The sequence below is a fragment of the Brucella pseudintermedia genome (genome assembly GCF_008932435.1).
GTDB classification, from domain to species: Bacteria; Pseudomonadota; Alphaproteobacteria; order Rhizobiales; family Rhizobiaceae; genus Brucella; species Brucella pseudintermedia.
In genome coordinates this window covers 1-115,343 of sequence record NZ_WBWE01000002.1, presented here as the reverse complement: position 1 = coordinate 115,343, position 115,343 = coordinate 1, and the positions used below count along the sequence as shown (strand labels likewise).

Here is a 115,343-nt window from a genome sequence, read left to right as displayed (position 1 = left end):
AATGACAAGGCGATTAATGCGCGCGTTGCGGAATTGCTGGAGCGTGTCGGTCTTGGGCCGGAACACGCCAAGCGTTATCCGCACGAATTTTCAGGCGGTCAGCGCCAGCGGGTCTGTATTGCGCGTGCGCTCGCTTCCAAGCCGAAGCTCATTATCGCCGATGAAGCCCTGTCGGCGCTGGACGTCTCCATTCAGGCGCAGGTCATCAATCTGTTCATGGACCTGCAGAAAGAGCACGATCTCGCTTATCTCTTTATCAGTCATGACATGGCGGTGGTCGAGAAAATGAGCCATCGCGTCGCGGTGCTCTATCTCGGCCAGATCATGGAGCTTGGCTCGCGCCAGCAGGTTTTCGAAACCCCATCGCACTCTTACACGAAGCGGCTTCTGTCGGCTGTGCCAATCGCCGACCCCACCGCACGGACGAGGCGGCCCGCACTGGAAGGCGAGATTCCAAGCACGACGCGTCGGATCGACGACAAGCCGAGGATCTATAGCCACCGTGAGGTCGCAGCCGGACATTTCGTGGCCGAAACCGTCTGAACCATAAAAGCTCACCAAAACCCAAAGGGGAAAACAATGATAAGAAAAACTTTTAAAGCCGTTCTCATGGCTTCCGCTCTTTCGGCCGCTGTGATTGCATCTGCTCCAGCGTTCGCTGCCGGAAAGCTGACCGTTTCGTCGCCGCAGGACCCCGGCAGCTGGGACCCGATCGACACGTTCCTCGTCAACTGGGCTTCTGTCGGCACCAACATTTTCGACGGTCTTGTTTATCGCGGCCCTGACCTGAAGATTGTCCCTGCACTCGCCACTTCATGGGAAGAGCTGAACGAGGGCAAGCGCATTCGCTTCCATCTGCGTGAGAACGTAAAATTCCACAACGGCGAGCCGTTCAATGCGGAGGCCGTCAAGTTCACCTTCGAGCGTCTGCTCGGCGATGAAGGCGCGAAGGGCCCGCAGCGTTCGAACTATATCGCCATCGAGAAGGTGGAAGTCATCGATGACAAGACCGTCGATTTTCATCTGAAAGCGCCGGACCCGGTTCTGATCACAAAGCTTGCCGGTTATGGCGGCATGATCGTTCCGCCGAAATATATTCAGGAAAAGGGCGACGATTATTTCAACATGCATCCGGTTGGCACCGGGCCGTTCAAGTTCGTTTCCTATGAGCCGAAGGTAAACATCAAGCTTGAGGCGTTCGCGGACCACTGGGGTGGCGCGCCGAAGCTTTCAGAACTCGAATATCGCTTCATAACCGAGCCTTCGACCGCTGTTGCCGAACTTCAGGCCGGTCGCGTCGATCTGGTCATTCCGCCGACCATCCCGATCGGCATGATCCCGACTATTCAGGGCGATCCAAAGCTGGAGCTCGTCACCGCCTCGGGGCCGACGGTTTATGCCTTGCGCTTCAATACGGCTGACGGCATCACCAAGGACGAACGCGTGCGCAAAGCGCTGATTATGGCTGTGGATCGCGATGCGATCATCCAGTCCATTCTGGCCGGGCAGGCGGAAGCGATTGCAAGTTTCCAGGGTTCTCTGTCCTTCGGCTTCGATCCGGACATGAAGCCGCTGCCTTACGATCCGGAAGGCGCGAAGAAGCTCCTCGAAGAAGCGGGCGTTCAACCCGGTGCAACCGTGCAGATTGATGTGCGTGGGCAGGACGCAAGTTTCAACGAAGTTGTGCAGGCCATCGCAAGCTTCCTGCAGATGGTCGGCATCAACGCCACCATCAAGCCTTACGATACCAATGTCCTGCTGAACGACATCATCCCGCAGGGCAAGACAGGCGCCATGTTCCAGCAGTCCTGGGGCGGCTGGACCTTCGACTACGACAACACTGCCTATTCGATGTATCATTCCGGCGAGAAGTGGAATCCTTACGACAAGGACGAAAAGCTCGACAAGATGCTGGAAGCGCAGCGTTCGGTTCTTGATCGCGGCGAGCGCGAGAAGCTCCTGCAGGAAATCGCGCATTACGCTGCCGGTCGCGCACTGGAAATGCCGCTCTACAATCTCAAGGCGATCTTCGGCGTCAACAAGCGCGTGAAAAACTTCGTGCCGGTTCCCGACAGCCGTCTGCGTCTGACAGACGTCACCGTCGACTAAGCAAGAATGACAATACGGCAAGCCGGATATGTCCGGCTTGCCGCAGCATTTCGGAGGCGCACTGGTGGCCGGATTTCTGATCAAACGAACTTTGCAGGCGTTGTTCGTGCTCGTCGCAATGACGCTGCTTGTCGCTTTCGCGGTCCGCCTTACGGGCGATCCGGCTTTGATGTTGACGCAAGGCGCGGGCAGCATCACCGAGGCCGATCTTGCGCGTATCCGCGAAGGTCTCGGCCTCAACCAGCCGTTTTTCGTTCAGTACTGGCAGTTCCTCCAGGGGCTGTTCACGATGGATCTGGGGCGCAGTTTCCTCGGCGGCACGCCCGTATCGACGCTGGTGGCTGGCGCTTTGCCTGCTACGCTGATGCTGGCTTTCGCTTCACTGTTCGTTTCCATTGTGATTTCGGTTCCGCTTGGGATCAAGGCAGCCGTGTCGCGTGGTAGATGGGCCGATCAGTTGATCCGCATCTGCTCGCTTGTGGGGCTGTCGTTTCCGAATTTCTGGCTGGCGACCATGCTGGTGTTGCTGTTCGGAATCTCGCTGCAATGGCTGCCACCGAGCGGCATGAGTGGTGTTGCAAGCTTCATCATGCCAGCGCTCACCATGGGCATCATCCTGACCGCAACGAATGTTCGTCTCGTGCGCACGGCGATGCTGGAGACGTTGCAATCGCAATATATCATGGTGGCGCGCGCCAAGGGGCTAAGTGAAAACAAGGTTCTCTACAAGCATGCGCTGCGCAATTGCGCCATTCCGCTGATCACCTATCTCGGCCTTCAGTTCGGCGGTCTGCTGGGCGGCATTGTCGTGGTGGAACGCGTGTTCAACTGGCCGGGCATGGGCACGCTTGCCTTCGATGCGGTGGCCGGGCGCGATTATCCTGTCCTGCAAGCCACCATCGCGATCCTTTCCATGCTGATCATCGGCGTCAATCTTCTCGTGGACATCGCCTATGGCCTTGTCGATCCGCGTATTCGCACGGAGTAGGACCATGGCAACCAAGACCTCATCCGTTCTGTTTTCGCGTTTTGCGAGCCTGGAATTCATCGTCGGCGTCGTGTTGACCGGCTGCATTTGTCTGGCGGTGATTTTTTCCGGCTATCTGTTTCCGGGCGGCGCCAACAAGATTGATCTCTTGGCGCGCCTGACGCCGCCATTTGTTAATCCCGCCCATATTTTCGGCACCGATCCGCTGGGGCGCGATGTGCTGGCACGCGTCGTTACCGGCGGCAAGATTTCGCTGTTCGTCGGTTTCGTTTCGGTGATCGGCTCCGTCGTCATCGGCACGATCATGGGTCTTGTCGCCGGTTATTATCGCGGCTTCTGGGACATGGCACTGATGCGCTTTGTCGATGTGCAGCTTGCCATGCCGTTCATCCTGCTCGCGATCACCGTGATGGCTATTCTGGGGGGCGGGCTGTTCAACACCATCATTTTGTTGATCGTGTCGCAATGCGTGCAATATGCGCGACTGGTGCGGGGGGCCGTGCTCTCGCTACGCGAGCGCGAATTCATCCTGTCTGCCCGCGCTATCGGCGTAAAGGACTGGTGCATCATCTTCCAGCATCTGCTGCCGAACCTTCTCGGCCCGGTGATCGTGCTGATGACGCTCAATGTGGCCAACAACATCCTTCTGGAATCAAGCCTGACCTTCCTCGGCCTCGGTGTCGATCCGACCATTCCAAGCTGGGGCGGCATGCTGGCCGATGGGCGTACCTATCTTCAGACCGCATGGTGGGTGAGCATTTTCCCAGGCCTCGCCATTCTCTTCACCGTGCTTGGCCTCAATCTCCTTGGAGATTGGTTGCGCGACAGCCTCGACCCAACCGGCAGGACTTCCCGATGAACATGCTTTTTGAGAAAACCTACCCGCGTACCGTTCAAGCGCTCGTTGAACGCTTTCTGAAACCCGAAATGCGCGGTGCGAAGGTGGAAGCCTGGTTGTTCGATGACCAGCCGAGCCGTTTCGCCGCCGAAACGAAGCTGCGCGAGGCAGGGGTCGAGGCACGGTTCCGTTCTGCCTATAAGCCGCTCCTGCATTTCTTCCTCGAAGAAGTGGACGGCGCCGCGCTAAAGTCAGCTGCGATCCGCTATCCGCGTCACGATGCCTGCGTGCAGAACCGTTTCCTGCTGGAGACCTATCCGCTGTCCGCGCTGCTGCCGAAGACCGATGTGACTTTCGCGGCTTCAGGTAAAGACGACTTTCAGTACGAAGTCGATCTGGTCTTTGCCGATGGCCATAGCGAGAGCCATCGCGTTTTTGCACCGAACCGGGTGCATGTGGATTTCATCGGCGAAACATTGGTATCACCCACCGGTTGGCTGACTGTCACGCAGAACGGTAAGACCGAAAGCACGCGCTATGAAACATCCTATGAAAAACTGTTTCATGACACGATCTCAACGATCGCGGCGCATGATTGGAAGCGTGGCGAACCCTATTTCGATGAGCTGAACATCGCGGTCAGCCTGCCAATCACCGATCGTCGCCTGCCCTACGATGAGGAAAGGCTGAGCCTCACCGAAGCCATGCACGAGGATATCTATTTCTCGCTGCTCGAGGTTTTCCAGAAAAAGTCCGGCCGCCCGGTGGGGGACCGCGGCTTGCAGCCGGGCCAGATCGTGCCGGAAGTCCGTTTTCGCGATGCAGAACCGTCAGTCAAAGTGGAAACACGTCCGCTTTCTACCGACGACGCTTTGACGGCCGAGCAGGCTCTAGAAACGGCGCAGGCGCCGTTATCCGCGGATCAAATCAAGCGTGAGCTTGCCGCGCTCGGTGGCCGGTCCTTTGAGGCAACAAGCCGCGCAGGCCGGGCTGTTCGCGCGACCTACATCCAGGGCAGCGATGCGGCGATGATGATCAGCGCAGGCCAGCATGCCAATGAGACAACCGGTATCGTCGGCGCACTGCGTGCAGCCAAGCGGCTTGCGGCGCGCGAAAATGCGCATTTCACGATCTCTCCCCAGGAGAATCCTGACGGCTACGAGATCCATAAACGGCTCTGTGCATTGCAGCCGCATCATATGCATCACGCCGCCCGCTATACGGCACTCGGTGATGATCTGGAATATCGCAGCGGCGAAGGGCTTTACGAAAAGGCCATTCGTGTCGAAGCTGAAAAGCGGACCGAGGCGAAACTGCACGTCAACCTGCATGGTTATCCATCGCATGAGTGGACGCGCCCACTATCGGGCTATGTGCCCCGTTCCTTTGCCATGTGGACGCTGCCGAAGGGGTTTTTCCTCATCATCCGGCATCACGCTTCATGGGAAAGGCAAGCCGAGGAACTGATAGACCGGGTGACGAAGCATCTTGCGGCTATTGACGGGCTGGTTGCGTATAATAACGCCCAGATCAAGCTTTTTGAGCAGCATGCGGGCGAAACGGGTTTCCGCATCATCAATGGTTTCCCGTGTCTCGTCGGTGTTGACGATCGGCATAGCGTGCCGCTGACGCTCATTACAGAATATCCGGATGAAACGATTTACGGTGATGCGTTCGTCCGAGGGCATACTGCGCAAATGGAAACGGTGCTGGCATCGTACGACGCCTTGCAGGCACTGTTTCCATCGGATGCGGTTGCTTAAAGATAATAGACGCCGATACGCTTGCCGCCAATGATTTCGACGGCAATCTCCATCTCGTAAATGTCTCCGAGGATTTCCGGATGAATGAGTTCGTCCGGGCTTCCTTGATAGGCTACCTTACCGTGGCGCATGGCAACTATATGGTCGGAATAGCATGACGCGAAATTGATGTCGTGCAGAACCAGAACGACGGTTTTTCCAAGTTCATCCGCAGCCCGGCGCAACAGCTTCATCATTGAAGCGGAATGCTTCATATCGAGATTGTTGAGCGGTTCGTCCAGTAGCACATAATCCGTGTCCTGGCAGAGAACCATTGCTACGAAGGCACGCTGACGCTGTCCGCCGGAAAGCTCATCCAGAAAGCGCCCGCTCAAATCCTCAAGGCCGAGATAGCCGATGGCCTGTTCGACGTGTTTGCGATCATCGTTGTTCGGCCTGCCTTTGGAATGGGGATAACGGCCAAAGGTTACGAGGTCGCGCACGGTCAGGCGGGAGTTGATTGCATTTTCCTGCCGCAGGATCGACAGGCGTTTTGCCAGCACGTCGCCCGATGTGGTGGAAACGTCGAGCCCATCTACCGTCACCCGGCCTTTGTCCATTGGCAGGAGACGACTTACCATCGAAAGCAGCGTGGATTTTCCCGCTCCATTCGGCCCGATGATCGAGGTTATGCCGCAAGCAGGCAGTTTCAGTGTCACATCATCGACGACCAGCGTGCCGTTGTAGGATTTACTGACTTGGCTGATTTCTATCAACGCGCGTGCCCCCTGACGAGAAGGATGATGAAGACAAGGCCGCCCAGAAACTCGATAATGATGCTGAGTGCGGAGTTGAACGAGAAGACACGTTCAAGAATGGTCTGTCCGCCGACGATGCAAAAGATCGCAAGCAAGACGGCTATCGGCAGGATAATCCGGTGCTTCGCTGAGCCGGCAATCATGTAGGCCAGATTGGCCACCAGCAAACCGAAGAAAGTAATGGGCCCGACCAGTGCGGTGGAAACGGAAACCAGCACCGTGACCATGAACAGGACCTTGCGCACGATCCGCCGATGGTTGACGCCTAGATTGATTGCTGGATCGCGCCCGAGAGACAGGACGTCAAAGACGTGAATAAAGCGCAGGCCGTAAAGCGAAACTGCAACGACGATGACGGTCGACATAATCAGAATATCGCTGTTGATGCTGTTGAAGCTGGCGAAAAAGCGATCTTGCAGCACAGCGAAAAGATTTGGATCAAGCATTCGCTGCATCAGGTTGGAAATGCTGCGGAAAAACACGCCGCAGACAATACCGACAAGCATGACAAGATGCAGGCTGCGCGTTGCGCCTGAGAAGAGCCAGTAATAAAGCGTTCCGGCGAAAACCACCATAATCGCGGTTTCTGCGAGAAAACGAATGTTCGGCCCGAGCCAGTCGATATGGACAGCGCCGAAGAAGAAGACCACCACGGTCTGGATCAGGATATAGAGCGCATCGAATCCCATAATTGAGGGAGTCAGGATGCGATTGTTCGTGACAGTCTGGAACAACACTGTCGAAACCGCAATCGAATATGCAACCAGCGCCATGGCGGCAAGTTTGGTGCCGCGAAAGGACAATATGAAGGACCAGCTTCCCTTTGCGCCGATCGTCATGAATGCGGCGACTGTAAGTAATGTAAGCACACAAAGCAGTGAGAGGTTCAGGGCAGGGCGCTTAAGCAAGGCGTGAACCTCGCCGCAAAAGAAGATAGAGGAAGATGACGCTTCCAATGACGCCCATCATTGTGCCTATCGGTATTTCATAAGGGAAGCGGACCAGCCGACCCACGATGTCACAAGCGAGAGCGAGCCCGGCGCCAAGTACCGCAACCCAAGGCACCGCGCGGCGCATATTGTCACCGATGAACATGCTGACGACGTTGGGAACGATGAGTCCCAGGAAAGGTATCATGCCAACAGTGACCACGACTGATGCGCTGACCATGGAAACAATGACGAGGCCAAGTGTGACCACGCGACGATAGTTGAGACCAAGATTGGTGGTGAAGTCCTCGCCTAAACCCGCGACCGTGAAGCGATCGGCGGCGATATAGGCGATTATTGTCAGGGCGAAGGCGAGCCAAAGTAACTCGTAGCGCCCGCGAAGAACGCCGGAAAAGTCGCCGGTCGTCCAGGAATTGAGCGATTGCAGGAGATCAAAGCGATACGCAATGAAAGTGGTGATCGCATTGACAACACCACCAAGCATGATGCCAACCAAGGGCACGACAAGAACGGAACGTAGTGGAATTGTACGAAGAATACGGAGGAATAGGGCTGTTCCGGCAAGTGCTGTGACGGATGCAACCAGCATTTTGCCGATAACGGGCGTTTCAGGTGCAAACAATATGACCAGAAGAATGCCGAGACCTGCGGATTCCACTGTGCCGGCCGTTGACGGTTCAACGAAACGGTTTCGCGTCAGCATTTGCATGATCATGCCTGAAACGGCCATGGACATGCCCGCCAGAATGATTGCAAGGGTGCGCGGGATGCGGCTGATAAGCAGAACTTCGGTGGCACGGTCGGTGCTTCCTGCGCCGAAGAGCGTTCCCAGCGATACCTCGCTGACGCCAATGAACAGGCTGATGACAGCCAGTATGGCAACAACGATTACGGCTGCTGCAAGTCCCTTCACACTCATTTCCCGTTCTATTGCCTGATTACGGATTCGGGCCACCGATGGCGGCCCGACCGAATTGGGTCTGGAAAGCTGTCACTTCGCCTTGCCGAAAGCCTCCGAAAACTGATCGACCGTGCCATGAAGCGCACCGAGCCCTCCGCCGACGAGATACCAGTTCTGGGCGTTCAGATAGACAACTTGCTCCTTTTTCCAGGCATTGGTCTGGCGCACGAGATCATTGTCGAGAACCTGTTTGGCCGAATTGCCTTCTCGGCCAATCGCCGCATCGCGGTCGATGACGAACAGCCAGTCCGGATTGGTTTCTAGGATGAATTCCGAGCTGGCAGGCTGGCCATGATTGCCAACGGAAAGATCTGGCGCTACTGGCTTGACCCCAAAGCTGTCGTGCAGGACCCCGAAGCGCGAACCGGGACCATAGGCGCTGATCTTGCCGCCGGAAGTGAGGATAAGAAGCCCGGTGCCTTTGTTGGCAGCCTTTTCCTTCAGGACAGCAAGTGCAGCATCAAGCTTTTCGACTTCCGCCTTCGCCTCTGCTTCCTTTCCGAAAATCTGGCCAAGCTTTTCGACATTGGCTTCCGTGTCGGCAATGAAGTTTTTTGCGTTGGTCGTCAGATCGATGGTGGGTGCGATTTTGGAAAGTTCACCGTATTTTGCGGCTGAACGACCTCCCACGATGATGAGATCGGGCTCCGCCGCGTTAACGGCCTCATAATCAGGCTCGAACAATGTGCCGATTTTTACGTATTCATCGCCCTGATATTTCTTCATATACTCAGGAAACGATATGCCGCTCGGGACACCGGTTACCTTGACACCGAGACGGTCAAGATTGTCGAGGGTACCGAGATCGAAAACCAGTACTTTTGCCGGTGAGGCCGGAACAGCTGTTTCACCTTGAGCATGCTTGACGGTTAAATCCGCAGCATTTGCATTTGCGGCAACGCCAAACGCTACGATGGCGGCTGCGCATAAGCGGGTGGCCTGTTGAGCGATGTTCAGCATGGTGTTCGATCCTTTCATCAATCCTGTGCTTTATAGTCAAGTATCTTCTTCGTCAAAGTCCGGGAGATAATATTCAGTTGTTTTTGCGGTGGGGGACGTTTCCGAGCAGGATGAAATTGAGGCTGTCTTCAACTGTTAACGGTATCATTGAACCGTGGCTCTCATCGTCAAAACGGCGAAAAGCTGCATCCATTTGCGGGAGTTCAGAAAGCTCTTTGAAGATATCCGCGCCGGACGGTCCGCCGCGCAATTTCTTCAACCGGTCATCTTCCTGTTTCGTTTGTCCGGGCCGGCTACCGCGTTTGCCAGAGGTTTCTATAAGCAAACGGATCGGGCGAGGAGCATGCTTGAAACTCGCAATGAACTGATCTTTGTCTTTCAAAATCGAGCGATTATTCCACCAGATTGACGGGTCTGCCGCACTGTAGCTCTGGAAAGAAGCTGTGTGATTGAACAGGGCATATAGTGTGAACAATCCGCCCAAAGAGTGCCCGAACAGGGCCTGCCGGTCTTCATCAATCTTGAAACGCTTCTCGATCTCAGGCTTCACCTGATTGTCGATAAAGTCGAAGAAGGCGTCGCGTCCTCCTGTCTTCGGGACATTGAAGTGAACCGGGGTTAGGTCGTCAGGGGTGGGCGGGGTCAGGTCGAAATATCTCAGGCGGACGATTTCTTCCTGGTTGTCCGTGGGATAGCCGATGCCGACAAAGACAGCTTTCAATGCCGGGTTTTCTGCCATGCGGCGGGCTGCAATTGGCAACATGCGGTTGCCGTCAACCATGTAGATAACCGGATAACCGCCCTTGGGTGCCGCCTCTTTTGGGACTGCGGTGAATATGCGGTAGGCAATACCATTGGCTTCCATGTCAAATGACGAAGTGACAGGTTCCGCAGCTTGCACGGTGGAAGCAGTAAATATCCCTGCCATTATCAGGCACACCCGTTTTACAATAGTCATCAGTACTCTCATGGGAGCATCCCATCGTAGAGGAGACGCCAGCCGCCGGGCGGGCGTCTTGGCTTTTCGATCCTAAAAGCGAGAGGTCATTCCGCCCCACAGGCGGCGCCCGTCAACGACTGAATTGAAGTCATCCACGTCAACCTTCTTGTCGAAGATGTTGTAAACGGCAGCATTCAAGGTGACGTTCTCGCTGAAGTCATAAGACCCGCCAATATCGAAGGTCGCATAGGGCTTGTATTTACGGGCAACCACCTTGCCGTTTCTGTAGATCGGCTCGCCGGCTGTTCCGATACGCGCGCCCGCATTGGTTTCTTCACCGTGGTAGTTACCGGCCGCCCATGCGCTCAAGCCGTCAACCGGCGTTGTCCAATCCGCACGCAGGCTTGCCATGTGCTTTGGCGTGCGTGCCAAAGGTAGTCCCTTGTAATCACCCGTCTGTTGTTCGGAATCCGTGTAGGTATAATTGCCGCGGAAGGTGATCGTGTCCGTTGCTTCCCAGTTGAAGGTCAGCTCCACACCTTGCATGACGGCTTCGTCAATGTTGAAGCTGTACCAGAGACGATAGTTGGGATCTTCGCTCCAGCGAACAGGATTACCGTTCGCATCTGTGATCAGGGCGTTGCTGATCTTGTCCTTGAAGTCCGTGTAGAAATATGTTGCGCCCAGGCGAAGGCCGGACTGATTGTCCCAGAGAACACTCGCTTCATAGCTCGTGCTCTTTTCAGGCTGCAAGTCTGGATCGCCGATGATCACGCCGCAGGTGCCGTTTGGACCGTACGAGCATCCCCCGCCGCCTGTCGTATAAGCGTATCCCGGAGCGATGGTGCGCAGTTCAGGTGCACGGAAGCCTGTGGAAATGCCGCCTTTGAACGTGAGCTGTTCGTTGGCGTGCCAGACGGCATAACCGCGCGGGCTGAAATGCGATCCATAAATCTCATGATCGTCCATGCGCAGGCCGCCTGTCAGAGCGAAGTCCGGCGTGATCCACCATTCGTCTTCGGCAAAGAGCGCCCATTGGCGGACACTGAACTCTTCGTCCACACCGGTACGGCGTCCCGGATTCTGATCGGTTAGCACCGATTGCATGAACTGCCCACCGGTTACCAGCGTGTGATTTCCGTAGAATTCAAACGGCGTTGTGAATTTGCCGTCGAGCACCGAATTGCGGATGTGCGGAGAGCGCAGATTCTCTACATAGCTCTTGGTCTTGTCGTCCCAGTTGAAATTGGTGCGTTCTGCCCATTCTTGCTGGAAAGAGAACTCCGATGTTGTCGGACCCCAGCGACCAGTATGGCTGATAGACCAGTGATCACGATCATTGTAACTGTAGGAATTCGAACCTGACGCTGCCGTATTGCCGACAGTGGAATCGCGGCGAAGGCGCGTCTTGCCCAATTCGAGCATGATATCGTGATCTTCATTCGGCGTGATCGTGACGCGCCCCGTGATGTCGATATCCTTCTGTTCGGGCGTGCCGCTGACGATATTATCTTCCTGCCGCTTGAGACCACGCCCCCAAACCTGAACGCCCACGAGATTGGGAACCAGCGGCCCGGTCATATAGTAGGAGCCTTGCAACGAATTTCCGAATTTGGAGTGCTGCTGAACCGTGCCGTCAACAGAGAAAGAGCCGCTCCACGTATCCGATACCTTCTTCGTAATCACATTGATGACGCCGCCCATGGCGTCCGATCCGTAGAGCGAAGACATTGGGCCCCGAATGACTTCGATCCGTTCAATGGCATTCGCTGGCGGCAGGAAGCTCTGCTCGAACCCAGAGTTGCCGTTGGTACGAGCGTCACGGGTGCTCTGCCTCTTGCCGTCCACGAGAAGCAGCGTGTAGGAGCCCGGAAGACCACGGATGAAGATGTCTTTTTCGGCCGCAGGACCAGTTACAGCCACGCCTTGCACATCCTTCAAAGCGTCTGTCAGATCGCGATAGACACCTTTTTCCAACTCTTCCCCTGGAACCACGGTGATGCTTGCGGGTGCGTCGGTGATGTTTTGTTCGAAACCGGTCGCCGTGACAACGATCTGATTGAGCTTGACGGCTCCGTCGGCGGTCGTTTCGATGGCTCCTTCCGTCGTCTTTTTCTTGGTGCCCGCCTCGGACGTTGCTTCTTCTGCGGGCTTGGTCGCGGTTTGCGCATCCGCAACCGTCGCGCTCAAAAGCAGCCCTGTGGAAAGACAGGTGCCCGCAAGGATCGCCCGGTACGCGAGCGATTTTCCAGCCAAACGCCTGTTTTGTGTACCATCGGCCCACAATCCCCGAAACAAGCTCGTCATTTTCGTCACCGTTTAAAGTTGAGTTTTCAAGTCTCCTTATGTATGGCGATAAGGTGACGTCAATCGTCATGTTTTATAAGCATTCTAAATTTCAAAAACCGCAAATGAACGGGCACAATATTGATGTCGGACAAGCAAGCGAAAATGCAGCAAACGGCGAAAGGTGAGAACGAAAGCCTTCGCTTGGGGCAATTACGCCTGCTGATCGCTCTTGATGCACTTCTTGTGGAGGGCAGTGTTGGCGGCGCTGCAAAGCAGATGGGATTGAGCATCGCGGCCATGAGCCGCCTGCTCAGCCAAATTCGCGAGAAGTTCAATGACGCCATTCTGGTTCGCTCGGGGCGCAACATGGTGGCAACCCCGAAAGCCGAAGCGTTACGAGCGCGTCTGCGACGCCTTGCGAATGAAGCTGAAACGCTACTGAATCTGGATCTTTCTGAAGTTCCGAAATCCAGCTGCACTGGACATCATGGCTGGAACCGAAGCGCCATTTTCGCGCCGCCGCCGCTTGGTATCCGTAAGGTGGTTGAGCTTGAAAACCACCCCACGCCGGAACAGCTTGCGGCGCAGTTCGCCAACATCCAAGGTGAAAATGATCCGGTCAGGAGGCTTGCGAAATATATCGCTGTGGTAGGGCGAAAAGCTGGGCACACCCGTCCGCTGGAAATGCCCGAAGCCGAAGATGCATTCACAACGATATTTACAGGGAATGCCGATCCTATGCAGATCAGTGCGTTACTCCGGCTTATTCACTATCGCGGAGAAACTGCACCGGAACTTGCGGGCATGGCGCGGGCAGCGAGACGAATTTATTCGGTCGACGCGGGATTGAATGTGCCTGCGCTGGACTGGCCGGCCTATTTATCGCCGAATTCCACGCAATCGCCGTGGTTTATGCTTTCGGCATTGCTGGTCGCTCGGGCTGGTTATCCGGTGGTCCTGCACGGTAACTGCGGTACCGGCGAGATTTCAGGCAAGCTCGAGATAGCTGCTGAAGCTGTCAACCTCCCGATCGCAACGTCACATTCTCTGGCGAAAGAGGCATTGAGAGCCCATGGTATCTGCTTCATGCCTATGGTTGGTTTCGCTCCCCAAATTCACGCACTGATGGCTCTTTACCCCTTGTTTGAGTCGCGTTCATCTATGAACAGCCTCGTTCACCTGCTTAATCCTATGAATCTCAAGGCCTCTTTCTTGGGCGTGACACAGCCCGCCTATCGTAAATTGCACCGGGATGCAGGTGCGCTGCTTGGCTTTCCGTCAATCTCGGTTGTTTCGACTAGCCGGGACGTTGCGGAGCTGGTTCCGCACAGAGCGCATACCATCCATAGGCTTCTGGACGGACGTGAAACGGACCTGCTGCTTCCCACTCTTTCGAGGGAAAGTGGAGACAAGCATTCGAACTTCAGTTCATTTGAATACTGGCATGGCGTCTGGTCCGGTGCGGCTGTGGACAAACGAGCAGAAAATACAATCGTTGCCACAGCTGCGATGGGGATGATGACGGCAATATCCGCGGATAACGAAAGCTACGCGCTGTTCTTCGAAAAAGCCGGAGAACTCTGGCGCAATCGGCACAGCCAAACGGCTAGCTGATCCAAAATCATTTGCAACTGTGGAACCTGAATCTGTTTCACGCACCGCAAATTTGAAAAAGCTTTCCCTGCGGCTGTTCGGACCGGCAAGTCCATGCTTTGTCCACTAAGTTTATAGGCTTTATCTTTCTCTCCGTGAATTCGATTTCGAAAAGGGGAGCGGGGATGGTCAGTCCGATATTCGGCGAGGCGGGAACGTCGATTTTTGAGGCAATGTCGCGGCTTTCCGTTGAGCGCGGAGCCATCAATCTCGGGCAGGGTTTCCCGGAGGGCTTCGAGCCAACCGAACTTCTTGACGCTGCTGCGCTCGCTCTTCGTCAAACTTCACAACAATATCCTCCGATGATGGGGCTATCCGTTCTCCGTCAAGCTGTTGCGGAGAATACCAGAAGGTTTCTGGGGCTCGAAGCGACATCAGCGCTTGATCCCGAAACCACAGAACAATTCTCTCGCTATTGAAAGACATCAATCGGCGGCTGGGGCTGACGATAGTGCTCATTACACATGAGATGGACGTGGTACGCGAGATCGCTGACTACGTGACGGTTCTCAATCGCGGGAGGATCGTAGAAAGTGGACCGACTGTGGTGGGGTCGGGTCGGCGGCGGCCTGGGCGACCTCGGAATTCGTTTCGGATATCAGCGCTTTATGCCGGAAGTCATGATTGCCGTTGTCATCATTCTCGTTGCAATCGTGCAATCCATGCAGCTTACGGGCGACTATGCCGCTCGCCTTGCCAATCACCGCGTGGCACGCAGCCGTCGCCTACGCTGAGAATTTTCAGGAGGTTCCAATGACCATACACACCACGCCGATCAACCTGCCATTGCTCGATCTGTCCCGTTTCAATGGAAGTGCGGAGGAACGCGGTAGCTTTATTGATGAACTGCGCCAGACGCTCCACGATCACGGCTTTTTCTATCTTACGGGCCATGGCGTGGATCCGAAGCTCGTGGAAGACGTGGTAACCACGGCGAAGAAGTTCTTCGCGCTGCCAGCAGAAGAAAAGCTGAAGATCGAGATGGTGAAGTCCCCCCATTTTCGGGGTTACAACCGGGCTGGGTTTGAACGGACGCGGGGCCAGCAGGACTGGCGTGAACAGCTGGACATCAATACGGAATCGGAGCCTGCTGTAATTGGTCCGGACAGCCCGGCGTGGAAGCGTCTGATTGGCCCAAACCAATGGCCGGATGCGTTGCCGGAACTCAAACCCTTGCTGCTTGCCTATCAATCTGAAGTGACACGTGTTGGCATCGATATTCTGAAAGCTATCGCCGCCGCACTGGGACAGCCGGAAGACTTTTTCGCCCAGATTTATGAACCGCATCCCTCCCAGCTCTTGAAGATTATTCGTTATCCGGGTCGCGATGTAGCGGAAAGCGAACAGGGCGTGGGAGCCCACAAGGATGGTGGCTTCGTGACCGTTCTCTTACAGGATGTGGTTCCAGGTTTGCGGGTTCAGCGCGAAAACGGCGAGTGGATCGATGCGCCTCCGGTTCCCGGTACCTTTGTCATCAATACGGGCGAACTGCTTGAACTTGCCACGAATGGATTTGTGCGAGCGGATGTGCACGGCGTCGTCGCGCCTCCAGCAGGTGTTGAACGTTTCTCCGTCGCCTTCTTCCTTGGTGCTCGATATGATGCAACCATTCCAGTTATCGATCTGCCGGAGGAGTTGAAGACCAAGGAACGCGGCGTGACTGTGGATGCACTTAATCCGATCTTCCGCGAGGTCGGCGCTAATAACCTCAAAAGCCGCCTCCGGTCGCATCCCGATGTCGCACGCGCTCATCACGCGGATTTGCTGACGCCCGAACAACTGGCAGAACGCGCGGCTGGACCGGCATACTGACCATCTGATCGTCGGTTCGAGAGGCGTCTTGGCTTTGTGAACCGGGACGCCCATTTGCCCAACCTTAACGGCCAATTGTACTGGTCTCATGGCCGCCAAGAAGCGGTTGGGATTATGTGGCAGTGTGGCTTTATGACCGTGCTCCGACAAGCGACGGTGCCTGTCATTTGCGTGTGTGTTGACAATTAAAAGCTGCAATTTTTGTGGGGGCGGTGGTACCCGATACCCATTTCGGCTCCGGTCTTTGCCTATTTGGTCTGCAGATTTCATCTCGACTTTGCAAAAGTTTCGTCAAATCGACCGTGCGCTTGTCATTTTGTACAATTTACACCCTACAAATTTAACAAATCCACGGCTTGATCGGTCAAAGCATCGATGGAAATCTCCCTAGTCCTAAACAAGCGTGACTTAGGGAGGGGATCGCTGAAATGCCTGTAATGCCCGAATTATGTGCCGATACCATAGTTTATAACGGTACGATCTGGTGTGGATACGAAGAAGGCACGGCGGAAGCCCTGGCCATTTGGCAAGGCAAGGTGCTTGCTACGGGTACGAAGGACCAGATATGGCCTTTGAAGGGCGACAATACCCGGTTGGTCGATCTGGAAGGGCGCTTTGCGACGCCCGGATTAAATGATGCCCATCTGCATCTTATTTCGGTCGGGCTTACACTCAAATGGATTGATGCGACACCGCAGGCGGCGCCGACATTGCAAAGCCTTCTTGATGCCATTCGCGAGAAAGCTGCTTCGGTACCTCCCGGGACATGGATCAAAGCACGCGGCTACGACCAGACCAAGCTTGATGTGGGTCGCCATCCCCATAGGTCGGAGCTTGATGCGGTCGCCCCAAATCATCCTGTTATGCTTGTACGTGCTTGTGGCCACGTCTCGATCTTCAACTCGAAAGCCTTTGAGCTGGCGTGTATAGATGAAAACTCCCCGGTGCCGGAAGGCGGGTTGATCGAACAGGAAAATGGCGTTCTGACCGGAATGGTGGCTGAAAATGCTCAGGGCGCCGTTCGCAAGGCAATCCCCAGAGCGACGACGGAAGAAATGATCGAAGCCATTGAAGCTGCAGGCAATCTGCTTCTTTCCTATGGCATTACCAGCGTCATGGATGCGGCTGTGGGTCAGGTCGCGGGCTTCGATGAAATCCGTGCCTATAATCTTGCCAAGCTGGACAAGCGTTTGCCGGTGCGCACCTGGCTCGTACTTCTTGGTGATCCGGGACCTTCCATAGTGGAAGATTGCTATAAAGCAGGGCTTGTTTCGGGTGTCGGTGACGACATGTTGACGGTCGGTGCCGTCAAGATTTTCCTCGACGGCTCGGCAGGCGGACGAACCGCATGGATGAGCAAGCCTTATCTCGGCGACGACAATAATACCGGTGTCCAGATATTGCCGGACGCGGAATTGGAAGCGCTGGTGCTGGATGCTCACAAGAAAGGCTACCAACTGGCATGCCACGCTATCGGCGATGCAGCAATTGGGCAACTGATCACGGCCTATGAGAAGGCACTCTCCGCCCATCCCGATCCGGATCGTCGTCATCGTATCGAGCATTGCGGTTTCTCCACGCCCGAACAGCATGAGCGGATGAAAAAGGCCGGCATCTATCCGTGCCCGCAGCAGGTCTTCATCTATGATTTTGGTGATGCCTATATTTCTGTGCTCGGCGAGGAACGCGCTCTTTCAAGCTATCCGCTGAAGACCTGGAAAGAACTCGGTTTCAAACCAGCGACTGGCAGCGATGCGCCAGTGTGTCACCCCAATCCCTATCCGAATATCTATTCGATGCTGACCCGTGAAACGGGCAAGGGGACGGTGATGGATGCCCGAGAATGCGTGACTGTTGAAGAGGCTCTCCAAGTTTACACGGAGTTTGGAGCCTTTTCCCAGAAACTGGAGAATGTGAAGGGCAAGCTCATACCTGGACAGGTTGCTGATATCGCAGTCTTCTCGCGCAATATGCTCACGGCAAAGCCGGAAGAAATTCTCAACGACACGCATTGCGTTCTGACAATGCGCGGCGGTGAGATCGTGTTTGAACGGGCGTGAAGCCATGCGCCCGATTGGCGGATTTGAAAAGAAGTTGAAGCCTAAACGCTTCGGGGCAATTTCGGACAGCGACGTTTCGGGGAGCTGTCCGGAGAACGGTTCGTCTGAATCGGAAAAATGACACTTAAAAAGGGGAACAATATGAGAAAATTTACATTGCTGGCGGCGCTATCCGCGGTTTTGTTGGCCGGAACGGCAGCGTATGCTGCGGATGAGCCGCGTTCGGGCGGTGTTATCAATTTCGTCGCTCCTTACGGCGACAGCTTCTCAACGCTCGATATTCAGGCATCGCCTGCCACGCAGGACGAATTCTATGCAAAAGCTATTCACCGCACGCTCTATGATTGGGACGCCGATCTGAACAAGCCCGTACTCGGCCTTGCCACCGACGTGACTGTGTCCGACGACCGGCTCGTCTACACCTATAAGCTTCGTCAGGATGCATTTTTCCACAATGGCAAGCCTTTGACTGCGGACGACATCATCTGGAGTTACACACGGATAATGGATCCGAAAAAGGCATTCCCGCCAGCGCGCTATATTGCTGAGATCAAAGGGGCGGAAGAATATACGCAGGGCAAGGCCAAGGAAATTTCGGGTCTGAAGAAAATTGACGACCATACGCTGGAAATCACGCTGAAGCAGCCAATCGATCCGGGCTTCCAGTTCATGCGCAACAACACCGCTATCTATCCAGCAGGCGAGGGTGACAGTGAGGAATTCCAGCGTCATCCTATCGGTCTCGGACCTTACAAGTTTGCCGAATATGTTCCGGGCTCCCGCCTGACAGTCGAGAAGTGGGACAAGTATTATGAGAAGGGTAAGCCTTACGCCGACAAGATCAACATCATGATCATGGGAGATGCGGCTGCCCGCGACGTTGCGTTCCGCAACAAGGAAATCGATGTGGCGGTGCTCGGCCCGGCACAGTACACTGCGTATCTCGCCGACCCGGAACTGGCGAAGAACATGGTCGAGGTGGCGGAAGTTTATACCCGCGCCGTCGGCTTCAATCCGGATTTCAAACCGTTCCAGGACAAACGCGTCCGCCAGGCAATCAACTACGCGATCGATAGTGATCTCATCATCAAGCGTCTTGTCAAGGACAAGGCTTATCGCGCGGTTGGCTGGCTTCCAAACTCGTCGCCAGCCTTCGACAAGGATGCGAAGCCGTACCCATATGATCCTGAAAAAGCGAAAGCTCTGCTCGCAGAAGCCGGGTATCCAGATGGTTTCGAGTTCGAATTGACGGCAACGCAGAACGAGAGCTGGGGCTTGACCATCGTTCAGGCGATCATTCCGATGCTCGCCAAGGTCGGCATCAAGGTGAAGGCCAAGCCGGTGGAAGCGTCAGTGCTTGCCGATGTCGTTCCGGCGGGCAATTTCCAGGCCTATATGTGGTCGCTCGAAAGCGGCCCGGATGCGCTGACGGCCATGCAGTGTTTCTATTCCACGACACCGCAATCTGCATGTAACTATCAGAAGTTCTCCAATGCTGAATTCGACAAGATTGTTGATGCGGCAAAACTGGCGAAAACCGACGAAGAGAAGAATGAGCTTCTGAAGAAGGCCAACAATCTGTTGCAGGAAGAGGCGCCCGTCTGGTTCTTCAACTACAACAAGGCTGTTATGGCACATCAGCCATGGTTGCATGGTCTACAGCCAAATTCGGCGGAACTCGCCGTTCAGTCCTATGAAAAGCTCTGGGTGGACGACACGGTTCCGTCCGGTCGCTAGTTGCAGCTGATCTGGATCGGCCCGCTCATTCTCGGGCGGGCCACTGATCCCCTTTGCTCAAGCGCGATCGGCGCTGATCCGAAAGGAGGACCGTGTGCTCTATTTTATTTTCCGGCGCGTGCTACAGATGATACCGACGGCCGTGGCGGTGTCGTTGTTGATTTTCGTTATCTTCAGCGTGGTTCCAGGCAGTATCGCTTCGGGCCTTATCGCCAATGGCAAGGGCATGAACGATCCAAAAATGGTCGAGAAGATCACCCAGGAATTCGGGCTCGACAAGCCTGTTCATGTGCGTTTCGGTAACTATCTCGTTCAGTTGGCGCAGTTCGATCTAGGGACTTCTTATCGTTCAAGGCAGCCGGTTATATCGCTTATTCAGGAGCGAATGTGGCCCACGCTAAAGCTCGCTTTTGCCGCGATGGGACTTGCTATCTTGATCGGAGTGCCCCTCGGATTTCTCGCAGCGTTGAAACCCGGAAGCATTCTTGACAGTATGACCATGATCGGAGCGGTTTCTGGCCTTTCCTTGCCGCAATTCTGGCTGGGTCTGCTCGCCATGTATCTCTTTGCATTGACGCTTGGATGGCTGCCGAGCTTCGGTTACGGCGATGGCGGCATCAGGAACATCATCCTTCCAGCGTTAACCCTGGGTGTCGCACCCTTGGCATTGCTGGCCAGGACAACGCGCGCAGCCGTGCTTGAAGTGATGGGCGCTGATTTCATTCGCACGGCTCGCTCGAAAGGTATGAACAGTTTCAAGCTGGTGAAGTGGCATGTCATGCGCAATGCGCTGGTGCTTATTATCACGACAATCGGCTTGCAATTCGGATCGATGATGGGGCAGGCCGTGGTGGTGGAGAAACTGTTCTCCTGGCCGGGCCTTGGTTCCTTGCTGATCGATAGCGTTTCGCTGCGCGACATCCCCGTCGTGCAGGGGGCAATTCTCGTAATCGTTTTGTGGTTTCTGCTGATCAATACGATCGTTGACATCCTCTATGCGGTGATCGATCCGCGTATAAGCCACGAGTAAGCCCATGAAGCTCCGTTTCAATCTCGTATTCGGCGGTTTTATATGCATCGTCATCTTGGCGGCGGCCGTGCTTGCACCACTGCTGGCGCACTATAATCCGGTTCTCGATGCTGATTTGATGAATGCCGAGCTGCCGCCCGACGCACAGTTCTGGTTTGGCACCGATGCACAAGGCCGCGACGTCTATTCGCGAATCCTCTATGGCGCACAGGTGTCACTGACCGTCGGTGTCGTTTCGCAGTGCATCAATACTGTTATCGGTCTCTGTTTTGGCATTTCCGCGGGCTATTTCGGCGGCTGGTGGGATGATTTCGTCAACGGTCTGACAAATTTGATGCTGGCGATACCGTCACTCATCTTTGCGCTGGCGATCATGGCCGTTCTTGGCCCTGGTTTGCCGAGTCTTCTGCTGGCGCTTGGTCTTACGAATTGGTCCTGGACCTGCCGGATTGCGCGCAGTTCGACCCTTTCTCTGAAGAAGCAGGGGTATATTCAGGCAGCCAAGATGCTGGGCTATAGCGACGTGCGCATCATGATCACACAGATCGTACCCAACATGATCGGACCCATTCTTGTGATAGGCACGCTCGGAATGGGCGATGCAATTCTCGCAGAGGCAGCACTTTCCTATCTTGGTCTCGGTATCAGTCCGCCAGATCCAAGCTGGGGCAACATGCTTACCGATGCGCGTGAGCTGATTGTGAACGCGCCTTGGGCCGCGATATTTCCGGGTCTCGCCATTTTCCTCACGGTGCTTGGCCTCAATCTTTTCGGTGACGGTCTTCGCGACTGGCTCGATCCGCATATGAGGACGCGCAAGATATGAGTGAACAACCACTTCTTGAGGTCGAAAACCTCCGAATCGATATCGTCTCCGGTTCAAGCAAACATAATGTGGTTGAGGACGTATCGTTCACAATCGACGCCGGTGAGACCTTTGGTCTGGTCGGCGAGTCGGGCTGCGGAAAGAGTATCACCGCACTATCCATGATCGGGTTGCTACGCAAACCGCTATCGATAACCGGAGGCGCGATACGCTTCAAAGGACATGATCTTCGATCAATGTCGTCACGCGAAATGCGAAAGCTGCGCGGTAATCGTATAGCGATGATCTTTCAGGAACCGATGACTGCGCTCAACCCGTTGTCTCCCGTGGGACGACAGATTGCCGAGATGTTCGTGCTGCATCAAGGAGCAACCTGGCATGAGGCAGAACGCAAGGCGGTTGAAGCGCTTGCCAGCGTTCAGGTGCCTGCGCCGGAACAGCGCGTAAAAAACTATCCTCATCAGATGTCAGGGGGTATGCGCCAACGTGTGATGATCGCGATCGCACTCGCCTGCAATCCCGATCTGCTGATTGCCGACGAACCGACGACCGCGCTCGATGTGACTGTTCAGGCGGAAATTCTGCGTCTTATGCAGGAGCTTTGCACGGCGCGAGGAACTTCCGTACTCATGATCAGCCATGATCTCGGGGTCATTGCCAAAATGTGCCGTCGCGTGGGTGTCATGTATGCTGGGCATCTGGTCGAGGAGCGCGTAACGGCTGGGCTGTTTCATCATCCGGCGCATCCTTATGCGCATGGTCTTCTGGCGTCATTGCCGCAGCTTGGTTCACGTCAGAAGGAAGGCCAGCTGCGGCTTCAGGAAATTGAGGGAGTCGTGCCATCGATTTCCGCTTTTCCAAAAGGCTGCCGGTTCGAGCCGCGCTGCACGCGTGCGACAAATGTTTGCCGCGTACAAAAGCCGGGCTGGACGCCACTCGACGATGCCGGTGTGGTGAGGTGTTTCCATCATGAATGACATACATTCAACCAAACTGGCAGAACCTTTGGTCCGCATTGACGATGTCTGCGTTTACTTTCCGGTGAGCGGCGGAATTTTCAATCGTTCCCGCCAATTGCTGCGCGCCGTAAACAATCTTAGCGTGTCTCTCAACAAAGGCGAGTGCCTCTCCATTGTCGGGGAGTCCGGCTGCGGTAAGTCAACGCTCGCACTCTCCATAGTCGGTTTGCAGAAACCGACTAGCGGCCAGATCTATTTCGAAGGACGTCCGATCACCGGCAAAAACGAACCTTCACGGCTGGAACGGGCAAAGATGGCGCAGATGGTCTTTCAAGACCCCTTTGCTTCACTCAACCCCCGGCAGACGGTTTACACATCGCTCGCTGCGCCTTTGCGGCTTCACGGTGTGAAATCGCGTAGCGAAGTCGATGGTCGCATTGAGGAGATTCTACGTCTCGTGGGTTTGAAGCCCGAGCAGGCAAGGCGCTTTCCGCACGAGTTTTCCGGTGGTCAACGCCAGCGCATTGGGATCGCACGAGCGCTGTTGCTTAATCCGAAAGTCATTGTGCTGGACGAGCCTGTCTCAGCCCTTGATGTCTCAATCCGGGCGCAGATCATCAATCTGCTTCTGGAGTTGAAGGAGCGGCTCGGCCTTTCCTACATCATGATCAGCCATGATCTGAGCGTCGTCGAGCATATGAGCGACCGCGTTGCGGTCATGTACTTCGGGCAGATTGTTGAAAGTGGTCCATGGGATCGGATTTTCTCGAACCCAACCCATCCTTATACCAGACGACTGATTTCGGCCATTCCTGATCCGATGACCGAACTGGCAGGAGGGCGGTTGATAGATGATCGAAACCCGCCCGAGGCGCCTGTTGGTTATGCCTTCTACCCTGAAAGCTTTGGCACGCATGACGTCCATAAGGTGCCGCCGCCCACGCAATTCATCAATATCGGCGGAGAGCAACGTATCCGCGTTATCAAGAAAGCTTGATTTGCAGAGAAACTAAAAAGCGCCGCGAAAGGGCGCCTTTTATTGTTATTCTGTAAGGGTCATCCGCTGATCAGTTTCACCTCCATGAAGTCTTCCAGACCCCACTTGCCGCCCTCACGACCATTGCCCGATTGCTTGTAGCCTCCGAACGGGCTGCCCGGCGCACGCGACGTGCCGTTGATCTGCACCATGCCCGCACGCAACTTGCGAGCCACGCGTTTTGCCCGCTCCGGGTTTCCGGTCTGGATATAGGCCGCAAGTCCGTATGGCGTATCGTTGGCAATGGCGATGGCTTCATCTTCCGTATCGAACGGGATCATGGCAAGCACGGGTCCGAAGATCTCTTCGCGAGCAATCGTCATGTTATTGTTCACATCGGCAAAGACGGTCGGCTTGACGAAGTCCCCTTCGGTGAATCCCTCCGGACGCCCCGGTCCGCCTGCAACAAGCCGCGCACCTTCATCAATGCCCTTCTGGATCAGTTTTTGCACCTTCTCGAACTGGATCGACGAGGAAAGCGGGCCGATATGATCGCCTTCTTCGGCGGGGTCGCCGACTTTGGTGCCTTCGGCCTCTTTCCGGGCGAGTTCGACTGCTTTGTCGTAAACCGAGCGTTCGACCAGCATGCGCGTCGGCGCGTTGCAGGATTGACCAGTATTTTCGAAACAATGGGCAAGGCTACGAGCAATGGCCTCTTCGAGGTCCGCATCAGCGAAGACGATGTTCGGCGATTTGCCGCCAAGTTCGAGCGAAACGCGCTTTACTGTCGCTGCTGCGGCTCGAGAAACTGCCGTTCCGGCGCGCGTCGAGCCAGTAAAGGACATCATGTCGACGTCCGGATGCTGCGACAATGCCTCGCCGACGACAGCACCTTCGCCATTGACGAGATTGAACACGCCTTGGGGGAAACCGGCCTGATCCACAAATTCGGCAAAGAGCATGGCGGACATCGGTGCAATTTCGGACGGTTTCAGTATGACGGTGCAGCCGACAGCCAGTGCAGGAATAACTTTCAACGCGATCTGGTTCATTGGCCAGTTCCAAGGCGTAATGAGACCGCAAACGCCAATCGGCTCGCGCACTATGGTCTGGTTTGGATATTTGGGAGAAAGAAGCTCTTCGAACTCGAAATTCTCGAACGCTGCAATGAAGGCCTTGGTATGCGAAAGGCCTGCTTCAGCCTGCGATTCCCGTGCGAGCGTTATTGGCGCGCCCATTTCGAGTGAAATCGCCTTTGCCATTTCTTCCAGGCGGGTTTCGTAGATTTCCACTAACCGCCGGATATGGCCGATGCGCTCTTCTGCTGGCGTTTCACTCCATGATGGAAAAGCCTTGCGCGCAGCGGCAACCGCCAGATCAATGTCTTTAGCAGAACCTGCCGATATAACGGCATAAGGTTTTTCGTTGGCGGGATTGATGACCTCAATGGACTTGGCCTCTACCGGAGCGCGCCATGCGCCGTCGATATAGAAGTCTGTTTTCTGAATGAGGTTTTTCTGAAGCATCGGGCCTTCCTCCGTAGCGCTTGCTATCCCAGGTCGTTTCAAGCGAACCCAGTTTGGTTTTTGACACTAGTAGCAGGACCTTACGGCGTCAAAATAGAAGGCTGCATGGGAGCATCAATTTTTCTTATTCATTATCGTAGGCCTCAATGTCGAAGCCTAACGCGGCCAGTCCTTCCTCAAGATAATCCCCCAGAAGCGGTGTGCCGATAAGATACTTGGCCTCCCGGCCATTATCGCGATCGGCTGCAGTTGACAGGGCTTCGTCCCATTCGTCAGCGCTGAAATCGCCGCGTCCTACCCACATCAGCGCCAGCAGTTCCTGCCGTTCATCTATGTTCAGAGAACGGATCGCGGCAAAAAGCTCCTTGCGGGTGGGATTGGTCAGCGAGGCATCGAGAATATCAACTTCGTTGTCATCGCTGGCGTTGGACCCAGAGTCCTCATCGGTCGCAGGAACCTGAACGTCATATTCCCGAGCTTTGGCGATTATAAATTCCAAATTCTCGATATTGTTGATCAACTCGACCACGCTCGCCTCCGTCACCTTGACTGTTTGTCAAACAACGCTTTCGCGAAGCCTTGGTTCCTGTTGTTTCAAAGAGCTGGATCGGCTTCGCGCAACCTGTAGCCGACGCCTGTTTCGGTCAGGATAAAATGCGGCTGATCCGGCGATTTTTCAATCTTCTGCCGCAGCTGACGGACATAGATGCGGAGATATTGTACGTCAGCCGCCGGTCCCCATACCTGGTTCAAGATGAAATGGTGCGTCAGCACTTTGCCGGCGTGCTGGACGAGCAGCCGCAGGATATCATATTCCTTCGGCGACAGCTTAATTTCTTCGCCGTTGAGCTTTACAAGGCGGCGCACCAGATCGACGGTCAGACCGTCACTCTGGAAGAGCGGTTTTTGTCCCTGTTGTTGCAGCCGATGCCGCAAGGCGACGCGAAGACGGGCAGCAAGCTCCTTCATGCCGAAAGGTTTCGGGATGTAATCATCGGCTCCGCCTTCCAGGGCGCGGACGATGCCAGCTTCGTCAGTACGGCTTGAGAGTATTAGAATTGGCAAGGTTATGCCGGTCTCTCTCCAGCGTTGCAGCAGCGCATGACCGTCGGTATCAGGGAGACCCAGATCGAGCAGCACAATGTCGGGCTTTTCCATTGCGATGCGTTCGTCCGCCTCGCTGCTATTTGCAGCTTCAACAACTGTATAGCCTTCCGTTGTCAGTCCAACCCGCAGCAGTTTGCGGATGGCTGGTTCGTCGTCGACAACAAGGATTTTCAGCTTGGGATCGTTCATGAATTCCTGTCAACTTCGTCCGCGAGAACGGGCAAGGTAACTGTAAATACAGCTCCGCTACCGTCATGTTGGTTGCCCGCCCGGATGGAGCCTCCCATCGCTTCGATGAAACCGCGTGCGATAGGAAGACCAAGCCCGGTACCGGCCTGCACATAATCACCTTTCCGCACACGATAGAATGTATCGAACACATGCTCCAGATCGTCAGGAGGAATTCCTGGGCCTCTATCCGAAATTTCCAGCGTTATGCTGGACGGGCCTGCTTGAGCCCTGACCGTGATCGGCGAATTCTTTGGTGCGTATTTAGCTGCATTGTCGAACAGATTGAACAAGGCCTGCTCAAACAGGACGGCGTCAAGCTGAACCATCGGCAGATTGGCAGGAACCGCGATGTTGACCTCATGGCAGGCAAGTATCTTGGATGCGCGATTGAGTGTAGCTCCGACCAGATCCCCCACAAAATGAAGCGATAGATTGGGCCTCATGGCACCAGCTTCGATCCGGGTCATGTCAAGGAGGTTGGCAATGAAGCGGTTCAGGCGTTCTGATTGATCCACAACGGTTGCGACAAGTTCTGAGCGATCCGCATCGGGCAATGAGGCAGAATAGTCCCGCAACGTCGTCGCCGCTCCCAAAATAGCTGCCAATGGGGTCTTCAGATCGTGCGAGATTGAGGTGAGTAAAGCCGACCGCAGCTTGTCAGCCTCGACGGCCAGCTTTGCCCGCTCCACATCGTCAACAAGCTGAACGCGCTCAATGGCAATTGCCGCCTGGTCGGCCAGAGCTTCAAAGAGGCGCTGCTGCTCAGGCGCGAAAATTGGTCCGACACGATCATTGTCGAGACCGATGACGCCAACGGACGTTCTTGCAGTCTTGAGCGGCAGGTAGAGCCGCTTTGCGCCCGGCAGCGTATTGGCGCCGCGGCCCGCGGGCAAGTCATGCCTCCAGGTCCAGTGTGCGGCAGCTATATCGGCGTCGTCAAGAGTATCATCGGGCGGATAACCGCCCCTGACGGCAATGCTGTTTCCCTCGGGGAGCAGAATTACGACCCGTACCTTAAGCATTGATGCGATCTGGAAAGCCGTCGCCCAGAGCACATCATCAAGCGAGCCTGTCCCCGCCAACTTTTTGCTGAAAAGATAGAGATCTTCCGTCATGCGTGCGCGTTGTCGCGCCGCAGCGGCCTGCCTTTGAACGCGGCTTGCCAGATTGCTGGCGATAACGCTCACAAACAGGAAGAAAACCAACGTAACGACACTTTCGGGATCGGCGATGGAAAGCGTGTAGAGTGGCGAGAGAAAAAAGAAATTATAGGCGAATGCGCTGATTACGGACGCAAAAAGCGCAGGCCAGAGACCCAGGGTGACTGCGACACCAAGAACGCCAACAACGAAAACCAGCGCAATGCTGCGCACATCCAGAAACCGATCGAGCAACAGTCCGCAAACAAGCGCCAGGCCAGTCATCGCCGTGCCGATCAGATAGGGCGCTATATCGGGCGTTGTCTTATGGCGGGCGGTATTTATCTTGCGGCTGGCCCCCCCGTTTTCGTGCTCGACACCAGCCGTTATATGAATATCGATAGCACCTGAAAGCTGAACAAGCTCACGCGCGATAGAGCCGTCAATCATTTCGCGCCAGCGTGACTTTATGGACTTTCCGGCGATGATTTGGGTGAAGTTGTGGGCTGAAGCGTAGCGAACAATGTCTTCGGCTATGAACTGCCCCGGAATGATGATCGTTTCGCCGCCGAGCTGTTCGGCAAGCCTCAATGCCGTTGCAAGCCTATCCTTTGCGTCATCTGCGAGACCTGCAGAGCGCGCGGTCTCAATGTGGATCGCAGCCCATGGAGCGCGAAGGCGATCTGCAAGCCGCCGGGCATAGCGAACAAGCGACATACTGCGGAGACTGTCATCGACGGCAACCAATATCCGGTCACTTGCCGCCCATGGACCTTCTATCGCATGAGCGCGCATATGACTGAGGAGCTGTTTGTCTACACGCTGGGCGGTGCGGCGCAACGCCAGTTCGCGCAGCGCTGTCAGGTTCCCCGGAGAAAAATAGTTGCGGATCGCCCGTTTCGCCGTCTTTGGGAGGTAGATTTTGCCTTCATTGAGACGCTTGATGAGGTCGTTCGGCGTGAGATCGATCAATTCGATATCGTCGGCACGGTCTATTATGCTGTCGGGCACCGTTTCACGCACTCGGATGCGCGTGATCTGCGCTACGACGTCATTGAGGCTTTCGACGTGCTGGATATTGAGCGTTGTGTAAACGTCGATACCGCGCGCCAGAATTTCCTCAACATCCTGATACCGCTTCGGGTGCCTGCTACCGGGCGCATTCGTATGTGCCAGTTCATCTACCAGAACCAGTTGCGGCTTGCGCGCCAGAACCGCATCGATATCCATTTCTTCCAGTTGATGACCACGATAGGCAACGCGCGCGCGAGGAACGATTTCAAGCCCTTCGATGAGAGCCTCGGTCTCCGCTCGTCCGTGCGTTTCGACAACGCCGATGACGACATCGATTCCGTCAGCTTTGCGTGCGCGGCCCGACATCAGCATTTCGTAGGTCTTCCCCACACCAGGCGCAGCGCCGAGACATATCTTCAGGCGGCCACGCGCCTCGCGTTCCGCCTGTTCAAGTAGCGCATCCGGGGAGGGTCTATTATCGCTGAAACGAAGCGGATCCGCTGTCAAACAAGGCTCCTGACAGGAAGGGCGGCAAATCAAGTCGCCGCCAGTTATTCTACTTGGTGCCGGTCCTGTCCAGAACCAGGTTCAGCTTGAGAACATTGACTACCGGTTCGCCGAGGAAGCCAAGTTCACGAGCCTCAACCTGTTGTTCGACAATTCCGCGTAATACGGCTTCATCAATTCCGCGAGCCTTCGCAACGCGCGGCACCTGATAAAAAGCTGCCTCCGGGGAGATATGCGGATCGAGACCGCTTGCTGATGTTGTCACGAGGTCGATCGGCGGCTTTGCAGAGCCTTCTTGTTGCGCCAGGGAACTGGCATCGGCTTTAATCCGCTCAATGAGTTTTGGATTGGTCAGGCCAAGATTTGAACCGCCGGAACTTGTGGCGTCATAACCGTCTTTCCCCGCGGCGGATGGGCGACTGTGAAAATAGCGATCGCTGGTAAAATTCTGCCCGATCAATTGGGAGCCAATGATTTTGCCATCCTTTTCGATCAAGCTTCCATTGGCTTTTTCCGGAAAGATGGCTTGGGCGATACCCGTCATTCCGAGCGGGTAGACCAAACCTGTTATGACGGTGAGCGACACGATCATGACAAGCGCTGGACGAAGCTGTTTCAGCATTTTTGCTTATCCTTATACGAGGCCAAGGGCGGTAATGGCCAGATCGATGGCTTTGATACCGATGAACGGCACGATGACGCCGCCGAGACCATAGATCAGAAGATTACGCGAAAGGAGAGCGCCTGCACCGACCGGCATATAGGTGACGCCTTTCAGCGAAAGCGGGATCAGGGCCACAATGATCAGGGCGTTGAAGATAATGGCCGACAAAATGGCACTCTGTGGGGTAGCCAATCCCATAATGTTGAGCGCGCCAAGTTGAGGGTAAAAGGCAAGAAACATCGCCGGAATAATTGCAAAATACTTGGCGATATCGTTGGCGATCGAGAAAGTGGTTAGTGCTCCCCGTGTCATCAGCAACTGCTTGCCGATCTCAACAATTTCGATGAGTTTCGTGGGATCACTGTCGAGATCGACCATATTGCCTGCTTCACGCGCGGCAATGGTGCCGGTGTTCATGGCCACGCCGACGTCGGCTTGAGCAAGGGCAGGGGCGTCGTTGGTGCCGTCGCCGCACATTGCGACAAGCTTGCCTTTGGCCTGTTCCTCGCGGATCAGTGAGAGCTTGTTTTCCGGTGTTGCCTGCGCAAGAAAATCGTCCACACCGGCTTCCGCGGCGATGGCTGCTGCTGTCATCGGGTTATCACCGGTAATCATGACTGTACGAATACCCATCCGGCGCAGTTCCGCGAAGCGTTCACGGATACCGCCTTTGACGATGTCCTTCAGGTGCACCACGCCGAGGAGATGGCCGTCTTTAGCGACAGCAAGCGGTGTCCCGCCCGCCTTGGCGATTGTATCAGCGACGGATCGCAGTTCCGATATTATCCTTTGATCAACACGGTTGCCGTGATCCACATAATCAAGCACCGCATCGACCGCACCTTTGCGGATAACGGAACCTTCAACGTCCACCCCGCTCATGCGACTTTGCGCTGTGAAAGGTACAAAATGGGCATGTAGCCCCTGCATGTCGCGCCCACGCAAGCCGTATTTTTCCTTGGCCAAAACGACGATAGAGCGGCCTTCCGGTGTTTCGTCGGCAAGCGAAGCCAGTTGTGCTGCGTCGGCCAGAGCCTGTTCAGTTACACCGCTGACAGGTACAAAAGCCGTGGCCTGACGGTTGCCGAGCGTAATCGTGCCGGTTTTGTCGAGAAGAAGCGTGTCGACGTCACCGGCAGCCTCGACCGCGCGGCCGGACATGGCGAGCACGTTGAAACGTACAAGCCGGTCCATGCCTGCAATGCCAATCGCAGAAAGCAAAGCGCCGATCGTGGTCGGGATCAGGGTGACGAAGAGTGCAACCAGAACTGTGACGGGAATATAGCCGCCTGCATAGGTCGCAAAGCTAGGGATCGCGACAACCGCCAGAACAAAAATCAGCGTCATACCGGCAAGCAGAATGTTGAGCGCGATCTCATTCGGTGTTTTCTGACGTTCGGCGCCTTCGACAAGGCTGATCATCTTGTCGATGAAGGTTGAGCCTTGCGCAGCTGTAATCCGAACCTTGATCCAGTCGGACAGAACCTGCGTTCCACCTGTCACGGCAGAGCGGTCCCCACCGGACTCGCGAATGACTGGTGCGGATTCCCCGGTGATGGCGGCTTCGTTGACGGAGGCCACGCCTTCGATAACTTCGCCATCGGAAGGAATGATATCATTGGCTTCAACCAGAACGACGTCTCCGACTTTCAAGCTGGTTCCCGGCACATTTTTCCAGTTTGGGCTTTCCGGACTATCCAATAGTTTTGCCTGCGTTTCTGTCCGCGTCCGACGCAGGGAATCCGCCTGTGCCTTTCCCCGTCCCTCGGCGACGGCTTCGGCAAAATTCGCGAACAAAACCGTGAACCACAGCCAGACGACGATCTGGAATGAAAAGCCGACATTGGGATTGCCCGCAGCCGCGTCTTTCAGCAGAAGCAATGTCGTGAGGAGTGAAACCACCGCAACCACAAACATTACCGGATTGCGTGCAAGGCTTCTGGGATTCAGCTTACAGAAAGCATCGCCAATGGCGGGTAGAAGGATGCGGGCATCAAGAATGCTCGCGGATTTAGACGGGCTCATAACAGAGGCTCCAGTAAATTTACGTTTCCGTTCGGAAAGCTCAGATCAATCCGGCAAGCTGAACCGCAAGAAGAAGGACGGTCGTTGCCAGAAGGATTGAGAGAATGCAGCTTGAAGGTTTCAGCATCAGAACATCTGTCCCTTGATCATCGCGAGGTGTTCGGCGACAGGGCCAAGCGCGAGTGCTGGAAAGAAGATCAGGCCACCAACCACGAGAATGACGCCGATCAACAGGCCGACGAAAAGCGGTCCGGTCGTAGGGAAGGTGCCAGCCGATTGCGGAGCCGCTTTCTTGACGACAAGCGAGCCGGCGATTGCCATCGCGGGAACGATCACGAGAAATCGGCCCATCAGCATGGCGAGACCGATGGTGATGTTGTACCAAGGCGTATTGCCAGAGAGTCCGCCAAAGGCTGAGCCGTTATTCGCTGTGCCCGAAGTATAGGCATAGAGGATTTCCGAGAAACCATGCGGGCCAGGGTTGGCGATGGAGGCCAGACCTGTCGGAAGGACTGAAGCGACCGCCGTAAAGCCCAGTATCGACAGGGGGAGACAGAGAACGGCGAGCATCGCCATTTTCACTTCTTTGGCTTCGATCTTCTTGCCCAGATATTCTGGAGTGCGCCCAACCATCAGCCCGGCCACGAAAATGGCGATGACGATGAATAGGAGAATGCCGTAGAAACCTGCGCCGACACCGCCAATAATGATTTCTCCTAGCATCATATTGATCATGGGGATCATTCCGCCGAGAGCCATCATGCTGTCATGCATGGCGATCACTGCCCCGCATGATGCAGCGGTTGTCACGACGGCAAAAAGCGCAGACATCGTAATGCCGAACCGTGTTTCCTTGCCCTCCATATTGCCGCCATCAATTCCAAGCGCATGGATGAGGGGATTGCCCGCGGCTTCCGCCCAGTAGCAGATAGCAACGCCTGCGACGAACAATATGCCCATCGCAACGAAAATCGCCCAACCTTGCCGTTCCTTGCCGACCACGCGTCCAAAGACATTCGTGAGGGAAGCGCCAAGGGCAAAGATAGCAACCATCTGGATCAGGTTGGAAATGGCGTCGGGGTTTTCGAAAGGATGCGCGGAATTGGCGTTGAAGAAGCCTCCGCCATTGGTGCCAAGCATCTTGATGGCAAGTTGCGACGCAACGGGCCCGAGCGCTATCACCTGTCGAGCACCTTCCAGCGTCGTTGCTTCGGCATAAGCGCCAATCGTTTGGGGCACGCCGAGGCTGACAAAAGCCAATGTAAGGAGAATGCACAAGGGCAATAGAATGTAGAGAGTGCAGCGCGTAAGGTCGGCCCAGAAATTTCCGAGCGTTTTCATGGATTTGCGTGAGAACGCGCGAATGAGCGCGATGGCGATGGCAACGCCGGTTGCCGCCGATACGAAATTCTGTACCGTTAGCCCTGCCATTTGCGTAAGGTAGGACAATGTGCTTTCCCCACCATAGTTCTGCCAGTTGGTGTTGGTGACAAAGCTTACGGTGGTGTTGAAGGCAAGGTCTGCTGGAACGTTGCTCATACCCATCGGATTAATGGGCAGGGAGCCTTGAAACCGCTGGAGCGCGTAAAGGAGCAAAAAGCCCGCCAGGTTGAATGAAAGCAAGGAAACTGTGTAGGTCGTCCAGTGCTGCTCTTCTCGTTCGCTTGTGCCTGCAAGCCGGTAAAGCGCGCGCTCCGCGGGAAGCAGGATAGGTGAAAGGAAAGTCCGTTCACCACTGAAGACGCGCGTCATGTAGCCGCCGAGCGGCTTGACGAGCAAAATAACGATCCCGCAAAAAACGAGGATCTGAATCCATCCATTAAGGGTCATAGTCTTTTCCGAGGACTGAATAGCTGCCGGTAACGCGGTGTTGACCAGAGACCGGCTTAGAACCGTTCCGGCCGTACGAGCGCGTAAAGGAGATAGGCGGCTATGAAGACAGCAACCAAAGCGCCAGCGATGTATTCGATTGGCATGGCCAGCCTCAAAGCTTTTCGCAGATGCGTAGATAGCCGAACAACAGGCCAAAAAAGCCAATTCCGATTGCAAGGACGGCGAAATCCGTAGTCATGCCTGAATTGCCCGAAAGGGCTCCCTGTTTCTTACCGGGATATTATGTTTCTGGGTGGCATAGGGTTTCGAGAGCAGGCTGGGGGCAAAAAAATAAAAAACTCATATATGAAATATAGTCAGTCAGGGCCTTTCGCCATCATCGTAGAGGTTATAGCGATGCTGCCGCTGCGGCCCGGCCCGCCGCCCGTCCGGAAAAGATACAGCCGCCGAGAAATGTCCCCTCAAGCGCGTTATAACCGTGATAGCCGCCGCCGCCAAACCCGGCGGCTTCTCCTGCCGCATACAGGCCGGGCACCTTTTCTCCAGCTGGATTGAGAACCTGTGCGTCCAAGTCGGTATGCAGCCCGCCAAGTGTCTTGCGCGTGAGAATGTGAAGCTTGACTGCAATCAGCGGGCCGTTGGTAGGCGACAACATGGGATGCAACGGAACGGCACGCGTAAGACGATCACCGATATAGGCCCTGGCATTTTGAATCGCCATGACCTGGGCATCCTTGGAGTATCGATTGATGATCTCCCGATCCCGCGCTTCGATCTGATCGCGAATATGGTCCGGATCGAGAAGCTGATGTCCCGTCAAACCATTCATCCTCGCAACAAGCTCGTCCAGCGTTCCCGCCGTAATGAAGTCAGCGCCATTGTCCAGAAATGCCTTCACTGGAGGCGGCGGTGCTTTACCAAGGCGGCTTTTAAGCAAGAGTTTCCAGTCCTTGCCCGTGAGATCCGGATTTTGTTCCGATCCGGACAGGGAGAATTCCTTGCGGATAATTTTCTCGGTCAGGATAAACCACGAATAATCGTAGCCTGTCGATAGAATATGCTTGAGCGTGCCCAGCGTGTCGAAACCGGGGAGATAGGGGGCAGGGAGGCGATCCCCCTTGGCGTCGAACCACATGGAAGACGGTCCCGGCAGAATGCGAATGCCATGGTTTGGCCAAATTGGGTCCCAGTTCCGCACGCCTTCCGTGTAGTGCCACATGCGGTCGGCATTGATGACGTGACCGCCTGCGGCTACCGCAATATCAATGCCTCGCCCGTCGACATGAGCAGGAACCCCCAATACTATTTCTTTTGGAGGATTGCCGAGCCTGTCACATGGCCATGCCTTTCGAACCTTTTCCGGGTTTCCGCCTATCCCGCCAGATGTGACGATTACGCAATCAGCAAAAAAGGAAAATTCTCCAACGGCATCGCGTGACGAAGACTGCCCCCGCTCAACGGTCGATGGTGCCAGCACTTCTCCATAAACACCGCTAATCCGTCCGCCGACTGTGGCTATGCCGTTGACTCTATGGCGGGTTTTCAGCGTTACGAGCCCTTTGCCGATTGCTTCGCGAAGCGAACGCTCGAACGGCGCTACAACGGCAGGTCCTGTTCCCCATGTGACGTGGAAACGCGGCACGGAATTGCCGTGGCCATCTGCTTTCGCGCCCCCGCGTTCTGCCCAACCCACAACAGGGAACCAGCGCATCCCCAAGCTATAAAGCCAGGACCGCATTTCTCCGGCCGCAAACGCCAGATAAGCTTCGGCCCAACGTTTGGGCCAATGATCTTCGGGACGGTCAAACTGGGCCGAGCCGAACCAATCCTGCCGCGCGAGATCAATACTGTCCTTGATGCCAAGACGACGCTGTTCGGGACTGTCGACCATAAACAGTCCGCCAAGTGACCAGAACGCCTGTCCGCCGATGGAGTTTTCGCCTTCCTGTTCCAGAAGAATGACTTTACGTCCGGCTGCAGCCAGTTCGTGAGCGGCGACAAGCCCTGCCAGTCCTGCTCCGATGATAATAACATCAGCATCAGCCATCCCCGCTCCCTCTCTCCCAAAGGCCCAGTATACGCATCGTGACCGAACGGGCGAGGTGTTGCAAGCAGGGCCGAATTTATTCAACCGAAGAAATAGGGCACGATCCAGTCAGCGATCAGCTTTAGAGAAAGTCCGAACAAGGTCAGCTGAACCAGCAAGAAAAACGGGCCGTCCGGCATGATCCGGGTCAGCTTGGCCCCGACAAAGGTACCCACTATTGCGGCGGGGATCAGCCAGAGACCGAGGGACGTGTCGAGATTTGAAAACTGCTGCAATTGCCAGTACGGGACGAGTTTAACGGCGTTGACGATGGCGAAAAGAATGGTTGAGGTGCCGGCGAATACCAGCTTCGGCAGGTGCTGCGGCAATACGTACATCTGAAACGGTGGAGCCCCGGAATGAGAGACAAAGCTGGTTAGACCGGTAAGTACACCCCAGAATACGCCACCGGGCACATCCGCCGTTCGTGCTTTCCGGCGATAGCGCGCACCGAACCATGCGTTGAAACAGAAAAGGATGCCAACCAACCCGACGAGCATTCCTGTGAATGTAGGCGACAGATACGCGCTGAACATCCATCCGATACCGACGCCGAGAACCGCCGCCGGGGTGAGGATTGCAAGGTTGCGAGCGGAAAAATGATGGCGATAAAGATAGAGCCCAAACATATCGCTGATGACATAGATCGGGAGGAGAAGCGCAGCCGCGGTGACTGGGGATATGACCAGCGCCATCAAAGGAACCGCGAGAGTGCCAACCGATGGCAAGCCGCCCTTCGAAAGCCCGACAAGAAATGCCGCAATGACTGCGATTGCGAGAAAGAGGGGCGTATGTTCGATCATATATTGGTGATGTCAAATTTTTGAGGGCGGTGAAAAACACCTCCGGTCACTGGACCGGAGGTGTTTTGTTTGGATATCACGCGTGGGCCCATTCCCAATAGAGAGCACGGGCACGTTTGGTCAGCGGTCCATATTCCAGCTTGCGATCATCGAAACCGATAATCGGAACAACCTTGCTCATATTGCCCGTGGAGAAGATTTCGTCTGCCTGGCGGAAGTCTTCAATTTTCAATACGGTTTCATGAACGGAAATGCCTGCGTTGCGCAACAGATTGATGACGCGCTGGCGAGTGATGCCATTGAGGAACGTGCCATTAGCGGCGGGAGTGAACACCTCGCCGCCGCGGACCATGAAAACGTTCGAGGTTGCAGTTTCTGCGACGTTGCCAAGCACGTCGGTCACCAAAGCGTTGTGAAAGCCTTTTGCCTTGGCTTCACGCAGCATGCGCGCATTGTTCGGATAGAGGCACGCAGCTTTGGCATTGACCGGCATGACTTCCATATAGGGTCGGCGGAACGACGTGGTGGTGATGGTGAAGCCCTTTGGCTCGACCATGGGGATCGCTTCAAGGCAGAGTGCAAAATCGGTTGACGAGGCAAGCGGAGCGACGGTGCTGGCGTCACCCTCTTCTGCCCAGTACATGGGACGGATATATACGTCTGTTCCCGGTGCGAATTTCTTCAGGCCTTCACGCGCCAGTGTTTCGATATCGTTGGTGGAAAGTGTAGGCTCCAATCCCAAAGCCCGGGCTGAATCATTGGCGCGGGCGCAATGACGATCGAGATCCGGCGTAACACCTTCAAACAAGCGTGCGCCATCAAATACCAGCGAACCAAGCCAGGTCGCTTGCGAGGCTGCACCGAGAATTCGCACATCCCCCTCACGCCATTCGCCCTTGTAATAGGTCCACATCGCCCGTTTGTCGGTCATCTTCCTCGTCCTTTGACAATATTCTTCTCATGCTTCAGCCCGCGCCAGACCGCCTCAAACACAGATCTTTGTCGGAAAATGCTCGGAGCGTCTCGATATGATTGAAAACGGATCGACGTCCTATGCACGCTTTCTAAGGTGCTGTTTCATCGACCCGGTGCGGGTGGTCTGTATGGTAGGAGGAGGCAACGCTGGAGACAAGCACGAACTTGTCAAGATTTGCCATCAAGATTGTTCGATCTTGTCTTCGACAAGCGCCGGAGTTGGCTCAGATGTGACGACAGCCGGAGGACCCTCCACACCGCGTTGTCTTTCGCGAATGAACGTGAAGAGTCCGGAAATAGTGATGAGAACAATGCCGATCATCATCGGCATGTCTATATGATCGTGGAAGACAAAATATCCGAAAAGGATCGCCCAGATCATCTGACTGTACTGCGGGGAAGCGATGGCACTAGCAGGTGCGCGCTGGGCTGCGAGCATCAACAGGATATTGGCTAGTGCAGCAAGGAGGCCATAGCCTGCAAGATAAACCCACTGCTCGGTGTTGGGCGCCTCGAAGGATGGAGCCATCAGAGCTCCGCAAATGATAATGGGGCCGATCAGCCCGCTTGTATAAAGCGATATGCGTTTTTCCTCTTTGCCCATGACGCGGAAGATGATGATGCTCATCGCGCCGCCCATGCCGGCGGCAAGTGCGCCCAGATGACCGATGGAAAGCTCCCGAAATCCCGGTCGAAGCACAATCAGGACGCCGACAAAGCCAATGAGGACTGCCGACCATCGCCTCCAGCCGACCTGCTCCTTTAGGAAAACCACTGATAGTATCGTCACATAGGCGGGCAGGAGGAAAATAAGCGCGAAAGCTTCTGCCATGGAAAGATGTGTGAATGCAGTAACGCTGCCTATGGTCCCCATGGCAGCTGTCACGGTCCGCAATAGCCACATCTGAATGTTGGCTGCGCGAAACATATCGAGCCAGACGTCGCCTGCTTTCTTCGTAAAGGGAATAGCGAGCAAACCCAGGACAGCGCCGAAAAACGCGACCTCATATGGTGACAGCGTGCCGTCGAGAAACTTGACGCAGGCGTCACTGATAGCGAACGCCGCATAGGACGCAAACGCGAGAAAAATACCGTAAAGCATGACGATGTCCGAAAGAAACGGGGGAGGTGTTCGTTCCTATCGCTCCCTTAATCGATTAGAAGCCTATTGGCAAAAGACATTTCTCAAATTCTGCATTTTAAGTCTATAAGCTGGCCATTGCTTGAAGGAGAAGTAAATTCGACCTTTTCAAGGTTTTGAGCTCAAGCAAAAACGCATGCCTCATTTGCAATCATATCCGTGGTGGAAATTTGGGCAAACGCCTATTTACCCATCATCCAAACGAGGAGAAAGCAAATGAACATTCGTCAGAAAGTACAGCAGTTCGTATCCCGCCGACGCGCTATCCGTGAACTCGGTGCAATGGACGACCATCTTCTTGCCGATATCGGTGTTTCGCGTTCGCAGATCCAAAGCGCAGTTTTCGGTAAGTAATAATTTATGGCGTGTCTCCCGAAAGATCGCCCCGTAATTGAAAATCTGATAAAATAACAAAGCGTCGGTCTCCAGTCCCGGCGCTTTTGTTTTAATTATTGCTTATTTATTATTTCCTTAATCTGAAGAGTTTTGGATGAGTTTCGTATAATGCATGACGGCGTGCTCGATCCGCTTGAATTTCTCTTTGGTCTATTCTTCTGTTAGCTCTCTCTAATGAGACATAATCCGTGCCATTTTGGGACAGATTGCAATTGCGTGTACCTCAATTTTCGATCAACTTTTACTTGCGGGGGGGCGAGCGATGAAGATGCGGTCTTTCCGTTGTAGCTGCGGTTGAACAGACAATCTTCATCGCTCCTATTTCATATCAATTTTCTATTGCCGACCCATGTTGTTATACCAAACTATTGCCAGTAATAATTTGGAATGCAGGAGTGTACGCAGATCTTCCTCTTGCATCATTGGGTGGTCTCAGGCTTATCTTGCCGCCCGATGATGCAGAGGAAGACTCAAAATGGACATTGTCTGGCGCGGAATTCTGATCGGGGTCGGTGCGACCATAGTAATGGATTTGTGGGCGCTTTTGCTTGCTGCAATACCCGGGCAGGCACCTCCGAACTGGGGACTTGTAGGCCGTTGGTTTTGGCATCTTCGGCGCGGACGAATTTTTCACGATGATATTTCCAGTTCGGCACCTTATAAGCACGAAGTAGCGCTCGGCTGGATCGGGCATTACGCAGTTGGCGTTCTTTATGGCGTGATCTTTGCCATTTATGGCGGTGCGGAATGGTTCGCTGAACCAGTATTTTTCCCGGTTTGGATTTTCGGTATACTGACCGTATCAGCTGGATGGTTTCTGTTGCAGCCGGGTCTGGGAATCGGTTGGGCGGCGTCCAAATTGCCAAATGCGCGCAACGTGCGGCTGTTCAATCTTATCGCGCATACATTCTTTGCTCTCGGCATGTACGGAACGGCTTTGCTTCTGCAAAACACATATCAAACAGTCAGTTAGAATTTTTGGAGCGGCATTCACGAATTGTCTTTTTTGAATCTGTTTCAAATATTTCCCGCAAATGAGTGACTGGCGCGCGGCGAAATCTCGGTCCACACTAAATCATGTCAACAAACGGGCATTCACGCGGCAGAACTGTGCTTTTGTCCGCGATGGGTGTATGGGGAACATGTCCGCCTGCAAATCTGCAGCGGCAGCAACATTATGGCAATCGCATAGGTTGCTTCGGCTCGATATAATTGCGAGGCGCAAAACGTTGCGCGTCGTGATTTGACGCGAGTTGAGGCGCTGAATTGACGGGCGCTTTGCCTTGGAGGGACGATGCTCGAAAAGCTGTTCAAATTGCAGGAACACGGCACTACGGCGAGAACGGAAATTATTGCCGGCGTGACGACCTTCCTGACGATGTCTTACATCATCTTCGTAAATCCGGATATTCTGTCCACCACAGGTATGGATCGAAACGCTGTTTTCGTTGCCACCTGTCTTGCGGCAGCGCTCGGCTCTATCATCATGGCGCTCGTTGCAAACTGGCCTATCGGCATGGCGCCGGGTATGGGGCTCAATGCCTTCTTTGCCTTCACTGTTGTTGGGGCGATGGGTTTTTCCTGGCAGCAGGCCCTCGGTGCGGTCTTCATTTCGGGTATCATCTTCCTGATCCTGACCGTTACAGGCGTGCGTCGCTGGCTGGTGGAAGGTATTCCACATTCGCTGCGAAGCGCGATTGCGGCCGGTATCGGTATGTTCCTGGCCTTAATCGGTCTGAAAACTGCGGGCGTCGTTGTCGGTAATCAGGCAACTTTGGTCAGCCTCGGCGATTTGACGAAGGCAGGACCGCTTTTGGCGATCGCGGGCTTCTTCATAATCGCTGTGCTGGACGCCCTTAAGGTTCGCGGTGCGATCCTCATCGGTATTCTCCTTGTCACGGTGGCATCTATCGCTCTTGGCATCAGCCAGTTCGGCGGTGTTTTCTCAGCGCCGCCAAGTCTTGCTCCGACCTTCCTTCAGCTCGATGTGATGGGCGCTCTGCATACGGGCATTCTGCATGTCATTCTCGTTTTTGTGCTGGTCGAAGTATTCGACGCCACAGGTACGCTGATCGGCGTCGCAAAGCGCGGCGGTCTAATTGAACCGGGCAAACCAAACCGTCTCGGACGCGCCCTGTTTGCCGACAGCACGGCAATCCTTGGTGGTTCGCTTCTTGGTACTTCGTCTACGACGGCCTATGTGGAAAGCGCATCCGGTGTTCAGGCGGGCGGTCGTACAGGACTGACCGCACTGGTTGTAGCACTTCTGTTTCTTGCGGCCTTGTTCATTTCGCCGCTCGCTGGTTCGGTTCCGGCTTATGCCACTGCACCGGCTCTGATCTACGTCGCTTGCCTGATGATGCGTGAACTGACCGAGATCGAATGGCAGGACGTGACGGAGGCTGCACCAGCTGCCCTGACAGCTTTGGCTATCCCGTTCACCTATTCGATTGCCAACGGTCTGGCCTTCGGTTTCATCAGCTATGTAATCCTCAAAGCCTTCACGGGCAAGGCACGTGACGTGCATCTGGCTACCTGGCTGGTCGCCGCGCTTTTCGTCATCCGCTTCGCCTTCTTTGCGGAGTAACAACAAGGCGCCGGGCCGAACCGGTCCGGCGCCGTTCTACAGCAATACCGGGAGGAACCAACTGTGCAGGCGAATGAACTGGAACTGCTTGAAAAGCTTATCGACGTTATCGAGCAGGATATCATTCCGCTGACTGAGCGAGGTGTTGCGGAAGGAAACAAGGTTTTCGGCGCGGCGCTGTTGCGCAAGTCAGATTTGTCTCTTGTTCTTGCTGAAACCAACAACGAGACAGAAAACCCGCTCTGGCACGGCGAAGTGCACACATTGAAGCGCTTCTATGAAATGCCGGAGAGTGGACGTCCTGATACGAAAGACATGGTGTTTCTGTCCACCCACGAACCATGCTCCATGTGCTTATCGGCTATTACTTGGAGCGGTTTCGATAATTTTTATTACCTTTTTAGTCATGAAGATTCACGGGATGCTTTCTCAATCCCGCATGATTTGAAGATTCTCAAGGAAGTTTTCACCCTGGAACCGGGTGGATACAACCGCGACAACGCTTTCTGGCATAGCCATTCGATCCCGAAAATGGTTGAATCCTTGCCGGACGCAGATCGTTTGCGCCTCCGCGATAGGCTCGAGGCGATTATTTCGAAGTATGACGAATTATCCGGCACTTATCAGGCGGGCAAAGACGGAAACGCGATTCCTCTCAATTGACGAGAAATCGTTTCTTATAGTCATATGCCTGAAATAGCCCCGTGCCAGAGGAGATGCGCGATACCGAAGAACCCGTTCGCGCATTTTTCATGTCTGACAGGACCAGCATCATGACCTCTGACCACATAATATCAGCGATTGGCTTTTGCACCCCAACGGGTGACGGCAATTTCAGCACGCTTGAAGGCGCAATTCGCAATATCGTCGAACTTGGTTCGGACGCTGTGGAATTGTCGCTTTACGGCGAGGAAATAATCTCGGGCGGCCGTCTCATTCCGCAGCGCGTGGATCGCCTCGTCAATATTACCAGACAGTTTGACACCCGTTACAGCGTCCATGGACAGATTGTTTCCAATTTCATGGATCGCGAACATCTCGCATATCAAAAGACCGTGGTGCGGGCGATGCTGGAACTTTGCAACCGTGTCGGAGCGGAAGTACTTGTTCATCACTCCGGCCACGCTGCAATGCCTGCGCTTTCTCGCATTCCCGACCTCGACAGCATGGAGAGAGATGCGCTCGCCGAAATGGCGGAGGTGGCAAAGTCTTACGGCGTTCGCATCGCGCTGGAAACATCTTCGCAATGAGCGATGCCGAGTATCGCCAGACACCGGCTAAGGTTGCCGAAACAGTAGCTGCGGTCAATCATCCTTCCGTTTGCGGACTGATCGATTTCAGCCATGCTTATATTGAGTGCAGCCGTCTGGGAATCGACTGGCGTCCGCAGATTCGTGACATGGCTCCTGTAACCGGGCATCTGCATGTGCATGACAGTTTTGGCCGTCCTTACACGATGACCAAATTCTATCATCCTGCCGAGGCAACTGCACTCGGCATTGGTGATCTGCATCTGCCGATCGGTTGGGGGGATATTCCTTGGGAAGAAATTTTCGATGAGCTAACCTTCTTGCCCGACACATTCCTGATCATGGAAATCGGCGAAGATCGTTTCAGCACCGAGCAAGCCGATAGCCTTGCGCGTGCTCGCAAGCTGGCCGAACGCGTCAACCGCCGGCGGGATGCCGCATGAGCGAAACGAAACAGGCCGCGTGATGCGCGCGGCCTGTCTCAGCGTCTAAATTGTTCTTACTTGCGAATTTCACTCAGCTGCTTTTGTACGGCATCGATGACGTCCTCGCCGATCTGAGACTTGTACTTGGCATAGATCGGCTGGGATTTTTCGAGCATGCGAGCGTGTTCTTCCGGCGAAAGCGTGTTTACTTCCAGACCCGCTTCCTTGATCTTTTCCAATGATTTTTGGTTCAGTTCACGAATGACCTTGCGCTCTACGTCTCGACCAACGACGGCGCATTCGCGCAGGGCGGCTTGTTCTTCCGGTGCGTATGTGTCGAAGATCGGTTTGGAATACAGGAATAGAAACGGCGTATATGCATGCTTGGTTTCTGTCACGTATTTCTGCACTTCGTAGAATTTCGAAGTATCGATGGTAACGTAAGGATTTTCCTGCGCGTCGATGGCCTTGGTTTCCAGCGCCGAGAAGATTTCACCGAAAGCCATTGGCGTGGCATTGGCCCCAAAATTCTGGAACGTGTCGAGGAAGATGTTGTTCTGCATCACGCGGACTTTCATGCCGCTGAAATCTTCCCATTTGTTGACCGGATGTTTTGAGTTTGAAAGGTTGCGGAAGCCGTTTTCCCAATAAGCAAGATTGACGAGACCTACGGCCGCGAGCTTTTCATCCATCATTTTGCCGAAGGGGCCGTCGACGACGGCATCTGCCTCTTCATCGTTTGCGAAGAGAAATGGCAGGTCGAAAACGCCAAGCGCTGGAACTATTCCGACGAGTGGTGACGACGAGGTTACCACGCCTTCCTGCACACCGGAACGCAGCGCCTGCGTTGCCTGCAAATCGCCTCCCAAAGCTCCACCCCAGAACGCGGTTATCTTCATCTTGCCGCCGGACTTTTCAGCAAGGCACTCATTCATTGCCTTGATGCCGTTCCCGACTGGATGATCCTCGTTGATGCCATTGGACACGCGGATGTTGCGCTCCTGAAATTCGGCAAATGCCGGTGCCGTTAGCGCACCCGCCATGAGGGCGGTTGTTGCCAGCATAATCAGTTTCTTCATTGAACTCTCCTCCCAGAGTTGGTGTTGAACCTGGAGCGGTTCCGGTTAAAACCGAGGCGCCGGAGCCGCTCTAACCTTTTGTTTTATCGCATTATCCAACGCGAAACCGCTTCGCACTTTTGTTGGAAATGCTCTAGTGAAGCCAGTTCATGGGTACCAGTACGAGACTTGGGAACAGAACCAGCAGAAGCAGTACGATCACCTGCGAAATCAGAAATGGATTGACGCCGGCGACCACTTTTCCAAGCGGCACCTTTGAGACACCGCTCACCACATTCAGCACGACGCCGACCGGCGGCGTGATAAGCCCGATGCTGTTATTCATGATGAAGAGAACACCGAAATAGGCGGGGTCAATCCCAGCCTGTTTGACAATCGGCATCAGAACTGGCGTCAGGATGAGGATCGTCGGCGTAAGGTCCAGTGCCGTTCCGACGATGAGCACCAGAATCATGATCGCAAACATCAATAGCTTCGGGCTATCGATCAGAGGCGCGATGTAACTGCTGATTTCGGCCGGAATATTTGCGGCCGTTATCAACCAGGACGACACCAGAGCCGACGCGACGAGAAACATGATGACGGACGTCGTTTTTGCAGCCCGCAAGAAGACGCCGTATAGATCGACAATCTTCAGTTCCCGATAGATGAACATGCCAACAAAAAGCGCATAGGCTGCGGCCACCACGGCCGCTTCTGTCGGCGTCATGACGCCCATACGGATGCCGCCAAGAATGATCACTGGCATGCCGAGCGCCCAGAGTGCACGCCCGGTCGCCTGCAGCCGGTCTTTGCCGGACTGCTTGGGAAGCACTTTGAGGTTGTCTTTTCTGACGACGATTTGCCAGGTGATGAGCAGCGCGATGCCCATCATCAGACCGGGCACAATCCCCGCCATGAATAGCTGCGTTATCGATACGTTGGCAGCAACCCCAAATACGATCATGGCCATTGATGGCGGGATGACCGGAGCGATGATGCCGCCGGCTGCCATCAGTCCCGCAGAACGGGGGATGTTGTAGCCCGCTTTCGCCATCATGGGGACCAGAATGGTTGCCAGTGCTGCAGTGTCGGCAGCAGCCGACCCTGATACGCTGGCCATGATGATGGCCGCGAGAATAGCGACGACGCCGAGACCGCCGCGAATATGGCCAACGCAGGCGATGGCGAAATCAATGATGCGGCGCGACAAGCCGCCAGAATTCATAAGCTCACCAGCCAGAATGAAAAAGGGGATTGCCAGAAGGGTGAAAGAGTCCACGCCAGCAATCATATTCTGGGCGATGATCTGCGTATTGAACATTCCCATGTACCACATGAGAACGACACCACAGAACATAAGGGAGAAGGCGATCGGAACGCCGATAGCCATGGCGCTGAGGAGCGATCCGACAAATACTACAAGCGTCATGTCGTCTACTCCATCAGATGGTCGAGCGAGTGTTCGCCCGCAAAGGTGGCAATTTCCTCATCGGTCAGACGACCGGTGACAGCACGCAGGAAGCGTTCGGCGGCAATGATGAACATAGCACCGCCCGTAAACAGTCCGACGCCATAAACCCAGATCATTGAGAGACCCGTGACAGGCGCAACCATGCTGGCGTTGATATCGAACTGCTTCCAGGTGCCCCAAAAGAAAATTCCGGAACAGAGCAAAACAATCAGGTAACTGATCGCCATGCATGTAACGCGCCCCTGCCGTCCGAAGCGGGCAACGAGCGACTCGATGCCCAGATGGCTGTTTTCGCGGAAGGTGAGGACTGCGCCAAGAAAAGACACCCAGACGAAGAAATAGCGCGCAAGTTCTTCCGATACGGTCAGTCCAGAATTTGCGGCATAGCGCAAAATCACGTTGACGAAGACCATGATAGCCATGCCGGCAAGGAGGAAGACGAGAATTGCGCCAAGTAACTTGTAGAAGAAGTCTATGGCTTTCGTCATCTATCCGCCCTCAGACTTTATCGAGCAAATTGCGCGCTTGCAGGTTCTGGATCAGCGCCCTGATACCGAATGTCCATTCAGGACATTTGTCGGTCCGATCGACCCAGTTGATGAGACGCCCGAGCTTCGGCGTGGAAATTTCCACGCGGTCGCCGACTTCGTGGGTGAAGCCCTGTCCGGCGCCACGACGATCCTTCACGGGCGCGAACATGGTGCCGAGAAACAATACGGCGCCGTCTGGATACTGATGATTGCGGTTCATCATCTGTGATGCAAGATTTTCAGGATCGCGGCTGATCGCTTCCATCGGGCTTTCGCCGGTCATTTCGAAACCATCTGCGCCATGAACTGTCAGCGACAGCTTGAGCTTGCGCAATACGTCCATGGTGAATTGACTGTCGAACAGTCGAATAAACGGGCCGATAGCGCAGGAGGCATTATTATCTTTAGCCTTGCCGAGCAGCAGAGCCGACCGACCTTCCACGTCTCGAAGATTGACGTCATTGCCAAGAGTTGCACCGACGATGCGTCCATCCGAGGCGACTACCAAGACCACCTCGGGTTCCGGGTTGTTCCATTGGGAAATGGGCAGAATGCCGACAGTTGCACCGCACCCGACGGCCGACATCGGCTGCGATTTGGTGAAGATTTCCGCGTCGGGTCCAATACCCACTTCCAGATATTGTGACCAAAGGCCCATTTCCTGAAGAAGCGCCTTGACCTCTGCAGCCTTTTCAGAGCCAGCCACCACACCGCGCAAATTGTCGCCAATAACCGGCGCCAGACGTTCGCGAATTTCACGGGCCCGGGAGGGATCGCCTTTAGCCTGTTCCTCAATCACGCGTTCCAGCATGCTGTCAGCAAAGGTAACGCCTGCTGCCTTGATGGATTGCAGATCTATGGGCGCCAACAACTGCCCACTTTCACCGGAAAGAAAATCGTTGAGAGAACCAAGGCTTGGAAAGCTATCAGTATTTTCCAATTCACTTATCAGCGAATTGCGCTCCAGAAGACCCGAAACCGTGGCGGACAAGCCGGACAGATCGTGCACATGGCCGTTTTTTACCAATACAGGACAAGGACCGTTTTCTGCCTTCGACCAAACGCGGCCTATCAAAATTGCAGAATGGCTGTCTTCAGGCAGAATCGCCGATGCTTGCAGTTCACGCTTGTCTTGCACAGATATCCTCCCAATGTATGACCGTTTCCCACGGGTCATATGTTGTCAGGATGCCTGACAACAATAGTACTATTATTAGCAGTCCAGAATTGAGTCCAGCCTTGAAGATGGTCCTGACCTCAAAAATTAGATCGATCTGTTTTTCTCCGGCTGACGGTATAGGCCTTGTCCATTTCGGGGTTGAGTGCCATGCCCAGCCCGGCGCCGGGTGGAACCGTAATCATACCGTTGCTGACTTCAGGCAGGGCGGTAACAAGATCGCGATACCATGTCTTGTAGAACGCGCGGACGCTTTCCTGAATCAAGGCATTTGGTGCATTGAGCGAAAGATGCGTCGAAGCACACAGAACGACCGGTCCCGTGCAATCATGTGGCGCGACCGGGAGATGCCAAGCTTCGGCCATAGCTGCAATTTTGCGGGCTTCCGACAGGCCGCCGCACCAGCTCAAGTCAAGCATGACAACGCCGGCCACACCTGTTTCCAGCAGATCACGAAATGCCCATCGACTTCCCAAGGTTTCGGAAGCGCAGATAGGTGCAATGCTGGCTTCCGCGTAACGCTTGAGGCTGCCAAGACTGTCCATCTTAATCGGGTCTTCATGCCAGAAAGTCTTGAAGGGCGCGAGTTCACGGGCGATCTGCATGGCTGGCAAGAGCTGCCACATGGAATGGAACTCGACCATGATATCCATGCGGTCACCGACTGCGTGACGGATTTTTTCAAAAGGCTGCAATGCCGCCTTAAGATCGGGTTGAGAAATGTACTGCCCGCGCGTCTTTTCCGCCGCCATGTCGAACGGCCAGATTTTCATCGCCGTTATGCCTTCTTCGAGCAATGAGAGGGCTAATTCGTCTGCCCGGTGCAGAAAGCCATTCAGATCATCAAAACTGGTATCCGTATTCGCAAGGCCATAATTGGCAGACTGCTGGCCGGTAGCCTTCTTGATATACTCGGTTCCGGCGCAGGTATTGTAGGTGCGAATGGATTGGCGGGTGAAACCACCAAGAAGCTGAGCAATGGGTAGATTGGCAGCTTTGCCGTACAAATCCCAAAGGGCGATATCGAAGGCGGAGTTGCCGCGCACTTCCGCGCCGGTTGAACGGAAACCGAGATATCCCACAAGGTCAGAGGCCAGCAGATCGATCTGCAGCGGATCACGGCCCATAACACGCGGGGCGACATATTCGTGTAGATAGGATTCGACCGTTTCAGACATGAAAAAGGTTTCGCCGAGGCCGGTAATTCCTTCGTCTGTATGAACTTCCACCCACAACAGATTTGGCCGTTCGGCGATGCGGATGGTTTCGATTGCTGTGATCTTCATTGCACCTCCCAATGCAACTGCTGGTCGGGCGCTAGCTTTGAGAGCCTTCGTTGAGCTTTTCGATATGAATAAGCAAGGCGCTATGATCCTTTTCTCCACCGCCTTCTTCCACGAACGCGGCAAAGGCTTCGCGTACGGTCTCGGTCAAAGGCAATTTCAAAGACAGGTCGCTTGCGGTTTTCAGGATCGAATTGAGGTCTTTCAGCTGAATGCGCGATGTGCCGCCCGGCTCAAAATCACGGTCAATCATCCGCTTACCGTGCAGCTCGAGAATGCGGCTTTCACAGAATCCCCCACGAATGGCATCGCGGAATGCAGCACGCGATCCGCCGCCTTTTTCAACAAGAACCATTGCCTCTGCAATTGCTCCAATGGTCACGGCAACAATCTGCTGATTGGCGAGTTTTGCCAGCTGACCGGCCCCTGGCGGGCCGACGCGGGTAAGGCGTCCCATCGGCTTGAACACATCGGCGAGGCCGACGATGATTGCTTCATCACCTCCGGCCATGATTGCGAGTGTGCCCTCTTGAGCACCCACCACTCCACCGGAAACCGGAGCGTCGATATGATTGACATATGATGCTCCCAGCCGCTTGGCATGCTCGCGCGCGAAGTCTGGTGAAATTGAGCTCATGTCGATGACTGTGCTGCCTTTTTTCAAGACGGCAGCGACACCTTGCTCAAAGAGGACGTCACGTACCGCTGGCCCATCGGTCAGCATGCTGATGACTATATCAGCGTCCTCCGCCGCCTTTGCGGCAGTTTGCGCGAGTTTGGCGCCTTTTTTGGCAAGGGGGGCAGACTTGGTGCTGTTCCGGTTCCAGACTGTTACGTCGAAGCCTGCATCCAGGAGCCGACTGGCCATGGGCAAACCCATCAGGCCGGTACCCAGAAACGCGATCCTGCGTGTCAAATCTTGCCTCCCATTTCATCTTCGATGTGAACGCGAATGATCTCATCAAAGGATGTTTCGGCTGTGAAGCCAAGGGCCTGCGCGCGGTTTGCTTCAAAACCGGGAGCCCAGCCAGCGACCATGCGCATAATCATTTCGTCCGGTTCGCGCCGAATGAGGCCGACGGCTTTTTCCCCCGCTACGCGGCGCAACGCCTCGATCTGTTCGCCCACGGTGGCACTGAGACCCGGCATGGAAAGATTGCGGCGCGCACCAACTGCTTCCGTATCGATGGTGGCTCCATGAATTAGAAAGCCGACAGCTGAGCGCGGCGAAGCATGCCAATGACGGACATCGTCGGGGACAGGCAATACGGCTTCCTGCCCGGAGAGCGGTTCGCGAAGAATGTTGGAGAAAAAGCCGGAAGCGGCTTTGTTCGGTTTGCCGGGGCGTATGCAGATCGTCGGCAGGCGAATCCCGATGCCATCAAAGAAACCGCGACGGGTGTAGTCTGACAACAGAAGTTCGCTGATTGCCTTCTGCGTGCCGTAGCTCGTCAACGGAGTCGTGTGGAATTCATCCGGGATCGGGTAGGGGAGCGGGGCGCCAAAAACGGCAATGGAGGAGGTGAAAACCACGCGGGGTTTATAGCCATCGGCAATGTGCGCAAGCCTGATTGCGTCAAACAGATGCCGGGTGCCATCCAGATTGATTCGATATCCTTTATCAAAATCGATTTCCGCTTCACCGGACACGATGGCTGCGAGGTGAAAGATGACATCAGGTCGCCCTGATACGATCTTCTGCGCGGTGTCCATGGTGGATATATCTGCTGCCAGCGTATCAACCGGTGCGGCGAAGCCGACAGGAGGTTCTGCTGAAACGACATCGATAAGCGTGAGCTTCTCTATCGGCGTTTCCCGGAGATGGCCATCGTTTGAAAGACGCTGTGCAAGCTTGCGTCCGACCATGCCCGCAGCACCGATGATTGCGATATGCATTCAGAAATCCCTCCCTGCCTTGCAGCCAGCGTCGCTCAAAATGCGGGCGTGGCTTGTAACAACACTTATCCGGTCTCCTACAGATTCATGTTGTAGGGTTGTCTGATAACCTTATATGTAAGCGTTGGAAACAATTTTTTCCGTTCCGTTACAGGAACGAAACGGAAAAGCCTGCTGCATCTTAAAAACTGTCGTACTTCGGCGGCAGCGCATTGCACATCGATAGGGCCAAGAGGGTAAAATGCACGGTTCGGGGAACATGACCGGAAACAGGCAGGCAGAGCTCGTTGCTCTTTTGGGCAACGATCTGGTTATGACCGGGCAAAACGACATGCTTGGCTATTGTCGTGATTGGCCGGGAGATGTGGAGAACGCAGCGGTGGCCGTGATCCGGCCGCGTTCAACAGCGGATGTCTCTGCCGCAGTTAAAGCCTGCGCTTCGCTGGGGTTGTCGATCATTCCCCAAGGCGGAAACACTGGGCTCGTGCAGGGCGGCGTACCAGATGGTCAGGACAACCTCGTCATTTTGAGTCTCGAGCGGATGAACCGCATTCGGAAAATTGACCCGGACGACTTTTCAGCGGTTGTCGACGCTGGTTGCATTCTTTCCGAACTAAAAGACAAACTGGCGGCAGAAGGAATGTTTTTCCCGCTGGCGCTTGGCGCACAGGGGAGTTGTCGTATCGGAGGAAATGTCAGCACCAATGCCGGCGGCGTCAACGTGTTGCGCTATGGCATGACACGTGAGTTGATCCTTGGGCTGGAGGTCGTTCTGCCTGACGGTACTATATTCAATGGTCTTTCGACCCTGAGAAAGGACAATCGTGGCATTGATCTGAAGCAGCTTTTTATCGGCGCGGAAGGCATTCTTGGAATCGTAACGGGTGTTGCAATCAAACTGATGCCCTTACCGGACAAGGTGGAAACGGCGCTGCTTGGGCTCAACTCGCTGGAAGATGCCATAGCGCTTTATCGGCGGGCACGGGTTCAGTGCTGTGACCTCATGTCTGCATTCGAGTTCATGCCGCCGGTGGCTTTTATACTGGCACAGGAGGCAATGCCGGAACTCACCGTACCCCTTGGACAATATCCGGCCTACGTCTTGATGGAGATTTCGGGCTCTGGACTGGTCGATATAGCGCCTTTGATGGAACAGTTTCTTGCACACGCACTGGAGGATGGCCTCGTTCTTGACGGGGCTATCGCGTCATCGCGGGCGCAAGGTCAAAATCTCTGGATGTTCCGGGAGGCGATGAACGAGGGGCAGGCACTACACGGCAAGCACCTGCGCACGGACATATCAGTTCCGCTTTCAAAACTGGCATCGTTCGTTGATGAAGCTGAACGAGAACTGGCTCAGGTTCTTCCCGATTGTCTTGCAGTTTCTTATGGGCATGTTGGCGATGGCAATGTGCACCTCAATGTCATTCCCGAAAGCAATCTCGATAATGTTGCGAAAGACCGGAAGATCAAGCTTGCAAAGGAAACGATCAATGCTGTTCTGGATCGTTATGCGGGCAGTATCAGCGCCGAGCACGGCATCGGTCGTCTGAAAAGGGACGATTTCGAGAAGCGCATTGACCCTGCGCGGCGAAAGCTGCTTGAAGCTCTCAAACAGATTATCGATCCGGACAACATCATGAACCCCGGATGCCAGCTTTCACTTGACTCTTCAAAAGGCTGACGACACATCAGCTGCACGGGCAATCAGGGAGACTTTATCGTTTTGTTTGGTGAAATCAGACGCAATGAGCAGCTCCCAGGACGCATCGCGTCGGAAATTACGCGGCAGATCGGTGACGGTACTCTGTTGCCGGGCCAAAAACTGCCGACAGAACATAATCTTGCTCAAAGCTTCGGTGTCAGCCGTTCGGTTGTGCGTGAAGCCATTGCCCAGTTGCGCAACGAGGGCTTGGTTGAAACGCGACAGGGCGTCGGAGCTTTCGTAACAGAACCAGACAGACGGCATGCCCTCCGGATCGAGCCGGAAACACTTAGCAATCGCGAAAATTTCCGCAGCCTCTTCCAGTTGCGAATGGCGCTCGAGATTGAAGCGGCAGGACTGGCGGCGGTGCATCACGATGAACATGACATGATGCAACTTAACGAAGCGCTCGCAGAGATGAGCGGTTCAAAAAAATGGACAGATACCGGTATAGCTGCCGATCTGGCTTTTCATCGTGCACTCGCTTCTGCAACTCACAATGAGTATTTTCCGCTAGTCCTTGGCTTCATCGCCGAACGCATCAATCAGGCAATCAACGCTGCGCGTGCACGGGCCGTGCTCGAGCAGATTGTCGAGATCACTATCGATGAGCATACCGCGATCAGGGATGCCATTTACTCGCGTGATCCGTTGCAGGCGCGCGACGTGATGCGCCACCACATCGTGCAGGCGGCCAGCCGCGTCGGTCTCAAATTGGAAACTTTCTGATGGCTTCTTCTTTTGGACTTTTCAATCTGGAAGGTCGTATAGCGCTAATTACCGGTTCCAGTCAGGGGATCGGTTTTGCACTGGCGCGAGGTCTTGCGCAATACGGTGCGACGGTCATCATCAATGGCCGGGAGCGGAGCAAAGTGGACAAGGCCGTCACGCTGCTGGAAGATGAAGGACATAAAGTCTTTGCGTCTGCGTTTGATGTGACGGATGCAGAAGAAGTTCGCGCCGCTATTGACACGATAGAGGATGAAATCGGCGCGCTCGATATTCTGGTCAATAATGCCGGAATGCAGTATCGGGCGCCGCTCGAAGATTTCCCCGTTGAGAAATGGCAGCAGCTACTGGAAACCAATGTCTCCAGTGCTTTTTATGCTGGACAGGCGGTTGCGCGCCATATGATCGCACGAGGACGCGGCAAGATAATTAATATTGCTTCGGTTCAAAGTGAACTGGCGCGACCTTCCATTGCGCCTTATACCGCAACAAAGGGAGCGATCCGTAACCTGACGCGCGGTATGGCGACCGATTGGGCCAGACATGGCTTGCAGATCAATGCGATTGCGCCCGGCTATTTTAAGACGCCGTTGAATCAGGCATTGGTTGACGACCCCGAATTTACGGCATGGCTGGAGAAAAGAACACCGGCGGGCCGTTGGGGGAATGTGGAAGAACTGGTTGGTGCCGCAGTGTTCCTGAGCAGCGATGCTTCCACTTTTGTGAACGGACAGGTCTTGCATGTCGATGGCGGCATGACCGCGAGCGTATGAGGAATTGATGCTGCGTATTATCGTTATGGGTGTTTCGGGTTCCGGAAAATCGACGATCGGAGAGAAGATTGCCGATGCATTGGATCTCCCGTTTCTCGAAGGCGACTCCCTTCATCCGAAGTCCAACGTCGATAAGATGTCAGCAGGCATACCCTTGCAGGATGAGGATCGCTGGCCCTGGCTCGACAAAATTGGAGAACGTCTTGCTGCCTCGACTGACGGCATTGTCGTTTCCTGTTCTGCACTGAAAAAGATATACCGTGACCGCCTCCGCTCTGCTGCGGGTGCGCCTGTCCTTTTTGTTTTTCTGGACGGGAGTTTTGAAGTCCTGCACGAGCATATGGGGCATCGTACTGGCCATTTCATGCCGGTAACGATGCTGGAAAGCCAGATTGCGACACTCGAAAGTCCGGTCGGGGAACCGTTGGTATTCCGCGCAGATATCGCCGAGAGCGTGGAAAAGATCGTTTCTGACAGCCTCGAATGGATACGTTCAGTTCAGCTTTAGCATTATTTCAACGGCCAGAAGAACATCAGGGTGGGAACCGTTACAATCGCGATGATGAGCGATAACGGCAACCCCAAACGCGGGTAATCGCTGAATTTATAGCCGCCAGGCCCCATCACCAGCGTATTGCACTGATGACCGATCGGGGTGAGGAAATCGCATCCCGCACCGATCGCAACTGCCATCAGAAAGGCTTCTGGCTTGAAACCAAGTCCGGAAGCAAAACTGGTCGCGATGGGAGCCATCACAAGCACCGTCGCGGCGTTGTTGAGAAACGGCGTGACCATCATCGCGGCTACGAGAATGAGTGCCAAGGCACCGGCTGGTGGCAATTGATGGCCAATGGTGGCAAGCCCTTCTGCTATGAGATCCGTGCCGCCGGTTGTTCTTAATGCATCCGAAACCGGAATAAGCGCGGCCAACATGACCAGAATCGGGCCATCGATTTCATCATAGACCTCGTTGAGAGGTATTACCTTGAATAACAGCATGGCAACCGCCGCAGCAAAGAAGGCGACTGCAACCGGCACAAGGCTCAAAGCGGTTGCGCCGATGGCTGCAATCAGAATGGCGAGGGGGATCAATCCACGCCTAACGCTGCCAAGCATCAGCTTGCGGCGAGCAAGCGGCAGCAATTCGAATTCGGGTAGAAAGGTCGACAGATTTGCCTGCCTGCCTTGCAGAACGACGACGTCGCCGAAGCGGAGTATAACTTCGCTAAGGCGCTCGGTGATACGCTCTCCTGGCCGACTGACAGCCAGCAGATTTAAATCATAGCGCGCGAAAAGGGCCAGTCTCTGGGCAGTTAGGCCGATGAGGCGCGAATTTTTCCCAATCACAGCTTCCACGACTTCGATGTCGGTCGAGCCGCTGGTCTCGGAAGGATTGCGATTCTCGGACAAGGTAAGCTTTCCCGCGCTTATGATCGCGTCCAGCGCCTTCGGGTCGCCCTCAAGCAAAACCACATCCCCTTCATTCAGGACTGTGTCGGGAAGGGGCGTCAACCGTTGTTCCTTGCGTATGATGGAAGTCACCATCGCCTCGCCTTCAGCAGCCTTGATGAGGTCAGTCACGCGCTTGCCGATCATTGTCGAGGTTTTTGTGATGCGCGCTTCGGAAGCATAGTTCTTGATCTTGATTGCTTCATCCAGCGAAACGTTTTCGCGCGTACGTTGCGGGACGAGCCAGTAAAAAAAGACCAGATAGATTAGCCCCACGGCTGACAGCACGGCGCCGACGGGTGTGAAGTCGAACATGGTGAAGGGCTCTCCGACCATTTCACCACGGATACGGGAAACGACGATATTAGGCGAAGTACCAACCTGGGTCATCAAACCGCCGAGCAGCGCGCCGAACGCCATGGGCATGAGGAAGGTTGAGGGAGAAACGTTCGAACGACGCGCAAACTGAAACGCAACAGGAATCATGATTGCTAATGCGCCGACATTTTTAACAAAGGCAGAAAGCACGGTGACAATCGCCACCAGCACGGCGAGCTGTAGCCGCACGCTACTAATATCCGGCAGGAAACGCTGGACTGCTGCTTGCATAAGACCGGAACGGGCGACACCCGCACTAACTACCAATGCGCTGCCGACGATGATGACGATATCGTCGCTAAACCCCGAAAACGCTTGATCGAAGGGAACGACGCCAACGGCTATGCCTAAGAGAAGCGCGCAGAGCGCGACCACATCATAACGGAATTTGCCCCAGATAAACGCCCCCATCATGAGTATGATTACCGCGAAGGAGAGTATCTGCTGATGCGTCATCTATCGGAATTTCCTCACAGGCGGAAAAATATTCCGTTTCTGTGTAGCCGATAAATTCTAAAACAGAAATCGATTATTATAGCGGGTTGCGGCCTTCGAAAGACGCAACCCGCCAGAGTGTCAATCGTTCAGGCGCAGGCCATCACTGCCAAAAACATGGACATTTTCCGCGGCTGCGCCAACCCTCACGGTCTGGTCGATATTGTGGGTCGAGCGCCCAGCGACGCGGAAGATAAGCGGATTGCCGTTTGGCAAAGAGGAATGGATATAGCTTTCTGCCCCGACGAGTTCGACCGCTTCGATACGGACGGTCGTATTGAAGCCATCGGCATCCGGCGCGCCATTTTCGAGAATGTGGACATCTTCCGGGCGAACACCGATGGTAAAGTTTCCTGCGGGTGTCTTCACCGCACTGCCGGTCGTCCAGCCGGTGGTTTCTGCACTCGGCAGCAAGTTCATGGACGGAGAGCCGATAAACGTTGCTACGAATGTGGAGGCCGGCTTTTCATAGAGTTCAATCGGTGTGCCGACCTGTTCGATATGACCTGCATTCAGCACAACGAGACGGTCTGCCATGGTCATGGCTTCCATCTGGTCATGGGTAACATAAACGCTCGTAGTGCCGAGCGAACGCTGCAAGCGCTTGATCTCGACACGCATTTGTACGCGCAATTTCGCATCAAGATTTGAAAGCGGCTCATCGAATAGGAAGGCGGCCGGTTCGCGCACAATGGCGCGGCCCATGGCGACACGCTGGCGCTGACCGCCGGAAAGTTGGCGCGGTTTGCGCTCCAGAAACTGCTCGATCTCGAGCGCCTTCGCAGCTTTCGCTATACGTCGTTCGATTTCGTCTTTTGGCGTTTTACGATTCTTCAGTCCGTAAGCGAGATTGTCACGGACCGTCATATGCGGATAGAGCGCATAATTCTGGAAGACCATGGCGATGTCGCGCTCGGCAGGTTCAACATCGTTGACCACGCGATCACCGATGGAAATGGTGCCAGATGTAATGCCCTCCAGTCCGGCTATCATGCGCAGCAGCGTGGATTTACCGCAGCCGGAAGGGCCAACCAGCACTACGAATTCGCCGTCATTGATCTCCAGCGATACCCCTTTGATGACTTCGACATTGCCGCCATAGCTCTTGCGGACATTATCAAGAACGATTTTGCTCATTACTTTTCCGTTTCAACGAGACCTTTGACGAACCAGCGCTGCATCAACACCACAACGAGGATCGGCGGGATGATGGCCAGAATGGCTGTTACCATGACGTAATTCCAGGGCGTGGATGCGTCAGCCCAGTCGACCATGCGGCGCAGGCCGATGATGATTGTGTTCATCTTGGCATCATTGGTAACGAGCAGCGGCCAGAGATACTGGGTCCATCCGTAAATGAAGAGAATGACGAAAAGCGCTGCGATATTCGTCTTCGAAAGGGGAAGCAGGATATCCCGCATGAAACGGAACGGCCCGGCATTGTCGATACGCGCCGCCTCCACGAGTTCGCCTGGAATTGTGAGGAAAAACTGACGGAACAGGAATGTTGCCGTCGCAGATGCCATCAGCGGTAGGGTCAAGCCCGCATAGGTATCGATCATGCCAAGATCGACGATTACCTTGTAAGTCGGCAGGATGCGCACTTCCACCGGCAGCATCAGCGTGACGAAGATCATCCAGAAGAAGAACATGCGCATCGGGAAGCGGAAAAATACAATCGCGAAGGCAGACATGAACGAGATAATGATCTTGCCGACGGCGATGGCCATGGCGACCACGAACGAATTCCAAAGCAGCCGTTCAAGGCTAACGCCAACAACGCGTTCAACACCGCCGAAGATGGCTTCGCCGTAATTTTCAATGAGGTGGTCGCCGGGCAGAAGGGAGATAGGCGGACGAATGATCTGCGTCGACGTCATCGTTGAGGCGACGAACGTATAATAGATCGGAAACGCGACAATAATGATGCCTAAAATCAGGATGAGATGGCCGATAAGGTTCGAGACGGGGCGTTTTTCTATCATTGTCGCCTCACTCACGAATAATGCACGCGCTTCTCAACGAAGCGGAATTGGAAAGCGGTCAAGGCAATCACGATTGCCATCAAAATGACGGACTGTGCAGAAGACGAACCGAGGTTCAGATTGACGAAGCCGTCATTGTAAACCTTGTAGACCAGCGTTTCGGTGGCTTTGGCAGGGCCGCCGCCCGTCACGGCATGAATGATGCCGAACGTATCGAAGAAGGCGTAGACGGTATTCACGACCAACAGGAAGAACGATGTCGGCGCAAGAAGCGGAAATACAATAGACCAGAATCTCCGCGATCCGCGGGCGCCATCGATAGCGGCTGCTTCGATCAAGGATTTAGGAATTGCCTGTAACCCTGCTACAAAAAACAGGAAATTGTAAGAAATTTGTTTCCACGCAGCTGCAACGACCACGAGGCCCATAGCCTGATTACCGTCCAGAAGCGGGTCCCACGCGATGCCGTTGCGGCGCAGAATATAGGCAAAAGTGCCCATCGCGGGGTTGAACATGAAAAGCCACAACATGCCGGCAACGGCGGGAGCCACGGCATACGGCCAGATCAGGAGTGTACGATAAAATGTCTTGCCGCGGATAACGCGGTCTGCTGCCGTCGCAAGCAGCAACGCTGCGCCCATGGCGAGCAGTGCGGTCAGGATATTGAAAATAATCGTCACCCTGAAAGAGTGCAGATAGTTGGGATCGGCCAGAACGGCTGTGAAGTTCGCCAATCCCACGAAGGTGGATTTGAGCCCGAATGCGTCTTCACGCATGAAGGACTGATAAATTGCCTGACTGGCTGGCCAGAAGAAAAACACCACAGTCAGCACGATCTGTGGGGCCAGCAGGAAATAGGGCAAGATTTTATTCGGAAAGGTAACTTTCTGCACGGGGAGCTTCCTCGTGGGGACAACGCCACCTGCCATGGGCAGGCGGCGTTGTGTCTATGTGATCGATTACTGAGCGGCAGCAATCGCGTCGTTTGCACGCTTGACGCCATTCTCAAGCGCAGTTTTTGCGTCCTGCTTGCCGCCAAGCATGGCTTCGAACTCTTCGTTCAGAATATCACGGACCTGCGGCAGATTAACGAGACGCACGCCCTTTGAGTTTTCGGTGGGAGCCTTGCCCATCATCTGGAGGATCGGCGTTTCGCGGCCCGGATTCTTTTCATAGAAATCTGCCTTCTTGGTTTCCTCGTAAGCAGCCAGCGTCACCGGCAGATAACCGGATTTTTCGTGCAGCTTGACCTGAATTTTGGTTTGCGAGAGGAAGTTGAAGAATTCTGCAATGCCCTTGTACTGTTCGTCGCTCAGGCCCGCGAACACCCAAAGAGCAGCACCGCCAGGAATCGTATTTTGCGGGCCGTGACCTTCATAATAAGGCAGCTGGCCGATGCCGTAATTGATGCCTGATTTCACAACATCGCCCAGACCACCGGATGATTCCGTCAGCATCGCGCATTCGCCGGAGGTGAAGAGCTGCTTGGCTTCCGATGTGCGGCCGCCGTAGCGGAACGTGCCGTCTTTTGCGAGGTCGGCAATCGACTGGAAGTGCTGGATGTAAAGCGGCGAATTGATTTCGAGCTTTACATCGGTGCCGCCAAGACCGTTTTCATTGGTGCCGTAAGGAACGTTGTTCCAGGCAGCAAAGTTTTCGGTCTGAATCCACGTCAACCACGTAGAGGTGAAACCGCACGGTGCTGCGCCGCTGGACTTGATCTTCTTTGCAGCTTCGAAAACTTCCGGCCAGGTCTTTGGCGGATTGTTTTCATCGAGGCCAGCCTTCTTGAAGGCGTCCTTGTTGTAATAGAGGATCGGCGACGATGAATTGTATGGGAAGGATAGCATGGTCCCGTCCGGCTTCGAATAGTAAGCCACGATACCGGGCAGGTACTGCGACTTGTCGAACTTGAAACCGCCCTTTTCCAGCACTTCCGCAGCCGGCACCACAGCGCCTTCAGCAGCCATCATGACACCGCTGCCCGCATCGAACACCTGAAGGATGGCCGGGGGCTGCTTGGAGCGGAACGCGGCGATGCCGGCATTCAGCGTTTCGGGATAGGTTCCCTTGTAAACTGGAACGATCTTGTATTCGCTCTGGCTTTCATTGAACTCTTTGGAGAGCTCATTGACCATTTCGTTGTTGGCACCGGTCATGCCGTGCCACCACGCCAGTTCCGTCTGGGCGAATGCCTGCGAACCGATGGTGAGGGCGAGGGCGCTTGTCAGCGCCGAAGTCGTGATCAGACGGATAAGCATGTTTCCTCCTCGAGTGTGAGATTGCGTGAACATTCGAGCTCCTTTAGGATGTCTCAGAAGTCCCGCATCTGCGATATATTCATTGCACTTATATGAATGCAATTTTTTGCGAAGGATCAACCTTCGATTCTTCCAATGGCAGAATAAATCCGAAAACGATAGTATCCCAAATGAAAAAAAACGAAAGGCAAGTGATAATCCCGGGAAGAGCATGTGCATAATGACGATGCCGGGAACACTGCCGGTGTCATTTGAATATAGTGGTAGCCTGTTCGCTCTCCAGCGGATTGACCAATGCGCCAGTCTGAATTGAATATAGCTTCTCGAATCTGACCGACGGGTTGCTGAGTTCCTCTCAGGCAGGTCGGACATCGATCAATTTGCAGACAGGTGAACTTATGCCGAGTGACGACCGCAGGAAAAGTCGCGTTACGCTTCTGGATGTGGCGCGGCATGCCAATGTATCGCGCGCAACGGCTTCGCTGGTCATTCGCAAAAGTCCCCTGGTGGGGGCAGCAACACGGGAGAAGGTCGAAAAAGCCCTGCAGGAGCTGGGCTATGTCTACAATATGGGGGCTGCTAGCCTCCGGGCGGAGAGGTCGAATACGGTTGGCGTCATTGTCCCGACTCTCGGCAATCCGTTTTACGGTGAATTGCTTTCCGGCATAGATAGCATTGTGGGTGAGGCTGGACTGGTCGTTGTTCTCGCGAACAGTCATGAGAATTTTGCCAATCAAACCACCCTCATGCAGCGTATGCGCGAGCACGGTGTCGATGGCGTGATTGTGTCGCTGGCGGCAGAAACGGCTCCCGAATTCATTGAGCAGTTTGTGGATTGGGGGCTGCCGGCCGTTCAGGTATTGCGCCATGTGACGGACCGAATTGACTACGCAGGCGTGGATTATGCGGGCGGAATGCGGCAGGCGGTCAATTATTTGGCCCAGCTGGGGCATAGCACGATCGCCTTTGCCGTGCACGGGCCTGTTCATTCTGCCTATCGCGAACGTGTCGAAGGTTTTCAGGAAGCGATGCAACAGCAGGGCCTTGATCCCGGCATGATTGTCCGCTTGCCGTATACGATGCCGGAAATTGCCAAAGCCGCCCCGTTGCTCTTTCAGGCGGGACAAGCGCCGACAGCGGCAATCTGTTTCAATGACGTGGTTGCGCTAGGTCTTTCGGCTGGACTTTATGACTGTGGGAGGAGGGTCGGCGAAGACTTTTCCCTCATCGGCTTCGATGATGTAAGCGACGCGGAGGCAACGCGGCCTCGTTTGAGCTCGGTGTCAACCCGGCCGGTTGCAGTGGGCCAGAATGCCGCCCGGCTGCTTCTTTCCCGTTTGGCAAACCCAGAAAAGCAAGCTGAGCGTATCGTCAGCGAAACCTATTTGCAGGTCAGGCAGTCCTGTGTACCGATAAATACGGCCACCGCCATCTAATCCGAATTAATGATTGACGAGCGGCATCAAACCAATTTAGATCGATCTAAATTTATTGCCGACAGGAGGAAAAGTCGGCATAATCCGGGTACCGGGAGGTTCGGCATTGTATAACTTCAACTTCGCGCCTGTCTTAGCGTCGATGGATAAGCTGCTTGTCGGTGCGTGGCAGACAATTGAGCTCTCGTGCGCGGCGATGGTGTTGGGCTTGATTGTGTCAATTATCTGCGCTGTCGGTAAGACATCCGGCCCCAAGCCGGTACGCTTCGTGATCGACGCCTATATCGAAATCATCCGCAATACACCGTTTCTGGTGCAGATATTCTTCATCTTCTTTGGGTTGCCTTCTGCCGGTTTGCGTCTGTCGCCCAACAGTGCTGCGCTTCTGGCGTTGGTGGTGAACTTCGGGGCCTATGGTACGGAGATTATTCGTGCAGGCATTGAATCCATTCATAAAGGCCAGGTGGAAGCCGGAACCGCGCTTGGTCTCTCCAAGCTGCAGGTATTCCGCTATGTCATCATGAAACCTGCGTTGCGGACAGTTTATCCGTCGCTTACCAGCCAATTCATCTACCTGATGCTGACCTCAAGCGTTGTATCCGTCATTTCTGCCAATGAGCTTGCGGCTACGGGTAACGATCTCCAATCGGCGACCTTTGCGAGCTTTGAGGTCTATATTGTTATCACCCTTATGTATCTCGTCATGTCCATCGGTTTCTCTGCTGTCTTCGCGTTGATTGAGAAGTTGGCATTTAAATACCCGTTGAGCCGATAGGAGCAGACCATGATCAGACCTTTTGGCTGGAATGAATTTCTCATTATCGTTTATGCTGCGCAGTGGACCATTGCTCTTTCTGCCATAGCTTTTGTGGGTGGGGGTGTCGGAGGGTTGCTTGTCTCGCTGATGCGTGTCTCGGATGCCCGTGTCCCGCGTTACATTGCGTTGGCCTTCATAAGGTTGTTTCAGGGAACGCCTCTTCTGATGCAGCTTTTTCTGGTGTTTTTCGGTCTCAATATTGTCGGGTTGGGCATCAATCCCTGGATCGCGGCGACGATCGCGCTGACTTTGCATGCGAGCGCATTTCTGGGCGAGATCTGGCGCGGCTGTATTGATGCAGTGCCACCCGGACAGCGTGAAGCCGCGACTGCGTTAGGGCTGCGCTACTATAATCGTATGCGTTATGTGATCCTGCCGCAGGCTGCGCGCATATCGGTTGCACCGACGGTGGGCTTTCTGGTGCAGCTCATCAAGGGCACTTCCCTTGCTGCGATCATCGGTTTTACGGAACTGACGCGCCAAGGCCAGATCATCAACAACGCGACATTCAGCCCGTTCATGGTTTTTGGCACCGTGGCTGCTGTCTATTTTGTCCTGTGCTGGCCGTTATCCATCTTGGCGCGCCGCATGGAAACGAGGTTTTCTCGCGCAACCGCTCGGTAAGGGGGGCTCGAGGGAAGGCAATCGGCGTTTGCGACCCGAGCTATGGCTGCGGCTGGAAATGCTCTGAAAATAAGAAACGGTGCCGGTGAGGAGACCGGCCCTTGATAGGGAAGGAATAAACATGAATATCACCAGACGTTTGGCTATGGCTTTCATTGGTGCGGGAGCTCTCGCGACAGTGCTGGCACCCGTAGCATTTGCGCAGACGGTCGACGGCATCAAGTCCGCCGGGAAAATCAAGATCGGCATGCTGGTCGATTTTCCGCCGTTTGGCATCATGAACACCAGCAATGAACCGGATGGCTATGACGCTGACGTGGCAAAGCTGCTGGCGAAGGAGCTCGGTGTCGAAGCCCAGATCGTTCCGGTTACCGGTCCGAACCGGATTCCTTATCTACAGAGTAGCCAGGTCGATGTTCTGGTTGCCTCGCTGGGCATTACTGAGGAGCGTGCCAAGAGCGTCGACTTCTCTCAGCCCTATGCAGGCATTTCGATTGGCGTATTCGGACCGAAGGATATTGCGGTTGCAAGGCCGGAAGATCTTTCCGGCAAGACCATTGGCGTCGCCCGTGCTTCGACGCAGGACACGGCAGTCACAAAGGTGGCACCGCAGGACGCCAACATCCGCCGTTTCGATGACGATGCCAGCGCAGTGCAGGCGCTGCTTTCGGGGCAGGTTGAGCTGATCGGGCTCTCCAACGTTGTGGCGGCTGAGATCGAAAAAGCTGCTCCCGGACGCTACGAACAGAAAATCCAGCTCAGCCAGCAGGTTCAGGGCATCGCTGTCCGCAAGGGTTCGACGGAAATGCTCGAATTCGTCAACAAGTTCATCGAAAAGGCCAAGAGCGACGGCGAACTGAACAAGATTCATGAGAAGTGGCTCGGCGCGCCGCTGCCGGATTTTGTTTCCCAGGCAAAGTAAGCTCTCGAATTCCGCCATGCCTGTCAGCCGATGGGCATGGCGATCCAGTCCACGAAAGTGAGTTTCTTGACATGAACCAGATGGCTCAGGGACCGGCGAATGAGGTACAGCAAAACGCTTCAGGTTCTGCGGTGCTTATGCAGGGGGTGAATAAATGGTACGGCACGTACCATGCGCTCCGAAATATCAATCTGACTGTATCCCGCGGTGAACGTATTGTTATTTGCGGCCCATCCGGTTCGGGAAAGTCCACTCTCATCCGCTGTATCAACCAGCTGGAGACTGTTCAGGAGGGCCGGATCATTGTTGACGGCCACGATCTGACTGCCGGCGGCAAGAATGTAGATATTGTGCGGCAGGAAACCGGTATGGTTTTCCAGCAGTTCAATCTCTTTCCGCATATGACCGTTCTTGAGAATTGCACGTTGGCACCGATGAAAGTGCGTGGCGTTGCGAAAGCGGAAGCAGAAAAGACCGCGCGTAAATATCTTGAGCGCGTCCGCATTCCTGAACAGGCAGACAAATATCCGGCGCAGCTCTCCGGCGGGCAGCAACAGCGTGTGGCTATTGCCCGTGCGCTTTGCATGAACCCCAAGATCATGCTTTTCGATGAGCCCACTTCGGCGCTTGATCCTGAAATGGTCAAGGAAGTTCTGGACACTATGATCGATCTCGCCAAGGAAGGCATGACCATGCTTTGCGTTACCCACGAAATGGGTTTTGCCCGGCAAGTGGCTGATCGCGTGATCTTCATGGATCAGGGACAGATTCTGGAAATGTCGGAACCGGAAGAGTTCTTCGGCAATCCGAAACATGAACGCACAAGGGCGTTTATTGGCCAAATTTCCTGAAGTGTTTCCAGTGGCTTAGTAATGGAGTTTGAAGTGGCGAATGAAATCATGCTCGTTGAGCCGATGATGCCGTTGATCGAAGATCGATTGGATGCGGCCTACAGGGTTCTCCGGCTGTACAAGCCGGAAGACAAGGCGGCGATAGACGCAGCCCTCGGTGATATCCGCGCCGTTGTTACCGGCGGCGGAACCGGGCTTTCCAACGAGTGGATAGAACGTCTGCCGTCGCTTGGTTTGATTGCCATCAATGGCGTTGGGACAGACAAGGTTGATCTCGTCTTTGCCCGGAGCCGCAATGTGCATGTCAGCACTACACCCGGCGTTCTGACCGATGATGTTGCCGATACTGGTATTGCCCTTATGCTCGCGGTGATGCGCCATGTCGTTACCGGAGACCAGTTTGTGCGGGAAGGAAAATGGGCTCGCCGGGAAGGCTTCCCCCTTGGAGTTAGTCCGAAGGGCAAGCGGGTTGGCGTTCTTGGGCTTGGCCAGATCGGAAAGTCATTTGCACGACGGGCGGAAGCATTCGGCATGGAAGTGCATTACTGGAATCGCTCGCCCGTTGCGGGCACGAACTGGGTTGCTCACGCAACACCGATAGAACTTGCGCGCGAAAGCGACGTGCTCGCAGTGTGCGTCGCCGCGAACCCGTCAACGGCCAATATCGTGAATGCGGATGTTCTCGCGGCGCTTGGAAGCAAAGGCTATCTGATCAATGTGGCGCGAGGCAGTGTCGTTGATGAAGACGCGCTTCTGGCTGCTTTGAACAACGGAACCATTGCCGGTGCCGGTCTTGATGTTTTCGTCAACGAGCCGACGATCAGAGCGGATTTTCTGAACGCACCAAACACGGTCCTTATGCCGCATCAGGGCAGCGCAACGGTCGAAACCCGTGTTGGAATGGGCGAACTCGTACTCGCTAATCTTGCAGCGCATTTTTCCGGCGAAGTTCCGCCAACCAAGGTAAACTGAGTTATTCCCATGATTGTCAGGCAGGCCTTTTTTGAAGGCACTATTCATGCTGGGCGCGAGGATGCGTTCAAAGCTTATGTGGCTGATACACTTATGCCGATGTGGCTGGGCTTTCCCGGTATCAGGGAAGTCCGCGTTCTTTACGCTGTCGAACGCGACGAAGGCGCACCGGCCTATCCGATGGTGCTTTGGACCATGTATGACAGCAGGGAGGCTTTGGCAGAGGCGCTCGCGTCACCGGTGCGATATGAAAGCCGGGAGGCCACAAAGAGCCTCCTCGAAATGTTCGATGGTCATATCCATCATCACGTCTTCGATCTCACCCTTGAAGGGTGAGATCGCTTCTATTCAGCATTGCCTCAAGCGCCCCACGTCCGCTCCAGGACATTGATCCAGTTGCCATGGGCGAGCTTGACGATGGAAGCATCGTCGTAGCCGTGCTTGCGGAATGCTTCTATGACAAGCTGGAGATCGCCTACGTCGCGTAACGTTGACGAAATTGTAGTGCCGTCAAAATCGGAACCGAGCGCCAGGTGGTCGATCCCGATGCGATCGACAATGTAATCGGCGTGACGAACGATCTCTGATAGATCGGTATTGGGATCGCGCTTTCCGTCTTCGCGCAGGAACGACACGCCGAAGTTGAGCCCGACAAGGCCGCCCGTATCGCGAATGGCGTCCAGTTGCCTGTCCGTCAGGTTGCGGCTTTGCTGGCAAAGCGCGTGCGCATTGGAATGCGATGCCACGAGGGGCGCGTCGGAGATCGCTGCAATGTCCCAGAACCCTTTCTCGTTCATGTGAGAAAGGTCGATCATGACTTTAAGTTCATTACACGCGCGAATGAGTGCTTTGCCATGATCGGTCAGGCCCGGCCCAATATCCGGCGAGGCAGGAAAGCGGAAGGGAATGCCGTGGGCAAAAATATTCGGGCGGCTCCAGACCGGCCCGAGCGTTCTAAGGCCAGCTTCATGCAGAACATAAAGCGCATCGAGGTCATCGCTGAAAGCTTCAACGCCTTCGATATGATAGACTGAAGCGAAAATGCCTTTCGCAAACGCGTCGCGAATATCTGCTGCCGTGCGGCAGACACGAACTCGGCCTTCAGATGCTCGCTCGATTTTCAGCAGGATTGCGGACATGGCAAGCGTCGCCTTCATCGCATCCGTTTGGCTGGGCGTCGCGAGGATGCCGTTGGCGTCGAGTTCACGCGAAGGCGAGGGCACATATACTGCGCACAGTCCACCGCCCAAGCCACCCTTCTGCGCGCGCGGCAGATCGATATGTCCGACATTTTCGCCATCAAGAAAGCGCTGCTCCGGCACTGAAGCATCCGATGACCACAACCGCAACAGCACGTCGTTGTGACCATCAAAAACGGGTATCTTCTGTTCTGTCGCCATGGAGTAGCCTTTTCAAATCAAGTCGAATATTTGAGAAACGGGTGATGGACCCTAGCGCGAAGAATTGCAAATGCGATTTCGGTCACTTGATATGACCGCGCTGCATGAGCGGCGATTCCTTTTAGCGAAAGCATTCTTTTAGGTTGCGCTCATGCAAAGTCTGCATAGGAAATGCAAAATTCTGCATTGGCCCCTGCCTCCGCTGACGTGATAGCGGAAAGGTGGAAAAATATATCCGGATATAAGCGCCGATGATCGCATCTCAATTTTTGGGCATATTCGGAAGGCGCTGCAAGAGGAGCTCTCAATGATTTCAAGACGCGGTTTTCTGGCGGGTGCGGCTGCCGTTCCCTTCCTGTCCTATGCGAGCATTTTGCCTGCTATCGGAGCGGGACGTCAGGACATTCTGGTTGTGGCCCAGCAGCTCGACAATATAACCAGCCTTGATCCGCATGAGAGCTTTGAAGCTGTCGGTAGCGAAATCTGCAACAACATGTATCAGCGTCTGGTGCACCCAAGCCTCTCCAATCCGGATCAGGTGGAAGGCGGCGTCGCGGCTTCCTGGGAAGCAGACAGCGACGGCAAGGTCTTTACGTTCAAGATTGATCCAAACGCAAAGTTTGCAAGTGGCGCCCAGATAACCGCGGAAGATGCTGCATTCTCGCTGCAACGTGCGATCAAGATGAACAAGGGGCCCGCTTTTATCATCGGCCAGTTCGGTTTCACGCCCGAGAATGTTGAGAAGAGTATTGTCGCGACTGATCCGTCGACGTTGACCTTAACAGTCGAACAGCCGACGTCGCTGCCATTCCTGCTCTACTGTCTGTCGGCAAGCGTTGCCAGCATTGTGGAGAAGAAGACCGTGCTGGAGAACGCCTCTGGAGACGATCTCGGCAACGGTTGGCTTCAGAAGAATAGCGCTGGTTCTGGTGAATGGGTTCTCGTTTCCTGGAAGCCGAGCGAAAGCATCATTCTAAACGTTAATCCGCATGGCGCCTACAAAGGCAATGTGAAGCGCATCCTTCTGCGTCACGTTGCGGACCCGTCCTCGCAGCTCCTGATGCTCCAGAAAGGTGACGTCGATATTGCTCGCAATCTCACCACCGAACAACTTCGCATTCTGGACGGTGATGAGAACTACAATCTGGTGCGCAAGGGCGTTGGCGGCTTGATGTTGATGTCGCTCAACCAGAGCGTGGAAGTTCTTGCCAAGCCGAAGGTTTGGGAAGCGATCAAGTGGGCTGTAGACTATGACGGTATTCAAAAGAATATCGTGCCGCTGAATTACAAGGTACACCAAACGCTTGTCCCAGAAGGGTTCCCTGCAGCCTTGAATGAAAATCCGTTCAAGAAGGACATTGCCAAGGCAAAGGCTCTTCTTGCGGAAGCGGGTGTTCCGGATGGCTTTTCGATCAAGATGGATCATTATTCGGCGCAACCGAGCCCTGATATTGCTCAGGCAATCCAGGCGAGCCTTGCGGAAATCGGCATCAAGGTGGAGTTGCTGGCTGCCGAAAATCGTCAGGTCCTGACGAAGATGCGGGCTCGTGAACATCAGATGGCGTTGACTGTATGGGGTTCCGACTATTTCGATCCAAATACCAATGTTGACGTCTTCTGCAACAATCCGGACAATTCCGATAACGCGAAGACCAAGCCTTTTGCCTGGCGCTCGCACTTCCAGAATGAGGATTTCGCCAAAAAATCCCTCGCTGCGCGTGATGAACAGGACCCGGCGAAGCGCGTGAAGATGTATGAAGATTTGCAGCGCGAATTTATGAACAACAGCCCGTTCATCATCATGATGCAGAAGTTCGAGACGGCGGCTTGCCGCAAGGACGTTACCGGAATGCGTCTCGGCGTTCTGTCTGATTCCCATTCCTATGCGGGGATCGCCAAGGCGTGAAGAAAAGTTTCAAGAATCTGACCGGTATCCTGAGCAGCGTGTTGATCACGCTGTTCGGGCTTATGGTTATCACATTCATGATTGGCCGCGTCATGCCGGTCGATCCAGTTATTGCCGCCGTGGGCGACAACGCGCCTGAGGCCGTTATCGAGCGCGTGCGCACGGAGATGGGGCTTGATCAGCCGCTTGTAGTGCAGTTTGTGCATTATATCGGGCAGGTTCTGCACGGCGATTTCGGCAATTCCATTCTGACCCGTAATCCGGTGGCTCAGGATATCGCCCGCTATTTCCCCGCAACGCTGGAATTGGCAACGGCTGCCTTGATTGTCGCTGCGCTCATCGGCATTCCACTAGGCGTATGGGCGGCTGTGCGGCAGGGGTCTTTCATTGATCAGACGATCCGCGTTATCTGTCTTGCGGGGCACTCGGTACCCGTTTTCATGTTGGCGCTGATTTCACTTCTGGTTTTCTATGCGACGCTCGATATCGCTCCGGGACCCGGACGGCAGGATATCATCTACGAGGGCATGATTCCGCATGTAACGGGCCTGCTCACGATCGACACGCTTATTGAGGGCGACTGGGACGCATTCTGGGATGCTGTCCGTCACATGATTCAGCCAGTTGTGATCCTTTCTTATTTCAGCATGGCCTACATCACACGCATGACCCGTGCCTTCATGCTTGACGCGCTCAAGGGCGAGTTTGTGATCACGGCTCGCGCAAAAGGCCTGTCGCTCACATCCGTAATCTGGAAACACGCTTTCCCGACCGTCGCAGTGCAGCTTGTGACCGTTCTGGCACTTACTTATGCAGGTTTGCTTGAAGGTGCCGTGGTCACAGAAACGGTTTTCAGCTGGCCGGGCCTTGGACAGTATCTCACCGTGTCATTGATGAATGCCGATATGAATCCGGTCGTGGGAGCTACGCTGTTGATCGGCGTTATCTATGTCGGGCTCAATCTGCTCGCTGACATCCTCTATAAAGTTCTGGACCCACGTGTGCGATGATTTTTGCCAATTTTCATAACTGGGCGCTCGATGAATCGCCTGCCTCCCGCTCGCAAGCGAACTGGGGTAGGCGCTATCGTATCTGGGTAAACCTTCGGTCCAATCCGCTGGCAATGATTGGCCTTTTCATCATCATCGCCTTTGTCGCCTTGTCGCTGGCTGCACCATTGCTGGCACCTTATGATCCAAGCGTGCAGGATCTCGGCAACCGCCTGTCTGTTCCAACCGCGGAGCATTGGTTCGGGACGGATGAACTGGGGCGGGATATTCTTTCGCGCATTCTATACGGTGGCCGCGTAACCCTTGGAATGGTTATCGCCGTCGTCATTCTTGTCGCGCCGATCGGGCTGTTCATCGGTTGCATTGCCGGTTACTTCGGCGGCATTGTCGACACGGCTCTGATGCGCGTTACGGATGTTTTTCTTGCTTTCCCGCGATTGATCCTTGCGCTTGCCTTCGTGGCGGCATTGAAGCCCGGCGTCGAAAGTGCTGTGCTTGCAATCGCGTTGACCGCGTGGCCGCCCTATGCGCGTCTGGCGCGCGCGGAAACCATGACCCTGCGTAAAAGCGATTTCATCGCAGCCGCCAAGCTGACCGGTGCGTCGCCTTTCCGCATAATTCTGCGCCATATCATGCCGCTTTGCGTACCGAGTGTCATCGTGCGCATCACGCTCGACATGAGTTCGATCATCATCACGGCCGCAAGTCTTGGTTTCCTCGGAATGGGCGCGCAGCCACCATCGCCGGAATGGGGCGCGATGATAGCGACTGCCAAGCGCTTTATTTTTGAACAATGGTGGGTTGCGACCATCCCCGGCATTGCGATCTTCCTTGTATCGCTCGCCTTCAATTTCCTCGGCGACGGTCTGCGCGACGTGCTCGATCCGAAGCAGAATTGAGAGAACAGATGCTGGTTGACATCAAAAATCTGCAAATCAGCTTTGAAACCCGCACGAGCCGTTTCGATGCCGTGCGTGGGGTTTCGCTCCAGCTTGGTCGTGAAAAACTGGGTATCGTCGGCGAAAGTGGTTCGGGCAAGTCTTTGACCGCGCGCGCCCTCATGAAACTCCTTCCGCCAATCGCCGAAGTGAAGGCTGACAAGCTTTCATTCGATGGTATCGATATTCTGTCGGCTACCGAACGCGGCATGCGGCAGATACGCGGCAAGCGGGCTGGCTTCATCCTTCAGGACCCCAAATATTCGCTTAATCCGGTCAAGACCATAGGGGTGCAGGTGGCTGAGGCGTGGCGCACCCACAAAGGTGGCAGCAAACGTCAGGCAATGGAGGCTGCGGTTGATCTGCTTGATCAGGTCATGATCCGCAATCCGCGCGAAGTGGCAAAGCTCTACCCGCACGAGGTTTCCGGCGGCATGGGGCAGCGTGTCATGATCGCCATGATGCTGGCGCCGGATCCCGAACTGCTTATTGCCGATGAGCCGACCTCCGCGCTCGATGCTACTGTGCAGGCGGAAATTCTTCGTCTGATCGATGATCTGGTTTCCAAACGCGGAATGGGACTTCTTCTCATCAGCCACGATCTCCCGCTTGTGTCACATTTCTGCGACCGGGTGATGGTCATGTACATGGGTCGGGTCATGGAGGAATTGAAAGCCTCCGAACTGGTGCGCGCCGAGCATCCTTATACGAAGGGCCTTCTCAATTGCATTCCGTCGCTCATGCATCCTCGTGACCGGTTGCCGGTTCTCAATCGTGAAGAAAGCTGGCTGAACTCATGATAGATATTAATCAACTCCGCATCAGCTTCAATGATCGCGAAGTCGTCAAGGGCGTGTCCTTTCGCGTGGAGAAGGGCGGAAGTTTCGGTATTGTTGGCGAAAGCGGATCGGGAAAGTCTACCATCCTGCGCGCCATGGCCGGGCTCAACGAACAATGGAGCGGACGCATCGCGTTCGACGGCAAGGAAGTTGCCTCGAAGCGGGCGCCTGCCTTCTTCCGTCAGGTGCAGATGGTGTTTCAGGATCCGTTCGGATCGCTGCATCCGCGCCAGACCATAGACCGCATCCTGAGCGAACTTCTCCTGGTTCATGGTATCGGCGATATCGATAAGCGGATCGAAAAGGTCCTTGACGAAGTTGCATTGCCCAGAGCCGCACGGTTCCGTTTTCCGCACCAGCTTTCAGGTGGCCAGCGCCAGCGCGTGGCAATCGCTCGCGCCCTGATTGCCGAACCGGAAGTCCTTCTGCTGGACGAGCCGACATCTGCGCTTGACGTCTCAGTGCAGGCTGAAATTCTCAATCTGCTTGCAGACCTGCGTGCGGAAAAGGACCTTACTTACGTGCTCGTGAGCCACAATCTCGCAGTGATAGCGCATCTCTGCCCCAAGGTCGGAGTGATGCAACACGGCGAGATGGTGGAACAGCTTAGCGCTGATGATTTGCGCGCGGGGAAAACGACGCATCCGCATACCACAGAATTGCGCGCTTTGAGCGTTAATCTGGAAGAACCTGCCTGACGGAGTTTTCATGTCAATGCATGCCGACTGGAACGCGGCTTCTCTTGCCGCGAAAGTCTTTTCGCGAAGCTGGGCCAAGGATGAGCCGGGCGGTGTTATCATCGGCTTCGACCCTGATGGGGTAAAGTTCGCCTATGCAAGCGGGCTTGAAAGCCTCTCTACCGGTGTTCCTTTCACGGCAAACACCGTCGTTCGCTACGCATCAGTGACGAAACATGCATTTTGTGCGATGGTCCTCAAACACGGAGACGTCATTGGCCTCGACGACCGGCTAGGCGATCATCTGCCGGAATTGCAAAGTCCACTTTCCGATGTCACCGTCGGTCGCGCACTCGACATGACCGGGGGGCTTCCCGATACACGCGAATGCCTGACGCTTCTGGGACTGTCGGTTTACACCGAAACAGAAGCCGATCAGCTTCTGGAATATCTGGCCTCCCTCAAGCGGCTCAATTTCGATGCAGGTTCGGAGATTTCCTATTCCAATACCGGTTACCGGCTGGTGGAAGCCGCCCTCGAAAGAAAAGGACTGCGCTTCAACGATTTCGTGAAGTCGGACATTGCGCAACCGCTTGATATCTTCATGGAAGCGCCGGATGTCTGGAATGATCCGGTTGCCGGTCTCGTTCCCGGTTACTGGAAATCGGGAGAAAAGTGGCAACTCAGTTCCGCTGGCCTGCATATTTCGGCTTCCGGCAGCTTGACGGGCAGCGGTATGGCGCTGACGAAATGGGCGCAGGCTCTCGTCAACGGCGAGGGGGCGTTCAAAGGCCTGCTCGATAAGCTGTCAGCGGAACGTCGTCTTTCGGATGGGCGGATAACAGGTTATGGCCTCGGGCTGCGCTGGAACGAAGTGGACGGAAAGCGCTTCGTTGGACATGGCGGTTCGCATCCGGGCTATAAGAGCTATTTCTTGCTCGACCCCATAGCGAAGACCGGAATGATCGTTGTTTCTAATCGCGAAGATGCCAATACTTACAAGATGGCGCGGGACTGCATGGCCGCTCTCAACGGCTTATCGTTGCCAGAGACGAATTGCAGCATCCCGGACGGACTTTATGTGACAGAGAGCGGGCCATTCTGGCTCGAAATGCGCAATGGCATAGCCAATTGGCTCGATTCCGAAGACACGCTTTACGATATCGGCGATGGCTGGTTCTCATCGCTGTCACCATCTTCACCGGTTCGGCTCCGCTGGACGGGTACGGAATTGGAAGGTGAAATCGGCTATGTGCCGCGCCGATTGAAGCCGGTCACAACGGAGCCGCTCGGACGCGAACTGGACGGCCACTGGCAGGCCCCATCCTATGGTGCCAGTTTCGATATCAAGGATGGTCACCTCATCATGGGTATCGGTCCGACACGCCGGGCCATGCCATTGGAATATCTGGGACAAGGGCGTGCCTTGTTCACGCTACGCGATGGCCCATGGACCAAGCGCGTCTGTCTGCATAGGCTTGAGGACAACCGCATTGAGCTGGTCCTGAGCCGAGCGCGGATGATTGAATACGTCCGATAACCCGGACGGCAAGGATTATGGATGCGGCGTAAGGGCGACCTTACCGCCGCATCTTGCGTTATGGTAGGTTGCGACAATTGATTCCAGAAATATGAGGTAGCGCGATGCTGGAACGGATGATCGATCAAGGCGCAGGACGGGAACCTGCCGACATCGTGCTGAAAGGCGGCCGTTTCTTCGATCTAGTAACAGGCGAGCTTGTCGACAGCGACATTGCCATCTGCGGCGACCGGATCGTTGGAACCTTCGGCAACTATCAGGGTAAGCGGGAAATCGATATTTCCGGACGGATCGTCGTGCCGGGATTTATCGATACTCATCTTCATATAGAATCCTCGCATGTAACGCCGCATGAATTTGATCGCTGCGTGCTGCCGCAAGGTGTGACGACTGCCATCTGCGATCCACACGAGATTGCCAATGTGCTTGGCGCGGAAGGTATCAAGTTCTTCCTCGATAGCGCCATGGAAACCATCATGGATATTCGCGTGCAGCTTTCGAGCTGTGTGCCCGCAACCCATATGGAAACGTCGGGCGCCGAGCTTCTCATTGATGATCTGTTGCCTTTTGCCGACCATCCCAAGGTGATTGGACTTGCGGAGTTTATGAACTTTCCAGGCGTTCTGGCGAAAGACCCCGAATGCATGGCGAAGCTGAAAGCTTTTCAAGGACGGCACATTGATGGCCATGCGCCGCTTTTGCGCGGCTTTGATCTGAATGGTTATATTTCCGCAGGCATACGCACCGAACATGAGGCCACAAGTGCGGAAGAAGCGCTGGAAAAGATGCGCAAGGGCATGCATGTTTTGGTGCGCGAAGGGTCCGTTTCCAAGGATCTCAAAGCACTTATGCCAATCATTACCGAGCGCCATGCGCAGTTTCTGGCACTTTGCACGGATGACCGTAATCCGCTCGATATAGCCGATCAGGGGCATCTTGATTACCTCATCCGCACGGCTATAGCGGGCGGCGTCGCGCCGATTGCTATTTATCGGGCTGCAAGCGTTTCCGCGGCGCGCGCCTTCGGCCTTTTTGACCGTGGCCTGGTTGCTCCGGGCCAGCGGGCCGATCTGGTTGTGGTGGACAGTCTGGAAGGGTGCCGCGCTGAATTCGTATTGTCTGCGGGCAGGGTGGTTTCGGAAGATTTGTTTGTTGCGCGCAAGGCCGTTGCACCTGTGGGGCGCAACAGCGTCAAAGCGCCCAAAGTCAGCGCATCGAGTTTCCGCTCGCATTCCAATAGCGGCAAGACACGCGCGATCGGTATCGTGCCGGGCAAGATCATAACGAAAAGCCTCGAATTCGACCTTAAGGTCGGTCCCAATGGTGTCGAGCCGGATTTCGAAAAAGATGTAGTCAAGATCGCCGTTGTCGAACGTCATGGCAAAAATGGAAATATCGCGACCGGCTTTGTGCACGGCTTTGGCTTGAAATCAGGTGCAATCGCATCAACGGTCAGTCACGACAGCCATAATATCTGTGTGGTCGGCACATCTGATGAAGATATTGCTGCAGCCGCGAACCGATTGGGCGAAATCGAAGGTGGTTTTGTCGTCGTGCGTGACGGCAAGGTCTTGGCTGAAATGCCTTTGCCGATTGCCGGATTGATGAGTACGGAGCCATACGAAACTGTTCGCGACCAGCTTCGCATTCTGCGTCACGCCGCTGAAGAACTGGGCTCTGTTCTGGAAGAACCGTTCTTGCAACTCGCTTTCATCGCTTTACCGGTGATCCCGCATCTGAAGATCACCGATCGTGGCTTGGTGGACGTCGACAAATTCGAGTTCGTCGGCAACTGATCAGTGCAAACCTCCAACACCCAGCAGTTCTTCAACAGTCTGCTGGTTTTCTGCAAGTTCTATCGACGTGCCGGACCATGCGATGCGCCCACGTTCCAGTATGATGACATGATCGGCAAAATCGAGCGCGCTCTGGATGCGCTGTTCGATGAGCAGTATCGTCATGTCGCCTTTCTGCGCCAATGCAGAGAATGCAGCCATCAGTTCTTCGCAAATGACAGGAGCAAGCCCTTCCAGCGGTTCGTCAAGCAACAGTACCGTCGGCTGACCGAGAATGCTGCGCGCCGTCGATAGCATCTGCTGTTCCCCACCGGAAAGCTGTGAGCCAAGATTGCGTCGTCGTTCCTTCAGACGCGGAAACATTGCATAGGCCTCTTCGATCGCATCTTTTGGCCGGTCTTTAAGGCCAACGAAGAGGTTTTCTTCAACGGTGAGGGTGGGAAAGACATCGCGGGTTTGCGGCACATAGCCGAGACCGGCAATTGCGCGAGCCGCTGAAGGAAGCGTGGAGATATTCTTCCCGTCCAGCAGAATTTCGCCGCCATAACGGCGTGTTTGTCCTGCTATGGTAGCAAAGAGGGTGGTCTTGCCGACACCGTTGCGGCCCAGAATAGCAAGCCGCGATCCCGATGTGGCTTTGAGTGACACGTCCTCGATGACGCGCGTAGGGCCGTAGCCGGAAGAAAGATTGCGAATTTCAAGCGAGGCTGCACTCATTGCGCATAGCTCCCGAGATAGGCTTCCCGGACACGGGCGTCCTGCACAACATCTGCCGGCAGTCCGTCAAAAATCACCGTTCCTGCAGCCAGGACAACAACCCGCTTTGCAAAGCGGAAAACGAGATCCATATCGTGCTCGATCATGAGGACCGCCAAATCGGCAGGTAGTCCGGCAAGCGCTTCCTCAATGCGTCCCGTGTCGCTTTGCGGGACGCCGGCGGCGGGTTCGTCGAGCAACAGCACTTTGGGTCGAAGAGCCAAGGCAAGGGCAATTTCCAGAAGACGCTGCTGACCATATGCGATCTCGTTCACCCGCAATTGACTGAGAGACAGAAGACCGAGCGTATCCAGAATGTGGCGCACCTCATCCATGATGTCGGGCATTTTGCGATAGTTGCCGAGAATGCATGTCGTCTTGCCTTCGCGTTGCAGAACAGCAAGCGCGACGTGTTCTTCAGGCGTCATGTCGAAGAAGAGGCGGGTAACCTGAAATGAGCGCACCAGCCCACGCCGGACACGTTGCATTGCATTGAGCCTGGAGACATTCTCCCCGCCTAACGCCACCGTGCCGGAGGTTGGCGCGAGATTGCCTGTAACAAGATTAATGAAAGTGGTCTTGCCCGCGCCATTTGGACCAATAAGCGCGACGCGTTCGCCTTTTGCCATGCTGAGCGAAACATCGTTCGTGACTGCCAGTCCGCCGAAATTCTTGCGCAGATTCGTTACTTCAAACACGGTGCTCATTAGCGATGCGCCTTCTTTTCAAAGTAATAGGCCACGGTTCCATAGAGACCGCGCGGCGCAAACAGCACGACAGCAATCAGCAGGGCGCCAACCATTGTAAGCCAGTGGAAGGGATTTGCGGCCGAAACCAGATCCTCAAACCACATGAAGACTATCGTGCCGATCAGCCCGCCGAACAACGATCCCGTACCGCCAAGAACCAGCATCACCAAAGCTTCAGCCGACAGGGTGAAGCTAAGACTGTCGAGCCCGACGACCTGCGTTGAAATGGCGTTCAGCGCTCCGCCAATGCCGGCAATGGCACCGGAGATAACATACATGCGAAGCTGCGCTGACTGAACCGAAGCTCCCATTGCGTGAATACGGACCGGATCTTCTTTTACGCCCCGGCAAAGCATGCCGAAGGGCGAGCGCACGACAAAGCGCAGGAAGACGAAGGAAGCGAGCAGCAGGAACACGGCATAAATGTAGACGGTGTGTCCGTAGAGATCGAACTCGAATATGCCGAGGATCGGATCGGGCGAAATGCCGCTTAGCCCGTCGCTGCCGCCGGTCCAGCTTGATGCCTTATTGGCTGCTTCGTGAAAAAGATGGATCACGGCAATCGATAGAACGAGTTGAGCGAGACCGTGGGCACGCAAAATGACCGCTCCGGAAACAAGTCCGGTGATCGCGCCCGCGATCAGGCCGATGAGTGTCATCAGGATTGGGTCGGTAATTCCGAAATGAGCAGCAGCGATACCGGCACCATATGCGCCAGCGCCGAAAAGTGCAGCATGACCAAGCGTTGCAATGCCACAGTACCCCGTTACCAGGTCAAGCGACAAGACGAGCAAGGCAATTGCTATGATGCGTGTCAGCAGTGCCAGATTATCGGGAAACAGAAACCAGCCGATGATGCTGGCCAGGATGATCGCTATGATGCCGAGGAATCCCGCAGGGGAATGACGGCGTTGGTGGAGGCTTTGCGTCATATCGGTCATTTTCTGGCTAGCCTTCCTGCGAGACCGCGCGGGAACAGGGTCACAATGACGATCACCGCCAAATAAAAGAAGAACTCTCCATATTCAGGTGCAAGATAACGACCGGTCGTATCGATTGCGCCGAGCAGGAGGCAGGCGATCAGAGCACCGGGTATGGAGCCCGCACCGCCAACGGAGACAACCACCAGAAAGGTCACCATGTAGCGGAGTGCGTAATAGGGCTCGACGGGCAGAAGTTCCGCACCAACGACCCCACCGAAGGCTGCAAGCCCGATAGCAAGCGCAAAGCTGATTGCATAAACGATTTCAGTTCGCACACCGAGAGCCGCCGCCATATTGGCATTGTCGACTGCGGCGCGCAGTTTCACGCCGAAAGCAGTGCGTTCCATGATGTACCAGAGGCCAAGGGCGACTGCCAAACCGCAGCCGATTGCAAAGACACGGTGTTTCGCAATAGCGCGAAATCCGAGATCGACCGACCCGCGTAGCACTTCGGGCAAGGGGATCGTTTTCAAAGTCGGTCCGAATATGTAATTGGTGAGACCTATGATGCAGAAAGTGATGCCGATCGTCATCAACACCTGTGTCAGTTCGGGCGCTCCATAAATGCGCCGATAGAGCAGCCTTTCCACTGGCACTGCGATCACCATTGTGCTGGCGACGGCAAGAATAATCGCAAAACCGTAATTGAGGCCAAGCTGCTGGGCAGCATAGGATGCGAAATAGCCGCCGATCATCGCAAATGCGCCATGAGCCAGATTGACGACGCGCATCAAACCCATGGTGACCGAGAGGCCGATGGAAATAACGAAAAGCACCATGCCGTAGGCAAGGGCATCGACAGCAATGCTGAACACTGTCTGCATTGAATGATCCTGCTGGAACGTATCCCGAAGTGCGGAAGCTGCTTTTCGGGATACGCGGTAAAACAAACAGTTGCGAACCGGGAGTGAAGACGTTCACGTCTCTCCGGGTAATAGGGCAGTATTAGCCGCTGGTTTATTGACCTTTAAGCCCGGGGTCTCCCTGCTTCTCGAAGGTTTGGATTTCCTTGTTGTAGTAGGTGCCATCCTCAGCCTTGGCTACTTCGCGCAAATAAATATTCTGCGTCATGTGACGGCTTTCGGGATCAATGGATACCGGGCCGCGGGGGCTGATCCATTCCATACCTTTCACGGCATCAACCGCCTTTTCAGCATCTTTTTTGCCGCCGGTCGCTTCGATCATCTTATATATGACATGCATGCCGTCATAGGCGCCAACCGAAGGAAAAGATAATTCGACAGGATTGCCGATGGCTTTTCGGGCTTCCTCGACAAACTTCTTGTTCTCCGGCGAGTCATGGGAAACCGCGTAGTGGAAAGTCGTTAGAACACCGAGAGCATTTTCTCCGAGTGCGGGAAGATCGGATTCCTGGGTCAGATCGCCCGGAGCGAAAAGGTGGATGCCGGAGCTCTTCAAGCCGTTATCGACATAGGATTTCATGAAACCGAGTGTGGTTGGTCCCGACGGCAGGAAAGCGAAGACACCTTGTGCGCCGGAATCCTTGATGCGTTGCATGATCGGGCTGAAATCGTTCGTGGCAAGCGGCATGCGAATTGCTTCGACCACTTCGCCCCCAGCTTCTGTGAAAGCCGCCTTGAAAGCATTTTCGGCATCCACACCCGGCCCATAGTCGCTTACGACCGAGATGACCTTTTTGACGCCTTTGTCCAGTGCGACTTTTGCAATCGGGGTCGAAGTCTGCCAGGTTGTGAACGATGTGCGCACCACATAGGGACTCTTGGTGACGATGGAAGATGTGGCGGCATTCATGACCACCATGGGCACATTGCCTTGCTTGAGGATCGGCGTAACCGCCATGGCGTCAGGAGTGAAGTAAAAACCGGCGAGGTATTGCACGCCTTCCTTGACCACCAGTTCCTGCGCAAGTGCCTTTGACTGCGCAGGGTCTGCTTGCGGCACATCGCGATAAACGACCTCTACAGTGTCATCGCCGATCTTGCTGCCATGTTCGGCCATATAGGCGTCGATACCGGCTTTAAAGTTTTTGCCCTGAAGGGCAAATGGGCCTGAAAATGGACCGATGACACCGACCTTCACCACGTCCGCATAAGCTGCTGACGTTGCAAGTGAAAACACCGCGAGCGCGGTTATTGCGATTTTCTTCATGTTCTCCTCCCTATCGCCCACCATTCCTGCCCGTGACCGTCTCATCGCAACAGGGAATGTCCTGATTTCAGCATGCCTATCTAAATGGTCATGTAAAATGAAAAATTTCTTATAATTGATACTCGGATGGTTATGTATTTGCCGCAGGTCCAGTGCCGATCCGGACGACCTTGTCGATTAGCGCTGATGCTATGTTGAGAGCGCCGCCTGTTGACGCAACGATCTGTGGCAGGATCATCCATTCCACCATCCAGGCCGCTCCTGAGCGTTCCTGTTCGTGCACCATTGCCTGATGAAGCCCTCCCATTTGGGCTGCGTTGAAACGAGCCAGGCTAACCAGTATCTCTGCGCCTACCGGATTTTGCTTGTGCGGCATAGCCGACGAACCGCCGCCTCCTGTCAAGGTGAGTTCCTCGCCCGTTTCGGCCATGAGTGCGATATCCTGCCCGAATTTTCCCAGAGTCCCCGTGAGAAGCGAAAGCAAATTGCCGAACTCGACGATAAATGCGCGCTGGCTGTGCCATTGCGGATTATCGTGCAATTCCAGCTTTTGTGCTAGCAGCGCACGCAGGGCAGGCCCTTGCTCGCCGAATTTTTCAAGCGTTCCTGCCGCGCCTCCGAACTGCACGGGAAAGGAGATGGCGTCCAACTTCGCGCTGTAAGCGCAGAGAGGATGTTTCCAGCTCGATATGCGGTCCGATACGGTTATGGGAAGAGCAGGCTGCATACGTGTATAGCCGGTCAGCGCGTTCTTTCCGAACGTCACATCAAGCCAGTCGTAGCGCCGTACGAGTTGTTGAATTCGTCCGTGGAGAATTGAGCTTATGCGTTTCAATCGCAAAACGAGACTCGTATCGATGACATCCTGGCTCGTCGCGCCAAAATGGACATATTCTCCATAATCTTTCCCGACAGCCGACTTTAGCTCTTTCACGAGCGAAGGAATAACCACGCCATCGCGCGCCGTTGCCTTTGCGAGATTCGGGAGGTTGGGTTCAAACGTCTCCATCGTTTTCGCGATCGCAAGTCTAGCCTCGGTGGGTATCAGGCCGAGATCGGCTTGAGCATCCGACAAAGCGGCTTCGTAACGTAACATTTCCGAAATATCGGCTGTCCCCGTAAACAGACTCAATATCTCTTCGTCATCGCCGAAGAGCTGTGCCAGAAATGGATGTTCGAAGACCGAGATACTCATGCGTCAAATATCGAAAAAGACGGTTTCTTTCTCGCCCTGTAAGTGAATATCGAAATGATAGACGCTACTCTCGCGCTGACCGATAAGGGTTTGCACCCGGCTGCGGTGCTCAATGCGAGCAAGGATAGGATCCTCGGTATTGGCATCGGCTTCGTCGGAAAAGTACATTCGTGTCTGCAAGCCAAGATTAATGCCGCGGGCCACGATCCACAAGACGACGTGCGGCGCCATGAGGCGACCGTCCTTGAAAGGAACGCGACCAGGCTTGATCGTCTCGAAAGTAAACTCGCCTGTGTCCATATGGCTCGGGCACCGGCCCCAACCACGAAAGCCCACGTCGGCCTTGCCGCCGGTTTCAGAAGGGCTGTTATAAAGGCCGCGTGCGTCAGCCTGCCATATTTCGACAAGCGCATCGCGAAGCGGCGCGCCCATTCCGTCAATGACACGGCCTTTGATGGTGATGCGTTCGCCCGTGGTCTCCTCACCATAGAGGGGGCCGGACCCAAGATCCTGCTCGAAGACGCCGCTGATCCCGACAAAGTTCGGGGTCAAACCGATATGGACATAAGGGCCGGCGGTCTGTGACGCCGTTTCTTTCAGATATGTGAGAGGTTGCGCCATACTAATTGCCCTCCGGACGATTTTCGAAGAGGGTTGAACGGCGGCCGCGCAACACGATATCGAACTTATAAGCGAGCATATCCATCGGCAGACTGGCGTTCATATCGAGCGGTGCGACCAGCCGTTCGACGGCCGATCTGTCCGGGATGGTTTTGACGATCGGGCACATCCAGATCAATGGATCGCCTTCGAAGTACATTTGTGTGATGAGGCGTTGCGCAAAGCCATGGCCGAACACCGAGAAATGAATGTGAGCCGGGCGCCAGTCGTTCACGCCGTTCGGCCAGGGATATGGACCGGGCTTTATGGTCTTGAACCAGTAATAGCCGTCTTCATCCGTGATAGTGCGGCCGACACCGCCGAAATTTGGATCGATGGCCGCAAGATAGGTTTCTTTCTTATGACGGTAACGTCCGCCGGCATTGGCCTGCCAGAATTCCAGGAGCGCGCCCGGAACGGGCCGGTTGCTTTCGTCCAGAACACGACCGTGCACAAGAATGCGCGGGCCTATGGGCATCTCACCGGGGCGCGCATAGTTGAGGATGAGATCGTTATCCAGTTCATGCAACATATTGTGCCCGAATACCGGGCCGGTAATTTCACTTTTGGTGCCTTCAAGAGAAAGCAGGGCTCGGGTAGGCGAACGGAGCACAGAAGTCTTGTACCACGGCGTATAGGCCGGCGGATGCATCGACAGATCGCGCGCAAAGAATGGAGTTGTCTCCGGCAGGCTGTTTTTCATTTTTGGGCTTCCTCCGCATCCATCTGCGCATAAGTCTGCTTGGCGATCTTGAAAGCGTGGTTCGATGCCGGAACTCCCGCATAGATAGCGACATGCATTAATGCTTCGCAGATGTCCTCCCTCGTCGCGCCTGTATTCTTGGTGGCGCGTATATGCATGGCAACCTCGTCGTCCTGTCCGAGTGCGGCCAGAAGCGCAATGGTGACAATCGAACGCTCCCGTTTGGTCCAGCCCGGACGCGACCAGACGGTTCCCCACGCGGCTTCCGTTATAAGCTCTTGAAACGGCGCATCAAGATCGGTTGCGCTGTTTGAAGCGCGATCAACATGCGTATCGCCCAGAACCGAACGGCGCACATTCATGCCGATCTTGTAACGTTCCGACCGCACGGCATTGTCAGCCATGGTTATTCTCCATGCTAGAATCTGTTTGAAATAAAGTTGCGCAAGAGCGAGACATAGACGTCGGGTTGTTCAACGCAGGGGATATGGCCGCTGGCAGCAATCTCTGCGAAATCTGCTTCAGGAATGAGGCCTGCCAGTTCCCGCACAACAGGCGGCGGCGTGGAGCCGTCTTGCTCGCCGACCAGACACAATGTCGGCACCGAGATATTCCTGGCTACTTGAGTTAAATCGGCGTCACGCAATGCGGTGCAGGTGGCGACATAGCCTTCGAGTGGTTGCCGAACGAACATATTGCAATAAGCGCGATAGGACGGATTGTCGGGACGACGATAGGCAGAGGTGAACCAGCGTGGCATTGTCGCGTCGAGAATGCTTGCGAGACCCTTCTCCCGAATAGCAGCAATACGCGCATCCCACATATCGGCAGTGCCGATCTTATGGGCTGTGTTGGACAGAACAAGCGCTGTCACCAGCTCGGGCCGCGCGGCAAAAACACCCTGCGCAATCAAACCGCCGACAGAAAGACCGCAGATGATCGCTTGCCTTATCGAAAGCATGTCGAGCAGCGCGGTGAGATCGGCGGCAAGCTGTTCGATTGTGTAAGGAGTGTTTCCGATGTCCGAAAGACCGTGTCCTCGTTTGTCATAGACAAGAATTGATGCGTCGTTGCGCAGGCGTACACCAACTTCATCCCATATGCGGAAATCAGTCCCGAGCGAGTTGATGAATACCAGAACGGGCTTTTCGGCTGCCGCCCGCTGAAAGTCGTAGTGGATGACCACGTCGTTTACGGATGCGAATTGCACGGCTTTCTCCTCTTGCGTCGTACTGTCATTCTTTCAACTGGTTAAGTAAAATGATATTCTTGGCTAAAAGCATAACTATAAGGTTATAGATAGGTGATTGGGAACCGTATAAAATTTCGCCATTTACATACGTTCGTTGAGGTTGCGCGACAGAAAAGCGTGGTCAAGGCTTCCGAGGTCTTGAATATCAGCCAACCCGCCGTGACCAAGACGATGCGCGAACTGGAGGAAATTCTGGGCGTTCCGGTCGTGGAGCGCGACGGTCGCGGAATAAGGGTGACGCGGTTCGGTGAAGTGTTCCTTCGTCACGCCGGGACAGCGCTGGCGGCCTTGCGGCAAGGGCTGGATTCTGTCTCGCAGGAGCTGGATGGCTCCGGGCCGCCCATCCGTATAGGCGCATTGCCAACGGTGTCGACGCGTATCATGCCGAAAGCAATGAGCTTGTTTCTTGCGGAGAGAACGTCCAGCCGGGTCAAAATCGTGACGGGTGAGAATGCTGTGCTGCTGGAGCAGTTGCGGGTTGGCGATCTCGATCTGGTCGTTGGGCGGCTTGCTGCGCCGGAAAAGATGACCGGCTTTTCCTTTGAACATCTTTACTCCGAGCAAGTCCGCTTCCTGGTAAGGGCAGGGCACCCCTTGGCAACTGAACACGCGGTCTTCGAAAAGCTGGCGGACTATCCGGTTTTGATGCCGACACGCCATTCGATCATTCGTCCCTTTGTCGACCGGCTGCTGATTGCCAATGGAATCGGAACCATCCCGGTTCAGATAGAAACCGTATCCGATGCCTTCGGACGCGCATTTGTCCGCGACAGCGACGCGGTGTGGATTATTTCGGAGGGCGTCGCGGCCAGGGATGTCGCGGAGGGGAAGCTTGTTGTGTTGCCCATCGATACAAGTGAGACAACAGGACCGGTAGGTCTCACAATGCGAACCGACATGGTGCAGACCGCTGCGATGCAGATACTGATCCAGACATTGCGTGAAGCGGCTGGCTTGAAGCCTTAGAAACCAACGCGGCCAGCCAATCCTGTGCGGTGGTTCACAGCGCCAGATATGACAAGTTCGGATAGGAACTTGTCATATCAATCGTGGGCATTCAGAACGGTAAACCGACATAGTTTTCAGCAAGTGCGGTGGAAGCAGCGTCGGAAGTGCAGAAGTAAACAAGCTCCGCTTCCTGTATTTTTTGATCGAACGGCGCCATGTCCGGAAAGCGGTGCAACAGCTTTGTCATCGACCACGAAAAGCGCTCGGCCTTCCAGACGCGGGCGAGGGCATTGCCGGAATAGGCATTAATACCGGCCTCCGACCTGTCGAGGTAAAACTCCCTTAGCCCCTCGTAAAGATAGTGCACATCGCTGGCGGCGAGGTTCAGTCCTTTAGCGCCTGTCGGCGGAACAATATGGGCGGCATCGCCAACAAGGAACAGCCGTCCAAAGCGCATCGGCTCGGTCACGAAGGAGCGTAGCGGCGCAATGGATTTCTCGAAAGAGGGTCCAGTTACCATGGCTTCGGCATGATGTGCAGGAAGACGTCTGCGCAGTTCATCATAAAAACGCTGGTCGCTCCAGCTTTCGATTGTTTCGTCCAGCGAACATTGAATATAGTAACGGCTGCGCGTGAGTGACCGCATGGAGCAAAGTGCAAAGCCGCGTTTGTGGTTCGCATAAATCAGTTCATGCGCAACGGGCGGAATATCGGCCAGTATTCCGAGCCACCCGAAAGGGTAGACCTTTTCAAAAGTGTCGATTGCGTTTTCGGGAACGGATTTGCGGCTTATGCCGTGATACCCATCACATCCGGCGATGAAATCGCAATCGATACGATGGGTTTTGCCATCTTTCTCGAAGGTGACGTAGGGCGATGCCGTATCAAAATCGTGCGGTATTACGTTGCCCGCTTCGTAAATGCTGGTGGCGCTTGAGTTCTGCCGCGCCTCCATGAGGTCGTGCGTCATTTCGGTCTGGCCATAGACGGTGACGCGCTTGCCGGTCAGCCGATGCAAATCGACGCGATGATCACGCCCGTCAAAAGCGAGCGAGAAGCCATCATGCGGCAGCCCTTCGGCATGGAGGCGGGCCGATGCTCCAGCTTCATCCATAAGTTTGACGGTGCCTTCTTCCAGCACGCCGGCGCGCACGCGGCCCAGAATATAATCTGCGCTGACGCGGTCCAGCACGATATTGTCTATCCCGGCTTTTGTAAGAAGCTGCCCAAGGAGCAGGCCCGAAGGACCCGATCCGATGATTGCGACCTGAGTTCGCATATAGTCCTCCCAATGCAGTCTTCTTTTATTCTTAGGCGAACCTTCAGGGTGACAATGGATAATTCCAGCAATTTATTGTACAAATCAAACATGATTGGAGGGCAGGTGGCGGACAATTTTGTTCCAACATACGAGCTTTATGGAGAAGACAAGGAGCAGAAGCCGGATTTCTGGCTTCACTGCGAAACGCTTTTCTCTCGATCGAGTTTGCACAATTTCGAGATTGCACTGCATCGACACGAGAGTTTCTTCCAGCTCTTGTATATTGAAAGCGGTTCGGGTCAGGCAAATTTTGATGGCGTTATCCGTCCCTTTCAGACGCCATGTGCAATCTTGGTACCGCCCGGTTTCAATCATGGGTTTGCATTTTCGAAAGATATAGTCGGCCATATCGTGACGATATTGAGTCCTCATATGCCGTTTGTCGGAGAAGGTATGGGGGGAGTATTGGCGGAGTGGCTGATGCGGCCACAGCTTCTAACAATGACAGGAGCAGACGAAGAAAATCTTGTGTTACTCGCCTCTCTTTTGCGGCTAATGCATGATGAGTTCCAGGCAAGAAAGCCATTTAAAAACAGAATACTGGAATCCTTTATTCAAGTTGTTTTTGTTTATATTCTAAGACACGCGCAGTCTTCAAGTTCCGCAAAGCCGCAAGAGATACCTGCATACCGGCACGCTCGCATTGAACGGTTGCTGGAATTGATCGACCGATATTATCGAGAACACAAACCCGTTTCATTTTATGCGAAATTGCTGGGTGTCACCCCGACCCATCTCAACCGGACGGTAAAGCAGCTGACTGGAGGGACGACACAAGAATTGGTCGCAAACAAGTTGGTGGATACGGCCAAGCGCGATTTGATAGCCATGCCATCCTCAGTACAGCATATAGCCTACGGGCTTGGCTTTTCGGACCCTGCTTATTTTTCGCGCTTCTTTCTGAAAATGACTGGTGAAACGCCACGAGCGTTTCGCTTGCGGGAGCGTGAGCGGCTCACCGTTCAGGATACGCCACTGCAAGGTTAATAGGATTATTCATCCTCTGCAGTTCATCTCAGCAAGCTTCGCAGGTCCGACTGAACCTGCAACATGGCGGGCAAAAAGCGTTCGACCAGATCGTCCGTTTCGACGTGAGCTACCGGTGCCCCGATATTGAGTGCTGCAACCACCAAGCCTCTATGATTGAAGACTGGCACGGCAATGGAACGCAGTCCGAGCTCCAACTCCTGGTCGTTGATTGCATAACCTTGGCCACGAATAACGGACAGTTCCGCCATCAATTGGTCTATTGTCACTTTCGTAAATGGCGTCAGCGCTTTCCGTCCGGTGCGTTCCAGAATTGCCAGTGCTTCGGCTTCGTGAAGCCAGGCAAGAAGTACACGCCCCATCGAAGCGCAATACGCTGGAAGCCTGCTTCCGGCCATCAGGTTAATGGACATGACACGCATCTGCGAGGCGCGTGCGATGTATACAATTTCCGTTCCATCCAGAACGGATGCTGACGCACTCTCGCCCACTGCGTCGGCCAGCCGGTCAAGATGCGGCTGAATGATCGTCGGCAACGGCGTCGAAGAGAGATAGGCATGGCCGAGTCGAAGAATTTTGGGCAGCAGCATGAAAAACTTGCCGTCATATTCGGCATAGCCCAATTCAGCGAGCGTGAGCAGACATCGCCGCGCTGTTGCGCGGTCGAGACCAGTGATCTTTGAAACGTCAGCGATCGAAAGACGTGGCTGATTTTCGCCGAACGCTTCGATAACCTTCAATCCTTTGGCAAAGCCGCCGATGAAATCCGTTCCACGCATGAAGCCTCCTCAATGCCGCAGCCATTTTGTGCGATATATGAACAAATGTCAAATAACGCACAAAATGTTTTGACCCACGGTTGATGGGGCGACTAACTTGAGTGCGTTTGAGGCTGGAGACGCTTGGTGCGAAACCGAGCGTTCCGGTATGGAGGCGAAATGGACAAAACAATTGGAAGTTTGGCGGATGCAGTCGCGGGGATAAACGATGGCACGACCGTCATGATAGGAGGATTTGGCGGCTCTGGCGCGCCGATCGAACTCATTCATGCGCTGATCGACAAAGGGTCGAAAAACCTGACCGTGATCAATAACAATGCTGGCAATGGGAGCATTGGCATTGCTGCCATGATCGAGGCGGGCATGGTTCGGAAGATGATCTGCTCGTTCCCCCGTTCGTCCGATCCGCGCGCCTTCACGGAAAAATATATGGCGGGTGACATTGAGCTGGAACTGGTGCCACAGGGAACACTTGCCGAGCGCATTCGTGCAGGTGGCGCAGGTATCCCGGCGTTCTATACCCCGACGGCCTACGGCACGGAGTTGGCCGAAGGCAAGGCTATAGCTGAATTTGACGGGCGGCCTTATGTGCAGGAGCGCTGGTTGAAGGCCGATTTCGCGCTCATCAAAGCACATCTAGGCGACAAGCATGGCAACCTGACCTACCGCATGGCTGCGCGTAATTTCAATCCGCTCATGTGTATGGCTGCGGCAAAAACCATTGTGCAGGTATCGCAAATTGTTCCGCTCGGCGGCATTGAGCCGGAAAATGTCATCACGCCGGGCATCTTCGTTGATAGCCTCGTTGAAGTTGCAAATCCGAAGCAGGAAGAAGAACTTATTCGCGCGGGGGTAACCTACGCATGATGAGCGATATCCATGACGAAATCAAACTGTCCAACGCCCAGATCGCCTGGCGTGCCGCACAGGATATTCAGGATGGTGCATATGTAAATCTCGGTATTGGTTTTCCTGAGATGGTGGCCCGCTACCAACCGGAAGGCCGCGAGGCGATTTTCCATACGGAAAACGGCATACTGGATTTCGGCGAAGCGCCGCCGCAGGGGCAGGAAGATTGGGATCTGATCAATGCTGGCAAGAAGGCGGTCACGCTGAAGCCCGGCGCGGCTTTCTTCCACCACGCCGACAGCTTCGCAATGGTGCGCGGTGGCCATCTGGATGTGGCAATCCTTGGTGCATATCAAGTTGCCCAGAATGGCGATCTCGCCAACTGGCGAGTAGGCGCCAAGGGAGTGCCAGCCGTCGGCGGTGCGATGGATCTTGTGCACGGCGCGAAGCAGGTCGTCGTCATCACCGAACATGTGACGAAGAATGGCGAGCCGAAGCTGGTCGAAAAGTGCACTTTTCCACTGACCGGCGTCGCTTGTATCACCCGCGTCTATACCAGCCACGCCGTGATCGATATCGACAAGGGGCGTTTTGTGCTGCGTGAAAAACTGGCTTCCATGACTTTGGAAGACCTTCAGGGCATGACCGGCGCGAAACTCCATGTGGAGGGGCCGGTTGCCGATCTCGTTGTTCCGGAACTGTGAGGGCATACGATGAGTGAAGCCTATATCTGCGATTATATACGCACGCCAATCGGTCGCTACGGTGGCGCGCTTTCATCGATTCGTGCCGACGATCTTGGTGCGGTCCCACTGAGAGCGCTTATGGAGCGAAATGGCTCCATTGATTGGGAAGCTGTCGACGACGTCATTTTCGGTTCGGCCAATCAGGCCGGGGAAGACAACCGCAATGTGGCGCGCATGTCGCTGTTGCTGGCGGGTCTGCCGGTCGGGGTGTCAGGAACGACAATCAACCGTCTCTGCGGCTCGGGCATGGACGCTGTCATAACGGCCGCACGCGCAATCAAGGCAGGCGATGCTGAACTTATCATCGCTGGAGGTGTGGAAAGCATGAGCCGCGCACCTTTAGTCATGCCGAAGGCGGACAGCGCGTTTTCGCGCAAGGCGGAAATCTTCGATACGACCATTGGCTGGCGGTTCATCAATCCTTTGATGAAAAAGCAGTACGGCGTGGATTCCATGCCGGAAACGGGTGAGAATGTTGCTGAGGATTTCAACGTCTCGCGTCAGGATCAGGATGCATTTGCACTCCGCAGTCAGGAAAAGGCGGCAGCCGCGCAAGAAAATGGACGCCTAGCAAGGGAGATCGTGCCCGTCACCATCCCACAGCGCAAGGGGGAGCCGGTCATCGTGGACCGAGACGAGCACCCGCGCGCCACGAGCCTGGAAGCGTTGGCAAAGCTCGGCACACCGTTCCGCGAGGGCGGCACTGTGACGGCAGGCAACGCTTCAGGTGTAAATGATGGAGCGGCGGCGCTGATCGTCGCGTCAGAGGCGGCTATCAAACAATATAGCCTCACGCCGATTGCTCGCATTGTTGGCGGCGCTGCGGCTGGTGTTCCTCCCCGCATTATGGGTATTGGTCCAGCACCGGCGACGCGGAAGCTTTCTGCCCGTACCGGCATTGCGACCGATGCGTTCGACGTGATCGAGCTCAACGAGGCATTTGCATCGCAAGGGCTGGCAGTATTGCGCGATCTCGGAATTGCCGACGATGACAAACGTGTCAATCCGAACGGTGGTGCGATTGCTCTTGGACATCCACTCGGCATGTCCGGCGCACGCATCGCAGGGACGGCGGCGCTCGAACTCTCGATCAATGGCGGCAAATTTGCCCTTGCAACGATGTGTATAGGTGTGGGGCAGGGGATCGCCCTTGCGCTTGAACGCGTTTGAATGTGCATGAATGGCAAATCCGGATGTTTCGCCCGGATTTGTCATCTCCTGAAAAGTGGATAATACTTTTGCATGCTGGGGCCACTACAATATTGCCCGCGGCTAATGATCAAGCTAGCATGACCCATTACAACAACGTCGGGAACAACCCGTCGATCCAAAATGGGAACATTTCGATGAAAATTGCTCGCCTTGCCCTCATGGGGGGACTCCTCGCAACTGCATTCTATACAGGCTCTGCGGCCGCCCGCGATCTGACTGTCGTTTCCTGGGGCGGCAACTATCAGGATGCCCAACGAGAAATTTACTTCAAGCCCTTCTCAGAAAAGATCGGCAGGCCGTTACTGGATGAGTCGTGGGACGGCGGTTATGGTGTCATTCAGGCCAAGGTGAAAGCAGGAAAGCCCAATTGGGATGTCGTGCAGGTCGAGGCGGAAGAACTGGCCCTCGGTTGCGCGGACGGTCTTTACGAAAAGATTGATTGGGACAAGCTGGGTGGCAAGGACAAGTTTCTCGACAGTGCGGTCAATGATTGCGGTGTCGGCGCGATCGTGTGGTCGACAGCAATCGCTTATAATGCGGACAAGCTGAAAGATGGCCCGCAATCCTGGGCCGATTTCTGGGATGTGAAAAAGTTTCCGGGCAAGCGTTCCTTGCGCAAAGGCGCCAAATATACACTTGAATTCGCACTTCTTGCGGACGGGGTTAGCAAGGACGAAGTTTACGACGTTCTCTCGACACCGGAAGGCGTGGATCGCGCATTCAAGAAGCTCGATGAACTGAAGCCGAATATCGTCTGGTGGGAAGCAGGAGCGCAGCCGCTGCAATTGCTTGCCTCGGATGAAGTGGTGATGGCGTCGGCTTATAACGGGCGCATCACTGGCATTAACAGGAGCGAAGGCAAGAACTTCAAGGTGGTCTGGCCGGGCAGCATCTATGCTGTCGACAGTTGGGTGATCCTCAAAGACGCCGAAAACAAGGATGCGGGACTAGATTTCATTGCTTTTGCCAGCCAGCCCGACAATCAGGTGAAATTGCCGAAATATGTGGCTTACGGCCTGCCGAACAAGGAGGCTGCAAGCAAAGTGCCCGCGGAGTTCGCATCCGATCTTCCGACGGCGGAAGCCAATCTGAAAGATGCTCTTCCGCTCGATGTCGATTTCTGGATCGACAATTCCGAAGAATTAACGAAGCGCTTCAACGCTTGGCTCGCGCAATAATTCGCACTTTTGACCCCGCCGGCGCAACACCGGCGGAGTTTTCCTGTTTTCGGGAAGATGGAGTGATTCATTGACGGACTGCCGCATCCGCTTCGAGAATATCAGTAAATCCTACGGTGACTTCAAAGTTATAGACGGTTTGGACCTGGATATAAGCAAGGGCGAATTCGTGAGCCTGCTCGGTCCATCGGGTTCAGGCAAGACCACGCTTCTGATGATGCTTGCCGGGTTTGAAAACCCGAGCAGCGGGACGATTTATGTCGATGGAAAACCCATCAATGGGGTTCCTTCGTACAAGCGTAACATGGGGGTGGTTTTTCAGAACTATGCGCTTTTTCCTCACATGACAGTTGGCGAGAACGTTGCTTTTCCACTGCAGATGCGCGGTATCGGAAAGGGCGAGATCGGCAAGCTGGTGGATAAGGTGCTCGATATGGTGCAGCTTTCCGCAATGCGCGAACGCAAGCCCTCACAACTGTCCGGTGGACAACAACAGCGGGTGGCGCTTGCTCGCGCGCTGGTTTTCGAACCGGGAGTCGTCCTGATGGACGAACCCCTCGGTGCTCTCGACAAGCAGTTGCGTGAGCAGATGCAACTCGACATCCGTGCGCTGCATAGCCGGTTGGGACTGACGATTGTCTTCGTCACCCATGATCAAAGCGAAGCGCTGACCATGTCGGACCGGATCGCTGTTTTCAACAAAGGAAAAATCGAACAGATTGGCACGCCGCGGGCGATCTATGACGAGCCGCAGACACGTTTTGTCGCCGAGTTCATCGGCGAAACCAACCTCGCTGAAGGAACGATTGAGCGAGTGGAAGGCACCAGCGCATTTATACGTTTGAACGATGGCGGGACGCTGACCGCATCATCAAGGGGAGCGTTGGCAGCGGGGCAGAAGGTGCTCCTGTCCATCCGCCCCGAACGTATTGAGCTTGGACGCGAGACCGATTCAGATAATATTCTGCGAACGCGCGTGATTGATAGCGTCTATCAAGGAGATCATCTTCGTATTCAGCTTGATGGCAGTGCTCACGATTTCATCGTGCGGCTCGACAGAAAGGCGCGCGAATGGGCACCCGGCACCGAGGTCGTCGCCGGTTTCAATGCGGCTGACTGCTGGACTATCGCCACATGACGGTTTTTTCCGCCAAAACTGTTCGTGCGATGTTTCTGATCGCGCCTTTGGTCGTCTTTATAGCCCTGTTTTTCCTGTGGCCGCTCGGGGTGATGATGAAGCAAGCCGTATCCGATACGGCGGTATTGCGTATTCTTCCCAAAACAGCCGACGCTGTAAGTCTTTGGGACGGACAATCGGAACCCTCAATCGATATGAAACAGGCCCTTGTAGCGGACCTGAAGTCCTCGACGGATCAACAGGCGATAGGAGATATGGTTCGCCGTCTGAACAGCGCTCAATCCGGCTTTCGCACGTTGATGAGCAAAACGCTTTCAGCTATCGAAAAGGGTGACCCCGTTCCAGATCTCGTGACGATCGACAAGCGTTGGAGCCGGCCTGAGTTCTGGCGGGCGATTGCCAATGCGCTTTCTCCGACAACTGATCGCAACCTGCTTGCCGCTGTCGATATGGAACGTTCCGCATCCGGTGAAATTGTTTCCATGGCGCCCGGCACATCGGCCAATCGGGCGATTATGCTGCGTACTTTCTGGATTGCCGCGCTGGTAACATTGGCATGCGCAGCGATTGGTTATCCCTATGCGGTCCTGCTGGCATCATCTACGGGCTGGATCAAAAGCGTGCTGTTTGCTGCCGTTTTGCTGCCGCTCTGGACATCACTGCTGGTGCGAACCGCTGCGTGGTTCATTCTTCTGCAGGACAAGGGCCTCATCAACGATACGCTGATCTGGCTCGGCATTACCGATACGCCCTTTCCCTTGATCTTCAACAGGGCAGGTGTGGTGATAGCCATGACACATGTGCTTCTGCCATTCATGGTGCTTCCGATTTATAGCGTGCTTGTATCTATCCCCGGCAATCTGATGCCCGCAGCCGCATCTCTTGGCGCGCCGCCGTGGAAAGCGTTCCTGCGGGTGCTGCTTCCATTGAGTATGCGCGGTATCGTGTCCGGCATGTTACTCGTATTCATGAGCGCGATTGGCTACTATATCACCCCCGCCTTGATCGGTGGGCCGGGCGACCAGATGATAAGCTCGATTATCGCTTATTACGCAACCGGTTCGGCCAATTGGGGCATGGCTGGCGCACTTGGGCTCGTGTTGCTCATGGCCTGTCTGATACTTTACGCGGTCTACGGACGGCTCACCGCCGACGATCCCCGGGGGGCATGAAGATGGGGCGCTTTGCAAAAATCATTTTCGGCGTAGCCGCGGTAACCTTTCTGATCGCACCTTTGTTTGCCATCCTTCCGCTAGCCTTCACATCAAGCGTGTTTCTGACCTATCCGGTCCCCGGCTGGTCAGCACGCTGGTTCGAGGAACTCGCCACAGCGGACGTCTGGCGCCGAGCGATTGTCAACAGCCTCATCATCGGTTCAGGGACAATGATTTTGGCAACCGTACTGGGAACGATGGCCGCGCTTGGCTTGCGCAGCAGGATATTGTTCCTTTCCGGTCCCGTTAAGATCCTGTTCCTGTTGCCAATGGTCGTTCCCGCCGTTGTGTTGGGTGTGGGCATGCAATTGCTGTTCGTGCGGCTGGGCATAGCGAATTCATATCTTGGCGTGATCGTCGCTCACACAGTGATTTCTATCCCCTTTGTTCTGGTGAGCGTTACAGGCGCTCTGAGCGGTATCGACAGGCGTGTCGAACTGGCAGCCGAAAGCCTTGGCGCGTCACCCCTCACCGTGTTTCGAAAAATCACGCTTCCGCTTGCCATGCCGGGCATCGCCTCGGGTGCCGTGCTGGCATTTGCCACCTCCCTCGACGAGGTCGTGCTCACGCTGTTCGTCGCGGGTCCAAACCAGCGTACCTTGGCGCGTCAGATGTTTTCGACAATTCGAGAGAATATCAGCCCGGCTATCGCTGCCGCAGCCTTCCTGTTTATTGCAGGCACCGTGCTTCTGGGACTGGCAGCGATGCTCTTTCGCCGAAAGCGCATGGGCGAGGTAGTCTCCACCTAGCGCGCGTTTCGATCTGACTGGATCAGATCGGCGCTCTTTCGGCATGCGCTCTAAAGGTCGCCGGAAATTTCGTCAGCTACTGTACTGTTGGTGCGCCTTAGCGATCAATACGTGTGGAGAGGATGATGGACGACATTGTGCGCTCGACGCCTTCCAGCGCACCTATGCGATCCAGAACAGCATCGAGTTCCTGTATGGATGGAGCTTCCACGACAACGATCATATCGAAATGTCCACTGACGGAATGAAGCGAGCGGACCGCCATCATGCTGCGCAACGCTGTTTCGACTTTCGGCGCGAGCTTCGGAAGAGCTGTAACCAACACGTGGGCGCGCACCAGATCACGTTCGAATTCCGGTGCGATTCGCACCGTATACCCCTCAATAACGCCTCGCTTTTCGAGCTTCTCGATACGGCTTTGGACCGTGGTTCGGGATACTCCGAGCCGCCTTGCCAGGTCGGCTGTCGAGGCTCGGGCATTTTCACGGAGGAGGGCGATAAGCGTAAGATCGGCTTCTGTCGTCATAATGCGTATTAGATACGTCAATATGTACAAACAAACAACGTCATATCGTCAGTTTGCATGCTTCTTTTTGCATGGAACTATGCGATTCTTGCATATCCGAATTGCATTCCAAGGGGAAATTTACATGAAAGAGATCGTTGTTGTCGGTGCAGGCAAAATCGGTGCTACCATTGCCGATCTTCTCGCTTCCACGGGCGAGTATGCTGTCACCGTTGTCGACCGCTCTCAAGCACAGCTTGATGCACTGGAATCAGGCGCCGAAGTCAAGACGCAAGCACTTGATATCGAAGATGCCAAGGCCCTCGAAGCCGCTCTAGCCGGCAAGTTCGCCGTGCTCAGCGCTGCTCCGTTCCATCTGACGACCCGTATCGCGGAAGCTGCGGCCAAGGCAGGCGTGCATTATCTCGACCTGACCGAAGACGTGGCCAGCACGCGCCGCGTCAAGGAACTGGCAAAGACAGCCAAGACGGCTTTCATTCCACAGTGCGGCCTTGCCCCGGGCTTCATTTCTATCGTTGCCTATGATCTGGCAAAGCGTTTCGACAAGCTCGACAGCGTCCGTATGCGCGTCGGCGCTCTGCCGCAATACCCTTCGAACGCTCTGAACTATAACCTGACCTGGAGCACCGACGGTGTCATCAACGAATATATCGAGCCGTGCGAAGCTATCGTAAACGGCGAACTGACCGAGGTTCCTGCTCTTGAAGAGCGCGAAGAGTTCTCGCTTGATGGCGTCACCTATGAAGCATTCAATACTTCTGGCGGTCTGGGCACTCTCTGCGAAACGCTGGAAGGCAAGGTGCGCACGCTGAACTACCGCACCATTCGCTATCCGGGCCACGTCGCTCTGATGAAGGCGCTTCTCAACGATCTTGGCCTGCGTCATCGTCGTGAAGTGCTCAAGGATATCTTCGAAAATGCACTGCCGACCACCCTTCAGGACGTTGTGGTGATTTTCGTGACCGTGTCGGGCACCAAGAATGGCCGTCTGGTTCAGGAAACTTATGCAAATAAGGTCTACGCCGCTCCGGTTGGCAAGATCATTCGTTCGGGCATCCAGATCACGACGGCTTCGGCAATCTGCGCCGTGCTTGACATGCTCGCCAAGGGCGATCTTCCGCAGCAGGGCTTCATCCGTCAGGAAGACATTACGCTCGAAGCATTCCTCGCGAACCGCTTTGGCAAGGCCTATGCACAGGAAGACCATAGCGCACGTATGGTTGCTTGATAGCTCCTGCCGCATGAATGAGGGGCTTGTTGCGCTTGTGCGCAGCAAGCCCCGTTTGCGTTTTTGGTAGCGACCATCTCTGCCCTACCAAAGTCGCAATTGAATAGGATCGCGTTTAGGCGCAATGCCCGATTCAAACTGGTGGATGGAATATGTTTGTCCGCTTGATTATGTCCATCTGTGCGTCCGAACTCACTAAGTTCGCGGTGTGCTTTGAAAAAGTAGGAAAGTCATGTTGAAATCAGTTGTGCTGGCCGGTCTGGCCTCAGTCTTTCTCGCTTTGCCTGTTCAGGCGAAGGAATGGAAAGAAATCCGTATCGCCAGCGAGGGCGCATATCCTCCGTTCAACTACATGTCTCCAGACGGCAAGCTTGAAGGTTTCGATCTTGATATCGCGAATGCACTTTGCGAAGCGATGGAAGCGAAATGCACGATCGTCGCCAATGACTGGGACGGTATGATTCCCGGTTTGCAGGCCAACAAGTTCGACGCAGTCATTGCTTCGATGGCTATCACCGAAGAGCGTGAAAAACAGGTTGCTTTCACGGACCGTTACTACACGACCCCGCTTGCTGTTGTCGTTCCTAAGGACTCCGATATTACCTCGCTCGATCCAGCCGCTTTCGATGGAAAGACGGTTGGCGCGCAGGCCGGCACCACGCAGGGCAACTATGCTGACGATGTCTACAGCAAGGCGGGTGCGGACGTGAAGCTCTACCCAACTGCAGACGAAGCCAACGCCGACCTTGAAAGCGGCCGTCTGGACGCCATTGCTGCAGACAAGTTCCTCGCCGCCGACTGGTTGAAGAAGCAGGGTGCAAACTGCTGCAAGTTCCTCGGCGACATTCCGGGTTCTGAAACGAAGATCGCGGTGGCCCTTCGCAAGGGCGATGATGATCTGCGCGAGCAGTTCAACGCGGCGATCAAGAAGATTCGCGAAGACGGTACCTACGAAACGATCCGCAAGAAGTACTTCGATTTCGACATCTATTGATGCCAAAATTTCATTGGGCGCTCCCTTGAAGTTGGGAGCGTCCGGTGCTTCAGTCGGAAGACACAAAGAGGTGGAGCATTGCCCTGAACGGGTAATTTTCCAATAATATAATTATAACAATGAAATAAGGGGAATGTTTATGATGAAAGCCATCCTATTTGCGAGCGTCGCATCCTTAATCGCTGCTTTGCCTGCGCAGGCCAAGGAATGGAAGGAAATCCGCATCGCAACGGAAGGTGCCTACCCGCCTTTCAACTTTGTCGCGGCGGACGGTTCGCTTCAGGGGCTGGATGTCGAAATTGCCAACGCACTGTGCAAGGCGATGGACGCCAAGTGCACCATCGTCGCCAACGACTGGGACGGGATGATCCCCGGCCTGAAGTCGAACAAATTCGATGCCGTTATCGCGTCGATGAGCATCACGGAAGAGCGCAAGAAGGAAGTCGCCTTTACCGACAAGTATTACTCGACGCCGCTTTCCGTGGCCGTGCCAAAGGATAGCCCGATCACATCCCTGGATGCGGAGGCCTTCAAGGGAAAGACGATCGGCGCTCAAGGGTCGACTACACAGGCTACCTATTCAGAAGATGTTTATGGCAAGGCTGGAGCCGATGTGAAGCTTTATCCAACAGCCGATGAGGCCAATGCGGACCTGAAAAACGGACGGCTCGATGCGGTTGTCTCTGACAAGTTCCCGATCTCGGATTGGATCAAGGGGGACGGCGCGGATTGCTGCAAGCTTATTGGTGATATCCCCGGTACGCAGACCGATACCGGAATTGCGCTTCGTCAGGGCGACGACGACCTGCGCGAACAATTCAACGCAGCAATCAAGAAAATTCGCGACGATGGAACCTATGCCACGATTGTGAAGAAATATTTCGATTTCGACATCTACTGATTGCTTGTAATAGACGCAGCTCTTTGCTGTAAGCAACAACGCGCCGACCGAAATCGGCGCGTTTATTCTTGGTTTTATGGATGCCGGAAATGCCGATTCAGCAACAAGATGTCATCGTTCTGGGAGCGGGTATTGTCGGTGTGTCCACGGCACTCCATTTGCAGGCGCGCGGTCGTTCGGTGTGCCTGATCGACAAGAGCGAGCCCGGCAATGGCACCAGTTTCGGCAATGCAGGTCTGATCGAGCGTTCAAGCGTCATACCTTATTCGTTCCCGCAAGGCTTCTGGACGCTTGTCCGCTACGGCATGAACCGCCGTTCGGATGTTCGCTATAACGCGTTTTACATACTGAAAATGGCAGGTTGGCTGTTTCAGTATTGGAGAGAATCTTCGCCGGAGCGGTTGAAGGTCGCGACGGATGCCATGTTGCCCCTGATTGAGGCAAGCGTCCGCGAGCACGATGCCTTGGTGGCCCAGTCCGGCAGTGAAAAATTGATCCGGTCGCAAGGATGGATTGAAGTGTTTCGCACGTCTTCGGCATTCGACGCAGCCGTGCGCCGTTTGCCCGATCTGCAACGCTTCAAACTGTCCTATGACATTCTGGATGAAACAGCATTGCGCGCGCGAGAGACCTCACTTGGCGATGTAGCTGGCGGCATTCATTGGCTCGATCCGAAGACCGTCGTTAATCCTGGAGGTGTGGTCAAAGCCTATGCCGATTTGTTTGTCAGAAACGGCGGCGTCTTCCTTCATGGTGATGCTGCAACCCTGGCACCGGAAGCAGGTGGCTGGCAGGTCACGACCGAAAACGGCATTGTGCAGGCGCGTGATGCGGTCGTGGCGCTCGGTCCGCAGTCTGGCCTTGTTTTCAGGAAATTTGGCTATCCAATCCCACTTGGCATAAAGCGCGGTCATCATCTTCACTTTACCATGAAGGATGGTTTACGGCTCGGCCACACGGTGGTCGACGAAGAAGCAGGCTATGTTCTTGCACCTATGGTGCAGGGCGTGCGGCTATCGACCGGGATTGAGTTCGCTTCGCCCAATGCACCTGCAAACTTTATTCAACTGAGGAAAGCCGAGAAGATCGCCCGCAAGCTTGTGCCCCAATTGGGCGAGGCTGTTGAAACCACACCCTGGCTTGGATTGCGTCCTTGCCTGCCGGACATGCGCCCGGTCATCGGGGCAGCGCCGAAGCATAAGGGGCTATGGTTCAATTTCGGCCACGCTCATCACGGCCTGACGCTTGGGCCCGCGACGGGGCGCTTGCTTGCCGAGATGCTTGTCGGAGAAGAGCCGTTTGTTGATCCGAAACCCTATTCGGCAGAGCGGTTTCTGTAGGCCGGTTTAAAAATTTCGTGACAGGCTTGTCAGTCGTAGTCGAGCAGGGCTATCAATTGGCTCCACTTTCATATCGCACGGTTGCGAACAATCGATCCGGAAAATCTCGTGAAAATGAAGCCCTTGGGCCGTACCGGCCTCACTGTAACTGAAATTTGCCTCGGTACCATGACTTGGGGCGTACAGAATACCGAGTCTGATGCTCATGAGCAGCTCGACATTGCGCTCGATGCCGGTATCAATTTCATTGATACCGCCGAGGGATATGCGATCCCCATGAGCCCGGAAAGCTATGGCAAAACAGAGACCTATATCGGTACCTGGCTTAGAAAGTCCGGAAAGCGCGACAAGATTGTGCTCGCGAGCAAGATCGCTGGCGGTGGCAGGCAGGACTGGATTCGGGATGGTGCCAGGCCAAGCCGCAGCAGTGTCCGCGAAGCGGTTGAAAATAGCTTGAAGCGGCTTCAGACGGATTATATCGACCTCTATCAAATCCATTGGCCGATGCGGGCGCACTATCATTTTGGCCAAAGCTGGACCTTCGATCCTTCTACTACGGACGGAGCGGCAGAAACCCAGCAGATGCATGATGTTCTGCTCGGACTTGGAGACATGGTTCGGGACGGAAAGATCCGGCATATAGGCCTTTCCAATGAGACAGCCTGGGGAACAATGCAGTGGCTTCGTCTGGCCGAACAGCACGGCCTGCCGCGCGTCGCCTCGATCCAGAATGAATATAGCCTATTGCAGCGCCAGTTCGATTTTGACCTGGCAGAACTGTCGCTCTGCGAAAACGTGGGATTGCTTGCCTATTCGACGCTGGCCGCCGGCGTGCTGACCGGAAAATATCTCGGTGGCAAAGTGCCAGCCGGTTCACGCGCAGCCATTTCCGAAGGCGGCCTCTGGCGTAACAATATTCATTCGGAGCCAGCCGTGCGTGCGTATATCGATGTTGCCAAGAAGCACGGCCTCGATATTGCTCAGATGGCTATCGCCTTTACGTTGACGCGTCCGTTCATGACGTCGGCAATAATCGGTGCGACGAACGTGGACCAGCTTAAGACTGATATCGCGGCTTATCAGGTCAAGCTCTCGGATGATGTTCTGCAGGACATCGAAAAAGTCTACAGACAGTATCCGCGTCCGCTTTGAGCCCCAAAAGCCCGCCGGACTGGCGGGCTTTTCTATCCGGCGAGATAAACCTCGTGCTTGACGATCCATTGATCGATAGGCGTTTCACTCGAAGAACTGACAATCACCATCCGGTCGAAGCGAATGCTGCGACCAACGAGCAAGTGTGCCATGCGTTTGATCTCTGTTTCGCGCAAGGCATGGTCTGCGACGCCATAGGCAAGCGAGACATGCGGAAGAAAGACCGAAATATCTTTTTCTCCAGAAATATCGAGGGAATCCTGCTTTAATGTCATCAATGGGGATGTCTTCTGCAGCGCAGCGTAGAAGGAGCGGAAATAAGCGTCTGTTCCCGCCACGTCCTCAATCGTAATTTCCAGCGGTTCGCGGCCAACTGCAAGGCTGAGCACCAGCGGCAGCAGTTCATCTGCCGAACGTTTCATATCGGGCACGAGCGTCGCATGTGGCTCGAATATGGGCGAAGCGAAGCGGCTCGCCAGTTCCGTCACGATAGATTCGAGAAATAGGAGATCGTCACGTGCGGGACGCAACCATATGGAATGGAAACTCATTGATTTGGCATCCCCCGAATGCCACGTTCGTTTTTAATGGGCCTGACGCTGCTGCGGAGAATGAGCGGCAGTTCAAGCACGACAGTTTGTGGCGGAGCGTTTGGCGCCGCATGTCGTTCGTCCAGCAGCCGGACGATTTCGGCTGAAAGGCGTTCTGCGTTTTGATCGAAAGTTGTCAGGCGATAGGCACCCCAGCGCGCTTCAGTAACGTTGTCGAAGCCGATGACCGAAATATCGTCGGGAATGGAGAGATTGAAGACATCGCGTGCGCAGTCCATCATGCCAAAAGCCATAAGATCGTTGACGCAGAAAATGCCTTCGGCCCGCTCTTTTTCGCCTAATAGCAGAGATGCCGCGCCGTAACCGCCATCATAATCTGTCAGTTCGCCACGCTGCACGCTGACGCTTAATCCAAGGCTTCGCGATTTTTCAATGAAAGCGTTCTCGCGCTCGACGAGATTGAGACTGCCGACATTTGACGTTATGAGGCCGAGCCTTTTCATGCCACGTGCGGCAAAAATATCGACCGCCGTTTCGGCGGCAAGCCGATTATTGATGTGAATGTGATCGGCTCCTTCTTCGGTTCGCCCGACCAGAATGAGGGTCTGGCCGTTTCGTTGGGCGAGCTCGACAAATGATGAGGAGGGCATGCCGGAAAGAACCACCGTTGCTTCGGCTCGATAACGAAGCAGCGTTTCGTGAGCCGCAGAGAGATTTTCGCCGTGCTGGCCGGTCGGGATCAATACCGGCACGCTGCCACGTGCGGCAAGCCGTCGGGAAAGTGCTGCGATCTGGCGGGAGCGAAAAGGGCTGTCTGGGTCTGCGGCAATCATGCCAACGATACGGCTGCGATTGGCAAGGAGGCCTCGCGCAAGATCATTGACTTGATAGCCAAGTTTTTCAGCCGCTTTCAGTACCTTTTCGCGTGTTGCGGGCGAAACGCTGGCGCCGGGCGTAAAGGTCCGGGACACCGCAGAACGGGACACACCTGCCTCAAGCGCGACTTCATGTGCACTGATGAAGCGCGGCTGGTTATCCACGATGTCCTGCTCTTGAGGCAGTTCTTTATCTGGCATCTTATCGCCCTACTTTTGAAAGGACATCGGCTCGGAGGAAACGCTCGACCACGAACATGAAGGCAATTGATGGCACCAGCAATATCAATGCGCTGATCGATGCGATTTGATAATTGCCTCCGGAACTTGCTGTATAAAGCAGCAGGGGCAGGGTGGAAATATCAGGAGCGCCCACGAAGTACGTGCCCGTGAACTCGTCGAGCGATTCAAGAAAGACAAAGATCGCGCTTGCAAGGAGACCGGGCGCGACGATCGGCAGGGTGATGTCGACGAATGTCCTGAGGGCGGAAGCGCCCATTGAACGAGCCGCTTCTTCTATCTCGCGATCGATTGCGGAAAACGCTGCCGTGGCGATCCAGACTGCATAGACCAGACCATGGGTGACATGCACCAGAACGACACCGGTGATCGTGCCATTCAAGCCAAACGAATAGAACATTTGTGCAATGTTCACGTAAACAGGAAGGTTGGGGAAAGCTTGCGGGATGAGCAGCGTCAAAAGGATCAGGCCGCGAAATGGCAGTTTCAATCGTGCGAGAGCATAGCCGGCGGGAATGGCAAGGCCTAGCGATACGATCACGGTGAGGGCTGCAATAAGGACGCTGGTGCCAAGCGATGAGAGCGCATTCCCGCCAGGTGAAAACACATTCGTCCAGAATGAAAACCCATATTGAAGCGGCAATGTGTGCGGGAAATACCAGCGCTCAGCGACAGCCCACAGCAGCAGGTTGGCGAGCGGCCCGAAAATCGCGAAAGCGAGCAGGCCAAGCAATATGCCGCGGGGTATCCAGCGCCAGTCAAAGGTGTTGCTCATTGGCCGTGCTCTTTCATGGTCTGACGGAGGTAAATCCAGGCGACAAGACTGGTCATGAGAAGTGAGATCGTACCCAGTGCATTCGCGACGCCGTAATCCCCATAAGCATTAATGCGGAATGCCATGTTCGCCGTGATCATCGTTGGTGATTGCGCATTGATCATCAAGGGCACGGACAAGACGGACATCATGGTGACAAAGCTCAGGATAAGCCCGACGAGCAGTGTCTGACGAACTTGGGGGAGGACGATTTCGATGAGAATTCGCAGCCGTCCGGCGCCAAGATTGCGAGCGGATTCGATTGTGCTGCGATCAAGGGATGCCATGGCGCCCGCGAGCAGCAGCGTGACGAATGGTGTCTGTTTCCAGACGAATGCGATGACGATGCCGCGCCAGTCCAGAAAGCTCATTGCCTGCAGTGGCGTGAGGACTCCGGTTTCGATGAGCAGGCTGTTCATCAAGCCGTTCTTGGCAAGGAAGGTGCGAAGTACCTGGCCAACCACGATGAAGGGAATGAAAAGCGGCCATCGATAAAGCCAGCGCAGAACAGCAACGGCGCGCGCATTGGAGCCGAGTGTCAAATAGCCACCGATCGCAACAGAGAACAACGCGATCAGCAGAGACGAGAGTGTGACGATGACAAAAGTGAAGATGATGTCGCTGGAATAAAGTTCGAATGCTTTCGTGAAGTTGCCGGTTCCCCATTCGCCGGAAACCTGGAAAGCTCCGGTAATCGCCCCGAAAAGCGGTACGATGAACAAGAGCAGGACGATCGCCAATGCGGGCGCGACAAGAAGAATACCCGTCAGTCGATGCGGCATTCGAAACCTCATGCAAGTGAGTGCGGGAGCGCTCAGACTCAAAATCTTGTTCAGCTGAGCGCTCCAATCGAGGGTAGGGTTTAGTTGCCTACCTGACGTTCATACGCTTCCAGAATAGCAGTGTTATAGGGGGCGATCGGGAAAGGCTTTCCGTACTTCGCGAGGTCGTCCGGCGAAATATCGGTGAAAAGCTTGTTCCAGGTGTCGCCGTCCAGCTCTGCCTTGACGTGGTCGGCATCAATACCCGGATACCAGTTGAAGCGCTTGACGATGCCTTCGGCCTGCACCTTTGGGCTTGTCGCCAACGCGACGAATTTTTCGGCAAGTTCCTTGTGCGCACTCTTTTCCGGGATCACATAGTGCATCGGCTGTCCGGGCATGCCGGGCGCTGGAAGGACAAGTTTCATTTCCGGTGGCAGTTGTCCATTTGCCTTCCACGAATAGAACATATCTACCCAGACCGGTCCCATCGCGATTTCGCCGCGGCTCAACATGTCCAGCGTGCCAGCGTTGCCGGGCGTGAGAGTAGCATTCTTTGTAAAGTCCTTGAGGGAAGCAAACGCCTTGTCCCAGTTCTTTGCTTCGCCTTCTTCGAAAGGACCCTTCATCAACTTGTCTGCGTCGCCGCCATAGGCGTAAATCCAGCCCATGACGAAACTCACGCCAGACGCGCCGCCCTTGATTCCGTTATAGCCGAACTGCTTCGGGTTTTCCTTAGCCCATGCCACAAGTTCGTCATAGCTCTTCGGCGGATTAGCGACGAGCGCGGGGTTATATGCAAGCGCGGTCTGGCTGTTGAACATCGGCATGACGTAGCCATCGACATCAGTGCCGAGCGCCATTTTTGCATTATCGCGTGTCACCAGCTTGCCGCTGTCAATTTTGCCGCGATAGTTTTCGAGAAATTTCGCCGTCACCATCGGTCCGACGAATTTCTCGTGGACGACGGCGACGTCCGTATCCCACTTTTCCACGCCAGCTTTCGACTGGGCTTCGAAGCGTTCCAGAATCTTCTGTGAACCCGCATCGCCAGGGCCGGTTCCAACCACGCGAACGGTTGTGCCGGGATTTTCCTTCTCGAACAACGGTCCGAGATACTGATTGATATAGTCGACCATGTTCTGGTCGCCCGCCGTGATGACGGTAAGTTCGTCGGCGGCGGCCGGTGCAACGGTGAGGCCGATTGCCATTGCCGCGTTCAGGATAGTTCTCATGAAAGGGCTCCTGTCTGAAACCGGGATTCCGGTCGTATGATTGGACTAGATGCAGCGCATCCGGTGACGTTGTTGATCGGGAATGGTGAGATTCATGAGCGGTCTCGCCCATGAAATCGAGCTCGAAACGAGTCTCCCTCGCATCGGTCTGGTATTGGCATCGCGGCCAAAATGCACAGCCGTGCATTACCAAGTTCACGAAAGATTCCGTGGTTCATTGATCGCGGATTTCCTTAACTCAACGATAGGCACAGGCGCCCGACTCTACAGCCCACTGACTATCTGTCGAACAGAAACAGGGCTTGCTCCGGTATGCGGATATCTACATTTTCTCCGGGCTGGTGGCTCTTTTGAGCGTCAACCATGATATGCCTGTCCCCAACACGGATCATATGTCTCCAAAGGCCACCGGGATAACTCGTTTGTTCGACCGTGCCGTTGAGGATCAACTCGGCCGCTCGGGAGTTCGGGTCGGCCCCTGGCTCGGTGAGACGCGCTGCTTCGCTGCGGAAACGTGCTGATGCCAAGCCGTCGGAAAGATTGCGACGGCCTGCGGAAATAGTGCTGGCCTTGTTGTTGGCGCCCGCTGCGATCTCTATGCGATTGGCCTGTATCTTAACCGGTACTTCGATCAGGTTTTCCGCGCCCATGAACGCTGCGACGAAATCGGACGCCGGATGATTATAAACCTCTTCAGGTGTGCCGGCCTGAGCAATTTCACCATTATTGAGAATGACGATGCGGTCGGCCATAACCATGGCTTCTTCCCGGTCGTGCGTTACATGAACTGCGGTGATGCCGAGACGGCGCTGCAAGGCGCTGATTTCGTGACGAACTGAAAGTCTGATCCGTGCATCGAGATTGGAAAGTGGTTCGTCAAGAAGGAGGATGTCAGGCTGAACGGCCAGTGCGCGCCCAAGGGCGACGCGCTGGCGCTGCCCACCGGAAAGGGCGGCAGGTTTGCGTTCCAGCAATCCATCAAGCCCCAACAGGCGTGCAACGTCCTCGACCTTCTGCTTGATGGTTTGTTTCGCGACGCCGCGAATGCGTAGGCCATAACCCATGTTTTGCGCGACAGTCATATGCGGCCAGAGCGCATATGACTGGAAGACAAGCGCCATGCCACGCTTGTCTGGAGGCAGCTGAGTGACATCCCTACCATCTACGCGGATTGCGCCGTCGGATGGCATGTTGAACCCCGCAATAGCTCGCAACAGAGTCGTCTTGCCGCAGCCGGAGGAGCCCAGAAGCGCGACGAACTCGCCTTTCCTGACGGATAGATTCACGCCCTTGAGAACTTCGTTATTGCCATAGCGAACGCGCGCGTCCGCCACCTCCAAAAACGCTGGCATAAGCACCTCCTCCCCAGGATCGCCGGCTGGTCTTATTGTTTCTGCACAGCCGTGCAAAATGGATTGAAGCATCTTTAAGTAACCTCGACAAGCCGCAAAAATGAAATTGCGAGGGAAAAGTGTCTCAGGTTCCATCATGGAACGCCGTGTAGAGGCTGTTTAGCGGGACTTCATAACAGCTGTATGACGCAAAGACGAAGACGTGGACAGCTTTGCAAAGCTGTCCACGTCGCACGCAAGCGGGGCTGGCGCAGCGGTGCCCCCGAGCTCGCGGTCAGCTTTCTTTTGCATGCACTTCGAATTTGGCAGTCCTCCGGGAGACGTAGATGAACGCGGCGAGGAACATCGCTGTCATCAGCAGAACGATAGTAGGGGGGGGGGCACTGTCGATGAAGTAGGAGAGATAGACGCCGAAGAAGGATGCACCGATCGCAATCCCCACGGCGAGCAGCATCATGATGCTAAACTTGCCTGTGAGCAGAAATGCAATTGCACCGGGCGCAATCAACATGGCGATGGCCAGAATGATGCCCACCGCTTTCAGGACGCCGACAATCGTCAACGAGATCAGGCAAAGCAGCCCATAATGTAGCAGACGGACCGGGAGGCCGACCGCTCGGGCTTGTGCCGGATCGAACGCATGGAGCAGGAAGTCGCGCCATTTGGCGAGAAGAATGCCAGCGGTCAGTGCCGCGATCATGGCCGTTTCGACCAGGTCAGACAATGTTATGCCGAGCATGTCGCCAAATAAAATGTGGTCGAGATGTACCGTCGAGCGGATTGCAACATAAAGAACCAGGCCGAGGCCGAACATACCGGAGAATACGACCCCCATCACCGTGTCCTGCTTGATACGGCTGTTCTCGGAGAGGTAGCCAGTTGCAAGGGCGCAGGACATGCCCGCTACAAATGCTCCGATGCCGAAGGGTATTCCGATGATATAGGCGACAACCACGCCCGGAAGAACGGCATGGCTGATCGCGTCACCCATCAAAGACCATCCCTTGAGAACCAGAAAGCACGACAGCAACGCGGTCGGGATCGCGATGAGCACTGAAATGGCCAGCGCATAGCGCATGAACTCGAACTGAAATGGGGAGGCCAGCATTTCAAATGTGTTCATTGTCGGAACTCCCTGAGGGCTTTTGAAGTCTTGCGACGTGCGGCCAGTAGTCCGTGCTTCGGAGCAAGGAGAAATATGCTGAGGAAAACCACCGTCTGGAGCACAACGATGATGCCTCCCGTCGCACCATCCAGAAAATAGCTCGCATAGGTCCCGACAAAGCTCGTGATGGAGCCGATCGCGACAGCGATCCAGAGCAGCCGCGAAAAGCGGTCCGTCAGTAGATACGCGGTTGCACCGGGCGTCACGACCATACAGATGACGAGGAAGGCACCGACTGTTTGCATGGCGGCGACCGTGGAGGCCGACAGCAATGTGAAGAACATGACCTTCAACAGATTGGGACTGAGGCCTATTGAACGCGCATGGTTCTCATCAAAGAACACCACCATGAGGTCTTTCCATTTCAATAGAAGCAGCGACAGGGAAACGAAGCCGATAATCGCCAACTGCAATGTATCCTCCGGCGTAATGGCGAGAATATTGCCCAATACAATGGTTTGAACGCTGACTGCCGTCGGCTTGAGCGAGATCATGAAAAGGCCGAGCCCGAAGAACGAGGAGAAGATCAGGCCTATGATTGCGTCTTCCTTCAGCTTTGTCCTTTGATTGAGGAAGAGCATCGCTGCCGCTGCAAGACCGCCCGAGAAGAACGCACCAATGGAGAAGGGTAGGCCAAGCATGTAAGCGCCCGCAACACCCGGTACGATTGAATGGGACAGGGCGTCGCCAATCAGCGACCAGCCTTTCAGCATCAAAAAAGCTGAAAGAAATGCACACACGCCACCAACCAGTGCGGAAATCCACATCGCGTTCAACATGTAGTTATAGCTGAACGGCTCAAGCAGTAGCGTCATGGTTTCCGCTCCTGTTGTGGGCCACCGGGTCTCCCTTCTCATAAACAACGAACGGTCGTTCATCGTCTGTTATGACGCTGACTGGTGCTCGTCCGGAGCGTTCAGTCTTGCCAACTACGAGATGGCGCAACACGCCGTCGAAAGTCTTTTCGAGATTTGACTGCGTGAACACTTCCGCAGTCCGCCCGTAATCCAGAACCGTTCGTTTCAACAACACAGTGCGGTCACAGAATTCGGGAACGCTGCCGAGATTATGCGTGGAGACCAGCATGACGCGTCCTTCCTCCCTGAGGCTGCGAAGAAGAAGGATGATCGCTTCTTCGGTCTTGACGTCCACGCCGGTAAAAGGCTCGTCCAGAAGAATAACGCGCCCATCCTGTGCGAGCGCTCGCGCGAGAAATACCCGTTTCTTTTGCCCGCCGGAAAGCTCGCCGATCTGCCGATGACGAAACTCGAGCATGCTCACGCGGGCAAGCGCATTCTCCACGGCTTCCTTGTCGGCGCGGCGCGGGATGCGCAGCATGCCCATATGGCCGTAGCGTCCCATCATGACAACATCTTCGACGAGAACGGGGAAGTTCCAGTCGACATCTTCGCTCTGCGGAACATAAGCCACCAGATTATGCTTCAATGCCGCTTCGACGGGCATGCCAAGTATGGAAATTTCGCCCTTGGCGAGTTTAACAAACCCCATGATCGCCTTGAACAAGGTCGATTTTCCAGAGCCGTTAACGCCGACGAGTGCCGTGATGGTTCCGGTCGGGATTGCAAAGCTTGCATTATGCAAAGCCGTATGACCATTCCGGTAAGTGACTGTCGCGTCTACTACGTGGATTCCTTTCTCCGGAGCAGAGTGAAGGGTTTTCCGAATATCTACGGGCGAACTCATTGCTTAAGTCCATCAGCAATCGTGCGCGAGGTGACTTTCAGCAGATCGATATATGTCGGCACAGGGCCATCCGGCTCAGAAAGTGAATCGACATAAAGAACCCCGGCATATTTTGCGCCCGTTTCTCGGGCTACTTGCTGGGCGGGGGCTGAGGATACCGTGCTCTCTGAAAACACGGCAGAAATGCCGTTTATACGCACCGCATCAATTACCTTGCGTACTTGTTGGGGCGTGCCCTGCTGGTCCGCATTGATTGGCCAGAGATAGAGTTCCTTCAGGCCAAAATCCCGCGCGAGATAGGAAAATGCGCCTTCACTCGAAACCAACCAGCGCTTGTCCTGGGGGATCGCCTCCATCTCCGCCCGGATCGGATCGATGGCGGCTTTGATCTTTGCCTTATAGGCTTCGGCGTTTGATTTGTAGATATCTGCATGGGCTGGATCGTTTTTGACAAAGGCGTCGCGAATATTATCGACATAGATTAACGCGGCATTCGGGGACATCCAAGCATGTGGGTTTGGTTTGCCGCTATATGGGCCATCGGAGATATCGATAGGCTGTACCCCATCAGACACAATCGCGCTTGGGACATTCTTGAGGCGCGAAAAGAATTTTTCGAACCAAAGTTCCAGTTCCAGCCCGTTCCAGAGCACCAACTTCGCATCCTGTACTTTGACCATGTCTCCAGGTGTGGGCTGGTAATTGTGAATCTCGGCGCCTGGCTTCGTAATTGATTCAACGATTGCCGCGTCTCCGGCAACATTCTGCGCGATATCTGCAATAACAGTAAAAGTCGTCACGGCCTTGAATTTCTCCGCCAGCGCACCGTTTGTGCTTAACCAGACGAGAGCCATACTCAGAAAGCCGAGCTTAGTTATTTGTAAATTTCGACACCGCATACCCACATCCTTGTTGCTAATAATTTGCAATTGCATAAATGGTTGATGCTTGGATAGCAAGTGCTTTTGCGACCTATTTGCATCAGGGGTCCCGGTTCAAGATTCTGATTGCAAAATGCTTCTGCACGTATAAATTGCACACAATGTGACGGGTTGTATTGTCGAGATGTGTCTTCATTGCAGAAGAGGGGCGTGCACCCGGTAAACTCGTTTATTCTCGATGCTTGGATTGGATGAACGAGATGATCATGAGCTTGTTGATTAACAGAAGGGGGGCAGGCTAAGGAAATGGGTGCGCATAAACCACGAATGAGCGGGACGAAATGGGGCTTGACCTGTGCCACTACCCAGATCGGGCGGATCAATTATCGCGCAACCGGAACGACTTTCCTTGTCTTGCGAGAACAGGTTCGCAATCTAAGGTGGTGTTTTTCTGCGCAGGATGGCGAGATTTCCAATTGCCCGACCGGTACCGTGTTTATCATTCCGGCTTCCGCCAAATTGTCAATCGTCTGGCCCGAGCCTACAGAAGTATTGATAGGGCAGCCAGACAGGCTTTTTCTTAGAGATGCTTTTTTTCCGAATATTTGTAATCGTGATATCGAGATTTTTGGCAACTCAGAAAAGTTCTTATGTAAAGAATGCTTGCCAATATCAAATATGATCTGGGATGAAATCCGTCTACGGGGCGAGCAGGACGAACCTTACCTGCGCGCTCTTGGTTTGGTCCTGATGCATATAATAGCTCGCAATGCACCAGGCAATCGTATTCCCATGGATAGCAAAGTTGGACTCGGCAAATTAGCGTGCCATCGTATCGAAACGTACCTCACTCAAAATTTTCATCGGCCTCTTTCCGTCCCGGATATGGCCGAGTTGCTCGGAATTTCAGCGGGTCACTTTTCAACGTCCTTTCGCAATAGTTTCGGACAGACACCGCATCAGTACTTGATGGGGCTAAGGCTTGATGAAGCCGAGCGTCTGCTTAGGAAAACGTCTATATCGATAAGAGATATTGCCCGCCATTTGAGTTTTTCCAGCCAGAGCCACCTAACCACAGCACTACGCAAACACCGGCAGCTCACTCCAGGCGAACTGCGCAAATAGACGCGCAATGGGTTCCTCGGGCATCGATTCTTGGTGTTTGTTTCATGTCCATGCCGTTTCATGGAGCAGTTGGCGTGTCGGTCGGCTTCCGCTTCAACCATTTGCGCCAGATATGAATTTCACTTCGGCGGCGTAAGCGACGGACGCGATGAGAATCATGCGAGAGAACGATAAGTCCGAGAGGAAGCATCCAGAAACCCAGAATCGGAAGAAAGCCCAGAGATCCGCCGACAACGAGTGTACCGCCAAGCATGCGACGCATCATGACCGATTGCGGCATGGGGATTCGTCGGCCAAGAATCACAATGGCCTTTTTACGGGGTATTTCGGCGTACTGATCGCTCACAGGGCATCTCTCAGACTGATATGGTTACAATTCACAGGCAGAAAATCTCCCAGAGAATATAGGGTTTCGAGGGCATAATGCAAAAAGATGAAAAAAAATGGATTTAGCCCTTTGCAAAGGCGAAATCCTTTTGCTATACGCCACCTCGCTGACGCAACGAGCACCTGTTCCCCGGTAGCTCAGCGGTAGAGCAACCGGCTGTTAACCGGTTGGTCGCTGGTTCGAATCCGGCCCGGGGAGCCACTTCTTTCATCTAAGTAATTGATTTATAATGCAAAAAGCGACCACATGGGCCGCTCTGCATAATTTCATTCATAATTAAGCAGCCTGCCCAATCAGGGCAAATTCAGCCGAATAATCAGATGAGCGGCGACGACGAAACCAACCATCATCCATGCGAACCGCACCGTGAGGGTGCGGGTCATGCGGTCCAGGGCGCGCTCCAAGTCACGAAAATCGGCTGGTGTTGCGGGCTCCATCGCGGCGGACCTCCGTAACACGGAACCGGCGCAAGTCGTCGAACTCGATCTCGTCACCCTGCCGCGCATGAACGGCATCGGGATAGCGGTGCAGATCCACCGAAAATTCGTAGCGGTGGCCAGTGACGAGCGATTCAACGCTGTTGCCTACCCTGTCGCGCCGACCGATCTCGACGGGAACGTCAGTTGGGTTTTCCTCCAGAATGCCCTTGCCGATCCATTCGGGCGTTCAGGGTCACGGCCTGACCTTCCGTTCGGACTGGCGCGCATAGGCGTGAATACGAAGCGAATGGAGAATGTCCTGTCGATGACTCGGCTCGTCACGCAGTCCAGGCGGTCGAAAATAGCCATGCTGAAAATCCTTTCGAGGAAGAGGTGCCCCCACGGCAATTGAAAACCGTGGGGGCTGGGGGGCGATTGTTTTCCGACGTCAAGATCGGCGGCTCGACTGGAAAGGTGGATATGGCCGCATCCGAGCCGAAGCGATGAAGGCGCAAGGCGTCGTTCAAGAAGATTATCAGCGCCGCCTTAAAACCTCTCGTGGATTTACGGATCGCTTGCACGCTACCATCGAAAACCTCAATGCTTCGCTTGGTGTCGCTCTTCTGCCAGCCTTCAACGATATCGCCGATAAGGTTTCCGAAGTGGCGAACAAGCTCGCTGCCTTTGCCGAAGCCAATCCGAAGCTGACGCGCTCCATTGTAATGGTGACGTCATCGCTGATCGGTATGCGCTTCGCTCTCACGGGCCTGCAATTTCTTGGCTTGATGGGAAAAGGCGGCGCGCTATCTGTGGCATCCTTCGCCATCGGCAGTATCGGGAAGGCAAGTAGCCTTACGGGAAGCATCTTGTCGGGCACGCTCGGCAAGGCGATTACAAAGGTTTCCGGTCACTTCGGCACGCTTGCCGTCCGTTCGAAGCTTGCTACGGCTGCAACTGGCAAGGCGCCGGGCGTATTCGCCCGGCTTGCTGACGCTGGTATCGTTGCCGGTCGCGGCCTTCTTAAAATGCTCAATCCGCTCAATCTTCTGCGCGGTGGCTTCTCTATTCTTCGAGGTGCAGCAGTAGTCCTTCGTGGCGCTCTGATGTTTACCGGCGTCGGCGCAGTCCTTGCCGGGATCGCGGCGGCAGGCACGCTGATCTACAACAATTGGGAAGGACTGAAATCCTTCTTCGTTGGTGTCGGGGAAGGCTTCGTCAAAGCACTTGAGCCGGTAAAACCAATCATTGAACCTATCGCGAAATTTTCGACGGATATCTTCAATTCGATTAGCAATCTCCTTGGACCGTTGGGCGCAACAAACGCCGTATGGAAGTCATGGGGTGAAACGGTCGGCGTCGTCGTCGGCGGTGCCGTTTCAACCATACTCGAAAAGATCAGCACGCTTGTAGGCTGGCTTCGGTCAGGCGTTGAAGCGGAAGCGGCAGGCAAGCTTATGTCTGCACTGTCTGGACCCGTTGGCCCTAGGAGCCTTCCTTATACCGTTACTGGTGGCTCCGATGGTTCTGGCGGCGTGAATACGCCTTCGTACATGGGCGGAGCTATCGTACCGGACGGTAAGCGTGCAGAGGGCGGGCCAATCTCTGCCGGTAGTTCGTATCTTGTCGGCGAGGAAGGCGCGGAAAGCCGCGCAACCAGTCACGGCTACCAGCAATGTCGTCACCTTTCCTAGCAAGCCGGTCACAGACAAATAAACGGGAGGCCCGCTTTATGCGGGCCTCAGACCGCTGACAAACCCATCGATATTTTCGACGGGTTTTGTTCTGGGAAGTATGCTGTTTTGGGCGGCAGAGTTTTGACGCAGATTGAGAAGGGTGTATCCGGCTCATGCGCTGACCGGTTTTGG

At 54.8% G+C, this 115,343-nt stretch carries 107 protein-coding genes, 1 tRNA gene and 3 pseudogenes (1 of these 111 running past the window's edge); 56 read left to right on the top strand and 55 right to left on the bottom strand.

The annotated features are described in order from the left end of the window. The 5 genes from F9K78_RS03110 to F9K78_RS03090 form a co-directional block, all read left to right on the top strand. Nucleotides 1-543, top strand: the final stretch of a protein-coding gene (locus tag F9K78_RS03110) for an ABC transporter ATP-binding protein (RefSeq protein ID WP_121985303.1). 1,293 nt of this gene lie to the left of the window's left edge; the window shows 543 of its 1,836 coding nt (coding positions 1,294-1,836); the start codon falls outside the window, past its left edge; its stop codon occupies nt 541-543. A 36-nt stretch (nt 544-579) separates the two neighbouring features. Beyond that, nucleotides 580-2,109 carry an ABC transporter substrate-binding protein gene (locus F9K78_RS03105; protein ID WP_122066802.1) on the top strand — a complete coding sequence of 510 codons (1,530 nt, stop codon included), beginning with the start codon at nt 580-582 and terminating at the stop codon, nt 2,107-2,109. Between the two features lie 64 nt (nt 2,110-2,173). After that, a complete protein-coding gene (locus F9K78_RS03100; protein WP_151682046.1) occupies nt 2,174-3,097 on the top strand; it encodes an ABC transporter permease in 924 nt (307 codons plus the stop codon). 4 nt (nt 3,098-3,101) lie between these two features. Further along, a complete protein-coding gene (locus tag F9K78_RS03095) occupies nt 3,102-3,956 on the top strand; it encodes an ABC transporter permease (protein WP_121985305.1) in 855 nt (284 codons plus the stop codon). Beyond that, complete coding sequence (locus F9K78_RS03090; protein WP_121985306.1) at nt 3,953-5,698, top strand: M14 family metallopeptidase; 1,746 nt, start codon at nt 3,953-3,955, stop codon at nt 5,696-5,698. The genes F9K78_RS03095 and F9K78_RS03090 overlap by 4 nt, the downstream gene beginning before the upstream one ends. Here F9K78_RS03090 and F9K78_RS03085 read toward each other — a convergent pair. The 6 genes from F9K78_RS03085 to F9K78_RS03060 all read right to left on the bottom strand — a co-directional run bounded on the left by F9K78_RS03085 (nt 5,695) and on the right by F9K78_RS03060 (nt 12,613). Then, on the bottom strand, nt 5,695-6,453 hold the full coding sequence (locus tag F9K78_RS03085; protein WP_121985307.1) for an iron ABC transporter ATP-binding protein: 759 nt from the start codon (nt 6,451-6,453) through the stop codon (nt 5,695-5,697). The genes F9K78_RS03090 and F9K78_RS03085 overlap by 4 nt on opposite strands. Beyond that, entirely contained in the window at nt 6,450-7,403 is a 954-nt protein-coding gene (locus F9K78_RS03080; protein WP_121985308.1) for an iron chelate uptake ABC transporter family permease subunit, read from the bottom strand. The genes F9K78_RS03085 and F9K78_RS03080 overlap by 4 nt, the downstream gene beginning before the upstream one ends. Next, the gene (locus F9K78_RS03075; protein ID WP_121985309.1) at nt 7,396-8,358 is read right to left on the bottom strand and encodes an ABC transporter permease; all 963 of its coding nucleotides are present in this window, start codon (nt 8,356-8,358) and stop codon (nt 7,396-7,398) included. Before F9K78_RS03075 ends, F9K78_RS03080 begins: the two co-directional genes overlap by 8 nt. Before the next feature lie 78 nt (nt 8,359-8,436). After that, a complete protein-coding gene (locus tag F9K78_RS03070; RefSeq protein WP_121985310.1) occupies nt 8,437-9,384 on the bottom strand; it encodes a siderophore ABC transporter substrate-binding protein in 948 nt (315 codons plus the stop codon). Between the two features lie 55 nt (nt 9,385-9,439). Further along, nucleotides 9,440-10,336: an alpha/beta hydrolase gene (locus F9K78_RS03065; RefSeq protein ID WP_121985311.1), complete on the bottom strand. Its 897-nt coding sequence runs from the start codon at nt 10,334-10,336 to the stop codon at nt 9,440-9,442. A 60-nt stretch (nt 10,337-10,396) separates the two neighbouring features. Continuing rightward, entirely contained in the window at nt 10,397-12,613 is a 2,217-nt protein-coding gene (locus tag F9K78_RS03060; RefSeq protein ID WP_151682045.1) for a TonB-dependent receptor domain-containing protein, read from the bottom strand. A 123-nt stretch (nt 12,614-12,736) separates the two neighbouring features. Here F9K78_RS03060 and F9K78_RS03055 point away from each other — a divergent pair, with 123 nt between their 5' ends. The 10 genes and pseudogenes from F9K78_RS03055 to F9K78_RS03005 all read left to right on the top strand — a co-directional run bounded on the left by F9K78_RS03055 (nt 12,737) and on the right by F9K78_RS03005 (nt 23,669). Beyond that, nucleotides 12,737-14,209, top strand: a complete 1,473-nt coding sequence (locus F9K78_RS03055; protein ID WP_121985313.1) for a glycosyl transferase family protein — start codon at nt 12,737-12,739, stop codon at nt 14,207-14,209. A 164-nt stretch (nt 14,210-14,373) separates the two neighbouring features. Next, nucleotides 14,374-14,792 (top strand): annotated as a pseudogene (locus F9K78_RS22040) (aminotransferase); the annotation flags it as partial. Between the two features lie 16 nt (nt 14,793-14,808). After that, nucleotides 14,809-14,982 (top strand): annotated as a pseudogene (locus F9K78_RS03040) (DL-methionine transporter permease subunit); the annotation flags it as partial. 19 nt (nt 14,983-15,001) lie between these two features. Then, the gene (locus tag F9K78_RS03035) at nt 15,002-16,060 is read left to right on the top strand and encodes an isopenicillin N synthase family dioxygenase (protein ID WP_121985314.1); all 1,059 of its coding nucleotides are present in this window, start codon (nt 15,002-15,004) and stop codon (nt 16,058-16,060) included. Between the two features lie 437 nt (nt 16,061-16,497). Next, nucleotides 16,498-18,120 (top strand): amidohydrolase, encoded by a 1,623-nt coding sequence (locus F9K78_RS03030; RefSeq protein WP_376903688.1) that lies wholly within the window; start codon nt 16,498-16,500, stop codon nt 18,118-18,120. A gap of 141 nt (nt 18,121-18,261) precedes the next feature. After that, nucleotides 18,262-19,857, top strand: a complete 1,596-nt coding sequence (locus F9K78_RS03025) for an ABC transporter substrate-binding protein (RefSeq protein WP_121985316.1) — start codon at nt 18,262-18,264, stop codon at nt 19,855-19,857. Nucleotides 19,858-19,951: 94 nt separating this feature from the next. Then, entirely contained in the window at nt 19,952-20,887 is a 936-nt protein-coding gene (locus F9K78_RS03020; RefSeq protein ID WP_121985317.1) for an ABC transporter permease, read from the top strand. Nucleotides 20,888-20,891: 4 nt separating this feature from the next. Next, on the top strand, nt 20,892-21,713 hold the full coding sequence (locus F9K78_RS03015; protein WP_121983019.1) for an ABC transporter permease: 822 nt from the start codon (nt 20,892-20,894) through the stop codon (nt 21,711-21,713). Next, nucleotides 21,710-22,690 carry an ABC transporter ATP-binding protein gene (locus tag F9K78_RS03010; RefSeq protein WP_121985318.1) on the top strand — a complete coding sequence of 327 codons (981 nt, stop codon included), beginning with the start codon at nt 21,710-21,712 and terminating at the stop codon, nt 22,688-22,690. Before F9K78_RS03015 ends, F9K78_RS03010 begins: the two co-directional genes overlap by 4 nt. Beyond that, nucleotides 22,683-23,669, top strand: a complete 987-nt coding sequence (locus F9K78_RS03005) for an ABC transporter ATP-binding protein (RefSeq protein ID WP_121985319.1) — start codon at nt 22,683-22,685, stop codon at nt 23,667-23,669. The genes F9K78_RS03010 and F9K78_RS03005 overlap by 8 nt, the downstream gene beginning before the upstream one ends. Nucleotides 23,670-23,728: 59 nt before the next feature. On the opposite strand, the gene F9K78_RS03000 is transcribed toward F9K78_RS03005, so the two are convergent. From F9K78_RS03000 to F9K78_RS02945, 12 genes are all read right to left on the bottom strand, one after another. Next, a complete protein-coding gene (locus tag F9K78_RS03000; protein ID WP_121985320.1) occupies nt 23,729-25,174 on the bottom strand; it encodes an aldehyde dehydrogenase family protein in 1,446 nt (481 codons plus the stop codon). 124 nt (nt 25,175-25,298) lie between these two features. Further along, entirely contained in the window at nt 25,299-25,703 is a 405-nt protein-coding gene (locus F9K78_RS02995) for a DUF3775 domain-containing protein (protein ID WP_121983015.1), read from the bottom strand. Nucleotides 25,704-25,768: 65 nt separating this feature from the next. Then, nucleotides 25,769-26,470, bottom strand: a complete 702-nt coding sequence (locus F9K78_RS02990) for a response regulator transcription factor (protein WP_121983014.1) — start codon at nt 26,468-26,470, stop codon at nt 25,769-25,771. Further along, the gene (locus F9K78_RS02985; protein WP_121985321.1) at nt 26,467-29,172 is read right to left on the bottom strand and encodes a sensor histidine kinase; all 2,706 of its coding nucleotides are present in this window, start codon (nt 29,170-29,172) and stop codon (nt 26,467-26,469) included. Before F9K78_RS02985 ends, F9K78_RS02990 begins: the two co-directional genes overlap by 4 nt. 49 nt (nt 29,173-29,221) lie before the next feature. Further along, entirely contained in the window at nt 29,222-29,794 is a 573-nt protein-coding gene (gene kdpC, locus F9K78_RS02980; RefSeq protein ID WP_121985322.1) for a potassium-transporting ATPase subunit KdpC, read from the bottom strand. 12 nt (nt 29,795-29,806) lie between these two features. Continuing rightward, nucleotides 29,807-31,861 carry a potassium-transporting ATPase subunit KdpB gene (kdpB, locus tag F9K78_RS02975; protein ID WP_121985323.1) on the bottom strand — a complete coding sequence of 685 codons (2,055 nt, stop codon included), beginning with the start codon at nt 31,859-31,861 and terminating at the stop codon, nt 29,807-29,809. A gap of 126 nt (nt 31,862-31,987) precedes the next feature. Then, complete coding sequence (kdpA, locus tag F9K78_RS02970; RefSeq protein ID WP_121985324.1) at nt 31,988-33,691, bottom strand: potassium-transporting ATPase subunit KdpA; 1,704 nt, start codon at nt 33,689-33,691, stop codon at nt 31,988-31,990. Nucleotides 33,692-33,747: 56 nt separating this feature from the next. After that, nucleotides 33,748-33,837: a K(+)-transporting ATPase subunit F gene (kdpF, locus tag F9K78_RS02965; RefSeq protein WP_121983050.1), complete on the bottom strand. Its 90-nt coding sequence runs from the start codon at nt 33,835-33,837 to the stop codon at nt 33,748-33,750. Between the two features lie 245 nt (nt 33,838-34,082). Then, nucleotides 34,083-35,741, bottom strand: a complete 1,659-nt coding sequence (locus F9K78_RS02960; RefSeq protein WP_121985325.1) for an FAD-binding dehydrogenase — start codon at nt 35,739-35,741, stop codon at nt 34,083-34,085. An 80-nt stretch (nt 35,742-35,821) separates the two neighbouring features. Next, nucleotides 35,822-36,583: a sulfite exporter TauE/SafE family protein gene (locus F9K78_RS02955; RefSeq protein WP_121985326.1), complete on the bottom strand. Its 762-nt coding sequence runs from the start codon at nt 36,581-36,583 to the stop codon at nt 35,822-35,824. Nucleotides 36,584-36,659: 76 nt separating this feature from the next. Then, a complete protein-coding gene (locus tag F9K78_RS02950; RefSeq protein ID WP_121983007.1) occupies nt 36,660-37,514 on the bottom strand; it encodes a branched-chain amino acid aminotransferase in 855 nt (284 codons plus the stop codon). 225 nt (nt 37,515-37,739) lie between these two features. Then, the gene (locus F9K78_RS02945; protein ID WP_121985327.1) at nt 37,740-38,660 is read right to left on the bottom strand and encodes a DMT family transporter; all 921 of its coding nucleotides are present in this window, start codon (nt 38,658-38,660) and stop codon (nt 37,740-37,742) included. 255 nt (nt 38,661-38,915) lie between these two features. Between F9K78_RS02945 and F9K78_RS02935 the strand changes: the two genes are divergently transcribed. The 5 genes and pseudogenes from F9K78_RS02935 (at nt 38,916) to F9K78_RS02915 (ending at nt 43,375) form a co-directional block, all read left to right on the top strand. Beyond that, on the top strand, nt 38,916-39,053 hold the full coding sequence (locus F9K78_RS02935) for a DUF1127 domain-containing protein (protein WP_006471330.1): 138 nt from the start codon (nt 38,916-38,918) through the stop codon (nt 39,051-39,053). Between the two features lie 517 nt (nt 39,054-39,570). Beyond that, nucleotides 39,571-40,068, top strand: coding sequence for a DUF2938 domain-containing protein (locus tag F9K78_RS02930; RefSeq protein ID WP_121981419.1), 498 nt, complete (start codon nt 39,571-39,573; stop codon nt 40,066-40,068). Nucleotides 40,069-40,389: 321 nt separating this feature from the next. Next, nucleotides 40,390-41,682 carry an NCS2 family permease gene (locus F9K78_RS02925; RefSeq protein ID WP_121985328.1) on the top strand — a complete coding sequence of 431 codons (1,293 nt, stop codon included), beginning with the start codon at nt 40,390-40,392 and terminating at the stop codon, nt 41,680-41,682. A gap of 63 nt (nt 41,683-41,745) precedes the next feature. Continuing rightward, complete coding sequence (locus F9K78_RS02920; protein ID WP_121985329.1) at nt 41,746-42,345, top strand: nucleoside deaminase; 600 nt, start codon at nt 41,746-41,748, stop codon at nt 42,343-42,345. A gap of 110 nt (nt 42,346-42,455) precedes the next feature. Then, nucleotides 42,456-43,375: pseudogene (locus F9K78_RS02915) on the top strand (sugar phosphate isomerase/epimerase family protein). A gap of 56 nt (nt 43,376-43,431) precedes the next feature. Here the strand turns inward: F9K78_RS02915 and F9K78_RS02910 are convergent. The 7 genes from F9K78_RS02910 to denD all read right to left on the bottom strand — a co-directional run bounded on the left by F9K78_RS02910 (nt 43,432) and on the right by denD (nt 50,775). Then, entirely contained in the window at nt 43,432-44,436 is a 1,005-nt protein-coding gene (locus tag F9K78_RS02910) for a TRAP transporter substrate-binding protein (RefSeq protein WP_121981422.1), read from the bottom strand. 133 nt (nt 44,437-44,569) lie between these two features. Continuing rightward, nucleotides 44,570-45,847 (bottom strand): TRAP transporter large permease, encoded by a 1,278-nt coding sequence (locus F9K78_RS02905; protein ID WP_121981423.1) that lies wholly within the window; start codon nt 45,845-45,847, stop codon nt 44,570-44,572. A gap of 5 nt (nt 45,848-45,852) precedes the next feature. Then, nucleotides 45,853-46,377, bottom strand: a complete 525-nt coding sequence (locus F9K78_RS02900) for a TRAP transporter small permease (protein WP_121985330.1) — start codon at nt 46,375-46,377, stop codon at nt 45,853-45,855. Nucleotides 46,378-46,387: 10 nt separating this feature from the next. After that, nucleotides 46,388-47,557: a fumarylacetoacetate hydrolase family protein gene (locus tag F9K78_RS02895; protein WP_121985331.1), complete on the bottom strand. Its 1,170-nt coding sequence runs from the start codon at nt 47,555-47,557 to the stop codon at nt 46,388-46,390. A 119-nt stretch (nt 47,558-47,676) separates the two neighbouring features. Beyond that, nucleotides 47,677-48,882, bottom strand: coding sequence for a mandelate racemase/muconate lactonizing enzyme family protein (locus F9K78_RS02890; protein WP_121985332.1), 1,206 nt, complete (start codon nt 48,880-48,882; stop codon nt 47,677-47,679). A 31-nt stretch (nt 48,883-48,913) separates the two neighbouring features. Continuing rightward, nucleotides 48,914-49,795 (bottom strand): NAD(P)-dependent oxidoreductase, encoded by an 882-nt coding sequence (locus tag F9K78_RS02885; protein ID WP_121985333.1) that lies wholly within the window; start codon nt 49,793-49,795, stop codon nt 48,914-48,916. Next, on the bottom strand, nt 49,792-50,775 hold the full coding sequence (denD, locus tag F9K78_RS02880; RefSeq protein ID WP_121985334.1) for a D-erythronate dehydrogenase: 984 nt from the start codon (nt 50,773-50,775) through the stop codon (nt 49,792-49,794). Before denD ends, F9K78_RS02885 begins: the two co-directional genes overlap by 4 nt. A gap of 241 nt (nt 50,776-51,016) precedes the next feature. Here denD and F9K78_RS02875 point away from each other — a divergent pair, with 241 nt between their 5' ends. Genes F9K78_RS02875 through F9K78_RS02860 form a run of 4 tightly spaced genes read left to right on the top strand, consistent with a single transcriptional unit; the run spans nt 51,017 to nt 54,490 of the window. Further along, nucleotides 51,017-52,459: an FAD-binding oxidoreductase gene (locus F9K78_RS02875; RefSeq protein ID WP_121985335.1), complete on the top strand. Its 1,443-nt coding sequence runs from the start codon at nt 51,017-51,019 to the stop codon at nt 52,457-52,459. A 42-nt stretch (nt 52,460-52,501) separates the two neighbouring features. Further along, nucleotides 52,502-53,209, top strand: coding sequence for a FadR/GntR family transcriptional regulator (locus tag F9K78_RS02870; RefSeq protein ID WP_121985336.1), 708 nt, complete (start codon nt 52,502-52,504; stop codon nt 53,207-53,209). Beyond that, a complete protein-coding gene (locus tag F9K78_RS02865) occupies nt 53,209-53,982 on the top strand; it encodes an SDR family oxidoreductase (protein ID WP_121985337.1) in 774 nt (257 codons plus the stop codon). Before F9K78_RS02870 ends, F9K78_RS02865 begins: the two co-directional genes overlap by 1 nt. Nucleotides 53,983-53,989: 7 nt before the next feature. Then, complete coding sequence (locus tag F9K78_RS02860) at nt 53,990-54,490, top strand: gluconokinase (protein ID WP_121985338.1); 501 nt, start codon at nt 53,990-53,992, stop codon at nt 54,488-54,490. A gap of 2 nt (nt 54,491-54,492) precedes the next feature. Here the strand turns inward: F9K78_RS02860 and F9K78_RS02855 are convergent, their stop codons facing one another. The 5 genes from F9K78_RS02855 to ugpB all read right to left on the bottom strand — a co-directional run bounded on the left by F9K78_RS02855 (nt 54,493) and on the right by ugpB (nt 60,550). Then, nucleotides 54,493-56,265, bottom strand: a complete 1,773-nt coding sequence (locus F9K78_RS02855) for an SLC13 family permease (RefSeq protein ID WP_121985339.1) — start codon at nt 56,263-56,265, stop codon at nt 54,493-54,495. Nucleotides 56,266-56,385: 120 nt separating this feature from the next. Next, nucleotides 56,386-57,441 (bottom strand): sn-glycerol-3-phosphate import ATP-binding protein UgpC, encoded by a 1,056-nt coding sequence (locus tag F9K78_RS02850; RefSeq protein ID WP_121985340.1) that lies wholly within the window; start codon nt 57,439-57,441, stop codon nt 56,386-56,388. Further along, a complete protein-coding gene (ugpE, locus tag F9K78_RS02845) occupies nt 57,441-58,289 on the bottom strand; it encodes a sn-glycerol-3-phosphate ABC transporter permease UgpE (protein WP_121985341.1) in 849 nt (282 codons plus the stop codon). Before ugpE ends, F9K78_RS02850 begins: the two co-directional genes overlap by 1 nt. Before the next feature lie 11 nt (nt 58,290-58,300). Next, nucleotides 58,301-59,182, bottom strand: a complete 882-nt coding sequence (gene ugpA / locus F9K78_RS02840) for a sn-glycerol-3-phosphate ABC transporter permease UgpA (RefSeq protein ID WP_121985342.1) — start codon at nt 59,180-59,182, stop codon at nt 58,301-58,303. 66 nt (nt 59,183-59,248) lie between these two features. Then, a complete protein-coding gene (gene ugpB, locus F9K78_RS02835) occupies nt 59,249-60,550 on the bottom strand; it encodes a sn-glycerol-3-phosphate ABC transporter substrate-binding protein UgpB (protein ID WP_162929815.1) in 1,302 nt (433 codons plus the stop codon). A 398-nt stretch (nt 60,551-60,948) separates the two neighbouring features. On the opposite strand from ugpB, the gene F9K78_RS02830 reads away from it, so the two are divergent. The 7 genes from F9K78_RS02830 to F9K78_RS02800 all read left to right on the top strand — a co-directional run bounded on the left by F9K78_RS02830 (nt 60,949) and on the right by F9K78_RS02800 (nt 66,508). After that, entirely contained in the window at nt 60,949-61,986 is a 1,038-nt protein-coding gene (locus tag F9K78_RS02830) for a LacI family DNA-binding transcriptional regulator (RefSeq protein WP_151682044.1), read from the top strand. A 106-nt stretch (nt 61,987-62,092) separates the two neighbouring features. Next, nucleotides 62,093-62,761 (top strand): amino acid ABC transporter permease, encoded by a 669-nt coding sequence (locus F9K78_RS02825; protein ID WP_121985344.1) that lies wholly within the window; start codon nt 62,093-62,095, stop codon nt 62,759-62,761. Between the two features lie 9 nt (nt 62,762-62,770). Continuing rightward, a complete protein-coding gene (locus F9K78_RS02820; protein ID WP_121981438.1) occupies nt 62,771-63,427 on the top strand; it encodes an amino acid ABC transporter permease in 657 nt (218 codons plus the stop codon). Between the two features lie 121 nt (nt 63,428-63,548). Next, a complete protein-coding gene (locus tag F9K78_RS02815) occupies nt 63,549-64,349 on the top strand; it encodes a transporter substrate-binding domain-containing protein (protein WP_121985345.1) in 801 nt (266 codons plus the stop codon). Nucleotides 64,350-64,420: 71 nt separating this feature from the next. Continuing rightward, entirely contained in the window at nt 64,421-65,200 is a 780-nt protein-coding gene (locus F9K78_RS02810; protein WP_121985346.1) for an amino acid ABC transporter ATP-binding protein, read from the top strand. Nucleotides 65,201-65,221: 21 nt separating this feature from the next. Next, on the top strand, nt 65,222-66,172 hold the full coding sequence (locus F9K78_RS02805) for a 2-hydroxyacid dehydrogenase (RefSeq protein ID WP_121985347.1): 951 nt from the start codon (nt 65,222-65,224) through the stop codon (nt 66,170-66,172). A 9-nt stretch (nt 66,173-66,181) separates the two neighbouring features. Beyond that, the gene (locus F9K78_RS02800) at nt 66,182-66,508 is read left to right on the top strand and encodes a hypothetical protein (RefSeq protein ID WP_121985348.1); all 327 of its coding nucleotides are present in this window, start codon (nt 66,182-66,184) and stop codon (nt 66,506-66,508) included. A 23-nt stretch (nt 66,509-66,531) separates the two neighbouring features. On the opposite strand, the gene F9K78_RS02795 is transcribed toward F9K78_RS02800, so the two are convergent. Further along, nucleotides 66,532-67,572, bottom strand: a complete 1,041-nt coding sequence (locus F9K78_RS02795; RefSeq protein WP_121985349.1) for a dipeptidase — start codon at nt 67,570-67,572, stop codon at nt 66,532-66,534. A 307-nt stretch (nt 67,573-67,879) separates the two neighbouring features. Here F9K78_RS02795 and F9K78_RS02790 point away from each other — a divergent pair, with 307 nt between their 5' ends. The 7 genes from F9K78_RS02790 (at nt 67,880) to ade (ending at nt 76,278) form a co-directional block, all read left to right on the top strand. Then, nucleotides 67,880-69,478, top strand: a complete 1,599-nt coding sequence (locus F9K78_RS02790) for an ABC transporter substrate-binding protein (protein WP_121985350.1) — start codon at nt 67,880-67,882, stop codon at nt 69,476-69,478. Continuing rightward, nucleotides 69,475-70,488, top strand: a complete 1,014-nt coding sequence (locus F9K78_RS02785; RefSeq protein ID WP_121985351.1) for an ABC transporter permease — start codon at nt 69,475-69,477, stop codon at nt 70,486-70,488. Before F9K78_RS02790 ends, F9K78_RS02785 begins: the two co-directional genes overlap by 4 nt. Continuing rightward, a complete protein-coding gene (nikC, locus tag F9K78_RS02780) occupies nt 70,485-71,387 on the top strand; it encodes a nickel transporter permease (protein ID WP_121985352.1) in 903 nt (300 codons plus the stop codon). The genes F9K78_RS02785 and nikC overlap by 4 nt, the downstream gene beginning before the upstream one ends. An 8-nt stretch (nt 71,388-71,395) precedes the next feature. After that, nucleotides 71,396-72,226 (top strand): ABC transporter ATP-binding protein, encoded by an 831-nt coding sequence (locus F9K78_RS02775; RefSeq protein ID WP_121985353.1) that lies wholly within the window; start codon nt 71,396-71,398, stop codon nt 72,224-72,226. Beyond that, complete coding sequence (locus F9K78_RS02770) at nt 72,223-72,963, top strand: ABC transporter ATP-binding protein (RefSeq protein ID WP_121985354.1); 741 nt, start codon at nt 72,223-72,225, stop codon at nt 72,961-72,963. The genes F9K78_RS02775 and F9K78_RS02770 overlap by 4 nt, the downstream gene beginning before the upstream one ends. A 10-nt stretch (nt 72,964-72,973) precedes the next feature. Further along, nucleotides 72,974-74,482, top strand: coding sequence for a serine hydrolase domain-containing protein (locus F9K78_RS02765; protein ID WP_121985355.1), 1,509 nt, complete (start codon nt 72,974-72,976; stop codon nt 74,480-74,482). Nucleotides 74,483-74,586: 104 nt separating this feature from the next. Continuing rightward, on the top strand, nt 74,587-76,278 hold the full coding sequence (gene ade, locus F9K78_RS02760) for an adenine deaminase (protein WP_121985356.1): 1,692 nt from the start codon (nt 74,587-74,589) through the stop codon (nt 76,276-76,278). Here ade and F9K78_RS02755 read toward each other — a convergent pair whose 3' ends face one another. From F9K78_RS02755 to pcaD, 10 genes are all read right to left on the bottom strand, one after another. Continuing rightward, nucleotides 76,279-76,995, bottom strand: a complete 717-nt coding sequence (locus F9K78_RS02755; RefSeq protein ID WP_121985357.1) for an ABC transporter ATP-binding protein — start codon at nt 76,993-76,995, stop codon at nt 76,279-76,281. It lies immediately after the preceding gene. Next, nucleotides 76,992-77,741, bottom strand: a complete 750-nt coding sequence (locus F9K78_RS02750; protein WP_121985358.1) for an ABC transporter ATP-binding protein — start codon at nt 77,739-77,741, stop codon at nt 76,992-76,994. Before F9K78_RS02750 ends, F9K78_RS02755 begins: the two co-directional genes overlap by 4 nt. Then, nucleotides 77,741-78,724 (bottom strand): branched-chain amino acid ABC transporter permease, encoded by a 984-nt coding sequence (locus F9K78_RS02745; RefSeq protein WP_121985359.1) that lies wholly within the window; start codon nt 78,722-78,724, stop codon nt 77,741-77,743. Before F9K78_RS02745 ends, F9K78_RS02750 begins: the two co-directional genes overlap by 1 nt. Then, nucleotides 78,721-79,590 (bottom strand): branched-chain amino acid ABC transporter permease, encoded by an 870-nt coding sequence (locus tag F9K78_RS02740; protein WP_121985360.1) that lies wholly within the window; start codon nt 79,588-79,590, stop codon nt 78,721-78,723. Before F9K78_RS02740 ends, F9K78_RS02745 begins: the two co-directional genes overlap by 4 nt. Before the next feature lie 133 nt (nt 79,591-79,723). After that, entirely contained in the window at nt 79,724-80,896 is a 1,173-nt protein-coding gene (locus F9K78_RS02735) for an ABC transporter substrate-binding protein (RefSeq protein ID WP_121985361.1), read from the bottom strand. Between the two features lie 130 nt (nt 80,897-81,026). Continuing rightward, nucleotides 81,027-82,091: a 3-carboxy-cis,cis-muconate cycloisomerase gene (locus F9K78_RS02730; protein ID WP_121985362.1), complete on the bottom strand. Its 1,065-nt coding sequence runs from the start codon at nt 82,089-82,091 to the stop codon at nt 81,027-81,029. Between the two features lie 3 nt (nt 82,092-82,094). Further along, nucleotides 82,095-82,712, bottom strand: a complete 618-nt coding sequence (gene pcaG / locus F9K78_RS02725; RefSeq protein ID WP_121985363.1) for a protocatechuate 3,4-dioxygenase subunit alpha — start codon at nt 82,710-82,712, stop codon at nt 82,095-82,097. A gap of 1 nt (nt 82,713) precedes the next feature. Further along, entirely contained in the window at nt 82,714-83,454 is a 741-nt protein-coding gene (pcaH, locus tag F9K78_RS02720) for a protocatechuate 3,4-dioxygenase subunit beta (RefSeq protein WP_121985364.1), read from the bottom strand. Next, a complete protein-coding gene (gene pcaC, locus F9K78_RS02715; protein WP_121985365.1) occupies nt 83,451-83,858 on the bottom strand; it encodes a 4-carboxymuconolactone decarboxylase in 408 nt (135 codons plus the stop codon). The genes pcaH and pcaC overlap by 4 nt, the downstream gene beginning before the upstream one ends. A gap of 14 nt (nt 83,859-83,872) precedes the next feature. Next, nucleotides 83,873-84,664, bottom strand: coding sequence for a 3-oxoadipate enol-lactonase (pcaD, locus tag F9K78_RS02710; RefSeq protein WP_121985366.1), 792 nt, complete (start codon nt 84,662-84,664; stop codon nt 83,873-83,875). 93 nt (nt 84,665-84,757) lie between these two features. Here pcaD and pcaQ point away from each other — a divergent pair, with 93 nt between their 5' ends. Further along, nucleotides 84,758-85,672, top strand: a complete 915-nt coding sequence (gene pcaQ, locus F9K78_RS02705; RefSeq protein WP_121981461.1) for a pca operon transcription factor PcaQ — start codon at nt 84,758-84,760, stop codon at nt 85,670-85,672. A gap of 91 nt (nt 85,673-85,763) precedes the next feature. On the opposite strand, the gene pobA is transcribed toward pcaQ, so the two are convergent. After that, a complete protein-coding gene (gene pobA, locus F9K78_RS02700; protein ID WP_121985367.1) occupies nt 85,764-86,933 on the bottom strand; it encodes a 4-hydroxybenzoate 3-monooxygenase in 1,170 nt (389 codons plus the stop codon). A 90-nt stretch (nt 86,934-87,023) separates the two neighbouring features. On the opposite strand from pobA, the gene F9K78_RS02695 reads away from it, so the two are divergent. Continuing rightward, nucleotides 87,024-87,962, top strand: a complete 939-nt coding sequence (locus tag F9K78_RS02695) for a helix-turn-helix domain-containing protein (protein WP_121985402.1) — start codon at nt 87,024-87,026, stop codon at nt 87,960-87,962. 23 nt (nt 87,963-87,985) lie between these two features. Here F9K78_RS02695 and F9K78_RS02690 read toward each other — a convergent pair whose 3' ends face one another. After that, entirely contained in the window at nt 87,986-88,741 is a 756-nt protein-coding gene (locus tag F9K78_RS02690; protein WP_121985368.1) for an IclR family transcriptional regulator, read from the bottom strand. Between the two features lie 159 nt (nt 88,742-88,900). Here F9K78_RS02690 and F9K78_RS02685 point away from each other — a divergent pair, with 159 nt between their 5' ends. The 7 genes from F9K78_RS02685 to F9K78_RS02655 all read left to right on the top strand — a co-directional run bounded on the left by F9K78_RS02685 (nt 88,901) and on the right by F9K78_RS02655 (nt 95,827). After that, complete coding sequence (locus F9K78_RS02685) at nt 88,901-89,608, top strand: 3-oxoacid CoA-transferase subunit A (protein ID WP_121985369.1); 708 nt, start codon at nt 88,901-88,903, stop codon at nt 89,606-89,608. Then, nucleotides 89,605-90,294, top strand: coding sequence for a CoA transferase subunit B (locus tag F9K78_RS02680; RefSeq protein ID WP_121985370.1), 690 nt, complete (start codon nt 89,605-89,607; stop codon nt 90,292-90,294). The genes F9K78_RS02685 and F9K78_RS02680 overlap by 4 nt, the downstream gene beginning before the upstream one ends. A 9-nt stretch (nt 90,295-90,303) precedes the next feature. Further along, entirely contained in the window at nt 90,304-91,506 is a 1,203-nt protein-coding gene (gene pcaF / locus F9K78_RS02675; RefSeq protein WP_121985371.1) for a 3-oxoadipyl-CoA thiolase, read from the top strand. 176 nt (nt 91,507-91,682) lie between these two features. Further along, complete coding sequence (locus tag F9K78_RS02670) at nt 91,683-92,726, top strand: ABC transporter substrate-binding protein (RefSeq protein ID WP_121985372.1); 1,044 nt, start codon at nt 91,683-91,685, stop codon at nt 92,724-92,726. A 70-nt stretch (nt 92,727-92,796) separates the two neighbouring features. After that, nucleotides 92,797-93,864, top strand: a complete 1,068-nt coding sequence (locus tag F9K78_RS02665; protein WP_121985373.1) for an ABC transporter ATP-binding protein — start codon at nt 92,797-92,799, stop codon at nt 93,862-93,864. Continuing rightward, nucleotides 93,861-95,036: an ABC transporter permease gene (locus tag F9K78_RS02660; RefSeq protein WP_121985374.1), complete on the top strand. Its 1,176-nt coding sequence runs from the start codon at nt 93,861-93,863 to the stop codon at nt 95,034-95,036. The genes F9K78_RS02665 and F9K78_RS02660 overlap by 4 nt, the downstream gene beginning before the upstream one ends. 2 nt (nt 95,037-95,038) lie before the next feature. Then, nucleotides 95,039-95,827 carry an ABC transporter permease gene (locus F9K78_RS02655; protein ID WP_121985375.1) on the top strand — a complete coding sequence of 263 codons (789 nt, stop codon included), beginning with the start codon at nt 95,039-95,041 and terminating at the stop codon, nt 95,825-95,827. A 97-nt stretch (nt 95,828-95,924) separates the two neighbouring features. Here F9K78_RS02655 and F9K78_RS02650 read toward each other — a convergent pair whose 3' ends face one another. Then, nucleotides 95,925-96,353 carry an Lrp/AsnC family transcriptional regulator gene (locus F9K78_RS02650; RefSeq protein WP_162929814.1) on the bottom strand — a complete coding sequence of 143 codons (429 nt, stop codon included), beginning with the start codon at nt 96,351-96,353 and terminating at the stop codon, nt 95,925-95,927. A gap of 124 nt (nt 96,354-96,477) precedes the next feature. Here F9K78_RS02650 and F9K78_RS02645 point away from each other — a divergent pair, with 124 nt between their 5' ends. The 5 genes from F9K78_RS02645 (at nt 96,478) to F9K78_RS02625 (ending at nt 101,968) form a co-directional block, all read left to right on the top strand. Continuing rightward, a complete protein-coding gene (locus tag F9K78_RS02645) occupies nt 96,478-97,581 on the top strand; it encodes a saccharopine dehydrogenase family protein (RefSeq protein ID WP_121985376.1) in 1,104 nt (367 codons plus the stop codon). Between the two features lie 232 nt (nt 97,582-97,813). Further along, nucleotides 97,814-98,575 carry an ABC transporter substrate-binding protein gene (locus F9K78_RS02640; RefSeq protein ID WP_121985377.1) on the top strand — a complete coding sequence of 254 codons (762 nt, stop codon included), beginning with the start codon at nt 97,814-97,816 and terminating at the stop codon, nt 98,573-98,575. A 139-nt stretch (nt 98,576-98,714) separates the two neighbouring features. Beyond that, nucleotides 98,715-99,476, top strand: a complete 762-nt coding sequence (locus F9K78_RS02635; RefSeq protein ID WP_121981487.1) for an ABC transporter substrate-binding protein — start codon at nt 98,715-98,717, stop codon at nt 99,474-99,476. Nucleotides 99,477-99,565: 89 nt separating this feature from the next. Next, nucleotides 99,566-100,816, top strand: a complete 1,251-nt coding sequence (locus F9K78_RS02630; RefSeq protein WP_121985403.1) for an NAD(P)/FAD-dependent oxidoreductase — start codon at nt 99,566-99,568, stop codon at nt 100,814-100,816. Between the two features lie 114 nt (nt 100,817-100,930). After that, nucleotides 100,931-101,968, top strand: a complete 1,038-nt coding sequence (locus tag F9K78_RS02625) for an aldo/keto reductase (RefSeq protein ID WP_121985378.1) — start codon at nt 100,931-100,933, stop codon at nt 101,966-101,968. Between the two features lie 32 nt (nt 101,969-102,000). Here F9K78_RS02625 and F9K78_RS02620 read toward each other — a convergent pair whose 3' ends face one another. From F9K78_RS02620 to F9K78_RS02575, 10 genes are all read right to left on the bottom strand, one after another. Then, the gene (locus F9K78_RS02620; RefSeq protein ID WP_121985379.1) at nt 102,001-102,519 is read right to left on the bottom strand and encodes a haloacid dehalogenase; all 519 of its coding nucleotides are present in this window, start codon (nt 102,517-102,519) and stop codon (nt 102,001-102,003) included. Then, on the bottom strand, nt 102,516-103,595 hold the full coding sequence (locus F9K78_RS02615) for a LacI family DNA-binding transcriptional regulator (RefSeq protein ID WP_121985380.1): 1,080 nt from the start codon (nt 103,593-103,595) through the stop codon (nt 102,516-102,518). Before F9K78_RS02615 ends, F9K78_RS02620 begins: the two co-directional genes overlap by 4 nt. Nucleotide 103,596: 1 nt before the next feature. Further along, entirely contained in the window at nt 103,597-104,409 is an 813-nt protein-coding gene (locus F9K78_RS02610; RefSeq protein ID WP_121985381.1) for an ABC transporter permease, read from the bottom strand. After that, nucleotides 104,406-105,230 (bottom strand): ABC transporter permease, encoded by an 825-nt coding sequence (locus F9K78_RS02605; RefSeq protein ID WP_121985382.1) that lies wholly within the window; start codon nt 105,228-105,230, stop codon nt 104,406-104,408. Before F9K78_RS02605 ends, F9K78_RS02610 begins: the two co-directional genes overlap by 4 nt. Before the next feature lie 80 nt (nt 105,231-105,310). After that, the gene (locus F9K78_RS02600) at nt 105,311-106,444 is read right to left on the bottom strand and encodes an ABC transporter substrate-binding protein (RefSeq protein ID WP_174813353.1); all 1,134 of its coding nucleotides are present in this window, start codon (nt 106,442-106,444) and stop codon (nt 105,311-105,313) included. Nucleotides 106,445-106,722: 278 nt separating this feature from the next. Next, nucleotides 106,723-107,796, bottom strand: coding sequence for an ABC transporter ATP-binding protein (locus F9K78_RS02595; RefSeq protein ID WP_121985384.1), 1,074 nt, complete (start codon nt 107,794-107,796; stop codon nt 106,723-106,725). A gap of 274 nt (nt 107,797-108,070) precedes the next feature. Continuing rightward, nucleotides 108,071-108,919 carry a metal ABC transporter permease gene (locus F9K78_RS02590; RefSeq protein ID WP_121985385.1) on the bottom strand — a complete coding sequence of 283 codons (849 nt, stop codon included), beginning with the start codon at nt 108,917-108,919 and terminating at the stop codon, nt 108,071-108,073. Next, nucleotides 108,916-109,776, bottom strand: a complete 861-nt coding sequence (locus F9K78_RS02585) for a metal ABC transporter permease (protein WP_121985386.1) — start codon at nt 109,774-109,776, stop codon at nt 108,916-108,918. The genes F9K78_RS02590 and F9K78_RS02585 overlap by 4 nt, the downstream gene beginning before the upstream one ends. After that, on the bottom strand, nt 109,760-110,665 hold the full coding sequence (locus F9K78_RS02580; protein WP_121985387.1) for a manganese/iron ABC transporter ATP-binding protein: 906 nt from the start codon (nt 110,663-110,665) through the stop codon (nt 109,760-109,762). Before F9K78_RS02580 ends, F9K78_RS02585 begins: the two co-directional genes overlap by 17 nt. Beyond that, a complete protein-coding gene (locus F9K78_RS02575; protein ID WP_235925378.1) occupies nt 110,662-111,519 on the bottom strand; it encodes a metal ABC transporter substrate-binding protein in 858 nt (285 codons plus the stop codon). The genes F9K78_RS02580 and F9K78_RS02575 overlap by 4 nt, the downstream gene beginning before the upstream one ends. 333 nt (nt 111,520-111,852) lie before the next feature. Between F9K78_RS02575 and F9K78_RS02570 the strand changes: the two genes are divergently transcribed. After that, nucleotides 111,853-112,671 (top strand): AraC family transcriptional regulator, encoded by an 819-nt coding sequence (locus F9K78_RS02570; RefSeq protein WP_121985389.1) that lies wholly within the window; start codon nt 111,853-111,855, stop codon nt 112,669-112,671. A 58-nt stretch (nt 112,672-112,729) separates the two neighbouring features. On the opposite strand, the gene F9K78_RS02565 is transcribed toward F9K78_RS02570, so the two are convergent. Further along, complete coding sequence (locus tag F9K78_RS02565) at nt 112,730-112,951, bottom strand: hypothetical protein (RefSeq protein WP_174813412.1); 222 nt, start codon at nt 112,949-112,951, stop codon at nt 112,730-112,732. Nucleotides 112,952-113,185: 234 nt separating this feature from the next. Here F9K78_RS02565 and F9K78_RS02560 point away from each other — a divergent pair. From F9K78_RS02560 to F9K78_RS02550, 3 genes are all read left to right on the top strand, one after another. Next, nucleotides 113,186-113,260, top strand: a tRNA-Asn gene (locus F9K78_RS02560). 180 nt (nt 113,261-113,440) lie between these two features. After that, on the top strand, nt 113,441-113,890 hold the full coding sequence (locus F9K78_RS02555) for a hypothetical protein (RefSeq protein WP_121985391.1): 450 nt from the start codon (nt 113,441-113,443) through the stop codon (nt 113,888-113,890). 91 nt (nt 113,891-113,981) lie between these two features. After that, nucleotides 113,982-115,169: a phage tail tape measure protein gene (locus F9K78_RS02550; protein ID WP_121985392.1), complete on the top strand. Its 1,188-nt coding sequence runs from the start codon at nt 113,982-113,984 to the stop codon at nt 115,167-115,169. The last annotated feature ends 174 nt before the right edge of the window (nt 115,170-115,343 follow it).

Bases quoted from the DNA above. Each gene is read 5' to 3' on its own strand.
- F9K78_RS02790 (WP_121985350.1), top strand. From the start codon at position 67,880: ATGATTTCAAGACGCGGTTTTCTGGCGGGTGCGGCTGCCGTTCCCTTC.
- F9K78_RS02600 (WP_174813353.1), bottom strand. From the start codon at position 106,444: ATGAGAACTATCCTGAACGCGGCAATGGCAATCGGCCTCACCGTTGCA.
- ugpE (WP_121985341.1), bottom strand. From the start codon at position 58,289: ATGATAGAAAAACGCCCCGTCTCGAACCTTATCGGCCATCTCATCCTG.
- F9K78_RS02910 (WP_121981422.1), bottom strand. From the start codon at position 44,436: ATGAAGAAACTGATTATGCTGGCAACAACCGCCCTCATGGCGGGTGCG.
- F9K78_RS02815 (WP_121985345.1), top strand. From the start codon at position 63,549: ATGAATATCACCAGACGTTTGGCTATGGCTTTCATTGGTGCGGGAGCT.
- kdpF (WP_121983050.1), bottom strand. From the start codon at position 33,837: ATGCCAATCGAATACATCGCTGGCGCTTTGGTTGCTGTCTTCATAGCC.
- kdpC (WP_121985322.1), bottom strand. From the start codon at position 29,794: ATGCTGAAACAGCTTCGTCCAGCGCTTGTCATGATCGTGTCGCTCACC.
- F9K78_RS02655 (WP_121985375.1), top strand. From the start codon at position 95,039: ATGGGGCGCTTTGCAAAAATCATTTTCGGCGTAGCCGCGGTAACCTTT.
- ugpB (WP_162929815.1), bottom strand. From the start codon at position 60,550: ATGCTTATCCGTCTGATCACGACTTCGGCGCTGACAAGCGCCCTCGCC.
- F9K78_RS02765 (WP_121985355.1), top strand. From the start codon at position 72,974: ATGTCAATGCATGCCGACTGGAACGCGGCTTCTCTTGCCGCGAAAGTC.
- pcaC (WP_121985365.1), bottom strand. From the start codon at position 83,858: ATGGCTGACAATGCCGTGCGGTCGGAACGTTACAAGATCGGCATGAAT.
- pcaH (WP_121985364.1), bottom strand. From the start codon at position 83,454: ATGAAAAACAGCCTGCCGGAGACAACTCCATTCTTTGCGCGCGATCTG.
- F9K78_RS03010 (WP_121985318.1), top strand. From the start codon at position 21,710: ATGAGTGAACAACCACTTCTTGAGGTCGAAAACCTCCGAATCGATATC.
- F9K78_RS02770 (WP_121985354.1), top strand. From the start codon at position 72,223: ATGATAGATATTAATCAACTCCGCATCAGCTTCAATGATCGCGAAGTC.
- F9K78_RS02740 (WP_121985360.1), bottom strand. From the start codon at position 79,590: ATGCAGACAGTGTTCAGCATTGCTGTCGATGCCCTTGCCTACGGCATG.
- denD (WP_121985334.1), bottom strand. From the start codon at position 50,775: ATGCATATCGCAATCATCGGTGCTGCGGGCATGGTCGGACGCAAGCTT.
- F9K78_RS02810 (WP_121985346.1), top strand. From the start codon at position 64,421: ATGAACCAGATGGCTCAGGGACCGGCGAATGAGGTACAGCAAAACGCT.
- kdpB (WP_121985323.1), bottom strand. From the start codon at position 31,861: ATGAGCCCGTCTAAATCCGCGAGCATTCTTGATGCCCGCATCCTTCTA.
- F9K78_RS02610 (WP_121985381.1), bottom strand. From the start codon at position 104,409: ATGAGCAACACCTTTGACTGGCGCTGGATACCCCGCGGCATATTGCTT.
- F9K78_RS02670 (WP_121985372.1), top strand. From the start codon at position 91,683: ATGAAAATTGCTCGCCTTGCCCTCATGGGGGGACTCCTCGCAACTGCA.
- F9K78_RS03090 (WP_121985306.1), top strand. From the start codon at position 3,953: ATGAACATGCTTTTTGAGAAAACCTACCCGCGTACCGTTCAAGCGCTC.
- F9K78_RS02680 (WP_121985370.1), top strand. From the start codon at position 89,605: ATGATGAGCGATATCCATGACGAAATCAAACTGTCCAACGCCCAGATC.
- F9K78_RS02630 (WP_121985403.1), top strand. From the start codon at position 99,566: ATGCCGATTCAGCAACAAGATGTCATCGTTCTGGGAGCGGGTATTGTC.
- F9K78_RS02640 (WP_121985377.1), top strand. From the start codon at position 97,814: ATGTTGAAATCAGTTGTGCTGGCCGGTCTGGCCTCAGTCTTTCTCGCT.
- F9K78_RS02950 (WP_121983007.1), bottom strand. From the start codon at position 37,514: ATGACCGACAAACGGGCGATGTGGACCTATTACAAGGGCGAATGGCGT.
- F9K78_RS02590 (WP_121985385.1), bottom strand. From the start codon at position 108,919: ATGAACACATTTGAAATGCTGGCCTCCCCATTTCAGTTCGAGTTCATG.
- F9K78_RS03000 (WP_121985320.1), bottom strand. From the start codon at position 25,174: ATGCTTCAGAAAAACCTCATTCAGAAAACAGACTTCTATATCGACGGC.
- F9K78_RS02990 (WP_121983014.1), bottom strand. From the start codon at position 26,470: ATGAACGATCCCAAGCTGAAAATCCTTGTTGTCGACGACGAACCAGCC.
- F9K78_RS03105 (WP_122066802.1), top strand. From the start codon at position 580: ATGATAAGAAAAACTTTTAAAGCCGTTCTCATGGCTTCCGCTCTTTCG.
- F9K78_RS02805 (WP_121985347.1), top strand. From the start codon at position 65,222: ATGGAGTTTGAAGTGGCGAATGAAATCATGCTCGTTGAGCCGATGATG.
- F9K78_RS02890 (WP_121985332.1), bottom strand. From the start codon at position 48,882: ATGAAGATCACAGCAATCGAAACCATCCGCATCGCCGAACGGCCAAAT.
- F9K78_RS02585 (WP_121985386.1), bottom strand. From the start codon at position 109,776: ATGACGCTACTGCTTGAGCCGTTCAGCTATAACTACATGTTGAACGCG.
- F9K78_RS02550 (WP_121985392.1), top strand. From the start codon at position 113,982: ATGAAGGCGCAAGGCGTCGTTCAAGAAGATTATCAGCGCCGCCTTAAA.
- F9K78_RS02660 (WP_121985374.1), top strand. From the start codon at position 93,861: ATGACGGTTTTTTCCGCCAAAACTGTTCGTGCGATGTTTCTGATCGCG.
- F9K78_RS02855 (WP_121985339.1), bottom strand. From the start codon at position 56,265: ATGACGCATCAGCAGATACTCTCCTTCGCGGTAATCATACTCATGATG.
- F9K78_RS03005 (WP_121985319.1), top strand. From the start codon at position 22,683: ATGAATGACATACATTCAACCAAACTGGCAGAACCTTTGGTCCGCATT.
- F9K78_RS02570 (WP_121985389.1), top strand. From the start codon at position 111,853: ATGGGTGCGCATAAACCACGAATGAGCGGGACGAAATGGGGCTTGACC.
- F9K78_RS02850 (WP_121985340.1), bottom strand. From the start codon at position 57,441: ATGAGCAAAATCGTTCTTGATAATGTCCGCAAGAGCTATGGCGGCAAT.
- F9K78_RS02595 (WP_121985384.1), bottom strand. From the start codon at position 107,796: ATGCCAGCGTTTTTGGAGGTGGCGGACGCGCGCGTTCGCTATGGCAAT.
- pcaG (WP_121985363.1), bottom strand. From the start codon at position 82,712: ATGGCGCAACCTCTCACATATCTGAAAGAAACGGCGTCACAGACCGCC.
- F9K78_RS02605 (WP_121985382.1), bottom strand. From the start codon at position 105,230: ATGCCGCATCGACTGACGGGTATTCTTCTTGTCGCGCCCGCATTGGCG.
- F9K78_RS02695 (WP_121985402.1), top strand. From the start codon at position 87,024: ATGATTGGAGGGCAGGTGGCGGACAATTTTGTTCCAACATACGAGCTT.
- F9K78_RS02875 (WP_121985335.1), top strand. From the start codon at position 51,017: ATGCACGGTTCGGGGAACATGACCGGAAACAGGCAGGCAGAGCTCGTT.
- F9K78_RS02730 (WP_121985362.1), bottom strand. From the start codon at position 82,091: ATGAGTATCTCGGTCTTCGAACATCCATTTCTGGCACAGCTCTTCGGC.
- F9K78_RS02745 (WP_121985359.1), bottom strand. From the start codon at position 78,724: ATGACCGATATGACGCAAAGCCTCCACCAACGCCGTCATTCCCCTGCG.
- F9K78_RS02945 (WP_121985327.1), bottom strand. From the start codon at position 38,660: ATGCTTTACGGTATTTTTCTCGCGTTTGCGTCCTATGCGGCGTTCGCT.
- F9K78_RS02620 (WP_121985379.1), bottom strand. From the start codon at position 102,519: ATGAGTTTCCATTCCATATGGTTGCGTCCCGCACGTGACGATCTCCTA.
- F9K78_RS03030 (WP_376903688.1), top strand. From the start codon at position 16,498: ATGCCCGAATTATGTGCCGATACCATAGTTTATAACGGTACGATCTGG.
- F9K78_RS02955 (WP_121985326.1), bottom strand. From the start codon at position 36,583: ATGATCGAACATACGCCCCTCTTTCTCGCAATCGCAGTCATTGCGGCA.
- F9K78_RS02925 (WP_121985328.1), top strand. From the start codon at position 40,390: ATGCTCGAAAAGCTGTTCAAATTGCAGGAACACGGCACTACGGCGAGA.
- F9K78_RS02555 (WP_121985391.1), top strand. From the start codon at position 113,441: ATGCGGTCCAGGGCGCGCTCCAAGTCACGAAAATCGGCTGGTGTTGCG.
- F9K78_RS02650 (WP_162929814.1), bottom strand. From the start codon at position 96,353: ATGACGACAGAAGCCGATCTTACGCTTATCGCCCTCCTCCGTGAAAAT.
- F9K78_RS02860 (WP_121985338.1), top strand. From the start codon at position 53,990: ATGCTGCGTATTATCGTTATGGGTGTTTCGGGTTCCGGAAAATCGACG.
- F9K78_RS02795 (WP_121985349.1), bottom strand. From the start codon at position 67,572: ATGGCGACAGAACAGAAGATACCCGTTTTTGATGGTCACAACGACGTG.
- F9K78_RS02690 (WP_121985368.1), bottom strand. From the start codon at position 88,741: ATGCGTGGAACGGATTTCATCGGCGGCTTTGCCAAAGGATTGAAGGTT.
- F9K78_RS03095 (WP_121985305.1), top strand. From the start codon at position 3,102: ATGGCAACCAAGACCTCATCCGTTCTGTTTTCGCGTTTTGCGAGCCTG.
- F9K78_RS03055 (WP_121985313.1), top strand. From the start codon at position 12,737: ATGTCGGACAAGCAAGCGAAAATGCAGCAAACGGCGAAAGGTGAGAAC.
- F9K78_RS02750 (WP_121985358.1), bottom strand. From the start codon at position 77,741: ATGAGCACCGTGTTTGAAGTAACGAATCTGCGCAAGAATTTCGGCGGA.
- F9K78_RS02960 (WP_121985325.1), bottom strand. From the start codon at position 35,741: ATGGCTGATGCTGATGTTATTATCATCGGAGCAGGACTGGCAGGGCTT.
- F9K78_RS02775 (WP_121985353.1), top strand. From the start codon at position 71,396: ATGCTGGTTGACATCAAAAATCTGCAAATCAGCTTTGAAACCCGCACG.
- F9K78_RS02830 (WP_151682044.1), top strand. From the start codon at position 60,949: ATGCCGAGTGACGACCGCAGGAAAAGTCGCGTTACGCTTCTGGATGTG.
- F9K78_RS02625 (WP_121985378.1), top strand. From the start codon at position 100,931: ATGAAGCCCTTGGGCCGTACCGGCCTCACTGTAACTGAAATTTGCCTC.
- F9K78_RS03070 (WP_121985310.1), bottom strand. From the start codon at position 9,384: ATGAAAGGATCGAACACCATGCTGAACATCGCTCAACAGGCCACCCGC.
- F9K78_RS02905 (WP_121981423.1), bottom strand. From the start codon at position 45,847: ATGACGCTTGTAGTATTTGTCGGATCGCTCCTCAGCGCCATGGCTATC.
- F9K78_RS03065 (WP_121985311.1), bottom strand. From the start codon at position 10,336: ATGAGAGTACTGATGACTATTGTAAAACGGGTGTGCCTGATAATGGCA.
- F9K78_RS02865 (WP_121985337.1), top strand. From the start codon at position 53,209: ATGGCTTCTTCTTTTGGACTTTTCAATCTGGAAGGTCGTATAGCGCTA.
- F9K78_RS02930 (WP_121981419.1), top strand. From the start codon at position 39,571: ATGGACATTGTCTGGCGCGGAATTCTGATCGGGGTCGGTGCGACCATA.
- F9K78_RS02645 (WP_121985376.1), top strand. From the start codon at position 96,478: ATGAAAGAGATCGTTGTTGTCGGTGCAGGCAAAATCGGTGCTACCATT.
- F9K78_RS03025 (WP_121985316.1), top strand. From the start codon at position 18,262: ATGAGAAAATTTACATTGCTGGCGGCGCTATCCGCGGTTTTGTTGGCC.
- nikC (WP_121985352.1), top strand. From the start codon at position 70,485: ATGATTTTTGCCAATTTTCATAACTGGGCGCTCGATGAATCGCCTGCC.
- F9K78_RS02580 (WP_121985387.1), bottom strand. From the start codon at position 110,665: ATGAGTTCGCCCGTAGATATTCGGAAAACCCTTCACTCTGCTCCGGAG.
- F9K78_RS02735 (WP_121985361.1), bottom strand. From the start codon at position 80,896: ATGAAGAAAATCGCAATAACCGCGCTCGCGGTGTTTTCACTTGCAACG.
- ade (WP_121985356.1), top strand. From the start codon at position 74,587: ATGCTGGAACGGATGATCGATCAAGGCGCAGGACGGGAACCTGCCGAC.
- pobA (WP_121985367.1), bottom strand. From the start codon at position 86,933: ATGCGAACTCAGGTCGCAATCATCGGATCGGGTCCTTCGGGCCTGCTC.
- F9K78_RS02565 (WP_174813412.1), bottom strand. From the start codon at position 112,951: ATGCCGCAATCGGTCATGATGCGTCGCATGCTTGGCGGTACACTCGTT.
- F9K78_RS03060 (WP_151682045.1), bottom strand. From the start codon at position 12,613: ATGACGAGCTTGTTTCGGGGATTGTGGGCCGATGGTACACAAAACAGG.
- F9K78_RS03015 (WP_121983019.1), top strand. From the start codon at position 20,892: ATGAAGCTCCGTTTCAATCTCGTATTCGGCGGTTTTATATGCATCGTC.
- pcaF (WP_121985371.1), top strand. From the start codon at position 90,304: ATGAGTGAAGCCTATATCTGCGATTATATACGCACGCCAATCGGTCGC.
- F9K78_RS02635 (WP_121981487.1), top strand. From the start codon at position 98,715: ATGATGAAAGCCATCCTATTTGCGAGCGTCGCATCCTTAATCGCTGCT.
- F9K78_RS02685 (WP_121985369.1), top strand. From the start codon at position 88,901: ATGGACAAAACAATTGGAAGTTTGGCGGATGCAGTCGCGGGGATAAAC.
- F9K78_RS02820 (WP_121981438.1), top strand. From the start codon at position 62,771: ATGATCAGACCTTTTGGCTGGAATGAATTTCTCATTATCGTTTATGCT.
- F9K78_RS03035 (WP_121985314.1), top strand. From the start codon at position 15,002: ATGACCATACACACCACGCCGATCAACCTGCCATTGCTCGATCTGTCC.
- F9K78_RS02755 (WP_121985357.1), bottom strand. From the start codon at position 76,995: ATGAGTGCAGCCTCGCTTGAAATTCGCAATCTTTCTTCCGGCTACGGC.
- kdpA (WP_121985324.1), bottom strand. From the start codon at position 33,691: ATGACCCTTAATGGATGGATTCAGATCCTCGTTTTTTGCGGGATCGTT.
- F9K78_RS02575 (WP_235925378.1), bottom strand. From the start codon at position 111,519: ATGGCTCTCGTCTGGTTAAGCACAAACGGTGCGCTGGCGGAGAAATTC.
- F9K78_RS02935 (WP_006471330.1), top strand. From the start codon at position 38,916: ATGAACATTCGTCAGAAAGTACAGCAGTTCGTATCCCGCCGACGCGCT.
- F9K78_RS02900 (WP_121985330.1), bottom strand. From the start codon at position 46,377: ATGACGAAAGCCATAGACTTCTTCTACAAGTTACTTGGCGCAATTCTC.
- F9K78_RS02615 (WP_121985380.1), bottom strand. From the start codon at position 103,595: ATGCCAGATAAAGAACTGCCTCAAGAGCAGGACATCGTGGATAACCAG.
- F9K78_RS02800 (WP_121985348.1), top strand. From the start codon at position 66,182: ATGATTGTCAGGCAGGCCTTTTTTGAAGGCACTATTCATGCTGGGCGC.